General features: G+C 30.1%; 99 protein-coding genes and 2 tRNA genes (1 of these 101 running past the window's edge). 58 read left to right on the top strand and 43 right to left on the bottom strand.

Annotated elements, in window-relative coordinates; translation table 11 throughout:
• Positions 1 to 419 carry the 5' end (the start) of a hypothetical protein gene (locus Q0842_RS09435; protein ID WP_298497341.1) on the bottom strand. Its footprint begins 598 nt before the window's first position, so 419 of the gene's 1,017 nt are visible here — the first part of the coding sequence; its start codon is at positions 417 to 419; the stop codon falls past the left edge of the window.
• Between the two features lie 83 nt (positions 420 to 502).
• Between Q0842_RS09435 and Q0842_RS09430 the strand changes: the two genes are divergently transcribed.
• Together Q0842_RS09430 and Q0842_RS09425 are read left to right on the top strand one after the other, a co-directional pair.
• Positions 503 to 874 (top strand): RNA-binding S4 domain-containing protein, encoded by a 372-nt coding sequence (locus tag Q0842_RS09430; RefSeq protein WP_298497338.1) that lies wholly within the window; start codon positions 503 to 505, stop codon positions 872 to 874.
• A 30-nt stretch (positions 875 to 904) separates the two neighbouring features.
• Positions 905 to 1,408 carry a phosphoribosyltransferase domain-containing protein gene (locus Q0842_RS09425; RefSeq protein WP_298497336.1) on the top strand — a complete coding sequence of 168 codons (504 nt, stop codon included), beginning with the start codon at positions 905 to 907 and terminating at the stop codon, positions 1,406 to 1,408.
• On the opposite strand, the gene Q0842_RS09420 is transcribed toward Q0842_RS09425, so the two are convergent.
• Positions 1,400 to 1,921, bottom strand: a complete 522-nt coding sequence (locus Q0842_RS09420; protein WP_298497334.1) for a shikimate kinase — start codon at positions 1,919 to 1,921, stop codon at positions 1,400 to 1,402. The genes Q0842_RS09425 and Q0842_RS09420 overlap by 9 nt on opposite strands.
• A gap of 147 nt (positions 1,922 to 2,068) precedes the next feature.
• On the opposite strand from Q0842_RS09420, the gene Q0842_RS09415 reads away from it, so the two are divergent.
• Together Q0842_RS09415 and Q0842_RS09410 are read left to right on the top strand one after the other, a co-directional pair.
• A tRNA-Lys gene (locus Q0842_RS09415) sits at positions 2,069 to 2,141 on the top strand.
• Positions 2,142 to 2,197: 56 nt separating this feature from the next.
• A tRNA-Leu gene (locus tag Q0842_RS09410) sits at positions 2,198 to 2,283 on the top strand.
• Positions 2,284 to 2,311: 28 nt separating this feature from the next.
• Here the strand turns inward: Q0842_RS09410 and Q0842_RS09405 are convergent.
• Positions 2,312 to 4,567, bottom strand: a complete 2,256-nt coding sequence (locus Q0842_RS09405) for a tetratricopeptide repeat protein (RefSeq protein ID WP_298497330.1) — start codon at positions 4,565 to 4,567, stop codon at positions 2,312 to 2,314.
• Between the two features lie 208 nt (positions 4,568 to 4,775).
• On the opposite strand from Q0842_RS09405, the gene Q0842_RS09400 reads away from it, so the two are divergent.
• Genes Q0842_RS09400 through Q0842_RS09380 form a run of 5 tightly spaced genes read left to right on the top strand, consistent with a single transcriptional unit; the run spans position 4,776 to position 9,648 of the window.
• Positions 4,776 to 5,675, top strand: coding sequence for a MerR family transcriptional regulator (locus Q0842_RS09400; RefSeq protein WP_298497327.1), 900 nt, complete (start codon positions 4,776 to 4,778; stop codon positions 5,673 to 5,675).
• 42 nt (positions 5,676 to 5,717) lie between these two features.
• Positions 5,718 to 7,181: an NAD(P)/FAD-dependent oxidoreductase gene (crtI, locus tag Q0842_RS09395; protein WP_298497324.1), complete on the top strand. Its 1,464-nt coding sequence runs from the start codon at positions 5,718 to 5,720 to the stop codon at positions 7,179 to 7,181.
• Position 7,182: 1 nt separating this feature from the next.
• A complete protein-coding gene (locus tag Q0842_RS09390; RefSeq protein WP_298497321.1) occupies positions 7,183 to 8,022 on the top strand; it encodes a phytoene/squalene synthase family protein in 840 nt (279 codons plus the stop codon).
• A gap of 9 nt (positions 8,023 to 8,031) precedes the next feature.
• Positions 8,032 to 8,481: a sterol desaturase family protein gene (locus Q0842_RS09385; protein ID WP_298497319.1), complete on the top strand. Its 450-nt coding sequence runs from the start codon at positions 8,032 to 8,034 to the stop codon at positions 8,479 to 8,481.
• 21 nt (positions 8,482 to 8,502) lie between these two features.
• Positions 8,503 to 9,648, top strand: a complete 1,146-nt coding sequence (locus tag Q0842_RS09380; RefSeq protein ID WP_298497316.1) for a lycopene cyclase family protein — start codon at positions 8,503 to 8,505, stop codon at positions 9,646 to 9,648.
• On the opposite strand, the gene Q0842_RS09375 is transcribed toward Q0842_RS09380, so the two are convergent.
• The 7 genes from Q0842_RS09375 to Q0842_RS09345 all read right to left on the bottom strand — a co-directional run bounded on the left by Q0842_RS09375 (position 9,635) and on the right by Q0842_RS09345 (position 13,995).
• Positions 9,635 to 10,204 carry a TlpA disulfide reductase family protein gene (locus Q0842_RS09375; RefSeq protein ID WP_298497313.1) on the bottom strand — a complete coding sequence of 190 codons (570 nt, stop codon included), beginning with the start codon at positions 10,202 to 10,204 and terminating at the stop codon, positions 9,635 to 9,637. The genes Q0842_RS09380 and Q0842_RS09375 overlap by 14 nt on opposite strands.
• Before the next feature lie 67 nt (positions 10,205 to 10,271).
• Entirely contained in the window at positions 10,272 to 11,153 is an 882-nt protein-coding gene (locus tag Q0842_RS09370; RefSeq protein ID WP_298497310.1) for an anti-sigma factor, read from the bottom strand.
• A gap of 75 nt (positions 11,154 to 11,228) precedes the next feature.
• A complete protein-coding gene (locus tag Q0842_RS09365) occupies positions 11,229 to 11,900 on the bottom strand; it encodes a Crp/Fnr family transcriptional regulator (protein ID WP_298497308.1) in 672 nt (223 codons plus the stop codon).
• A 118-nt stretch (positions 11,901 to 12,018) separates the two neighbouring features.
• Complete coding sequence (locus Q0842_RS09360; RefSeq protein WP_298497305.1) at positions 12,019 to 12,438, bottom strand: DUF5606 domain-containing protein; 420 nt, start codon at positions 12,436 to 12,438, stop codon at positions 12,019 to 12,021.
• A gap of 54 nt (positions 12,439 to 12,492) precedes the next feature.
• A complete protein-coding gene (gene def, locus Q0842_RS09355; RefSeq protein WP_298497301.1) occupies positions 12,493 to 13,083 on the bottom strand; it encodes a peptide deformylase in 591 nt (196 codons plus the stop codon).
• An 87-nt stretch (positions 13,084 to 13,170) separates the two neighbouring features.
• A complete protein-coding gene (gene ruvX / locus Q0842_RS09350) occupies positions 13,171 to 13,581 on the bottom strand; it encodes a Holliday junction resolvase RuvX (RefSeq protein ID WP_298497298.1) in 411 nt (136 codons plus the stop codon).
• Between the two features lie 102 nt (positions 13,582 to 13,683).
• Positions 13,684 to 13,995: a hypothetical protein gene (locus Q0842_RS09345; protein WP_298497295.1), complete on the bottom strand. Its 312-nt coding sequence runs from the start codon at positions 13,993 to 13,995 to the stop codon at positions 13,684 to 13,686.
• A 324-nt stretch (positions 13,996 to 14,319) separates the two neighbouring features.
• Here Q0842_RS09345 and Q0842_RS09340 point away from each other — a divergent pair, with 324 nt between their 5' ends.
• From Q0842_RS09340 to Q0842_RS09320, 5 genes are all read left to right on the top strand, one after another.
• Positions 14,320 to 15,135 carry a 2,3,4,5-tetrahydropyridine-2,6-dicarboxylate N-succinyltransferase gene (locus Q0842_RS09340; RefSeq protein ID WP_298497292.1) on the top strand — a complete coding sequence of 272 codons (816 nt, stop codon included), beginning with the start codon at positions 14,320 to 14,322 and terminating at the stop codon, positions 15,133 to 15,135.
• Positions 15,136 to 15,299: 164 nt separating this feature from the next.
• Positions 15,300 to 16,187 (top strand): ATP-grasp fold amidoligase family protein, encoded by an 888-nt coding sequence (locus Q0842_RS09335; RefSeq protein WP_298497290.1) that lies wholly within the window; start codon positions 15,300 to 15,302, stop codon positions 16,185 to 16,187.
• 29 nt (positions 16,188 to 16,216) lie between these two features.
• Entirely contained in the window at positions 16,217 to 17,161 is a 945-nt protein-coding gene (locus tag Q0842_RS09330) for a Stealth CR1 domain-containing protein (protein ID WP_298497287.1), read from the top strand.
• A 30-nt stretch (positions 17,162 to 17,191) separates the two neighbouring features.
• The gene (locus tag Q0842_RS09325) at positions 17,192 to 18,268 is read left to right on the top strand and encodes a UDP-N-acetylglucosamine 2-epimerase (protein WP_298497284.1); all 1,077 of its coding nucleotides are present in this window, start codon (positions 17,192 to 17,194) and stop codon (positions 18,266 to 18,268) included.
• 6 nt (positions 18,269 to 18,274) lie between these two features.
• Positions 18,275 to 19,039, top strand: coding sequence for a glycosyltransferase family 2 protein (locus Q0842_RS09320; protein WP_298497282.1), 765 nt, complete (start codon positions 18,275 to 18,277; stop codon positions 19,037 to 19,039).
• On the opposite strand, the gene Q0842_RS09315 is transcribed toward Q0842_RS09320, so the two are convergent.
• The gene (locus tag Q0842_RS09315; RefSeq protein ID WP_298497279.1) at positions 19,036 to 19,788 is read right to left on the bottom strand and encodes a lipopolysaccharide kinase InaA family protein; all 753 of its coding nucleotides are present in this window, start codon (positions 19,786 to 19,788) and stop codon (positions 19,036 to 19,038) included. The genes Q0842_RS09320 and Q0842_RS09315 overlap by 4 nt on opposite strands.
• A gap of 79 nt (positions 19,789 to 19,867) precedes the next feature.
• Between Q0842_RS09315 and Q0842_RS09310 the strand changes: the two genes are divergently transcribed.
• From Q0842_RS09310 to Q0842_RS09290, 5 genes are read left to right on the top strand one after another with little or no spacing between them, the layout of a single operon-like run.
• Positions 19,868 to 20,428 (top strand): L-threonylcarbamoyladenylate synthase, encoded by a 561-nt coding sequence (locus Q0842_RS09310; protein ID WP_298497277.1) that lies wholly within the window; start codon positions 19,868 to 19,870, stop codon positions 20,426 to 20,428.
• Between the two features lie 17 nt (positions 20,429 to 20,445).
• Positions 20,446 to 21,870: an HD domain-containing protein gene (locus Q0842_RS09305; protein WP_298497274.1), complete on the top strand. Its 1,425-nt coding sequence runs from the start codon at positions 20,446 to 20,448 to the stop codon at positions 21,868 to 21,870.
• Positions 21,867 to 22,319, top strand: coding sequence for a GNAT family N-acetyltransferase (locus Q0842_RS09300; protein WP_298497272.1), 453 nt, complete (start codon positions 21,867 to 21,869; stop codon positions 22,317 to 22,319). Before Q0842_RS09305 ends, Q0842_RS09300 begins: the two co-directional genes overlap by 4 nt.
• A gap of 1 nt (position 22,320) precedes the next feature.
• Positions 22,321 to 23,340, top strand: coding sequence for a COX15/CtaA family protein (locus Q0842_RS09295; RefSeq protein ID WP_298497269.1), 1,020 nt, complete (start codon positions 22,321 to 22,323; stop codon positions 23,338 to 23,340).
• A gap of 39 nt (positions 23,341 to 23,379) precedes the next feature.
• Complete coding sequence (locus Q0842_RS09290; RefSeq protein ID WP_298497266.1) at positions 23,380 to 23,892, top strand: hypothetical protein; 513 nt, start codon at positions 23,380 to 23,382, stop codon at positions 23,890 to 23,892.
• Here Q0842_RS09290 and Q0842_RS09285 read toward each other — a convergent pair.
• Entirely contained in the window at positions 23,889 to 24,953 is a 1,065-nt protein-coding gene (locus Q0842_RS09285) for a hypothetical protein (protein WP_298497263.1), read from the bottom strand. The two genes, Q0842_RS09290 and Q0842_RS09285, sit on opposite strands and share 4 nt — an antisense overlap.
• Before the next feature lie 126 nt (positions 24,954 to 25,079).
• Between Q0842_RS09285 and Q0842_RS09280 the strand changes: the two genes are divergently transcribed.
• The 7 genes from Q0842_RS09280 to uvrB all read left to right on the top strand — a co-directional run bounded on the left by Q0842_RS09280 (position 25,080) and on the right by uvrB (position 44,411).
• On the top strand, positions 25,080 to 25,982 hold the full coding sequence (locus Q0842_RS09280; RefSeq protein WP_298497260.1) for an ATP-binding cassette domain-containing protein: 903 nt from the start codon (positions 25,080 to 25,082) through the stop codon (positions 25,980 to 25,982).
• Between the two features lie 5 nt (positions 25,983 to 25,987).
• Positions 25,988 to 26,812 carry an ABC transporter permease subunit gene (locus Q0842_RS09275; RefSeq protein WP_298497257.1) on the top strand — a complete coding sequence of 275 codons (825 nt, stop codon included), beginning with the start codon at positions 25,988 to 25,990 and terminating at the stop codon, positions 26,810 to 26,812.
• 28 nt (positions 26,813 to 26,840) lie between these two features.
• Positions 26,841 to 29,558, top strand: coding sequence for a T9SS type B sorting domain-containing protein (locus tag Q0842_RS09270; protein WP_298497255.1), 2,718 nt, complete (start codon positions 26,841 to 26,843; stop codon positions 29,556 to 29,558).
• Positions 29,518 to 32,013, top strand: a complete 2,496-nt coding sequence (locus tag Q0842_RS09265) for a T9SS type B sorting domain-containing protein (protein ID WP_298497252.1) — start codon at positions 29,518 to 29,520, stop codon at positions 32,011 to 32,013. The genes Q0842_RS09270 and Q0842_RS09265 overlap by 41 nt, the downstream gene beginning before the upstream one ends.
• Before the next feature lie 198 nt (positions 32,014 to 32,211).
• Positions 32,212 to 37,086, top strand: a complete 4,875-nt coding sequence (locus tag Q0842_RS09260) for a T9SS type B sorting domain-containing protein (protein WP_298497249.1) — start codon at positions 32,212 to 32,214, stop codon at positions 37,084 to 37,086.
• Positions 37,087 to 37,220: 134 nt separating this feature from the next.
• Positions 37,221 to 42,380 (top strand): T9SS type B sorting domain-containing protein, encoded by a 5,160-nt coding sequence (locus Q0842_RS09255; RefSeq protein WP_298497245.1) that lies wholly within the window; start codon positions 37,221 to 37,223, stop codon positions 42,378 to 42,380.
• A 27-nt stretch (positions 42,381 to 42,407) separates the two neighbouring features.
• Positions 42,408 to 44,411 (top strand): excinuclease ABC subunit UvrB, encoded by a 2,004-nt coding sequence (gene uvrB / locus Q0842_RS09250; protein ID WP_298497243.1) that lies wholly within the window; start codon positions 42,408 to 42,410, stop codon positions 44,409 to 44,411.
• Positions 44,412 to 44,493: 82 nt separating this feature from the next.
• On the opposite strand, the gene Q0842_RS09245 is transcribed toward uvrB, so the two are convergent.
• Positions 44,494 to 44,907 (bottom strand): TerB family tellurite resistance protein, encoded by a 414-nt coding sequence (locus Q0842_RS09245; RefSeq protein ID WP_298497240.1) that lies wholly within the window; start codon positions 44,905 to 44,907, stop codon positions 44,494 to 44,496.
• A 367-nt stretch (positions 44,908 to 45,274) separates the two neighbouring features.
• Between Q0842_RS09245 and Q0842_RS09240 the strand changes: the two genes are divergently transcribed.
• Positions 45,275 to 45,535, top strand: a complete 261-nt coding sequence (locus tag Q0842_RS09240; RefSeq protein WP_298497236.1) for a DUF1456 family protein — start codon at positions 45,275 to 45,277, stop codon at positions 45,533 to 45,535.
• 66 nt (positions 45,536 to 45,601) lie between these two features.
• Here Q0842_RS09240 and sucC read toward each other — a convergent pair whose 3' ends face one another.
• Positions 45,602 to 46,792 carry an ADP-forming succinate--CoA ligase subunit beta gene (gene sucC, locus Q0842_RS09235; protein ID WP_298497234.1) on the bottom strand — a complete coding sequence of 397 codons (1,191 nt, stop codon included), beginning with the start codon at positions 46,790 to 46,792 and terminating at the stop codon, positions 45,602 to 45,604.
• A gap of 200 nt (positions 46,793 to 46,992) precedes the next feature.
• Here sucC and lysA point away from each other — a divergent pair, with 200 nt between their 5' ends.
• The 11 genes from lysA to Q0842_RS09180 all read left to right on the top strand — a co-directional run bounded on the left by lysA (position 46,993) and on the right by Q0842_RS09180 (position 59,159).
• A complete protein-coding gene (lysA, locus tag Q0842_RS09230) occupies positions 46,993 to 48,228 on the top strand; it encodes a diaminopimelate decarboxylase (RefSeq protein WP_298497230.1) in 1,236 nt (411 codons plus the stop codon).
• Between the two features lie 126 nt (positions 48,229 to 48,354).
• Positions 48,355 to 49,299, top strand: coding sequence for a sterol desaturase family protein (locus Q0842_RS09225; RefSeq protein ID WP_298497228.1), 945 nt, complete (start codon positions 48,355 to 48,357; stop codon positions 49,297 to 49,299).
• Between the two features lie 129 nt (positions 49,300 to 49,428).
• A complete protein-coding gene (locus Q0842_RS09220; protein ID WP_298497225.1) occupies positions 49,429 to 51,351 on the top strand; it encodes a histidine kinase dimerization/phosphoacceptor domain -containing protein in 1,923 nt (640 codons plus the stop codon).
• Between the two features lies 1 nt (position 51,352).
• Complete coding sequence (locus Q0842_RS09215) at positions 51,353 to 52,093, top strand: LytTR family transcriptional regulator DNA-binding domain-containing protein (RefSeq protein ID WP_298497222.1); 741 nt, start codon at positions 51,353 to 51,355, stop codon at positions 52,091 to 52,093.
• 374 nt (positions 52,094 to 52,467) lie between these two features.
• Positions 52,468 to 53,406 carry an NAD-dependent epimerase/dehydratase family protein gene (locus Q0842_RS09210; RefSeq protein ID WP_298497219.1) on the top strand — a complete coding sequence of 313 codons (939 nt, stop codon included), beginning with the start codon at positions 52,468 to 52,470 and terminating at the stop codon, positions 53,404 to 53,406.
• 12 nt (positions 53,407 to 53,418) lie between these two features.
• The gene (locus Q0842_RS09205) at positions 53,419 to 53,871 is read left to right on the top strand and encodes a hypothetical protein (protein WP_298497217.1); all 453 of its coding nucleotides are present in this window, start codon (positions 53,419 to 53,421) and stop codon (positions 53,869 to 53,871) included.
• A gap of 25 nt (positions 53,872 to 53,896) precedes the next feature.
• On the top strand, positions 53,897 to 54,841 hold the full coding sequence (locus Q0842_RS09200; protein WP_298497214.1) for a nuclear transport factor 2 family protein: 945 nt from the start codon (positions 53,897 to 53,899) through the stop codon (positions 54,839 to 54,841).
• 131 nt (positions 54,842 to 54,972) lie between these two features.
• On the top strand, positions 54,973 to 55,812 hold the full coding sequence (locus Q0842_RS09195; protein ID WP_298497212.1) for a nuclear transport factor 2 family protein: 840 nt from the start codon (positions 54,973 to 54,975) through the stop codon (positions 55,810 to 55,812).
• A 23-nt stretch (positions 55,813 to 55,835) separates the two neighbouring features.
• Positions 55,836 to 56,339 carry a Rid family hydrolase gene (locus tag Q0842_RS09190; RefSeq protein WP_298497210.1) on the top strand — a complete coding sequence of 168 codons (504 nt, stop codon included), beginning with the start codon at positions 55,836 to 55,838 and terminating at the stop codon, positions 56,337 to 56,339.
• Positions 56,340 to 56,670: 331 nt separating this feature from the next.
• Entirely contained in the window at positions 56,671 to 57,852 is a 1,182-nt protein-coding gene (locus Q0842_RS09185) for a heparan-alpha-glucosaminide N-acetyltransferase domain-containing protein (protein ID WP_298497207.1), read from the top strand.
• A gap of 5 nt (positions 57,853 to 57,857) precedes the next feature.
• Entirely contained in the window at positions 57,858 to 59,159 is a 1,302-nt protein-coding gene (locus Q0842_RS09180) for an APC family permease (RefSeq protein ID WP_298497204.1), read from the top strand.
• 155 nt (positions 59,160 to 59,314) lie between these two features.
• On the opposite strand, the gene Q0842_RS09175 is transcribed toward Q0842_RS09180, so the two are convergent.
• From Q0842_RS09175 to Q0842_RS09130, 10 genes are all read right to left on the bottom strand, one after another.
• Positions 59,315 to 59,869 carry a hypothetical protein gene (locus Q0842_RS09175; RefSeq protein ID WP_298497202.1) on the bottom strand — a complete coding sequence of 185 codons (555 nt, stop codon included), beginning with the start codon at positions 59,867 to 59,869 and terminating at the stop codon, positions 59,315 to 59,317.
• A gap of 21 nt (positions 59,870 to 59,890) precedes the next feature.
• Complete coding sequence (locus Q0842_RS09170) at positions 59,891 to 61,303, bottom strand: M20/M25/M40 family metallo-hydrolase (RefSeq protein ID WP_298497200.1); 1,413 nt, start codon at positions 61,301 to 61,303, stop codon at positions 59,891 to 59,893.
• A gap of 236 nt (positions 61,304 to 61,539) precedes the next feature.
• The gene (locus tag Q0842_RS09165; RefSeq protein WP_298497197.1) at positions 61,540 to 62,391 is read right to left on the bottom strand and encodes a PPK2 family polyphosphate kinase; all 852 of its coding nucleotides are present in this window, start codon (positions 62,389 to 62,391) and stop codon (positions 61,540 to 61,542) included.
• A gap of 49 nt (positions 62,392 to 62,440) precedes the next feature.
• Positions 62,441 to 63,604 (bottom strand): sigma-54 dependent transcriptional regulator, encoded by a 1,164-nt coding sequence (locus Q0842_RS09160; RefSeq protein WP_298497194.1) that lies wholly within the window; start codon positions 63,602 to 63,604, stop codon positions 62,441 to 62,443.
• 2 nt (positions 63,605 to 63,606) lie between these two features.
• Complete coding sequence (locus tag Q0842_RS09155; RefSeq protein WP_298497191.1) at positions 63,607 to 64,506, bottom strand: DUF6268 family outer membrane beta-barrel protein; 900 nt, start codon at positions 64,504 to 64,506, stop codon at positions 63,607 to 63,609.
• Between the two features lie 90 nt (positions 64,507 to 64,596).
• On the bottom strand, positions 64,597 to 65,520 hold the full coding sequence (locus Q0842_RS09150; RefSeq protein WP_298497188.1) for a mechanosensitive ion channel domain-containing protein: 924 nt from the start codon (positions 65,518 to 65,520) through the stop codon (positions 64,597 to 64,599).
• A 1-nt stretch (position 65,521) separates the two neighbouring features.
• On the bottom strand, positions 65,522 to 66,835 hold the full coding sequence (locus tag Q0842_RS09145; RefSeq protein ID WP_298497187.1) for an ABC transporter permease: 1,314 nt from the start codon (positions 66,833 to 66,835) through the stop codon (positions 65,522 to 65,524).
• A 3-nt stretch (positions 66,836 to 66,838) separates the two neighbouring features.
• Positions 66,839 to 67,765: an ABC transporter ATP-binding protein gene (locus Q0842_RS09140; RefSeq protein WP_298497185.1), complete on the bottom strand. Its 927-nt coding sequence runs from the start codon at positions 67,763 to 67,765 to the stop codon at positions 66,839 to 66,841.
• A 320-nt stretch (positions 67,766 to 68,085) separates the two neighbouring features.
• Positions 68,086 to 69,207: a molecular chaperone DnaJ gene (dnaJ, locus tag Q0842_RS09135; RefSeq protein ID WP_298497182.1), complete on the bottom strand. Its 1,122-nt coding sequence runs from the start codon at positions 69,205 to 69,207 to the stop codon at positions 68,086 to 68,088.
• Positions 69,208 to 69,216: 9 nt separating this feature from the next.
• Positions 69,217 to 69,765 (bottom strand): nucleotide exchange factor GrpE, encoded by a 549-nt coding sequence (locus Q0842_RS09130; protein WP_298497180.1) that lies wholly within the window; start codon positions 69,763 to 69,765, stop codon positions 69,217 to 69,219.
• A 148-nt stretch (positions 69,766 to 69,913) separates the two neighbouring features.
• Here Q0842_RS09130 and Q0842_RS09125 point away from each other — a divergent pair, with 148 nt between their 5' ends.
• Positions 69,914 to 70,570, top strand: coding sequence for a YceI family protein (locus Q0842_RS09125; RefSeq protein ID WP_298497178.1), 657 nt, complete (start codon positions 69,914 to 69,916; stop codon positions 70,568 to 70,570).
• Positions 70,571 to 70,689: 119 nt separating this feature from the next.
• The gene (locus Q0842_RS09120) at positions 70,690 to 71,079 is read left to right on the top strand and encodes a hypothetical protein (RefSeq protein WP_298497175.1); all 390 of its coding nucleotides are present in this window, start codon (positions 70,690 to 70,692) and stop codon (positions 71,077 to 71,079) included.
• An 11-nt stretch (positions 71,080 to 71,090) separates the two neighbouring features.
• Here the strand turns inward: Q0842_RS09120 and Q0842_RS09115 are convergent, their stop codons facing one another.
• The 3 genes from Q0842_RS09115 to Q0842_RS09105 form a co-directional block, all read right to left on the bottom strand.
• Complete coding sequence (locus tag Q0842_RS09115) at positions 71,091 to 71,999, bottom strand: TIGR01777 family oxidoreductase (RefSeq protein ID WP_298497173.1); 909 nt, start codon at positions 71,997 to 71,999, stop codon at positions 71,091 to 71,093.
• A gap of 104 nt (positions 72,000 to 72,103) precedes the next feature.
• Positions 72,104 to 72,796: a tRNA (5-methylaminomethyl-2-thiouridine)(34)-methyltransferase MnmD gene (gene mnmD / locus Q0842_RS09110; RefSeq protein ID WP_298497170.1), complete on the bottom strand. Its 693-nt coding sequence runs from the start codon at positions 72,794 to 72,796 to the stop codon at positions 72,104 to 72,106.
• A gap of 146 nt (positions 72,797 to 72,942) precedes the next feature.
• On the bottom strand, positions 72,943 to 73,410 hold the full coding sequence (locus tag Q0842_RS09105) for a DUF4920 domain-containing protein (RefSeq protein WP_298497169.1): 468 nt from the start codon (positions 73,408 to 73,410) through the stop codon (positions 72,943 to 72,945).
• Positions 73,411 to 73,540: 130 nt separating this feature from the next.
• On the opposite strand from Q0842_RS09105, the gene Q0842_RS09100 reads away from it, so the two are divergent.
• Positions 73,541 to 74,608, top strand: a complete 1,068-nt coding sequence (locus Q0842_RS09100) for a branched-chain amino acid aminotransferase (RefSeq protein WP_298497166.1) — start codon at positions 73,541 to 73,543, stop codon at positions 74,606 to 74,608.
• Between the two features lie 56 nt (positions 74,609 to 74,664).
• On the opposite strand, the gene Q0842_RS09095 is transcribed toward Q0842_RS09100, so the two are convergent.
• Positions 74,665 to 75,051, bottom strand: coding sequence for a nucleoside triphosphate pyrophosphohydrolase family protein (locus tag Q0842_RS09095; RefSeq protein ID WP_298497163.1), 387 nt, complete (start codon positions 75,049 to 75,051; stop codon positions 74,665 to 74,667).
• 518 nt (positions 75,052 to 75,569) lie between these two features.
• A complete protein-coding gene (locus tag Q0842_RS09085) occupies positions 75,570 to 77,609 on the bottom strand; it encodes a dihydrofolate reductase (RefSeq protein WP_298497156.1) in 2,040 nt (679 codons plus the stop codon).
• Positions 77,610 to 77,797: 188 nt separating this feature from the next.
• Between Q0842_RS09085 and Q0842_RS09080 the strand changes: the two genes are divergently transcribed.
• From Q0842_RS09080 to Q0842_RS09070, 3 genes are all read left to right on the top strand, one after another.
• A complete protein-coding gene (locus Q0842_RS09080; protein ID WP_298497154.1) occupies positions 77,798 to 78,817 on the top strand; it encodes a GyrI-like domain-containing protein in 1,020 nt (339 codons plus the stop codon).
• A gap of 3 nt (positions 78,818 to 78,820) precedes the next feature.
• Complete coding sequence (gene crcB, locus Q0842_RS09075) at positions 78,821 to 79,186, top strand: fluoride efflux transporter CrcB (RefSeq protein ID WP_298497151.1); 366 nt, start codon at positions 78,821 to 78,823, stop codon at positions 79,184 to 79,186.
• Positions 79,187 to 79,295: 109 nt separating this feature from the next.
• Entirely contained in the window at positions 79,296 to 80,345 is a 1,050-nt protein-coding gene (locus Q0842_RS09070) for a hypothetical protein (RefSeq protein ID WP_298497149.1), read from the top strand.
• Positions 80,346 to 80,368: 23 nt separating this feature from the next.
• Here the strand turns inward: Q0842_RS09070 and Q0842_RS09065 are convergent, their stop codons facing one another.
• A complete protein-coding gene (locus tag Q0842_RS09065; RefSeq protein ID WP_298497147.1) occupies positions 80,369 to 80,974 on the bottom strand; it encodes a DUF1684 domain-containing protein in 606 nt (201 codons plus the stop codon).
• Positions 80,974 to 81,501 (bottom strand): DUF4252 domain-containing protein, encoded by a 528-nt coding sequence (locus Q0842_RS09060; protein ID WP_298497144.1) that lies wholly within the window; start codon positions 81,499 to 81,501, stop codon positions 80,974 to 80,976. Before Q0842_RS09060 ends, Q0842_RS09065 begins: the two co-directional genes overlap by 1 nt.
• A gap of 271 nt (positions 81,502 to 81,772) precedes the next feature.
• Here Q0842_RS09060 and Q0842_RS09055 point away from each other — a divergent pair, with 271 nt between their 5' ends.
• Positions 81,773 to 82,981, top strand: a complete 1,209-nt coding sequence (locus tag Q0842_RS09055; protein ID WP_298497142.1) for an MFS transporter — start codon at positions 81,773 to 81,775, stop codon at positions 82,979 to 82,981.
• Between the two features lie 90 nt (positions 82,982 to 83,071).
• On the opposite strand, the gene Q0842_RS09050 is transcribed toward Q0842_RS09055, so the two are convergent.
• Positions 83,072 to 83,515 carry an Lrp/AsnC family transcriptional regulator gene (locus tag Q0842_RS09050; RefSeq protein ID WP_298497139.1) on the bottom strand — a complete coding sequence of 148 codons (444 nt, stop codon included), beginning with the start codon at positions 83,513 to 83,515 and terminating at the stop codon, positions 83,072 to 83,074.
• A gap of 122 nt (positions 83,516 to 83,637) precedes the next feature.
• Here Q0842_RS09050 and Q0842_RS09045 point away from each other — a divergent pair, with 122 nt between their 5' ends.
• A complete protein-coding gene (locus Q0842_RS09045) occupies positions 83,638 to 84,033 on the top strand; it encodes a hypothetical protein (protein WP_298497137.1) in 396 nt (131 codons plus the stop codon).
• 7 nt (positions 84,034 to 84,040) lie between these two features.
• Here Q0842_RS09045 and Q0842_RS09040 read toward each other — a convergent pair whose 3' ends face one another.
• Positions 84,041 to 84,463, bottom strand: coding sequence for a hypothetical protein (locus Q0842_RS09040; protein ID WP_298497135.1), 423 nt, complete (start codon positions 84,461 to 84,463; stop codon positions 84,041 to 84,043).
• Positions 84,464 to 84,920: 457 nt separating this feature from the next.
• On the opposite strand from Q0842_RS09040, the gene Q0842_RS09035 reads away from it, so the two are divergent.
• Entirely contained in the window at positions 84,921 to 87,179 is a 2,259-nt protein-coding gene (locus Q0842_RS09035; RefSeq protein WP_298497132.1) for an FUSC family membrane protein, read from the top strand.
• A 111-nt stretch (positions 87,180 to 87,290) separates the two neighbouring features.
• On the opposite strand, the gene Q0842_RS09030 is transcribed toward Q0842_RS09035, so the two are convergent.
• Positions 87,291 to 90,701, bottom strand: a complete 3,411-nt coding sequence (locus Q0842_RS09030) for a methylmalonyl-CoA mutase family protein (RefSeq protein ID WP_298497128.1) — start codon at positions 90,699 to 90,701, stop codon at positions 87,291 to 87,293.
• A 145-nt stretch (positions 90,702 to 90,846) separates the two neighbouring features.
• On the opposite strand from Q0842_RS09030, the gene purU reads away from it, so the two are divergent.
• Both purU and Q0842_RS09020 read left to right on the top strand, forming a co-directional pair.
• Positions 90,847 to 91,701, top strand: coding sequence for a formyltetrahydrofolate deformylase (purU, locus tag Q0842_RS09025; protein ID WP_298497126.1), 855 nt, complete (start codon positions 90,847 to 90,849; stop codon positions 91,699 to 91,701).
• 129 nt (positions 91,702 to 91,830) lie between these two features.
• On the top strand, positions 91,831 to 92,928 hold the full coding sequence (locus tag Q0842_RS09020; RefSeq protein WP_298497124.1) for an OmpA family protein: 1,098 nt from the start codon (positions 91,831 to 91,833) through the stop codon (positions 92,926 to 92,928).
• A 582-nt stretch (positions 92,929 to 93,510) separates the two neighbouring features.
• On the opposite strand, the gene Q0842_RS09015 is transcribed toward Q0842_RS09020, so the two are convergent.
• Positions 93,511 to 94,644 (bottom strand): TlpA disulfide reductase family protein, encoded by a 1,134-nt coding sequence (locus tag Q0842_RS09015; protein ID WP_298497122.1) that lies wholly within the window; start codon positions 94,642 to 94,644, stop codon positions 93,511 to 93,513.
• A 150-nt stretch (positions 94,645 to 94,794) separates the two neighbouring features.
• On the opposite strand from Q0842_RS09015, the gene Q0842_RS09010 reads away from it, so the two are divergent.
• Positions 94,795 to 95,499, top strand: coding sequence for a DUF4197 domain-containing protein (locus Q0842_RS09010; protein WP_298497119.1), 705 nt, complete (start codon positions 94,795 to 94,797; stop codon positions 95,497 to 95,499).
• 148 nt (positions 95,500 to 95,647) lie between these two features.
• Positions 95,648 to 95,797, top strand: a complete 150-nt coding sequence (locus Q0842_RS09005) for a hypothetical protein (RefSeq protein ID WP_298497116.1) — start codon at positions 95,648 to 95,650, stop codon at positions 95,795 to 95,797.
• Here the strand turns inward: Q0842_RS09005 and pyrF are convergent.
• The 5 genes from pyrF to Q0842_RS08980 form a co-directional block, all read right to left on the bottom strand.
• Positions 95,790 to 96,608, bottom strand: a complete 819-nt coding sequence (pyrF, locus tag Q0842_RS09000; protein WP_298497113.1) for an orotidine-5'-phosphate decarboxylase — start codon at positions 96,606 to 96,608, stop codon at positions 95,790 to 95,792. The genes Q0842_RS09005 and pyrF overlap by 8 nt on opposite strands.
• Positions 96,609 to 96,618: 10 nt before the next feature.
• The gene (gene prfA, locus Q0842_RS08995) at positions 96,619 to 97,695 is read right to left on the bottom strand and encodes a peptide chain release factor 1 (RefSeq protein WP_298497111.1); all 1,077 of its coding nucleotides are present in this window, start codon (positions 97,693 to 97,695) and stop codon (positions 96,619 to 96,621) included.
• A 456-nt stretch (positions 97,696 to 98,151) separates the two neighbouring features.
• Positions 98,152 to 100,710 (bottom strand): adenosylcobalamin-dependent ribonucleoside-diphosphate reductase, encoded by a 2,559-nt coding sequence (locus Q0842_RS08990; RefSeq protein ID WP_298497109.1) that lies wholly within the window; start codon positions 100,708 to 100,710, stop codon positions 98,152 to 98,154.
• A 192-nt stretch (positions 100,711 to 100,902) separates the two neighbouring features.
• Positions 100,903 to 101,862, bottom strand: a complete 960-nt coding sequence (locus Q0842_RS08985) for a DUF3078 domain-containing protein (protein ID WP_298497106.1) — start codon at positions 101,860 to 101,862, stop codon at positions 100,903 to 100,905.
• Between the two features lie 71 nt (positions 101,863 to 101,933).
• Positions 101,934 to 103,112, bottom strand: a complete 1,179-nt coding sequence (locus tag Q0842_RS08980) for an AIR synthase related protein (RefSeq protein WP_298497103.1) — start codon at positions 103,110 to 103,112, stop codon at positions 101,934 to 101,936.
• Positions 103,113 to 103,393: 281 nt separating this feature from the next.
• Here Q0842_RS08980 and Q0842_RS08975 point away from each other — a divergent pair, with 281 nt between their 5' ends.
• On the top strand, positions 103,394 to 104,284 hold the full coding sequence (locus tag Q0842_RS08975; RefSeq protein ID WP_298497100.1) for a DMT family transporter: 891 nt from the start codon (positions 103,394 to 103,396) through the stop codon (positions 104,282 to 104,284).
• Positions 104,285 to 104,441: 157 nt separating this feature from the next.
• Here the strand turns inward: Q0842_RS08975 and Q0842_RS08970 are convergent, their stop codons facing one another.
• Positions 104,442 to 106,628: a glutamine synthetase III gene (locus Q0842_RS08970; protein WP_298497097.1), complete on the bottom strand. Its 2,187-nt coding sequence runs from the start codon at positions 106,626 to 106,628 to the stop codon at positions 104,442 to 104,444.
• Between the two features lie 272 nt (positions 106,629 to 106,900).
• Between Q0842_RS08970 and Q0842_RS08965 the strand changes: the two genes are divergently transcribed.
• Complete coding sequence (locus tag Q0842_RS08965; RefSeq protein WP_298497094.1) at positions 106,901 to 107,923, top strand: glutamine synthetase beta-grasp domain-containing protein; 1,023 nt, start codon at positions 106,901 to 106,903, stop codon at positions 107,921 to 107,923.
• Between the two features lie 192 nt (positions 107,924 to 108,115).
• On the opposite strand, the gene Q0842_RS08960 is transcribed toward Q0842_RS08965, so the two are convergent.
• Positions 108,116 to 109,123 (bottom strand): sugar kinase, encoded by a 1,008-nt coding sequence (locus Q0842_RS08960; protein WP_298497092.1) that lies wholly within the window; start codon positions 109,121 to 109,123, stop codon positions 108,116 to 108,118.
• 268 nt (positions 109,124 to 109,391) lie between these two features.
• Between Q0842_RS08960 and Q0842_RS08955 the strand changes: the two genes are divergently transcribed.
• The gene (locus tag Q0842_RS08955; RefSeq protein ID WP_298497089.1) at positions 109,392 to 110,969 is read left to right on the top strand and encodes a hypothetical protein; all 1,578 of its coding nucleotides are present in this window, start codon (positions 109,392 to 109,394) and stop codon (positions 110,967 to 110,969) included.
• Between the two features lie 50 nt (positions 110,970 to 111,019).
• Here the strand turns inward: Q0842_RS08955 and Q0842_RS08950 are convergent, their stop codons facing one another.
• Positions 111,020 to 111,970 carry a calcium/sodium antiporter gene (locus Q0842_RS08950; protein ID WP_298497086.1) on the bottom strand — a complete coding sequence of 317 codons (951 nt, stop codon included), beginning with the start codon at positions 111,968 to 111,970 and terminating at the stop codon, positions 111,020 to 111,022.
• 201 nt (positions 111,971 to 112,171) lie between these two features.
• On the opposite strand from Q0842_RS08950, the gene Q0842_RS08945 reads away from it, so the two are divergent.
• The 4 genes from Q0842_RS08945 to Q0842_RS08930 all read left to right on the top strand — a co-directional run.
• On the top strand, positions 112,172 to 112,531 hold the full coding sequence (locus Q0842_RS08945; RefSeq protein WP_298497082.1) for a BlaI/MecI/CopY family transcriptional regulator: 360 nt from the start codon (positions 112,172 to 112,174) through the stop codon (positions 112,529 to 112,531).
• A gap of 2 nt (positions 112,532 to 112,533) precedes the next feature.
• Positions 112,534 to 113,817, top strand: a complete 1,284-nt coding sequence (locus Q0842_RS08940; RefSeq protein WP_298497080.1) for a M56 family metallopeptidase — start codon at positions 112,534 to 112,536, stop codon at positions 113,815 to 113,817.
• 504 nt (positions 113,818 to 114,321) lie between these two features.
• On the top strand, positions 114,322 to 114,474 hold the full coding sequence (locus Q0842_RS08935; protein ID WP_298497077.1) for an SsrA-binding protein: 153 nt from the start codon (positions 114,322 to 114,324) through the stop codon (positions 114,472 to 114,474).
• Positions 114,475 to 114,578: 104 nt separating this feature from the next.
• On the top strand, positions 114,579 to 115,343 hold a 765-nt coding region (locus Q0842_RS08930), incomplete at its 3' end, for a hypothetical protein (protein ID WP_298497074.1).

Here is a 115,343-nt window from a genome sequence, read left to right as displayed (position 1 = left end):
TCTAATGTAGACCCTTCATATTTTACACGAACTGAATCAGAAAAATAAGGACTTTTATCTCCACCACCTTGGTTTAATCTTAATATGTAATAAACATAATCGGTCTCTTGATAAGTAATATCGTGTGTTTCTATGTTATCTTTTAATAAAGTATGACCTTCTGGTACAGCTTCTCCAGCTGCAAGTTCTGTTATTACTAAATCTGTAATTGTTGGGTCGCTATTATCTACAAAAACGCCAGAGTTGTAATAATGTGTTTCTAAATAACCAATTAAAGAATCATTATCAATTACTTGTTGTTCTGCTCTATTACGCAACTCTACAACTATAATATCTGCATCATTATCATCATCTTTCTTACAAGATGAAAAAACCAAAACAAAACTTAATATTAAAAAACCTATTTTTCTTAAACTCATTATTCCGTATTTTTGAGGCTGCAAGATACAATTTTAATGTATTCTTGCGCAACAACATTAACGTAGTTTTACAATAAAAATGTATGCGAGTAGATAAGTATTTATGGTGTATTAGATATTACAAAACAAGAACTCTTGCAACAACAGCTTGTAAAAAAGGGCACATTAAAGTAAATAACGATGTCGTTAAACCTAGTAGAGAGGTTTACCCACTAGATACTATTCAATTAAGAAAAGACCAAATAAACTATACGTTACAGGTTAATGATATTCCTGAAAGTAGAGTTGGTGCAAAATTAGTTGATATTTACAGAACAGATACCACCCCTAAAGAACAGTTTGAAGCGAAAGAACTTTTAAAATACTCTAAAGATTATTATAGAAAAAAAGGTACCGGTAGGCCTACTAAAAAAGATAGACGAGATATTGATGATTATACTGATGAAAATGAGTAATTTTATATTTTAATTTTACAATTATTATTTATGACAGTTAAGACTAATGTAATCCTTAATCATAATGAAATTAACCATAAAATAAGGCGAATAGCTTTTCAAATTTATGAAAGTAATGTTAATGAAAAAGAAGTTGTTTTAGCTGGTATAGATAAGAATGGCTATGTATTTGCTAAGAAATTAAAAACAGTACTTCAAAAAATATCAGATATAAACCCTGTACTTTGCAAGGTTAGTATAGATAAAAAAAATCCTTGGCAAGATGTAAAAACTTCAATACCTGAAGAAGATTACAAAAATAAATCTATTGTACTTGTTGATGATGTTTTAAACTCTGGCACCACACTAATTTATGGTGTTAAACATTTTTTAAACGTCCCTTTAAAACAATTTAAAACAGCAGTATTGGTAAATAGGAATCATAAAAAATATCCTGTTAAAGCAGATTTTAAAGGCATTTCATTATCTACATCGCTACATGAACATATAGATGTGGTTTTAGAAGGTAAAGTATTTAGTGCTGTTTTAGAATAATTCTAAAATTATATCTTCAACTACATCATCTTTTGTTTTATTATCAATAGAGACTTTTATTTCCGCTTGATTATAATAATGAGAACGCTCAAATAAGTGTTTTCCAATAAATTCTGTCATTTCTTCTATGGTTTCAATATGAGAAATTAAAGGTCGTTTTGCTTTTTTTAGTAATAATTTATTTGCCAATGTTGTTAATGTAGCCTTTAAATAGATACATTTAGCATTTTCTGCTTTTAAAATAACATCCATATTACCACTATAACATGGTGTTCCGCCTCCAACTGATAAAATCGTATTATTTTCAGAGTGTAATAAAGCTTTTAAATGAAATGCTTCTTGCTTTCTAAAATAGATTTCACCTTTGGTTTTAAATATCTCACTAACCGACATCTTTTCCTTTTCTTCTATAAAATCATCTAAATCTAGAAAATTATAATTCAATTTTTTCGCTAATTTCTTTCCAATTGACGTCTTTCCAGATGCCATATACCCAATTAAAATAATTATCATTTTCTCGTTATAAATTGATTATTAAAAACATACGTATTACGAGTGCAAAAAAACAAAAATTTATTTAAAAAAACCCTTGTATAATTAAAAATAGGTACTATATTTGCACCCGCTAACAGCAACTATGTTATGTTAGTTTGGAATAATGACCTGGTAGCTCAGTTGGTAGAGCATCTCCCTTTTAAGGAGAGGGTCCTGGGTTCGAGCCCCAGCCCGGTCACAAAAAAAGTTAAGCTTTATTGCTTAACTTTTTTTATTTTTACTCACTTCATTAATGCGCACGTGGCGGAATTGGTAGACGCGCTGGCTTGAGGGGCCAGTATCCGTTTTAGGATGTGGAAGTTCGAATCTTCTCGTGCGCACTTCTTTTTTACAACAATTACATACTGCTTAAGGTAACTGATTATAAAAATTTACATATTGAGAATTGTTTGGATATAATTCAACCAATCTTGATGCAACATTCTTTGCTTTATCTATATGATTGTTTTTTTGATAGATATAAGCCAACACATATAATAAACTATCGTTTTGTGGCGCTATTTTCAAGCCTTTTAATACTGCTTTTTCTGCTTTATCAAAATTATTGAGTTTATCATATAACAAACTTAAATTATAATAAAACCTAACATTATCAGGCATATATTTAATTGCAAGCTCTAATTGGGTTATAGCTTCTTTAGTTCTATTTTGCTCACCCAATAATAATGCATAAGAATAATATGTTTGTGCAAACTCTGGCTCTTGATTTATAATTGTTTTAAACGCATTTTCTGCTTTTTCAAAATCACCGTTATTATAATATAAATTTGCCAGGTTACTTCTAACTATATTATTAATTTGGTCAATTTCCAAAGCACTTTCTAAAGATTTAATAGCATTAATTAAATCTCCCTTTTTTAAATAATAGTTACCTTTTTTTGCTCTTCCTCCAGAAAAATCAGATATAACATTTAAATGAGTCTTATATTCTTCACTTACTTTTTTATAAGCTTCTTTGTAAGCTTCAGGAATTTGAATTTCATCTAAAGAAGCCATAGCATGAAATGCTTTAACTCTCACAGAACGCTTCTTGTCTTTTAATAGAGGTATAAAATATGTTACATAGTCTGTTGTTGATAATTCACCAAGCACATCAACCGTAGCACCTCTAACTAATGGAGAATCGTCTTGTAAAAAGTTTAGCATATTAGATATAGCTTCTTCATTTAAATACATACTCATCCCCCTAACGGCAGATGCTCTTGCAATTTCTGGGTATATTGTATCCTTAGCTAAAGTTAAAAGACTACTATAACCATTATCCATACCTGTTAAACCTGGTGCTAAAAGTTCAGAAAAATGTTTGTAATCTGGCTCTCCGTAATTCTTTTTAAAATGTTCCCATGCCCATTCATTATCTTTATCTGTATGACATCGAATACAAGCATTTGGTGTATTATATTTAATACTTAAATCGGGTCTAGGTATTCTAAAACTATGGTCTCGTCGGTAATCATTTCCCATATAAGTTTTACCATCCATATGGCAATTAATACATTGAGCGCCTTCTGAGTTTTCAGAATGAAAATGGTGTTCTGGAGTATTATAAGTACTAGGTACGTGACATTGAGTACATAAATTATTGCCTTCAAACTTCAATTTTAGCGAATGTGGGTCATGGCAATTAGTACAAGTAACATTATTACTATACATTTTACTTTGTACAAACGAACCGTATACATAATCCTCGTCTAAAATTTGTCCATCTGGGTAATAAGTATTGTTAACTATTAACTGTGGCGAGTAATGATCTAGCATTGTGCCTTCAAAATTAAAATGCCCAGAAATTTGTTCTCTACGCATGTGGCATCTAGCACATTGGTCTACTAACTCTTTTGCTGTTGTATTACTTGTCATCCATAATTCGTTTGACGATTTATAATCTTCACCTAGCTTTTTTGCTTGCTCCACATGATTTTTACCAGCACCATGGCATGCTTCGCAATTCACATTAATTATGGCATATTTAGTATTGTAACTATGTGTTTCTTGATTATAATTTTTTCTAACATTAGTTGAATGGCAGTCCGAACACATGTTATTCCAGTTTAAACCACCTCTAGACCAATGTAACCATTCTGAATGTACCACCTTAAAATCTGGATATAAATCAAACCATGTATTCTTTTCTGTATCCCAAGCAGTCCTAAGACATTGGTAATGACCATCAGGAAATTTAACTATATATTGTTGTAATGGTGTAATTCCAAATGTATACTCTATTTTATAGTCTTCATAAGTTCCGTCTGGACCTTCAGTATTAACAAAAAAAGCATTATCGTTTTTATAAAAGTGAGAAGTAACACCTTGGCTTGTAAATTTTATGTTGTTAAAATCGGCCAAAATTGTTGAATCGTTTGCTATTTGCATGGCTTTATCATGATGCGACCCTTTCCAATTATCAACCTCTTCTTTATGGCACTCTGCACATACTTTATCTCCTAAAAAATGATTGTCGGGTATTAATTTAGAAGATACAAATACACTATCATCATCTAATTTAACATACTTAGTTTTAGTTGTACAGGCTGAAAAACAGACTATTAAAAGAAAATATTTAAAATAACTTAGCTTTAGTTTAAAAATAAAAAAATCATCAACCATAATGGAACTTACAAACTTAATTAATTGTTACAAGACCTATCAAAAGTAGGCTATACTAGTGATTTTACAAAGAATGAAAGTACTTAAATATAAACGTTAAAACAATTGTTTTTTACTCTTAAATTCAAAACAAAATTTATAAATAGATATATTTTTTATGAATTCTAAATTTATATTATTACTTTTGTTTAAGAAAATTTAAATATTAATGAACAATATTAAAGTAAACTTTAGTATCAAAGACTTAGAAAATCTTACAGGTATTAAAGCACATACAATCCGTATTTGGGAAAAACGCTATAATTTACTTAGCCCTGATAGATCTGATACTAATATTAGAAATTATAGTTTAACTAGTTTCCAAAAACTATTAAATATTTCTTACTTAAACAATAATGGACTTAAAATATCCAAAATTGCCGATCTTGATGAAGACCAAATCCCTATTAAGGTAAGAGAGATTGCATCTAGAGCAAAAGTTGAAGACCATGCTATTAATGCTCTTAAAATGGCAATGATAAATTTTGACCAAGTTTTATTTTACAGCACCTACAATAATCTATTAGAGAACAAATCTTTTAGTGAAATATTTTATTCTGTATTCTTACCATTACTTAATGAAATAGGATTGCTTTGGCAAACAAATACCATTACTCCTGCACACGAACATTTTTTGTCTGTGCATATGAAACAAAAAATTCTATTAAATACCGAACGTTTACAACTTTTAGAGCCAAAACCTGTTTCAAAAACATTTGTCCTTTTTCTCCCTGAAAACGAAATACATGATATTGGGCTTCTTTTTATTAATTACCAATTAAGAAGTAAAGGCTATCACACTATATTTTTAGGAGAAAGTGTACCTATGGAAAGCTTAACAGATTTACTTGACTTTTTTGAAGAAATCACTTTTGTATCCTACTTTACTGTTTACCCAGAATCAAAAGACATACCCGAATACATTAATAAATTTGAAGAACTACTTCTTGAAAAAGACAACACTAAACTTTTTCTTTTAGGTAAAAGATTAAGCGATTTTAATCAAGATGGCTTATCTGAAAAAATTTCCATATTTAATTCCATTGAAAATTTAGTTAAAGATTTATAAAAACTACTTTTTTGTTTAATTTTTTGCTAAATTTGTTAAACAATGAAAAAAACAATAGCCATAATTGGATCAGGGTTCTCAGCATTATCAGCAAGTTGTTATTTAAGACAATATGGTTATGATGTAACTATTTACGAAAAAAACAGTACTGTTGGAGGCCGCGCAAGGCAACTAAAAAAAGAAGGTTTCACTTTTGATATTGGTCCGAGTTGGTATTGGATGCCAGATATTTTTCAGAAATTTTTTAATGACTTCAACAAAAAAACATCAGACTACTATAGTTTAGACAAATTAAGCCCAGCCTACAAAATATTCTTCAAAGACGAAGTTATTACTATAGGTGATACACTAGACAAGATATGTTCTGAATTTGAAAGAATAGAGGAAGGAAGTGCTAAACCGCTTCGAAAATTTATAAAAAAAGCTGCAACAAATTATGACATAGCCATAAATAAAGTAGTTTTAAAACCTGGCCTTTCACCATTTGAATTAATAACTCCTGAAACAGCCACGAGAGTAGATCAGTTTTTTAAAACAATTAGCGGAGATGTTAGAAAGATGTTTAATAACCCAAAATTGATATCAACCCTAGAATTTCCTGTACTTTTTCTTGGTGCAAAACCTAGCAAAACACCATCTTTCTATAGTTTTATGAATTATGCAGATTTTGGTTTAGGTACTTGGCACCCTAAAGGTGGTATGTATGAAGTTATAAAAGCCATGAAAAGTCTTGCCGAAAGCCTTGGCGTTAAAATTTATACAAACAGCCCTGTTGAAAAAATTAATGTTAAAAATAAAATTGTAAATTCAATACTAGTTAACGGAAAAGAAAAAGAATTTGATATTGTTTTAAGTGGTGCAGATTATCACCATTCTGAAACATTGTTAAACCAAGAATACCGTCAATACTCAGAATCATATTGGTCCAAAAAAACATTTGCACCTTCTTCTCTCCTATTTTATGTAGGTTTCGATAAGAAATTAAAAAACATTAACCATCATAATTTATTTTTTGATACAAGTTTTGAAACCCATGCTGAAGAGATTTATGATAATCCTAAATGGCCTAAAGACCCTTTATTTTATGCCAATTTCCCTTCGGTAACAGATGCATCAATGGCTCCTAAAGACTCAGAAACTGGTTTCTTTCTAATTCCAATTGCCCCAGGTATAGACGATACTGAAGCTATTAGATCTCAATATTTTGACATTATTATATCTCGTTTTGAAAAATTAACAGACCAAGATGTAAGAAATAATATTATATTTAAAGAATCCTTTTGTGTAAAAGACTTCATAAAAGAATATAATTCTTATAAAGGTAACGCTTATGGTATGGCTAACACGCTATCTCAAACAGCCTTTTTAAGACCAAAATTGAAAAGTAAAAAAGTAAAAAATTTATATTTTACCGGACAATTAACTGTTCCTGGACCAGGTGTACCACCAGCATTAATCTCAGGTAAATTAGTAGCAGAATTAATAACCAAACACCACAGCAATTAGTATGAAATCACTATTTGATAACGTTTCTTACAACAGCAGTAAGCTTGTAACTAAAACATATAGTACATCATTTTCGTTAGCTACTAAAATGCTATATAAATCTATACGTGGTGATATTTACAATATTTACGGATTTGTTAGATTTGCTGATGAAATTGTTGATTCTTTTCACGATTACGATAAAGAATCTTTATTTAATAGGTTTTCAGACGATTTAGAATTAGCATTAGAAAATAAAATTAGTCTTAATCCTATTTTAAATTCGTTTCAACATACATTTCACAAATACAGTATAGACAAATCTTTGGTTGATGCTTTTATGAATAGCATGCGATTAGATTTACACAAAACAAATTATTTAACACAAGATGAATTTAAAGACTACATTTATGGATCTGCAGATGTAGTTGGGTTAATGTGTTTAAAGGTTTTTGTGAATGGTAATGATAAAAAATATGAGGAACTTAAAGAGACAGCTATGTCATTAGGTTCTGCATTTCAGAAAGTAAACTTTTTAAGAGATTTAAAAGCAGATTTTGAAGGTCTTGACAGAACCTATTTTCCAAATACAGATTTAAAAAATCTTAACGAATCATCAAAACAAAATATTATTGATGATATAGAAGCAGATTTTGAGAAAGGACTAAGTGGCATAAAAAAATTACCAATTGAAGCTAAGTTTGGTGTTTTTATGGCCTATAGATATTACAGTCAACTTCTTAAAAAACTTAAGAAAACGCCTGCATTAAAAATAAAAGATTCAAGAATTCGAGTTTCAAATCCTAAAAAAATAGAACTTTTAATGCGTAGTTATGTAAAATATCAATTAAATTTATTGTAAATTTTAGTCATGCAAACATTATACTGGATACTTATATTTTTAGGAACATATTTATTTATGGAATTTATGGCATGGTTTACTCATAAATACATAATGCATGGTATGTTATGGAGTTTACATAAAGACCACCACCACAAAGATCATGACAGTTGGTTTGAGCGTAACGATGCTTTTTTTATATTTTATGCCGTTGTTAGTATTGGTTTCTTTTTACTCTGGAAACACACTACCTTTTGGGCAGGATTACCTATAGGTTTAGGTATTTTTGCATACGGTCTATCTTACTTTATAGTACATGATATATTTATTCACCAGCGTTTTAAACTTTTTAGAAATGCAAATAATTGGTATGCTAAAGGGGTAAGACGAGCACACAAAATTCATCATAAGCACTTAGGAAAAGAAGATGGTGAATGCTTCGGGATGCTATTTGTACCCTTTAAATATTTCAAGAAATAAATTGTATTTCATTTTTCTCAAATGACAAATAATACCCATTTCGATTATATTATTATTGGTAATGGGCTAGCAGGATTACAGCTTGCTGTTAAAATGGCTAACGATACTTTTTTTAATGAAAAGCGAATCGCCCTTATTGATGCTTCTAAAAAAGATACTAATGATAAAACTTGGAGCTTCTGGGAAACAGAACCTTCACAATGGAATAATATTACTTATAAATCATGGAGCAAAGCATCTATAATAACTTCTAAAAAAAGTATAGAACTTAATCTTAATCCATATTCATACAAAACGATTCGATCTATTGATTTTTATAATCTAGCCAAAGAAAGTTTATCAAAAAAAAACAATATTGAGTTTTTTATAGACCATGTAACCATCGTAAATGAAAATGAAAATGTAAACGTAATAACTCATAAAAACAACTATACAGCTATACATGTTTTTGATAGTAGAATTCCTGAATTGTTTTCTATTCATTTAAAAAAGTACATTTCAATCGTTCAACATTTTAAAGGCTGGGTTATTAAAACTGAAAATGACTTTTTTGATAACAATAAACTAACCATGATGGATTATAGGTTAAAAGATGGCCAACAAACTACATTTACCTATGTACTACCTTTTTCTAAAACCGAGGCTTTAGTTGAGTTTACCTATTTTACACCTCAAGTTGTAAACGAAAACACCTATGACGATTTTATAAAAATATATATAAAGGATTATTTAAAAATTGAAAACTATTCGATTATTGAAACTGAAAAAGGTGAAATACCAATGACTAACTTTCCTTTTGCTAAATTCAACACCAATAAAATTACTAAAATTGGTACAGGTGGTGGTTGGGTAAAAGGCTCAACGGGCTATTCTTTTAAACTTACAGAAAATAAAGTTGATAAAATTATTGCTAATATTAAAACAGGAAAAACACCATCGGCAAATTTATTTAAAAGCAGATTTAAATTTTATGATAAAGTGTTTTTAAAGGTTTTAAAAGATGAAAACCATAAAGGCGAATGGATTTTTTATCAGTTTTACAACAAAAATTCCATTCAAACTATGTTTCGCTTTTTAGATGAAGAATCTTCTTTTATTGAAGAATTAAAAATTATGTGGTCGTTATTTTCTTGGAGTTTTATTAAAGCGTTTTTCAAAACTTTGTAGATAATAACTTATCAATTGTAGTTCTAACAGTTTTACTATTCCAATTTGCAGCACCTGTTTTATCAATTACAATATTTCCTGTTTTATCAATTAAGAAAGTTCTAGGTATACTTGAAACATTAAATCCTTCTGGATATTTTGTTATTGGGCTATATACTTTAAAGGTATAATCATTTTCACTTTTAAATTTATCGATTTTTAAATTGTCTTCATTAGAAACAAAAACAAATTCAATTTTACCTTTATAATCGTTGTATAGTGATTGCATACTAGGCATTTCTGCAATACAAGGAGGACACCAAGTTGCCCAAAAATTAACTAATACCACTTTGTCTTTTAGTTGTTCAAAATTAAAAACAGTACCATTTTCGTCTTTCAACCTCCAATTATAATCATCGATTTTAATTTGATTTGAAGCATCATTGATTGAAGGGCTAAAAACAGCCAATGTTTTATGAAGTAATACTTGAATAGGTTGTCGGGTTTTAGGAAATAGTAACACCCCAATCATTATAAAAAATATGATATTCTTTATTTTACTTTTTGATATTTTCATTTTAAATTATTAAGGCACAGTTTCAAAAACAGAAACCATGCCTTAAATCTAACAAAAAAAATTATTTTTATCTTGAAACGGTACCACTTAAACTAGATACTGGCCCTGCTCCCATTGAAATGGCAGTATGATCTGCCGCATTAGCTGGTACCATATGTGCCAATGGCTTTAAAGCGAATGGTGCTGCACTATTATCTGGACTTGGCTCTACAGAAATTACAATAGTTCTTTCTTTTAAATCAGTTGGAAATTGAATTCCGGCAGCAGTTCCCATTACGTAATCTTCACCTGGATATCCTGGTCCATTACCTGCACTTCCTTTAAAAGGTGAAGTTGCAGCATTATCATCTGCCATTGCTGGATCTAAAAATGTACCTGTTGATACTGGAGTACCATCAAAAACCACCCAACCTTCATATTGCCAACCAGCAGAAAGCGTTGGTAAGTTTAATCCTGTAACTGGGCTACCACTTGAATTATCTAAAAACCAAACTCCGCTTGATTCATTAGTCATATCCATATCTGTAGGTGTTGCTAAAATATATTTACCAGACGCAGAAGCAAAATCTGCTACGATACCTTCAGACCCAACATTTGCTGTGTTACCTGAAAAGTTACCAACTAATAGTTTTGTATCTGCTGGTGCAGGATCTGGATCGTTAGCTGGCTCTATTGATAATACAAAAGTTGTTGCTGCATCCAAGGTTTCTTTCATTACTTGAAAACTTGTTTCAGATAAAGTACCTGAATCATCAACAGTAAATACACCTGTTGATACTGGGTTACCATCTACGATAATCCAACCTTCATATACAAAATCGGTTCCTAAATTTTCTAATCCATCTAATGATAAAGTTAATCTTGATGTTGCAACTCCATCGTCATCATTACTACAAGAACTAGCAAAAATACCTATTGCTAATACTGCTAAAAACATTTTTTTAATCATGGTTTATTTTTTTAAAGTTTTTTAATACTTCAAAATTATACCATGTATATATTATAAAATGTTAGCTATCTAACATTACGCACTTTTATGATGAATTCTTATCTCTTTTCTACTAAATTCAATAATGTTTTCTTCTTTTAATTCATTTAAAAGAATATTTAGTGTTGGTCTTGAAGTACCAATTAATGAAGCAATATCTTTTTGAGTGTATGGATGTTGAATAATTTTATCGCCTGTTTTTTCACAATCATATCCGTAATCTGAACATAATTCGTCTAAAAATTCTATTAGTCTTGTTTTGGCATCTTTGAAAAGCAATAACTGTAAGCGCCTTTCAAGTTTTTTTAATCTAAAACCAATAACCTTATATATTTTTAAAGTAAAAGTTTGATTATTCCGCATTAATTCATGCATTGTATTTACACCAACAGGGCAAATACTTGTACTATTATCAATGGATTGGGCAAACTCTTCTCTTTTAGACTCTCCTAAAATAGCGGTTTCACCAAAAATTTCACCACGTGTTAAAATAGCTTTTACAACCTCAGCTCCATCTTCGCTATAATAACCGATTTTTACTTTTCCTTTTTCAATTAGATATACTTTATTAGCAGAGTCTTCTTCAAAATAGATATAATCTTGCTTTTTGTAAGCATCAAAATCATGATCCTTTTTATAGGCCTTGAATTTATGTGGACAAAGCACCTTAAAAAGGTTAACATCGTCAAAAAACCAGAGTGAGTTCATTGTTATTAATAGTTTTGTTAGAAACTAAATAGTCTAAAAACTTAAGTAAAACTTACAAAAAAGACATAAAAAAACCTCCATTTATGGGAGGTTTTAAAAATATATTAAAATTGAATTTTTATTCTTCTTCGTCCGATACTTTTTCATCGGTTAATAAATCTAACATATTATGTTCTTGCAATAGGTTATACCATTGAATAACTTTTTTTATATCGCTTGCATAAACTCTATCTTCATCATAGTCTGGTAAAACATTAAAGAAATATTCTTCTAATTTGTCTTTACTATCTTTTGGTTTAACCGAAGTTTTTTCACCATTTTCTTTTTCTTTAATATTTTGAAATACTTGACGTAAAGGTACCTCTTCAGTTAAAGTATAAATAGCAATTTCACTTAATACGCTTACATTATTTTGTATACTCACAGAAATACGTTTGTTATCAATTAACGATTCTGCTACAAAACCACCACGTGTTTGTGTAATTAACTTGAACAATCCTGGTTTTCCTGAAATTGAAATTACTTTTTCTAAACTCATAAATTATTTTTTGAAAGGCGCAAATATCAAATGTTTATTGTTGTATTGCAAATATTATCTTCTCTTTTTTTGATCTGGGAAACGCATTCTGTAGTCTACATTTATTTTTCCTTTAGAAATATTAGTTAGTCTACCTTTAATTAATCGCTTTTTTAAACTGGATAATTTATCTGTAAATAAAACACCCTCAATATGATCATATTCATGTTGGATAACTCTAGCTATTAAACCGTCAAATGATTCTTTATGTGGTTTAAAATTTTCATCTAGATACTCTATGGTTATTATAGGTTTTCTAAATACATCTTCTCTTACATCTGGAATACTTAAACAACCTTCATTAAAAGCCCACTCATCACCTTCTTCCTTAACAATTTTGGCATTAATAAACACACGCTTAAAGCCATTTAAAGCTTCTTGTTCTTCTTTTGATAAATCTTCATCTTCAGAAAACGGTGTGGTATCAACCAAAAACATACGAATAGGCAATCCTATTTGAGGTGCAGCAAGACCAACGCCATAAGCATTATACATGGTTTCAAACATGTTTTCTAAAAGAGTATCAAAATTCTTATAATCTTTAGTAATATCTTTGGCTTTCTTTTTTAAAACCGGGTCTCCGTAGGCTACTATTGGTAAAATCATTCTGTGCTATTATTAATCTTTGCAAAAATACAATTCTTATACTTTATGCCTTGTATTTAACAAATATTTATTCTTTTTTGAAATTAGCTATTTAGAATATAAATAACTTTGTAATATTAGTGTTGCACTAATTTCGTCTACAAGTGCTTTATTTTTTCTTTGATTCTTTTTTAAGCCACTATCAATCATCGTTTGAAATGCCATTTTTGATGTGAAGCGCTCATCAACTCTTTTAATAGGTATGTTAGGAATAGCTTTTTCTAACTTTGAAATAAACTTAATTATGTGTACTTCACTCTCTGATGCTGAATTATCCATTTGTTTAGGCTCACCTATTAGAAATAATTCAACAGTTTCTTTTTTAATATAATCTTTTAAAAATGAAAGTAATTCTTTTGTATTAACTGTTGTAAGTCCTGATGCTATAATCTGTAACTCATCAGTTACCGCTATACCAGTTCTTTTAGTACCAAAATCAATTGCTAGAATTCTTGCCATACTTCTTTTTTGCAAAAATAACTTAAAAAACAAGAAAGGCTATCCTTTTTGGACAGCCTTTCTTAATTATTAACCTTAATATTAATACTTGAACATTATCGTTTAAGCTCTAATAGCCTTGTTTATTTCTTTAAATAATAAATTGATGTTACTTACTTTTCTTTTACGGTTTAAGTAAATTCTAATATCACTAGAGCTACGTGCAATTGTTTCGTTTACTTGAGAAGCATCAATTAATAATGAATCATTGTCTTTAGTAGTATTAACCTCTATAGATAAAGGAGCTATTTCACTATCGTTAGATACAGAAATAGTTTTATTAGATTCCGTCTCAGCAGTTTCAGTAGCACTTTGTGCATTCCCGAAAGAAACAGTAAGTAATAAAATTAATAGTATGTAAAGATTTTTTTTCATTTAATTATCATTGTTTGATGATTCAAATATATATCGAGAAGCACCTTTAACAACAATAAATTAGATATATGCCACGTTTTTTCGATGATAAGAGAACCGTCTTGTTTTTACCGATAAATAGTTGAAATACATAATTTATCGACAAAAAACACCTTGTTTCGTGTTTCAACCTAAAATAGATTAACTAAAAAGATTAAATGCACATTTTAAACCTTTAAAAACATACTATAAATTGAATATTTCTTATAGATTTCTAGTTATTATTACATCTATTTCAATGCATTTTTAAATGATAGCTATTATATTTACAAAAAATAAATATCAATGACAGAATTACAACAAATCATAGAGAAAGCTTGGGATAATAGAGAACTTTTAAAAGAAGAAACAACCACCACAGCTATAAGAACCGTAGTAGATTTATTAGATAAAGGTGAATTAAGAGTGGCCGAACCTATTACTGGTGGGTGGCAAGTTAACGAATGGGTTAAAAAAGCGGTAGTTTTATATTTCCCTATTCAAAAAATGGAAACTTTAGAGGCAGGTATATTTGAATACCATGATAAAATACCTTTAAAGAAAAACTTTGCCGAACGTGGTATTAGAGTTGTGCCAAATGCTGTTGCAAGACATGGTGCTTATATATCTGCTGGCACTATATTAATGCCAAGTTACGTTAATATTGGAGCTTATGTAGATGAAGGTACTATGGTTGATACTTGGGCTACTGTTGGTAGTTGTGCTCAAATTGGTAAAAATGTGCATTTATCTGGAGGTGTTGGTATTGGCGGTGTTTTAGAACCTTTACAAGCTGCTCCAGTTATTATTGAAGACAATGCCTTTATTGGCAGTCGTTGTATAGTTGTTGAAGGTGTACGTGTTGAAACCGAAGCTGTTTTAGGAGCAGGCGTTGTTTTAACAATGAGTACTAAAATTATTGATGTAACTGGAGATAAACCTGTAGAGTATAAAGGTATAGTACCTGCGCGTTCTGTTGTAATTCCTGGTAGTTATGCTAAAGAATTCCCTTCTGGAAGCTATAATGTACCTTGTGCATTAATTATTGGTAAACGTAAAGAAAGTACAAATAAAAAGACATCGCTTAACGATGCACTTCGTGAGCATAGTGTTGCTGTATAAACAAATAGCTGTAAAACATTAAAAAGGGCTTCTTTAATTAGTTGCCCTTTTTTGTGTTAAATACTTATTAAATTCTATCTTTAAAACAGTCCTATTAGTTTTAATTATATTTGTTGAAATTATAATAAATAATGCTAAAAAACATACGCAGGTTCAGCATACAAATGTTGAGAAAATTAAAATTTTTACCTCCTAAAATATACGCAAACTTTCTTTATGAGCATTACACAGGAAAAAAACTAAACTTAAACAACCCATTAGAATTTAATGAGAAAATACAATGGTATAAAGTTTTTTATCATCCAAATTTATTAACTCAATTGGTAGATAAATATGCGGTAAGAGAATATGTTGAAACAAAAATTGGATCACAATATTTAAATGAAATTTATGGGGTTTATAATAGTCCTGAAGAAATAAACTATGAAGAATTACCAGATAAATTTATAATAAAAGCAACACATGCAAGCAGCTACAATTTAATTATAAGAGATAAGGACAAACTTGACAAGGTCAAAACCACAAAATTGTTTAAAAAATGGTTAAGTAAAAGCCAATACTATAGAACAGGACAAGAATGGGCTTATAAAAATGTACAACCTAGATTAATAGCTGAAAAACTTTTAAAAGATGAGGGAGGTATTTCCCTTATTGACTATAAGTTTTACTGTTTTAATGGTGAAGCAAAATTTTTAGAAGTACATTTAGACAGAGAACAAAATCACAAAAGAGGTTTTTATGATTTAGATTTTAAACCTTTACCTTTTAGATATGTTAAAATTGAAAAGAGTATTACATCTAAAGTAAATAAACCTAGTAATTTGGATGAAATGAAAGCATTATCTGAGGTTTTAGCTGGCAACTTTCCTTTTGTTCGTGTAGATTTTTATTCTATTGAAGGAAAAGCCATTTTTGGAGAAATGACCTTTTATCCATCTGATGGCAGAAAAGATTTTATTCCAGATGAATACAACAAAATTATAGGTGATTATATAGTACTTCCTAAACTTAAAAACGGGCAAAAAGAGATTACTAAGCTTGATTGGCTTTAAAGTTATTTCTAATTTTGATGCAACAAATCATGACAAAAACGAATCAAACACATCATCCTATAGACGCCGTAATTTTATGGGTTGATGGTGATGATGAAAAGCATAAAGAAAAAATGCTTCCTTTTCTAAAAAATAGAGATAGTTTAGGCTCAAAAAAGTTTAGGACTAGATTTGACCAGGTAAATGAAATTCAATATACTATTAATTCCATTTTAAAATATGCCTCATTTATTCAAAATATCTTTATAATAACAGATAATCAAACTCCAAATTTTTTAAAAGAAAACAAAACTAAAATTAAATACAAAAAAGTATCAATTGTAGACCACTCTGCAATATTTAATGGTTACGAGCAATTCTTACCTACTTTTAATTGCAGACCCCTTGAAACTTGTTTGTTTAGAATACCAAATTTAGCAGAACATTTCATTTACTTTAATGATGACTTCTTTTTAATAAATGAAACAAAACCTACTGATTTTTTTAAAGATGGTTTGCCTATTTTAAGAGGCAAATGGCTGAAATTTGATAAAGATATTTTTTATAAGAAATTTAAAAAACCAAAAACAGGTCATAAAAGTATTCAACAGAATGCTGCAAAACTAGTAGGTTTTAATAATTATTACAATTTTAAACATACACCACACCCATTAAGAAAAAGTACTTTCGAAACGTACTTTAAAAACAATGAACAAGTTTTTGTAGATAATATAAAACATAAATTTAGAAATAAAACACAATTTACTCCTCAAGGATTAGCAAATCATATTGAAATAAAAAATAAAACCTGTGTTTTAAAAGAAGATTTACAATTAATGTATTTTAGATCTTACAAGAAACCTTTATTATGGTATAAATTTAAATTGAACGTAAAAAATAAAGGAAAGCTTTTTCTAGGTTTACAAAGTTTAGATCTGGCCCCACCTGGAATTTTAAAATACATTTTAAAATGGTTAGAAAAACGCACAAGTTAAAACAGTAATTTTATTAAATATAATTAGTTAATGCAACTCAAATTTTTAATATATATATCTTATAGTTATGCGTTACCAATAGGTTTACCGCTTGAAACTGAAATTTTAAAAAGAGATTGTACTGTAAAGTGGTTTGCTGATATTGAAGATGGCAAAAAAGCTATTAAATACAAAACAAATACTTTAAAGACTATTCAAGATATAATTAACTATAAACCAGATATTGTTTTAACTGCTACAAATGATGTTCCAGATTTTATTACAGGGTTAAAAGTTCAAATATTTCATGGTTTTCTTACTTATAAAAGACCCGATAAGAAACATATTGATGCACATTTTAGAGTTAGAGGTTTTTTTGACTTATACTGTACTCAAGGGCCAACAACTACCAAAGGTTTTAAGGCACAACAAAAAAAACATCCTTATTTTCAAGTTATAGAAACTGGTTGGTCTAAAGTAGACCCATTGTTTCCAATAGAAAAAAAGAAACACAGCAAAACCATCATGATTGCATCAACTTTTACAGAACGTTTAAGTTTGGCTTATAATAATGATGTTTTTGAAGAAATTAAACAACTTTCTTCAACCAAAACTTTTAATTTTATTATGGTACTACATCCTAAATTACCAAATGAAATAAAAGACAAATGGAAATCTTTAAATAATGACAATTTCAAATTTCATAATACCACAGATTTAATACCATTGTTTAAAGAAGCCGATATTATGTTTGCTGATACTACATCTGCAATTCAAGAATTTTTACTTCAAAAAAAACCCGTTGTAACATTTAACCATACATTTAACCACAACTATTTAATTAATGTTAAAAATCCTGAAGCTATTGAAGATGCTTTCACCAAAGCATTTACTTACCCTGAAAACTTAATTAAAAATATAGATGAATTTATAAATCAGCTACACCCCTATTTTGATGGAAAGTCTAGCGAAAGAATTATTGAATCTTGTATTACGTATCTGTATAAAGACAAAAGTTATTTAAAAAACAAACCTTTAAATTTAATTAGAAAGTATAAAATAAGAAAACGTTTGGGGTATTTTACATTCAAAAGTTATAATAAATCTTTCACAAAAAAATTAATGTAATAAAATTTGAACAATACCCATAAAATATCTGCCTTACTTATAACTTATAATGAAGTTAATCATATAGACCAAGTTATTGCTAATATTGACTTTGCTGATGAAATAATAGTTATTGATGCTTATAGTAATGATGGTACTTTTAAGAAGTTAAAAGCATTAAAAAACGTTAAAACTATTCAGCGTGAATTTAAAAATTTTGCAGATCAAAGAAATTTTGCAATTGAACAAGCTAGTAACGATTGGATTTTATTTATTGACGCTGACGAGCGTATAACAGCTAAGCTTAAAACTGAAATAGCAGAAGAAATTAATACTTCTAAAAACATAAATGGCTTTATGTTTAAACGTCAATTTTTCTTCAAGAAAAAAAGAATTCGCTTTAGCGGTTTTCAAACAGATACTACTTATAGATTATTTAAAAAAGGAAAAGTAAAATATATTGAGGATAAAATTGTTCATGAAATGCCTAAAATTGAGGGCAACAGTAAAGTTCTTAACAACTATATGCTTCATTACTGCTTTGATAGTGCTGCACATTACAAATCTAAAATGGAACACTATGCTACTCTTAAAGCGCTAGAGTTATTTAAAAAAGGTAAAAAGCCAAATCCATATCATTTTTATATCAGACCGCTTTATAAGTTTATAACAAATTACTTTTTTAGGCTTGGATTTTTAGATGGTAAAGAAGGACTTACCATTTGTTACCTTAGTGCTTATGGTGTAAACTTTAGATATAAAAAATTAAAAGAGTTAATAGAAACCAATTAAAATTTTAGTTTCTTTTTTAATTCTTTTTTTCGTGTAAATTTTGCTCGAAAATTTTGTGTTTCTTGCCACATTAAGTTAAATACTTTATTATAATCTTCTCCAATACATTTTGCATATTCATCACTCATAACTTCAACCATTGATTTGTGCTTGCTTAATCTTGCAAAATTTTTAATTCGACTTTCAAAGTCTAAAACTCCAAAATTCATTCTATTTAAATCTACCAAGAAAAAGTTGTAATTATCTCCACTTTTCTTAATCAATGTATTACCTGGAGAATGATCTAGAAACTCAATCCCTTTTTCATGTAAATCAAAAGTAAACCTTGTAAAAGCTCTTAAAATATTATCATAATCTGGATAATTAAAATCGTTTATAAGTTCTCTGTATGTTAAATCACAATTTAACTGCTCACTAACATAAAAGCTTTTTTTAAACAAAAAAGCCGTTCTATATTCAAAATACGCTAACGGTTTTGGCGTACCCACCTGTAAACTAATAAGTTTATTAGCATACTCAAAAGAGCGTTGTGCTTTACTTTTTCTAAAAAACTTATAAGCAATTTGATTTACAATATTTGGAATTTTAAAAGCTTTAATATTTATATTAAAACTATTTAAATCAATAATTTTAATAATATTTCGCTTTCCTTTACCTCCTGTTATATTATCAAAATCATGAATTAATGCAGTTAGTTTTTCTTGAAAACTTATATCTAAATCCTTATTAAATACTTTTACTTCTTTCATTCTAACAAAATAAATGCTGTAATATTACTATCATTTTTCTATTGTAAATTTACAACCGTGCAAATATAAGGTTCAAAACATGAATGAAGAAATAAACAAGGCATTACAAATACTTAAAACTGGAGGCCTTATACTTTACCCAACAGATACAGCTTGGGCAATTGGTTGTGATGCGGCTAACCCCGAAGCAGTAGATAAAATTTATACATTAAAACAAAATAAAGATTGCAATACACTTATTTGTTTAATATCAGATGATAGAATGCTAAAAAAATATATAAAGCAAATACCAAGTACAGCATTAAATATTTTAGAAATAACAGACCAACCAACAACTATAATTTATGATGATGCGCAAAATTTAGCAGCTAACTTAATAGGAAGTGATGGGACAATAGCTATAAGAATTCCTGATAATTATTTTTGCTATTGGCTTACCAGAAAACTAAATGGGGCCATTGTTTCAACATCTGCTAATATTAGCACCCAACATTCACCAAAATCATTCAAAGAAATTGCACCAGCTATTTTAAAAGGTGTAGACTATGTTGTAAATTTGCACCACGAAAAAATCTTTTCAAAACCAGCGTCAATTATCAAATTAAGTAACAATGGTATTGTAAAGATTATACGAGAGTAAAACCTCAAACAACATCAATGAATTACAAAGAAGCTTTAAAAAACCCTGTATTTAAAATCATATCAAAATCGGCACAAGAACTTCAATTAGAGTCTTTTGTAATTGGTGGTTTTGTTCGCGATTTTCTTTTAAAACGCGGTAATGCAAAAGATATTGATGTTGTTGCTATTGGTGATGGTATAAAACTTGCTAAACAAGTAGCTAAAAATTTACCAAACAAACCAAAAGTTCAAGTTTTTAAAACCTATGGTACAGCCATGTTAAGGTTTGATGATATAGAAATTGAATTTGTAGGAGCACGAAAAGAATCTTATACCGAAGATAGTAGAAACCCTTCAGTTGAAAATGGCACTTTAGTTGATGACCAAAACCGTAGAGATTTTACAATTAATGCACTCGCTTTAAACCTAAACGAAAAACATTATGGTGATTTGTTAGATCCTTTTAATGGCGTTGAAGATTTAAAAAACAAGATCATCAAAACACCATTAAATCCAGACATTACATATAGTGATGACCCATTACGTATGTTGCGTGCCATTAGGTTTGCCACACAGCTAGATTTTATGATTGAAGAGAAATCTCTTGAAGCCATATCAAAAAATAGTAATAGGATAAAAATAATTACTAACGAGCGTATTGTCACAGAACTTAATAAGATTCTTGAAAGTAAAAAACCATCAAAAGGGTTTTTATTATTAGAAAAAACAGGGTTATTACAATATATCTTACCAGAAATTACAGCATTAAAAGGTATTGATGAAGTTGAGGGGCAACGCCACAAAGATAATTTTTACCACACACTAGAGGTAGTAGATAATATTGCTTTAAACACTAACAATCTTTGGTTACGTTGGGCAGCACTATTACACGATATAGGAAAAGCACCAACAAAAAAATTTAGCAAAAAAGTAGGCTGGACTTTTCATGGACACGAGTTTGAAGGCTCTAAAATGGTGTACAGACTTTTTAAAAGATTAAAAATGCCATTGAATGACAAGATGAAATACGTTCAAAAAATGGTGTTTATGAGTTCAAGACCAATAGTCTTAGCTGATGATATTGCTACAGATTCTGCAGTTCGCCGTTTAGTTTTTGATGCTGGAGATTTTGTAGAAGATTTAATGACACTTTGTGAAGCAGATATAACAACCAAAAATCCTAAAAAATTCAACAAATACCATAACAATTTTAAAATTGTTCGCGAAAAAATTATTGAAGTTGAAGCACGAGATCATGTTAGAAATTTTCAACCACCTGTTTCTGGTGAAGAAATAATGACTGCTTTTAATTTAAAACCATCTCGTGAAATTGGTATTATAAAAGAAACTATAAAGGAAGCTATTCTTGAAGGCGATATTCCAAATGAATATGAAGCTGCTTTTCAATTAATGCTGAAAAAAGGAAAAGAATTGGGTCTAAAAGTTAACTCTAAAGTATGATTAAACTTATTAGAACAAATTCTGAAAACAAAGATTTTATTAATCTTGTTAAGTCCCTTAATGACTATTTAAAAATTGTTGATGGAGATGAGCATGATTTTTATAACCAGTACAACAATATTGATGTTTTAAAGCATGTGGTAGTGGCTTATAAAAACGATACCCCAATTGGATGTGGTGCATTTAAAGCTTTTGATGAAACATCAACAGAAATTAAGCGCATGTTTACAAAAACAGATTCTAGAGGTATGGGAGTTGCTTCAAATATTTTGATAGAACTTGAAAAATGGTCAAAAGAATTATGTTTTAAAGCATGTATTTTAGAAACTGGTAAAAGGCAAAAAGAAGCTGTTTCATTTTACAAAAAAATGAAATACAATATAATTCCTAATTACGGACAATATAAAAACATAGCTAATAGCTTATGTTTTAAAAAGACACTTATCTAGTATGAAAAAAGATAACAAAAAAGTAATTTACTGGCTTTTAACAGGGTGCATTCTTATTTTTATAATGGTTGTAGTAGGCGGTATAACAAGGCTTACACATTCGGGTTTATCTATATCTAATTATAAGTTAATATCAGGAACCATCCCTCCAATGAACGATATGGAATGGGAAGCAGCTTTCGATTTATACAAGCAATACCCTGAATACCAAAAGTTAAACAATCAATTTACCATTCAAGATTTTAAAGACATTTATTTCTGGGAATGGATTCACCGAGTTATTGGTAGGTTTATAGGTTTAGTATTCTTAATTCCCTTCTTGTACTTTTTAATTACCAAACAACTAACTAAACCAACTATAAAAAAAGCACTATTTTTATTATGTCTTGGTGCTTTTCAAGGTTTTTTAGGCTGGTATATGGTTAAAAGTGGTTTAGTTGATAATCCCGATGTTAGCCATTATAGGTTAGCAGCTCATTTAACAACCGCATTTATAACATTCGCTTTTACCTTTTGGGTGGCTTTAGATTTAATGTTTCCTGTAAAGAAAAAAGAAATTAATATATCGTTTAGAAATCTTATTAGATGGGGACTATTAATTTTAATAATTCAAATAATTTATGGTGCTTTTGTAGCTGGCTTAGACGCTGGTTTTATTCACAACCATTGGCCCATGATGAATGAGGGTAAGTTTATTCATGAAACTGTTTATATAGAACAAAACCCTGTTTATAAAAATTTTATTGAAGGTAAAAGTGGGGTGCAATTTGTTCATAGAATTTTAGCATTTATTGTTGTTGGTTTTATAATTTCAATTTTTATGAAATCTAAAAAAATGACCCCATCTCCTTATCAATTAAAAGGCATAAATGCACTTGTAATTCTTGTTGGAATTCAGTTTTTACTTGGTGTATTAACCATACTGTTACACGTACCAGTTTGGTTGGGTGTGGCGCATCAAATAGGTGCTTTTTTCTTATTAAGCGCCATGACTTTTACACTTCACAGATTTACTAAATAATATAAAAAAAGCTACCTTTGTAGCATAATTTTTCAATAGATGATATACAGATTTAGAGTTATTTTAGATAATGATACGGAAGAAGATATATTTCGCGATTTAGAAATTCGTGAAACTGATACACTTGAAGATTTGCATAATATTATCACTCAATCTTTCGGGTTTGATGGTACCGAAATGGCATCATTCTATTTAAGTAACGATGTTTGGGAACAAGGTGAAGAAATATCATTATTTGATTTAAGTGATGATGGCTCTGCTCGATTAATGAATGAAACATCATTAGATAGTGTTGTACATGAAGCACAAACCAAACTTATATACGTTTACGATTTTATGAGTATGTGGACATTTTATGTGGAATTAGCAGAAATTGTTGAAGAAACAGAAGGAAATGACTACCCTAACCTTATGTTTGTTCAAGGGCAAGTTCCAGAAACGGCTCCAGAAAAACTATTTGAAGCTGATGAAGACGACGACTTTGACGAATTTGAAGACGGTATAGATGTAGATGATTATGAGGATTTAGATTTTAACGAAAACTGGAATTAGCCTCTTAAATTCTCTAAGTTTACATTTTCATAATTACGCGTTAAAAACTCTAATGAGAATTTAAGGATTTCACCCATATTTTTACTCTTTTTAAAATTAACATCGTGTGTGTAATCAAAAATGGTCATTTTTAACAGTTCTACGTGTTCTTTTGGAGCAATCTCATCAGATGCTAAACAATCTAACAACCTCGCTGCTCTAATATGAGAACTTTTAAGTCGTTTAACTAAAATAGAACGCTCTTCTGTTTTATATTGATCAATAGATAATTTTTGAATACTGTTTGATACTAACTGAACCATTTCATAATTCTCTTTAAAGAATTGTGGTCTGTAAATATTAAATTTACCTTCGTAAGATTGTTGATCAAAATCAATGGCTCTTATTTTGTACACAACTTTATCAAAATCATGAGTGGGTACTATTACGTAGTTATACGATCTCATATCACCTAACATACGTATCATACAACGTTCATTAAATTTCACAAATTCTTTAGCAATTTGAGATTTTTCAGATTTACTGCAATTAGGTAACATATTTTTTATAAACTCATCACCAGGAATACCTGCAATATGTTCCTCTATTAATGTATTTTCATAAACTAAAAAATTCAAATTATAAGGCGACAACATATGCTCTAATTCTAAGCCATAAACCCGAGAAGCATCTGCAGTTTTTACATAAAAATACGTTGAGTTATCATTTAAAACATTCCTTATTTTAATTCTAAATGGTTTTGAATTTCCAAACGTGCAAAAATCAATTGCATCAACACTTAAAAAAGGGATAATATTTTCATTACCATCAGAATGAAAAATAGTATAAACTTTTTTTAAAGCAGATTCTATTTCTTCTCTTTCAAATTCGTTATAATAAACACGAATCCATAATGTATCGTTATCATCTTTATCATAAACAACTATAGAGCCTTGAAAACGAAGTAAATCATCATAAAATATAGGGATTTTCACCTTTCTATTATATTTAGAAAGATAATCTTGTAACTTAGTAGTTATAGGAAATGATGGTTTCTTTTTTGATATTTTTAAATCTTGCATAAACTTTTTACTTATTCAAATTTAACGTTTTTATCATTATAGTTGTAACAAAATTTAAACACAATCGTCATACTTTAATAACTAACCCTTGCTAACTTCTTTAGTTAGTATAAAAAACTATATAGCTTGGAATCTATACTAACAATAAACAACCTTACAAAAAAATTTGGGTATTTAACAGCCGTAAAAGATTTATCGTTTACTATAAACAAAGGCAATGTATATGGTATTCTTGGACCAAACGGAAGTGGAAAATCTACTACATTAGGTATTGTGCTTAATGTAGTTAATAAAACAGAGGGAAACTTTCATTGGTTTGATGGTAATATCTCAACGCATGATGCCCTAAAAAGAGTAGGTGCTATTATTGAACGTCCTAATTTTTATCCTTACATGACGGCTACTCAAAATTTAAAGCTAGTATGCAAAATTAAAGGTGTTAGTATTAGTAAAATAGACGAAAAACTAGAATTAGTTGGTCTTCTAGAACGCAAGGATAGTAAGTTTAAAACATATTCTTTGGGCATGAAACAGCGTTTAGCTATAGCTTCTGCCCTTTTAAATGATCCAGAAATTTTAATTCTTGATGAGCCAACAAATGGATTAGACCCACAAGGTATTCATCAAATTAGAGAAATTATAAAGCAAATAGCAGCAAAAGGAACTACTATTTTGTTAGCATCGCATTTATTAGACGAAGTTGAAAAAGTATGCTCTCATGTTGTTGTACTTCGTAAAGGTGTAAAATTATATTCTGGCCGAGTTGATGAGATGATTTCGAGCCATGGTTTTTTTGAGCTTAAGTCTAATAAAGAACATGAGTTGGTTACATTATTAGAAAATCATAAGTCATTTGGGAAAATTAAAATTCAAGACAATTTAGTAACAGCTTTTTTGACTGAGCCTATGAAATCTGAAGATTTTAACAAATATCTTTTTGATCAAGGTATCATCCTAACCCATTTAGTACAACGTAAAGAAAGTTTAGAAGAACAATTTTTACAATTAACTGATAATAACCAAAACTAACCAGAATGATTCGACTTTTAAATTTAGAACTACAAAAGCTATTACTAAATAGAACAAGTAAAATACTCATATTTGTATCGTTTATTTTACCATTCTTTGTTATTTTACTGTCATCTTTAAAAATTAATGTTTTTGGTTTTTTTACTTTAGAACTAGGGGAATTAGGCATTTTTAATTTTCCAATTATTTGGCATTTAACCACGTTTTTTGCATCTCAATTTAAATTCTTTTTTGCCATTGTAGTAGTTAGCATGATTGGAAATGAATATAGCAACAAAACAATTAAACAAAACCTTATTGATGGACTTAGTAAAAAGGAATTTATACTCTCTAAATTTTACACGATTGTATTTTTCTCTTTAGTATCAACTATCCTTATTGCTTTAATTTCATTTTGTATTGGTTTATATTATTCAAGTTACAACGAAGCTTCAATAATTTTTAGTGAAATTGAATTTCTATTTGCTTACTTTTTAAAACTAATTGGCTTTTTTAGTTTGTGCTTGTTTTTGGGAATGTTGGTAAAACGCTCTGCATTTGCACTAGCTTTCCTATTTATTTTATTTATAGCAGAATGGATTGCTTTTGGCTTAATTTCATGGCAATCGGACGTTGCATTGGCCGAAAAAATTCAAAATTTCTTTCCATTAAAATCTATGTATAAATTAATAGACCAACCTTTTCAAAGAATAGCTATGACAAAATTCCCCGATAAAGGCGAATTAGCCTATGATTATGCTGTGCATTGGTACGAATTTGCTATAGTAATTGCTTGGACAGCCCTATTTATCTTTTTATCGTATAGATTATTAAAAAAGCGAGATTTATGATATCTTTGGTAGCTATTGCTACTAAAAAATGAAAAAGTCTGTATTATTCGTAATCATTAGTCTTTTTGGGCTATATACTTACTCCCAAAACGAAGCCTCTACTTGGTATTTTGGTTATAATAGTGGTATAAAATTTGACTTAACTGGGAATACAGTTTCTTCACTAAGCGATGGTCAATTAAATACTTTTGAAGGTTGTGCATCTATATCAGACGATGTTGGTGATTTGTTGTTTTATACTGATGGTATTACCATATGGAATAAAAACCACGATATAATGAGTAATGGATCTAACTTATTTGGAGATCCATCAAGTACACAATCGGCTATCATTGTTCCTAAACCTAATGACGCTAACATATATTACGTATTTACAGTTGATAATCATGGTTTTGGCGAAAGTCATTTTGGTTTAAATTTTTCTGAAGTTGATATAACATTAGATGGTGGTTTAGGGGCTGTTACTAATAAAAACATAAAATTATTACAAGATTGTACTGAAAAAATTACAGCTGTATTAAAAGATTGTGTTACAGAATCCATATGGGTTTTAACACTTGCCTCTGAAGATGGACTTAGTGATGTTTACAATACGTTTCATGCCTTTGAAGTAAGTGATACCGGTGTAAATACAACGTCTGTAACCTCAACATTCCCTATTAACATTGACGAAGTAAGAGGTTATTTAAAGCTATCTCCAGATGGCACTAAAATGGCATGTGCCAATACAAGTCAAGGCTTATATATTTATGATTTTGATGTTGCAACAGGTGTTGTAAGTAACCAAGAAGCTATTTTTATAAGTGGCTCGGCTAATGTACCTTACGGACTAGAGTTCTCTCCAAACAGTAATTTACTTTACGTGAGTGCTTCAAATGATTTTTTCGACTTTAGTAACCCAGCAAACAACGAAATTTATTCTAATCACAACTCAAAATTAATACAATACAACCTGCTAGATATAGATATAGCAGGATCTGCATTTATAGTTGATGAAAGACAATTATACAGAGGCGGCTTACAACTAGGACCAAATGGAAAAATTTACAGAGCTCTTAGTGCAACTTACAGTCAAGGCTTACCATATCTGGGGGCTATTGAAAATCCTAATGTTATTGGAGATGGTTGTAATTACAATCATAATGCAATTAGTTTATCACCTTTTAATTCTTCGCAGGGCCTACCTCCTTTTATATCATCTTTTTTTAATACTGAAATTGATATTATTAAAAACGGATCAAGCTCAGTTAATCTAGATATTTGTGATGGATCATCGTACACTTTAACAGCCGATGACATTTTAGGAGCTACTTACACTTGGACTTTAAATGGCAATTTATTACCAGAAACAAATTTTGAGTTAGAAATATTTGATGCTGGGCATTATGAGTTAATAATTGAACCAAATAATGGCGATTGTATTTTAGAAGGCCAAGCCTTTGTAAATTTCACACCAAATCCAGATGCATTCAATCACACCTTATTACAATGTGATGAAGATGGGACTCCCGATGGTATTACCTTTTTTAATCTTAATGAAGCGAACGATATTTTAACAGGTAACATACCAGATAGATCAACAAAATTTTATCTAGACCCTACTCGTGTCTTTGAGGTTGATGGCGATTTTTTTATTAATTCAACAAACCCGCAAACTGTATATGTTCAAGTAATTAATGATATTTCTGGATGTAGTAGTTTTTCAGAATTAACTTTAGAAGTAAGTGCAACAAATGTTGATAATACAGAGTTAATAAATTGTGATGATGATGGTACAGAAGATGGATTTTATAATTTTAATTTAAATGATGCTGAAAGTATTATTCTTGACGGCTTACCAGAAGGATTAGACATTTCTTATTATGAAACTTATAACGATGCACTTCTAGAAACTAATAGATTGAATAATTTGTATACAAACACTACTCCTTATTCTCAAACCATATATGCGCGTGTTGAAAATGAAAACAATTGTTATGGAATTAGTGACATTCTATTAACTGTTCATGAATTACCTAATATAGAAACTGAAAGCTCTGTGTATTATTGCTTAAATGAGTTCCCTAACACTATAACAATTAATGCCGCATTGGTTAATGATGCACCAAGTAATTACACTTATAATTGGTCTAATGGAGATACCAACTACCAAACAGAAATAAATGAAGTTGGAACTTACAATGTTACTGTAACAAATGCTTTTGGCTGTTCAAAAAATAGAACAATTACAATTCTACCTTCTAATATTGCAACTTTTGAAACACCAGCCTTTAAAGTTGAAGATGTAACTCAAAATAATACAATAACTGTTTATGTTACTGGTGAAGGCACTTATCAATACAGTTTAATTGACAATAACAATAATATTATAAAGGATTATCAAGACAGTAATTATTTTGAAAATGTATACCCAGGCATTTATAATGTTTCAGTTAAAGACATAAAAAACAATTGTGGTATTACAGACATGCAAGTTTCAGTAATCGGGTTTCCAAAATTTTTCACCCCGAATAATGATGGAATTAATGACAGTTGGCAAGTTTTAGGAGTTTCAGAATTATTTCAACCCAATTCAAAAGTTCATATATACGATAGATTTGGTAAACTTTTAAAACAAATACTACCAACTGAAATTGGTTGGGATGGCACTCTAAATGGTAAAAAACTACCAGCAGATGATTATTGGTTTTCTGTAAAATTACAAGATGGCAGAATTTATAAAAATCACTTTACACTTAAATATTAATAAATTGAAAGTCCTTTTAAAGTATATTCCTTTTTTTATAGTTGCATTATATTCAAATTATGCACTATCACAAGAACCTACTGATTGTGTAAATTCAGTAATTGCATGTGGAAATTCAGATATTAGTTTAGATGTTAATGGTTCAGGAATTAGAGAATTCGAAAATTCATGCCAAAGTAATGAAAACAATAGTGTTTGGCTTGAGGTTAAATTGGTTTCTAGCGGTACATTAGGATTTACATTAACCCCAAATAGTACAGATATAAATGAAGATTATGATTTTTTTGTATTTGGCCCAAATGTAGATTGTGGAAATGTTGGCAGCACTATAAGATGCTCTACAACCAACCCTATAGCTTCTGGCTCAAGAAGTAATTTAACTGGAATGAATAGTACCGAAACTGATGTGGCAGAAGGCCCAGGAGCCGATGGCAATAGCTTTGTAAAATGGCTAGATGTTCTTGCTGGCGAAACTTATTTTATTGTTATAGACAGACCAATTGGTAATAGCCCTTTTAGTTTAGAATGGACTGGTACTGCAACATTTTCCGAACCTCCTTCAGACGAATCTGAAACATCTGGCATAGCATTAAATTTAGAGAAATGTGATGATGATGCAACACCTGTTCCAGATGGTTTTGTAGACTTTAATATTGCTGATAATACTTCTACTATTATTGGAAGTCAAACTGGTATATCGGTAACGTATCATGAAACAGCAAGCGATGCTAATATTGGCATTAACCCCTTGCCTAGCCCCTACAGAAATATAAGAAACCCTCAAACTATATATGCAAGAATTACAAACGATACTACAGGTTGTTTTGAATTAACAGAATTTCAATTAAAAGCAAATTTAGGTCCAGATTTTATTGAACCTACAGACTTCATATCATGTGATAATTTAGATGATGGCGATAATAAAAACGGACGTGTTATGTTCGATTTGTTATCTAAAAATGATGAGATATTAGACGGACAAACTCCTGCAGACTTTAACGTTTCATACTTTACATCAAAATCTGATGCTGAGAATAATTCTGGTGCTCTTCCAAATTTATATTATAATTCAATCCCATTTAATCAACAGATTTTTGTAAGAATTGAAGATGCTTTTAACACTAAATGTAGAAGTATAACCACATTAAACTTAGTAATAAATGAAGCACCAGAAAGCTTTGATTATACTTTAATACAATGTGATGAAGATGGTTTGGCTGATGGATTAGCTCAATTTAATTTAAATGAAGCAAATGATTTAATTACCGGAGGTGTTGCAGAAAGATCTACAAAGTTTTTCACAGATTCGGCAAAAACAAATGAAGTTAATGGCGACTCATTTTATAGTACTGAAAACCCTCAAATTATAGTTGTTGAAGTAACTAATACTATTACAGGTTGCACAAATGATTCTGAATTAACTCTGGATGTAACAGCAACAGATTCTAATAACGCATATCTTACATTTTGTGATGATGATGGAATTGAAGATGGTCTTCATGAATTTGATTTAAGTAATGCTAATAGTGATATTTTAAGTGGATTACCAAGCGGACTAACTATTGTTTACTATGCTACTTTTAGTGATTCGGTTTTAGAACAAAACCCTTTAAGTACAACCTTTACAAACACCAATCCTTATTTACAAACCATATATGCTCGTGTTGAAAATGCAAATGACTGCTTCGGAATTAGTCAAGTGTTTCTTAATGTTTTTCCTTTACCAGATATTAAAACAGAAGATATCATTTACTACTGTTTAAATGAATTCCCCAACACTATTACAATTGATGCAGCAGTACTAAATGACAATCCAAATAATTATACTTACAATTGGTCTACTGGTGATAATACCTATGAAACCATGATAAATGCTCCTGGCACATATACCGTTACGGTTACAGACACAAATAATTGCTCTAATTTTAGAACTATTACTGTAAAACCTTCAAATATTGCCAGTTTTAGCGCAACACCATTCAACATAAAAGATGCTTCAGAAAATAATACTATAACTGTTTTCGTTACAGGAGAAGGAACTTATCAATATAGTTTAGTTGATGAAAACAATAATACTATTAAACCATACCAAGAAAGCAATTTATTTGAAAATGTTTTTCCTGGTATATACAACGTATTAGTTAGAGACATAAAAAACGATTGTGGTGTTGTAAATGAAATAGCATCAGTTATTGGATTCCCTAAATTTTTCACACCCAATAACGATGGGGTTAATGATACGTGGCAAGTTTATGGTATTTCTAATAGTATTCAATCTCAAACTAAAATTCAAATATTTAATAGGTTTGGAAAATTAATTAAAGAATTAGACCCTGAAGGTGAAGGCTGGAACGGAAATTTAAATGGTATTAAATTACCTAACGACGATTATTGGTTTACTATCAAATTGCAAGACGGTAGGGTTTATAAAAATCATTTTGCACTAATAAACTAAAATAAAAATGTAGAACATCGAAAAAAATGCATTTTATCCGATTTTTTTTGCGTTTCATCTAAATAATATCTATTTTTCAACCCAAATTAGCCCCAACTGATTGTATTTGAAACTAATAATGAACAAACTAGAAAGCGCCTACAAGTTATGAGATATATATACTTCATATTACTTATACTTTTTTTCAATAGTAATTTTGTGTTTTCACAACAAATTTCTATTGATGATACTGTAGCCTTACAACCATTAATAGAAGACAATTTAGTTAATGGTTGTGTTAATATTACAAATATAAATTCATCGGTTAATGGAGCCACAAGTGGCTTTGCAAGTTATGCCTATTTTGAAAGAGGAAGTTCTAATTTCCCATTTGAAAATGGCATCATGTTATCTACAGGTGGAGCAACATCTGGTGGTAACGCAGAAAGAACACCAACTTTAAGTGAAGGGTCTAACACTTGGGGAACAGATCCAGATTTAGAAACAGCTTTAGGAATTACAAATACTGTTAATGCAACTTCTATTGAATTTGATTTTACTTCAATTTCAAATCAATTTCAATTTAATTATTTATTGGCATCAGAAGAATATTTTGGTATTAACCCTTGTCAATTTTCAGATGGTTTTGTTTTTTTAATAAGAGAAGCAGGAACCACAGACCCTTACCAAAATATAGCTTTAATACCCGGAACCACTACTCCTGTAAATACAAATACAATACATGATGAAATTTTTGGAGTTTGTCCAGCTCAAAACGATCAATATTTTCAAGGTTATAATTTAGGAGACACAAATTACAATGGTAGAACAACAGTATTAACAGCTACGGGCTCTATACAACCTAATGTTACTTACCATATTAAATTAATAATAGCCGACCAAACAGATGGTACTTTTGATTCTGCTGTATTTATTGAAGGAGATAGTTTTAGAGTTTTAGATTTAGGAGAAGACTTAACTACTTGTGCCAGTTTTACAACTTTAGATGCAGATTTAGAAAATCCCCTTGTTTCTTATGCTTGGTATTTAAATGATGTTTTAATTACTGGTGCTGTGGGACCAACTTATACTGCGGTACAAGACGGAACCTATCGTGTTGAAGCTTCAGTTCCCGTAGATGGCACTAATTGTATCGAAGAAGATGAAATAGTGGTTGTTCTTAATACAGAAGAACCTATGGATCCCATAACTGATTATGAATTATGTGATGATTCAAGTGGTGATGAAACAGAAACTTTTGATTTATCGACAAAAGATATTGAAGTTATTGCAAATGTACCTTTTACAAATTATTCCTTTAGCTATCACTATTCAGACAATGAAGCAAGATTAAATTTAAACCCTATAACTACACCAATAACAAACACACTAAACCCGCAACCAATTTTTGTTAGAGTTCAAGATTCAGATAGTGATTGTTTTTCATATACAACTTTTAACTTAATTGTTAATTCATTGCCTAGTATTGTAACTCCAACTCCATTAGAAGTATGTGATGGTGATGATAATGCCGATGGTTTTGCTATTATAGATTTAACCTTAAAAGATGATGAAATAACATCTGGACAAACAAATCTTTTTGTTACTTATCACTACAACCCTATAGATGCAACTACAGGAAACAACCCTATACCAACACCATACATAAACACTAATACACCTAATGAGATAGTATATGTTAGAATTGTTGATACTCTTACAGGTTGTACAACAACTACTCAATTAGATGTTGAAATAACAGTTAGCCCAATTGTTAACAGAGATACTCAATATATTGATGCATGTGATAGAGATTTAGATGGTGAAGCTTCTTTTGATTTAACTGAAGTGATTAGCAATATATTAAATGGATTAACAGGTGTTTCTACAACATTTCATACGACATTTGATGATGCCCAAATGAATACAAACGTCATAGCAGACGAAACAAATTATCAATACGCAAATGCAATAACAGAACCTGGTTCTGCTACCATTTATTTAAGAATTGAAGACGACATAACTGGATGTGCCACTATAGTCCCATTTGAAATTCACACCAATTTACTATTAACAGGAACAGATACTGGAGATTTTGCACTATGTGACACTAATGATGATAGTACAGACACATTAGATTTTGATTTAAATACTATTGAAACTTTTATTGCAAATGATTTACCAGAAGCAATTACAGTTACATTTTATGAAACTGAAGACGATAGAGACAACACTACTAATGAATTAGATAAAACTACGCCTTTTGCTGCAGTAAGCCCACAGGTTTTATATGTAACTATTGAAGGTGGCGGATGCCTTGAAACTACAGAAATCACATTATTAGTAAACCCAATTTTAATCTTTGGTAATGTTACTATCCCTTATTGTGATGACGATGATGATGGTGTTGCAAGTATAGATCTTCATTCCATTGATGATACTATTACAGGAGGAAATACTAATTTTACAGTTACGTATTTTTCAAATAATGCTGATGCACAAAGTAATAATACAGCAAACCAATTACCACCTTTTTACAACAACACAAACTCCATTGAAACCTTATATGCCCGTATTGAAAGTATAGATTCAGGTTGTTCAACTATTAACCCATTTCAAATTGAGGTATTAGTTGCACCAACAAGTACAGAGCCCACAGATGAAATTATTTGTGATAATGACCAAGATGGATTTTATATTATCAATCTTGAAGATAAAATTGATGAAGCTGTTTCTAGCAGATCTGGTTTAAATATTGATGTTTTCACATCATTTGATGATGCAGATAATAATGTTATTGCAAATGCAATTCCAGTTTCAGACCGAAGCGCTTACAATTCAAACACTCAAACAATCTATATTAGAATTGAAGATGCTATTAGTACTACTGGTTGCTACACAATTGTATCATTTGAAGCCATAATAAATACAGAACCAATAATACAAAACGATATTATTTTTCAAGTCTGTGAGGATGATGGTGATAGTTTTGCTGACTTCATTTTATCAGAAACAGATAGTGACATTTTAAACGGACAAACTGGTAAAGAAGTATATTATTTTGAAAATGAGATTGACGCTACAGATGGAAATTTAGCTAATGCTATTGATAAAACTGTTGCATATAACTCAGATTCTAAAACTATATATGTTAGAGTGCAAAATATTACTGATGCTACTTGTTTTAACACAGGTGCAATTGAAATTCAAGTTGCCCCAGACCCTATTTACGACCCTATAATAGATTTTTTAGTTTGTGATGATGCAAGTAATGATGGTATAAACGAATTTGACCTAGCTGAAAAAGCTAACGAAATCCAATCAACATCACCAGATACTCTAAATATAACTTTTCATTTAACACCTCAAAACGCTGAAGATAATGTTAGCCCACTTCCAGCAAATTATACAAATGTTAGTAACCCACAAAGTATTTATGTAAGAATTGAAAGTAGTGCTTCATTTTGTTATGTTGTTGAAGAACTAGGCATTAATATTGTAGCAGCTCCTGATGTGCTTGTTGGTAATCCATCTATAACAGAATGTGCTCCAGCTTCTGATGGTATTGCAACTTTCGATTTAACATTTTATAATATTGATACTCAAACAACAGATTTTGAAGTTTTAGATCGTGTAAAAAGTAATTTAACAATAAATTATTTTGAAAATGAAACCGATATAAATCCAAATGATGGTTTAGACAATTCAAATGAAATTACAAATCCATCAAGTTTCGAATCAACAGCAAAAACTATTTATATAAAAGTAGCTAACAACTTAACCGGATGCTATAATGTAATTCCAGTAGAATTAATAGTAAACTTACCTCCTTCAATAAATACAATTGGTACTATTACCATTTGTGATAATGATACCAATACATATGATTTATTGGAAGTAAATACATTGGTTGTTGATGATACTTCAATAGTTAATATTTCTTATCATGATAACCTAAATGATGCAGAAAATAATACTTCACCTTTGAGTAGCACATTTAATTACTCGGCAAGTAGTCATGAAATTTTCATAAGAGTTTCAGATATTGCAACTAATTGTCCAATAATCACATCTTTCATTTTACAAATAAACGAAAACCCAATAGCTAATACACCTCCAGATTTAGCAAACTGTGATGATGATTATGATGGTATTCAAAATTTTGATTTAACTGCAAATAATAACATCATTCTAGGAGGTCTTAGCCCTTCAAATTATTCTATCACACATTATGACACATTAAATAATGCCGAAAACAAAACGGATGCTTTACCAAACATGTATTCATCTACAAATGGAGAAACCATATATGTTAGACTCGAAAATAATACTACAGGTTGCTATAGTAATACTCAATTTAACTTAAGAGTTAATACACTTCCCATAATTCCTATTAATGAAATTGTACCTTTATGTAATGATGAGCCAGTAATTGTTATTGCAGATACAGGTGTTACGGGTGACACTTACTTATGGTCTACAGGAGAGACAACCTCTCAAATAACTATTAATCCTGCAGATGCTGGAAGTTATTTTGTAACTGTAAATAGACCAAATATAATTGGAAACGACTGTTCTAATACCCACAATTTTAATGTAATACCGTCTGATGAAGCTGAAATAATAATTACCCCTACAGTTGATTTTGCAGACCCAAATAGTATAACAGTAGAAATAAACAATTCTAGAATAGGAGATTATGTTTTTATTTTAGATGGAGGTGAACCACAAACATCAAATATTTTTGATAATGTTTCTTTTGGCGAACATATAGTTACAGTAAGAGATTTAAATGGCTGTATGGATGTCTCTAAAGAAGTTTTTGTTTTTGATATTCCAAAATTTGTAACACCTAACAATGATAATGTTTATGATACTTGGCATATTGTTGGAGCAGATCAATTACCAGGAACCGTAGTTTACATATACAATAGGTATGGTAAATTAATGAAAATGCTTCCTTATAATTCTGCTGGCTGGGATGGTACTTATAATGGTCAAAATATGCCTTCTGATGATTATTGGTTTTCAGCAGATATTATTCAAAATGGAGAGTCTTTTAATATAAGAGGTCACTTTACTTTAAAAAGATAGACTTTTTATAATAATTAGAAAAAGAGTTATTAAAGTGCTTTAAACTTAAAAATTAAACCTTTAGGGATATTACAAGTCTAATAATATTTAAATATTATATTTTAGTATTTCGATATTAATTAGATTTAATCCTTATGTTTAAAATAATACCAAAGATTTTACTTTTAAAACATTGTTTATTTATTCTAATAATATCGTTTGGTTTTAAAGGATATTCTCAATTAAGCAAAAAACATTATATCCCACCATTAACAAGTGCCTCTTTTGGTAATGCAAATCCAGAAGACCAATATTTATATTTATCAACTCCTAGTAATTCTACTATTTCTTATACTGTCATTCCAGTAGGACAACCTATATCAAGCTATATTACAGGTGTCGTATCAAATGCAACACCTCAGCAAATAGCTATTGGTAGCGGTAACGGGCAGTTATTTTTACCATCAGATGAAACAAGTCTGGTTAAAAATGATAAAGGGTATATAATTGAAGCTGATGTACCAATTTATGTTTCTGTTAGAATGAACGCAGGTGGTGGTGCCCAAGCTGGCGCACTTGTTAGCAAAGGACTCTCTGCACTTGGCACTACTTTTAGAGTGGGTAGTTATACCAATGGAAACCCTCAAGATAATTATTTAAATTTTGTATCAGTAATGGCTACTGAAGACAATACACAAATTAACTTTAGCAACCTACCAGCAGGTTTAATAATAAAAAATTTCTCAGGAACAACGCCCATAAACACTACACTAAACGAAGGAGAAAGTTATACTATTGCTACAAATTGTACAGATGCTACAATAAATCAAGATGGCTTAATTGGTTGTTTAGTAGAATCTGATAAACCTATTGTGGTTAATTGTGGCTCAACAAATGGTAGTTTTGGTACTGGTAATGGAAGAGATTATGGTATCGATCAAATTGTTGGTGCATCAAAAATTGGAACAGAATATATATTTGTAAAAGGAGATGGAGATAATGCTTGGGAAAATGTTTTAATTGTTGCTCATACTGATAATACCTCTATTAGCATAAACGGAAACCCTCCAGTTTCAACCATAAATGCTGGTGAATATTATAACATTGAAGGTAACCAATACAATACTAATGGTAATATGTATGTTCAAACCTCTCAACCAGTTTTTGCATACCAAGGTGTTGGCGGACTTGGCAATAGCGGGGCACCTAGTGAAGCAAATCAAGGATTGTTTTTTGTCCCTCCTTTAAGTTGTGAAACACGTGGTAATTTAGATAATATTGCCAATATAAATAATATAGGCAGCACAAATTATTCTGGCGGTATTACTGTTGTAACAAAAGTTGGAGCAACTGTTACTATAAATGGTAACCCAATTGGTGTTACCCCAAATGCTGTTGACGGAAAACCAGATTATATTACTTATAAAGTAAAAGGTCTTAACGGTAATATTTCTGTACAAAGTGATGACGAATTATATTGTGCTTATTTTAATTATAACGGTAGCGCAACATCTGGTAGTTTTTATTCTGGCTTCCCCTCTGCTCCAGAAATAAATTTTGACACACAATTTGTAACCTTAGGAAATTGTATTCCCAATATAACTTTAGAAGCAGCTAATACTGAAAATTTTGATAGTTTTAAATGGCTTTTTGATGATGGCTCAGGTACTGGCTTTATTGATTTAATGATTACTACATCAAAAATTACGCCTACAATACCTGGTAAATACAAATTAATAGGTGTTATAACATGTACAGGGGAAGAATTAGAATCTATTGAAATACCCATAAGTGTTTGCCCAGATGATAGAGATAATGATGGGATTATTGATAATATTGATATAGATAATGATAATGATGGTATTTTAAATTGTACTGAATCAAAAGGAAATGTGATTATGGATTTATCTAACACAAGACCACCAATTTTAAGGTTTGAAGATGGTACAACAAGTACATCCCTAGCTACTAATAATATTATAATTAATAGATCAACTACAGGTACAAGTTCTGTTAGTTTAACAGATACTGGTAACATTATAAGTACTATTCCTGCAACTACTATAGGCGACAACACATATAACTTATCTTTTACAGAATCTGTTAACGTTAAGTTTTCAGAAGATATTACAACAACACATACAAGTATAGATGGTGAGTTTTTCATTGCAAAAATTTTACCAGTTAATAAAAATATTACGCTTGTTAATACCGATAATCGCCTATTAGTAGACTCAAACTTTGATGGTGTTTTTGAATCAGGAATTTCTTTAATTTCTGGATCAGAAATACACTTTAAAATAAACCCTACTCCAACAGGTGTTACACCTTACGAGTTTTTAGCCAATCAAGTAGAAGGTTTTTCATTTATTCATAATTTAGAAAACACAACTTCAACATCAAATTTCACAGGAAACATATCTCTTACTTGTTTTAAAAACGATAATGATTTAGATGGTGTAAAAGACGCATTTGATTTAGATAGTGATAATGATGGAATACCAGATAGTATTGAAAACCAAGGAAGACTGGTTACATTATCATTTACTGATGTTGATTTTAATGGTTTAGATGATGTTTTTAATATTTCTGATACCCCGGTTGACTCTGATAATGATACTATTCTAGATTTTTATGACTTAGATAGCGATAACGATGGTATATATGATTTGATTGAAACAGGTCAATTAGGAATATTATCCGACACCGATTTAAACGGTATAGACGACAGCCCTAGTTTTGGGGTAAATGGATGGACAGACAATGCAGAAACTACTCCAGACAGTAACGAAATTGGTTATACTCTAAATGACTTAGACAATGATACTATCTTTTCGTATTTAGATCCAGATAGTGATGGTGATGGTTGTAGTGATGTTATTGAAGCTGGATTTTCTGATGGTAATAATGATACAATTTTAGGAGATACTATTGCTACTACTAATGCTTCAGGACTGGTTAATAATGCAAGTGATGGGTACACTCTACCAAACGCAGACTATCTTATTTTTGCTCCTTTGGCTATTTCTACACAACCATTAAACACTACTGCATGTGAAGCCGCAAGTACTTCAATTTTTGTAGTTTCAACTGAAGCTGAAAATTATCAATGGGAAGTAAGCACAGATGGCATTTCATGGAACACTATAATGGAGAATGTTAATTATAGTGATTCACAAACAGCAAGTTTAAATATTACAAACACACCATTAAGTTTCAATACTTTAAATTACAGAGTAAAAATTGATAGAAATGGCAATAGCTGTGGTTTATATTCTAATGTCATTGAACTAACAGTAAATCCAATACCTATTATAAATTCACCTGTTATTTTAATTCAATGTGATGATGATGATCTTACAACACTAGGTTTTAGTCCTTTTAATTTAACAGAAGCAAATAACGAGATTTCAACAAACGCAGTTAATGAAAACTTCTCTTATTATGTAACACAAGCTGCTGCTATTTCTGGAGATATAACCAGCCCCGATTATATTAACAACCCTACCAATTTTGAGAATAGAACTATAAGTTCTGATGTGATTTGGGCGCGTGTAGAATCACAATTTGGTTGTGCTTCCATATCGGAAATACAACTTAATGTTTCTACAACTGTAATTCCGCCAACTTTTGTTGTAAACTTTAGCCAATGTGATGATTTTCTAGATATTAATGGTAATAACAATACAAATAATGATGACAGAGATGGCATCTCTAGTTTTGATTTTAGTAGTGTTACATCATCTATTATTAGCTTTATACCTCCAGGACAAACTATTTTACCACCACGATATTATAGAAACGAAGCAGATGCACTAGCCGAAATAAATGAAATCACAGACCCATCAAATTACAGAAATATTGGATACCCTGGTTCTCAATTTATATATGTTAGAATTGATAGTGCCATCTCTAACGACTGCTTAGGCCTAGGTGCTCATGTTCTACTAAATGTAGAAGCTCTACCAGAAGCTAATACAGTAAGTATTGATAGGCAATGTGATGATGATACAGATGGCTTTTACCCTTTTAACACCTTACAAGTTGAGAGTGATGTATTAGGAACTCAAAACCCTGCAGATTTTACAATTTCTTATTTTGATGAAACAGGAACGCCTCTACCAAGTCCGTTACCAAACCCTTTTCTAACAGAAACTCAAAACATAACTATTAGAGTTACTAACAACTTAACGACAGCTCTAGATGGTCCATGCTATGATGAAACTACCTTATCATTTATAGTAGATGAGCAACCATATGCCAATTCAATTCCAGAACAAATTGTATGTGATGGAAGTGCAGGAGATATTGATGATGATGGCTTTTTCCCGTTCGATACTTCTTTAATTACAAGTACTATTTTAGGAACTCAAATTGGTATGGAAATATATTATGATTATACAGATGAAAATGATAATCGTTTAATCAATCAATCTCGTTTACCAAATCCACTTGTATCTCAAAATCAAACAATTTATGTAAAAGTTGTAAATCCAAATAATATAACATGTACTGCTTCTACAAGTATTAATTTTACTGTAAACCAATTACCCGAATTTACAGTAGAAACACCAAGGCTTGTATGTTCTTCAGATCCTACATTTTCTATTGAATTGGAACCATTTGAGGCTAATACCTCTGAAACTTTTGACTATGAATGGCTTTGGACGAGTTTAGATGGAACAATCACAAATCAATTTGTGTCTAACAATAGAATTATATCGGTCTCTACAGCAGGCACATATACTATCACATTAACTAAAACAGATGGCACAAGTTGTACAAGAACAAGAACTGTATTTGTTGATGCCTCAGAACAAGCTACTATTAACCAAGAAGATGTAACCATTATTGATCTTTCTGAAAACAACTCCGTAACAATTGATACCACCAATTTAGGCATGGGAGATTATGAATATGCTTTACAAGAAGAAGGCTCAACATTTATTAACTACCAAATAGAACCTGTTTTTAATTATGTAAAGCCAGGTTTCTACACCATTCATGTAAAAGATGATATTTGCGGTGTTTCAACACTCATTATTTCAGTAATTGGGTATCCCAAATATTTTACACCAAATGGTGACGGTATAAATGATTTATGGAAAATACAAGGTGTAGATGAACGTATACAGCCTAACAGTACTATTTTAATATTTGATCGCTACGGAAAATTAGTAAAACAATTACTGGTAAAAGATGCTGGATGGGATGGTACTTTTAATGGTAATATTTTATCTACTGATGATTATTGGTTTAAAGTTTTTCTTGAAGATGGCAGAAAATTTTCTGGTCATTTCACTTTAAAACGATAGCACATAAATTTTACGTAATTTTGTAAAATGCAGTTTAAAATTGAATCGGAATTTAAACCTACTGGCGATCAGCCAAAGGCTATAAAACAACTTGTTAATGGTATTAATTCAGAAGAAAAATACCAAACGCTTCTTGGTGTAACTGGCTCAGGAAAAACCTTTACTGTTGCAAATGTTATAGAAGAAGTGCAAAGACCAACATTAGTTTTGGCACATAACAAAACTTTAGCTGCTCAGTTATATTCAGAATTTAAACAGTTTTTTCCAAACAATGCTGTTGAGTACTTTGTTTCATACTATGATTATTATCAACCTGAAGCATACATACCTGTTTCTGGTGTTTATATAGAAAAAGATTTATCAATAAATGAGGAAATAGAAAAAATGCGATTAAGTACAACATCTTCCCTTCTTTCTGGAAGAAGAGATGTTTTAGTAGTTGCATCAGTTTCTTGTCTTTACGGTATTGGAAACCCTGTAGAATTTCAAAAAAATGTAATTACTCTCGAAAGAGATCAAATCATTTCTAGAACAAAGTTATTACATCAATTAGTTCAAAGTTTATACTCAAGAACAGAATTAGATTTTAGACATGGTAATTTTAGAATTAAAGGAGATACGGTTGATATTTTTCCGAGCTATGCTGATGATGCTTTTAGAATTCATTTTTTTGGAGATGAGATTGAAGATATAGAATCTTTTAATATTCAAACGAATGAGGTTGTAGAAAAATATGATAGATTAAACATTTACCCTGCGAATATGTTTGTTACTTCGCCAGATGTACTTCAAGGTGCAATAAAGGAGATACAAGACGATTTGGTAAAACAACATGATTATTTTAAAGAAATTGGTAAACATCTAGAAGCAAAAAGACTTAAAGAGAGAACGGAATTTGATTTAGAAATGATTCGTGAATTAGGCTATTGTTCTGGTATTGAAAACTATTCGCGTTACTTAGATGGCAGATTACCAGGAACACGACCTTTCTGTTTGTTAGACTATTTTCCTGAAGATTTTCTAATGGTTGTTGATGAAAGCCATGTTACTGTTTCACAAGTTCATGCCATGTATGGAGGTGATAGAAGCAGAAAAGAAAACTTAGTAGAATATGGGTTTAGGTTACCTGCTGCAATGGATAACAGACCGTTAAAATTCGAAGAATTTGAGGCCCTACAAAATCAAGTTATTTATGTAAGTGCAACACCAGCAGATTACGAGTTACAAAAATCGGATGGTGTTTATGTAGAACAAGTTATTCGTCCTACTGGATTATTAGACCCTATTATAGAAATACGCCCTAGTTTAAATCAGATTGATGATTTAATTGAAGAAATCCAACAACGTGTTGAAAAAGATGAACGTACTTTAGTTACAACATTAACTAAGCGTATGGCAGAAGAGCTAACTAAATATTTAGATAGAATTCAAATACGTTGCCGCTATATACATAGTGATGTTGATACTTTAGAGCGAGTTGAAATTATGCAAGATTTACGTAAGGGCTTATTTGATGTATTGGTTGGGGTAAACTTACTTCGTGAGGGATTAGATTTACCAGAGGTGTCTCTTGTAGCCATTTTAGACGCCGATAAAGAAGGCTTTTTAAGATCTGCACGTTCACTCACACAAACGGTTGGTAGAGCTGCTAGAAACTTAAATGGGAAGGCTATTATGTATGCAGATAAAATTACCAAAAGCATGCAAAAAACTATAGATGAAACTGAGTACAGAAGAGAAAAGCAAATTGCATATAACACAAAACACAATTTAGTACCAAAAGCTTTAAATAAAAGTTTAGATAATGTACTTTCTAAAAATTCTGTAAGTACTTACAGTTATGAATTGGAAGCCTTAAAAGCTGCTGAACCAGAAAGTGAATATTTAAGTAAGCCTGAGCTTGAAAAGAAAATTAGAGAAAGGCGTAAACTTATGGAAGAAGCTGCAAAAGCCTTAGACTTTATTGTAGCTGCTAAATTGCGTGACGAGATTAAAAGCTACCAAAATAAATTAGAAAAGCTAAAAGTTTAAACTTTTAGCTTTTTACTAATTTTCTATTTGTAAATTGTAATGAATACAGATTTTGATTTTTTAAAAAAATCTAAAAATTAATTTAATTATATTGTGTTTTGAAAATATCAATCAAAACATCTGGCGGTACTATTTTATTTGGAAAACTTTCCATTAAATATAATACCTTAGTTATAGACTCGTGACTTAATCCCATTCTCAATCCAAAGTTATAAAGTTTTATAACTCCGGTAGAATTATTATCTTCATTGTTCTCTTGTTCAATATTTAATAGTAAAACTAATCTATGGAATTGAACTATTCTCTCGCTATGAGATTTTAAATGAGTATAAGTTACTGGGTTTTCCAATAAATACTCAAAATCTTCACGAGAAATATCTAATTGCTTAGCTACACCAAGTAAGAAATTATACTCTATTCGCTTAATATCTTTATCATATTTAGCAAAAGCAATCATTTCTGACAAAAGGCTCAATTTTTCTACTCTATTTACCATACTTTAGGGATCAATTAATTACAATATAAAGTTACACAGAAGAGACTTTTAATAATCGTAGATATAATGTAACTTATCGAAAAACAGTACGTATTTAATCGTAATTTTTAGCGATTTCGTCAATAATTTGATTTTATTGAACTAAAATATTTGCACTTTATCAATTTTAATTTTTAAATTAAAACATAAATAAAATACATAAAACACTAACAACCAGTATGTTATATATTTTTTATTCTAACATAAAAATAATACTAAAAACTAACAATTACGGTATCTTTACATAATCTAATTAAACGTTAGTTTTGATAAAGTCAAAAATAAAAATCGATGAAATACATATATTAAATAACATTCTATAAGAACTATGACAAATAATGATATATTAAAAAAATTAAGAGTGGCCCTAAAACTGCGAGATGATGATATTGTAAAAATTCTAGCACTTGTAGATTTTAGAATTTCTAAAAGTGAATTAGGTGCTTTTTTCAGGAGAGAAGATCACCCAAAGTATATGGAGTGTGGAGATCAAATACTTCGTAATTTCTTAAATGGCTTAGTAATTCATCTTAGAGGTCCCATGCCAAAAAAAGGAGAAAAAACGACAGAAAAAAAGAGCAACAAATAATTGTTGCTCTTTTTTTTATCTTAAATAATTAATATGCTAATAAAAATTTAGCATAACATACATTTTTTACGACAATACTTGTTGTACTTTATCTGCAGCTTCTTGAAACTCAGTTGCACTCATTACATCTAATCCAGAGTTATCTATTAACTCTTTTGCAATATCTGCATTTGTTCCTTGAAGACGCACAATAATTGGTACGTTTATAGTTCCCATGTTTTTGTAAGCATCAATTACACCTTGTGCAACACGATCACAACGCACAATACCTCCAAAAATATTTATTAAAATAGCCTTTACAGCAGGATCTTTTAATATAATTTTAAATGCAGCTTCAACACGAGCAGCATCAGCTGTACCTCCAACATCTAAAAAGTTAGCTGGTTCTCCACCTGCTTGTTTTATTAAATCCATTGTTGCCATAGCTAAACCAGCACCGTTAACCATACAACCAACGTTACCATCAAGATCTACATAGTTTAAACCAAGTTCTCCAGCTTCAACCTCAATAGCACTCTCCTCACGTACATCACGTAAATCAACATAATTTTTATGTCTAAATAACGCGTTATCGTCTATTGTTACTTTAGCATCAACAGCCATTATTTTATTATCACTCGTTTTTAAAACCGGGTTGATTTCAAACAAAGAAGAATCTGATTTTACATAAGCAGTATAAAGATTAGTAACAAATTTTGTCATTTCTTTAAAAGCTAATCCAGATAAGCCTAAGTTGAATGCAACACGTCTTGCTTGAAATGGCAATAAACCAACAGCAGGATCAATTTCTTCTGTAAAAATTAAATGTGGTGTTTCTTCAGCTACAGTTTCAATATCCATTCCACCTTCAGTAGAATACATAATCATGTTACGACCTGTACCTCTATTTAATAAAACCGATACGTAAAATTCACTAGTTTCACTTTCACCAGGATAATAAACGTCTTCTGCAACTAATACTTGGTGCACGCGTTTACCTGCGGCAGATGTTTGTGGTGTAACCAAATCCATACCAATTATTTGTCCAGCAATTTCTTCTACTTCTTTTAGGTTTTTAGCAAGTTTAACACCGCCACCTTTACCTCTTCCACCTGCATGTACTTGGGCTTTAATTACGTGCCAACTTGTTCCAGTTTCACTAGTTAATTGCTTAGCAGCTGCTACTGCTTCATGTGCATTTTGTGCCACAATCCCTCTTTGGATGCGTACGCCAAAACTGCTTAATATTTCTTTACCTTGGTATTCGTGTAAATTCATAATATCGCTTCTGTTTTAAGAATCACAAATGTAAATAATAGCGTTTACTTACCCTAATATTTATTTACGAAAACTATGATAAATTATCCATATAACCATATTTGTTATATAATTAACAAAATGTTTAATTTGAATTATTTTTTTATTTTTTATTTTTTTATTGAATCAAAGAAATATCTTTGACAAAAATTTAGAATACTATGTTAGATAATCAGTTGTTAAAAATTGCACAAGATTTTGGAAGTCCAGTTTATGTTTATGATGCTGAAAAAATTGAAAACCAATACAAAAGACTTACTTCTGCTTTTAAAGGTGTAAAGAATTTAAAAATAAATTATGCGGTTAAAGCATTATCTAACATATCTATATTAAAACTTTTAAAATCTTTAGGTTCTGGAATTGATACTGTTTCTATTCAAGAAGTAAAATTAGGCTTAGCAGCTGGTTTTTCTCCAGATCAAATTATATTCACACCAAACGGAGTTTCTCTAGATGAAATTGAGCAAGCAGCCAAATTAGGTGTAAAAATAAATATTGATAACCTATCTATACTAGAGCAATTTGGCACTAAACATCCTAAAGTACCTGTGTGTATTCGTATTAATCCACATGTAATGGCTGGTGGTAATGCCAATATTTCTGTTGGACATATAGATTCTAAATTTGGAATATCCATACATCAAATCCCACATATATTACGTATTGTTGAGAATACTAAAATGACCATTAATGGAATTCATATGCATACTGGTAGTGATATTTTAGATATTGAAGTGTTCTTGTATGCTAGTGAAATATTATTTGATACAGCTAAACAATTCAAAAATTTAGATTTTATAGATTTCGGTTCTGGTTTTAAAGTACCTTATAAGCAAGGTGACATTGAAACAAATATTGAAGAATTAGGAAAAAAACTATCTGCGAGATTTAACGAATTTTGTAAATCTTACGGAAAGGATTTAACCTTAGCTTTTGAACCTGGTAAGTTTTTAGTAAGCGAATCTGGTAGCTTTTTAACTAAAGTAAATGCGGTAAAACAAACAACCTCTACAGTTTTTGCTCAAGTTGACTCTGGTTTTAATCATTTAATTCGTCCTATGCTTTATGGTTCACACCATGATATTATAAATATTTCTAACCCAAAAGGTAGAGAGCGTTTTTATACGGTTGTTGGTTATATATGTGAAACCGATACATTTGGTAACAACAGACGTATAAACGAAATTAATGAGGGTGATATTTTATGTTTTAAAAATGCAGGTGCTTATTGCTTCTCTATGGCAAGTAACTATAACTCAAGATATAGACCAGCAGAAGTTTTATGGTACAATAACAAAGCGCATTTAATTAGAAAAAGAGAAACTTTTGAAGATATATTAAACAACCAAATTGAAGTTGATTTTAATTCTAAAAAAGAAGCCGTATTAGCTAAATAATTATTTTTATAATTTATTAATCCTCTTTAAAGCAAATTGTTTTGAAGAGGATTTTTTTTGAAAAAAATGACATTTACCCAAGGTTAGTGATAAAATCGCTTTATTTTTGAAAAAACAGCAATTTTAATGGATTTTACAAACCCGCTTGTATACGGTGTTCCTTGTTTTCTTGGTTTAATTTTAGTCGAATTATCATATAGCAAACATCATAAAGATGAAAAAAATAAAAAACTTTACGACTGGAAAGATTTAGGCGCTAGTCTTACAATGGGCATAGGTTCTGCTATATTGGCTCCACTTACCAAAACTATTGCGGCTATAGTGCTTTTTAATTATGTGTATGAAATTTTTAATCCACTAGTTGATGGTGTTCGCATGAATATCATGGGTTGGGAATCTTTTGGATATGCTTGGTATATCTGGTTAATTTGTCAGTTATTAGATGATTTTAGTTACTACTGGTTTCATAGACAAAATCATAATGTGCGTTTTTTATGGGCTGCACATATTGTGCATCATTCATCAGACAATTTCAATCTAGGAACAGCCGTGAGAAACGGATGGTTCACAATTTTTTACAAGCCCTTTTTCTATATGTGGATACCTGCAATAGGGTTTCCTCCAGAAATGCTGGTAGTTTGTTTAGGTATAGAAGCACTTTGGCAATTTCAATTACACTCTGTTTATATTCCAAAAATGGGATTCATTGAAAAATTTATGAATACACACACTATGCACCAAGTACACCATGCGCAAAACCTTGAATATATGGACAAAAATCATGGTGGATTTTTAAACATTTTTGATAAAATATTTGGTACATGGAAGGAACTAGACGAATCCATAGAAATTAAATATGGAGTTACACATGCACCAAACTCATACAATCCATTAGTTATATTAACCCATGAATATAAAGATATTTGGAACGATATGAAAAAATCCAAAAACTGGTATCATAAATTCATGTATGCTTTTGCTGCACCAGGTTGGAGCCACGATGGTAGTACACTTACCATTAAACAACAACAGAAACTAATAAAATTAGAAAACAGAAAGCAAAATGCTTAACAAATGTTAAGCATTTATTGCTATTCTACTTATATTCAATAAATTATATTAAAAATATTTGCTAATACTCTATATTTTATCTAATATTAGGTATTCTCTCTAAGTCTTTTTAAATAAAAAAAAGACTTTATGCCAAATTTTAGTTTTATATACTTATCTAATTTTAAAACAGCATCATTTTTATTGTTGCTTTGTTTTAAATTGTGTTATACTCAAAACTCATCTATAGATAGCCTAAACCTTATATTTTCAAAAGAAACAAAAGAGGTTAAAAAATTACAATTACTAGAAGAAATTGTAGCTACAGCATCCAATACAGATTTTAAAAAAGCTTTAGTTTATGCTCGATTAGCAATAAATCTTGCAAATAAAACTCAAAACAAAACTTGGCAACCCATATTCAATGAAATGAAGGGGAGAATTCATGCCAATTTACTAGAATTAGACTCTGCTTCATACCACTTTGATAAAGCATATAATGGATATCTAGAAACTGATAACAAAAAAGGACAAGCTACAACACTATTTAAAATTGGATGGATTTATAAAAAAGGAGGAGCAATTGAGCATGCTTTGCAAAGTGATTTAAAAGCATTAAAACTTATGGAATCCATAAAAAACAAAGCAGGTATTGCTGGAGCAAACACTCGGATTTCTGAAGATTTATGCAGACAAGAAAGATACCAAGAAGCCCTAGATTATGCATTAAAAAACATAGTATTTTGTAAAGAAAACAATTTAACCAATGAATTAATTTACAGTTATACAAATGCAGGAAGTGCTACTATAGCAATGAATAACCCTGAAGATTCTTATATATATTTTGATAAAGCACTTAGTTTAGCAAAGAAGTTAGGCATTAACCCAATGAGTATGTGCGATTTTATGAATAATCGAGGAAATGCCTTAAAAAGATTAGGACGTTACGATGAAGCACTATTAGATTACAAAAAAGTTTTAGAACTCTCTAAACAAACCAATTACAAAAATGCTGCAATTACTGTTACAGCTAATTTAGGAGAAATTAATCTTTTAACAGGAAACTATCAAGAAGCATTAAAATACCAACTACAAACCATAAAACATCAAGAAGAAAATAGTGATTTAGCTAACCTTACAGAAAATTATGGGCATGCAAGTACAATTTATGAGAAATTAGGCAATTATCCTTTAGCATTAAAATATCAAAAAAAAGCTAGAATAATGCGTGATAGTACCGCAAAAATACAAAGCGATAAAACCATGTCTAACTTATTAACTCAATATGAAACCCAAAAAAAAGAAGACACAATAGCATCTCAAAATACGCAACTTGCTCAACAAAGGTTAGTACAATGGCTCAGTTTTGTAGTTGTCACTTTACTATTAGGTTTTTTAATTTTTGGATACAGAAGCTATTTGGCCCGCACAAAAACAAATAAATTATTAGAAGCAAAAAATAAACAGAACGAATTATTACTTAAAGAAATTCATCATCGTGTAAAAAACAATCTTGAACTTGTTAAGAGTTTAATTGCACTACAATCAGCCCAATTAGAAGACTCTAAAACAAAAGATGCAATGATTGCAAGTCAAAATCGAGTTCAATCAATGGGCATTATTCATCAAAAATTATATCAAGGTGAAAACTTAGGATGTGTTGAAATGAAAGATTATTTCTTAAATTTAGGAGAAGGTATTTTAGATACATTTAATGCAGATAGCAAAGTTAAAATTGAATATGCTATGGATAATCTAGAGTTAGATGTTGATACAGCAGTACCAATTGGACTAATTGTTAACGAACTTCTTACAAATGCCTTAAAATATGCATTTCCTAAAAATGAGAAAGGAATTATTTCTATTAGTTTATCAAAACCAAACTCAGAAACATTATCACTTAAAGTAATAGATAATGGTATAGGTAAAACTATTGGTATAAAACCTACAGGTACTGGTTTTGGTTCGCAACTTATTAAATTATTAACCCAACAACTTAATGGTGAAATGAAAGAAGAATCCCTTAATGGCACTTCTGTTCTTTTTAATTTTAAACTTGATAAAGCAGCTTAATATGGAATTAAAAACTAAAATACTAATTGTTGAAGATGAAATGATTATTGCTGCAAATATTTCGCTACAACTTATAACACTAGGTTATGAGGTAACAGGATTAGTAACTAGAGGCGAAGAAGCATTAATTCATATAGAGCAACAACAACCAGATATTTTACTTTTAGATATAAATTTAAAAGGGAATATTGATGGTATTGAAACTGCTCAAATTATGCAGAAAACACATAATATTCCCATTATCTATCTAACTGGAAATGCAGATGAAGCTCACTTTAACAGAGCTAAAACAACAAACCCCTTTGCTTTTATATCAAAACCATTCAAAAAATTAGATTTAGAGCGTGCAATAGAATTAACCGTAAATAGGATAAAATCTAAATCACATATAAATAAACCTTTAACTGAAAAATCAATACCTTTTATTTTAAGCGATAGTATTTTTGTAAGGCATTCAGAAAAAATGGTACGTGTAGATATTAAAGATATATTATATATTGAAGCAGAACGTAATTACTGCCGCATATATTCAAAAATCAAAGAATACTTATTGGTAATGACATTAAAAGATTTAGTCGAAAAATTACCGCAACAACATTTTATAAGAGTACATCGCTCCTTTATTATAAATCTCTCTCAAATTGACGAAGTAGCTACAAGTCATATTGTAATTGCTAAAAAAGCCATACCTGTTAGTAAATCTTTAAAAGAAGAGCTACTAAACAGATTACACACAATATAAGTAACATAGGTATTTAGCTAAACGCTTAGATAAGTAAAAAGTACTTTACGGACAACAAAACAATAGTTTCGTCCTATATCATTTGTATTTATCGATGATACTGAGTTACTTAGATACAAATTCTTCCTAATTTAATTTACTAAGCCTACTAATGGCTTATAAATAAAAAAACTAATAGTACCAGTAATAGCAAGTAACGAATCATAAACCTTATTGTTTTTTAGCAATTAAGAGGTTTAAAGCTAAACAATACAATAAAAAGTAACAAGCAAGATATTGGTAATAGTACACAATTAATATAATTATTTGAAAATAAGTTAGTCACTATAAACTATTACCAAATGCTTGCTTTTTTTAACTAAAACAATCTAATTATGAAAAAAGTAGGCATTATTGGGGGCGCAGGTTTTATAGGAAGTTATATAACTAAACGATTTTTAGAAAAGGGTTTTGAAGTAAAAGTATCTACAACCAACATTTCAATAGAAAACAAATATGAACATTTAATGCGGCTTAATTATACCGATCATTTACATATAAGTGAGCTTAATGTTGAAAACAAAAACCAATTACAAGAATTTGTTAAAGACTGCGATATTATTATTCATGGCGGCACACCTTTTCAATTAGATGTAAAAAATCCTCAAACTGAACTTTTTGATCCCACAATAAAAGGGACAGAAAACTTTTTGGAAGTTATAAATAACACACCTAGTATAGAAAAAGCAGTTTTCATAGCATCGGTGGCAGCATGGAATACAAATTTCCCATTGCCTGCTGATGGTAAAAATAATCATGATACCTATAGTGAAAATGACACACCTTTTATTAGTGAAGAAAGCCATCCATACGCACAAGCTAAATTTATAGCCAACCAAACAGTCAATACATTTATTAAAACTCATCCAAATCTAGAGTTTGAAATTACTAGTGTATCTCCTGTAGCTGTTTTTGGAAAATCCTTATCAAAAAGAGAAGACTCTGTATCAACAGGCTTACAATATTTAATTAAAAATAAATTGGCGCCAAATCCTTTCGTTCAAATGTTATTTGACACTAATGCAGAACTAGCTATTGTTAATGTTAAAGATGTCGCAGAAGGTGTTTACAAAGCGGCAACTATTTCTGGATTACATAATAAAAATTATTTATTAAGTAGCGAAACATATTCAATTTCAGATGTATCATTAATGTTAAACAACCAAAATCCTGAAAATTCAGCAAAAATAATTTACAAAAACAAAATGGCTGAACATGATCTAGGATTACCATTTCAATCGGTTCAAAAAACCTTAAATGAATATTCAAACTAAAACCTTAAAAAAATGAAAACTATAAAAATTCAACTTGCAATACTTTTTTTATTGACTTTCACCCTATCTGGTTTTTGTCAAAAACTAGCATCCAATCAAAAATTTGATTTCAAATCAAAGAACCCAGCAGAATGGACATTGGTTCTTGACGCTGTTGTTGCAGCTCCAAAAAATCATAAAATTTTATTAGAAAATGATATGGTTAGGGTTTTGGAAGTTACACTAGCTCCTGAAGAAATTGAAAACTTACATCACCACAAATGGCCAAGTGTTATTTACTTACAAGAAGCTGGTGAGTATATAGATACCGATATTGATGGCAATATCATTCTAGATAGTCGAGAACTTAAAGAACCCTTAAAATTACCTATGACTATTTGGAAAGACTCTGAAGCACCTCATTCTGTTACAAATTTAAGTAAAACACAAACTATTAGGCTTATTCGAGTAGAAGTAAAACAATAATTAATTAACCATAAAATCCTAAACAATGAAAAATCATGTATTATTATTCGTTATTGCCTTATCAAGTATTCTAACTTTTGGGCAAAAAAAAACAAATGGAACCGTATATATTGACCATCCAGCAATTAAGACTGTTGAAGCTATGACAAAAGCATTTGTAGCTGGCGATTCTACAAAAGTAGCTAGTTATTTGGCAGAAGACTTTAAATCCTATAATGGCGTTAGTACAAATACAAACCAAAAAGGACAAGACAAAGGAGCTTTTGCAGGAAGTGCAAAATTCTGGCACAACAACATCGATTATTTTTCAATAGAGCGCACAAAAGGCGCATACCCAGATGCCATTGAATACAAAAAAGACAATGATAAAGATGAGATTTGGGTGCAAACTTGGGAAGACCTTAAAGGTGTCCATAAAAAAACAGGCGTAAAATTTGATATGCCAACCCATAAGTTATTTGTTGTAAATAAAAACAATAAAATACAAACCATTATTAATTATTCCAACGAAAGTATTTTTGATGAAGTGCGTTCTAGTTTTGTAAACAGAACAAATGGTAAAATTTATAACCATCATGATAATATTAATACGGTTCGGAAACTAAATTATGCTTTTGAAAATGGTGATTTAGAAACAACTATGAGCTATTATAGTGATGATGCTACCTTCTCAAACATAAATATGGAATTTGGCGAATCTCAAACTAAAGCCGAAACAAAAGCTAATTGGAAGAAGTTTTTAGACGATTATGAAATTGTAAGTATCGATATGATTGGCTATCCAGATTATTTAGAATATGAAATGGGTAATGGACGTGAAGTTTTATCTTGGTGGAATTACCATTTAATTCGTAAATCTGATAAAAAGAAAATTACTTTGCCTATGCATTTTAGTAACAGCTTTGATGTAGATGGTAAAATAGTATTTGAAATGGGGTATTATAGTCCAACATTATTAAATGCAAAGTAACCAACCAAAATTAAACCAAAAGGCAGCATAATTGTGTTGGCTGCCTTTGGTTTATAATTATCCTACTTTAAATTACTTATTTAATTGATTAAGGAAAATATTCAAACCATAAACCATTTAGAAATAAAACCATGAAAATTTTTAAAACTACCCAAGTACTTTTAAGTCTCTTAATTTTCATTTCATTCCCATTTCATGTTAAAGCTCAAAATTTAGATGTAGAAAAAATGCATGAATTATATGTAAATACAATTAATACAGGAAACATAAATAATTTAGATGTCCTATATACCAAAAATGCTTCTATAAGAAACACAAATGGAAATTTGGTTTCTGGTCTTGAAGATATTAAAGCACAATATAAAGCTACATTTGCTTCAGGAAAATATAACATTACTTTAAAGACAATAGACAAAACTGAGCTTAATAAAAACTATATGTTTGTAAGTGGGGCTTTTATATTTAACAAAGTGGATGATCCAAAAAGTATTCAAAATGGACAATTTGTAAATACTTTAAAAAAAATAAACGGAGACTGGAAAATCTATAAAAGCTATCGCTACGCTATTGCCTTAAATAATACATCAATCGTTAATGATTTATACAAAGCTTTTTCTGTAGGAGATATTCCTGCTGCACTTGATACAATGGATGCAAATATTATTTGGAATGAAGCAGAAGGAAATGCCTTAGCAGTAGGAAACCCTTATCTTGGACCATACGCTGTACTTCAAGGTGTTTTTGCAAAACTACCTGTCGATTTTGATGGTTTTAATTTATCTCATATTAAACCTCACGAAATGAGTAATAACCAAGTCTTAGCCACCTTGCGATATAATGCCATTTCTAAACATAATGGAAAAACACTTAATGCTCAAGCAGCCCATTTATGGACAGTAAAAGATGGTAAAATAACAGCATTTCAGCAATATATTGACACCAAACAGCTTGATGAGATGTTAAAGAAATAGCATAATAATTAAAACTAAAACACATGAAAAAACTAATTAACAATATCAATAAATTACCACTAATTATAATACTACTAACTTTAACTTTTGTAACACAAAGTTGTGAGCAACAGGTAAAAAAAACTATTGTAGAAAATGACGTTCCAGAATATTTTATGCTACGCCCAGAAGTTGAAAAGGCCTATGGATATTCGCATGCTGTTAAAATTGGTAATTCTATTAAAATTTCTGGAGCGGTAAGTATGGATGATGAAGGCAACCCAACTGCTATAGGCGATTTTGAACAACAAATGAAAAATTGCTATGCCGATTTAAGTAAAATATTATCTCATTTTGGTTGCTCTTTTGATGATGTAGTTGTTGAAAACGTTTTTACTACAGACATGCCCAAATTTTTAGAACATGCTGGCTATAGAACAGAAATTTACAAAAAACAATTTCCAACAGGGTCTTGGTTGGGTGTAAAAGAATTGGCAATACCAGAATTTTTGATAGAAATTGAGTTAGAAGTACATAAAACTAATTAAAAACTAAACCCACTTTTTATCACAATCTATTATTTGCTTCAATTGATTTAGAAATTGAAACAGATTGGAATATATAATAAAATGTATATTTCAAATTAACCATTATTAGCTAAAATTCTTCATATTTTGATATTTTATGATTTACTTTTATTGTTGGTTTACCATTTTCAAATTATTGATTAACAAGGTATTCTCCCATAAAAAAAGTATCTTTCAAAATTCAAACATGACACTTAGGTGTTGTGTGGTTAATTATGCTTTTTTTATTATAGTTGCTCAAGCAAGTGATTAACATTTTGTTTATTTTCAATTTTAACAGCAATAAATTTGTATGGCTATAGTAAAATCAACCCGAATAGAGTCCATAGATATTTTAAGAGGTTTAGTAATGGTAATAATGACTTTAGACCATGTTAGAGATTATTTTCATTATGGTTCTTTTTTTTCAGATCCAACAAACTTAGAAACCACTACACCATTTTTATTTTTCACTCGTTTTATTACGCATTTCTGCGCCCCTGTTTTTATTTTTTTAGCAGGAACCTCAGCTTTTTTATATGGTAGTAAAAAAACAAAATCTGATTTATTTAAATTCCTTTTAACAAGAGGAATATGGCTAGTGCTTCTAGCAATAATAGTTAATAATTTTTTATGGAAATTTGATGTTACCTATAGTTTTATCATTTTTCAAGTTATTTGGGCTATAGGCTTATGCATGGTACTACTATCATTCGCTATTTTCTTACCTGTTAGAGCATTGCTTATTATTGGGTTAATATTAATTACTGGTCATAATTTATTAGATGGTATTATTCTTCAAGGTTCAAGTTTTAAATCCATTGTATGGTATATTCTTCATCAACAGCAATTTATTAATATTGGAGATCGGTTTTTTGCATTTGCCTACCCTATTATTCCTTGGTTTGGATTAATTACTTTGGGTTATTGTTTAGGTACACTTTATAAAAAAGATTATAACCCAAAACTTAGAAAAAAATACTTACTAAGTATTGGTTTTACTTCTATCGCTTTATTTTTTATCATTAGAGGGATTAATATATATGGAAACCTAGAACCATGGACGATTCAAGACACAGCAACTAAAACCATTTTATCATTCTTTAGTGTAACTAAATATCCCCCTTCTTTAATTTATATATTAATTACAATGGGGCCATCTCTACTATTTTTATATGCAGTTGAAAATATTAAAAACAAGGTAACTGACTTTTTACTAGTGTTTGGTCGTGTTCCTCTTTTTTATTATTTCATTCATATTTTACTCATTCATGGCTTAGCTATAATAGGTATGTTAATTTTTGGTGGTAATTGGGAACATATGATTTTAACTAAAGATGTTTTCTCTAATCAAAAACTTATAAATTACGGTTATTCCCTTTTTGTTGTCTATATGGTATGGATTGCTGTTATAGCATTACTCTACTATCCTTCAAAAAAGTATATGATATACAAAGCTAATAATAAAGACAAATGGTGGTTAAGCTACCTTTAATAATTATGATTAAAAAAAATACTGAAGGTTTAAAAAGACGTGTTGGTGTTTTGGGGTTATCCGCAAATATTATTAACATCATTATTGGGTCTGGTATATTCGTATTACCAGCTTTAGTTGCTGGTTACATGGGAGCATCTGGTGTAATAGCCTATATATTATGCGGATTACTCATGGCCATGATTATGCTATGTTTTGCAGAAGCTGGAAGTAAAGTAACCAATACCGGAGGCCCTTATACGTATATTGAAACAGCATTTGGTGACCATGCAGGATTTATTGGTGGTTTTTTTGCTGTAGGAAGTGCTTTATTTGCAGATGCTGCGGTGTCAAATGCATTAATAAATGTTATTGGGTCTGCATATCCATTTTTTGAAGAAGGCTGGCCTCGTTTATTATTTTTATTTATTCTTTTTTATGGCTTGGTTTATATTAATATTATTGGCTTAAAACAAGGTATAGGTTTAGTAAAATTTAATACATTAATTAAGCTTATCCCTCTAATTTTACTCATTATTATTGGTTTTAAGGATGTTTCAATAAGTAACTTATATTTTGAAAACATACCAAGTATTAAAACCCTTGGTGAAACATCACTAATTTTATTTTTTGCTTTCCAAGGCTGTGAAACAGGTATCGTTATAGGGGGCGAGGTTATTAATCCAAAACGTACAATTCCAAGAGCCATTTTAATTAGCATAACTATTGTTGTAATTGTTTACATTTTAATACAAACCGTTTGTCAAGGTGTATTAGGTAATGATTTACCAAATTTCACAGCAGATCCTCTTGCTGAAACTGCCAAGGTAGTTATGGGCTCTTTCGGATATACACTTTTAACTATTGGAGCAGTTATTTCAATATTTGGATATATGAGTGGTGCTATTCTAAATAGTCCAAGAATAGTTTATGCACTTTCAAGGGATCAAGTGATACCAATCAAAGCGCTATCAAAAATTCATAAATCTTTTTCTACACCTTATATAGCCATTATTGTTTATGCAACTATTGGTTTTATTCTTTCTATTTCTGGGAGTTTTGAGCAATTAGCAGTTATAGCAAGTAGCTCAATGCTTTTGCTTTATTTAGGTGTTGCACTATCTGTAATTAAATTACGTACTTTTCAAGAATTAAAGCATGATGGGTTTAAAATCCCTGGTGGCTGGCTAGTTCCTATTTTATCTGTTGCAATAATTTTATATTTTTTATCGAATCTGTCAACAAATGAAATGATTGGAACTGCTATAACTATAGCGGTTTTAAGTTTGATTTTCTTAATTATTAAGTTTTTGAAAAGAAAAAATTAACTTTTCATTAAAATAATTAGTAAAAGAAAACAATATCTTGTCTTTATGAGTGGTTTAGATATTGTCATGGTAATTGCTATTATACTATTTGCACGATTGGGAGTCAGGTTAGTAACTGGTTATATTAAAATGAAGAAAGAAAAGGAAAAATAACATTATTCCTTCAATTTTCCTGCAAAAACACTCACCTTAGAATTAAAAGGATTCCCAGAAGCACGCCTTAACATTACCACTTGTCCACAATGCCATAAGGCATCTGATATTGGGCCATTAATTATATTCCAAAAAGGGATTTCTGTATTTTCTAGATTGAAAGGTGTATCTAAATCTTTGAGGGTATCTGAAACTATTTTAAAATTTTCTAATGTTTGTTTGCGTTTTTCTTGAAAATCTAATTCAGCTTTATTTTCGTCTTTATTAGCCATTAAAATACTATTACGAATAAATTTAGAAAGTCCGTAAATGTGTTCTATAGTTTCAGCAGAAGTTCTTCCAGATTCACTAGCTTTAAAATCCAAATCTTCAATTCTTAACCCTTCTGTAGCCCAGTAATATCGAAACCCTAAACCGTCTATCATTCTTGCTGAAACAGTTCCAGAATTGTATGTTTCAGGATAATCCGGAATTTCATGAAACGGCAATTTATTTTCATTTTGCGCCATAACAAAATTTGCTAAAATTAATGCTGATGTTAAAATGAGTTTCTTCATTTTTACTTAAATAATAGATTCTTAATCTTTTATAGGCGTATTATTAATAATTGGGTTTACACCGTATTTATCAAACAAATAGATTAAAGAAGTCATGGTTGCAGCACCCAGTTCCAGTTCGCGTTTATTTACCGCATCAAAAGTATCATTACTAGCATGATGATGATCAAAATAACGTTGAGAATCTGGGCGTAAACCAGCTAAGACATTGCTCTCTGTTTTTAATGGACCAACGTCGGCTCCACTACCACCCTTTTCAAAATAATGAATTAAATAGGGTTTAAAAAGTGGTTTCCAGCTTAACACTTGATTAAATGCGGCATCTGTACAATCAAAACTAAAACCACGAGGTGTAAAACCACCTGAATCACTTTCTAAAGCAAAAACATGGTTTTCTCCATTTTGTTTTGCTACTTCGGCATATTTTTTTCCACCACGTAAACCATTTTCTTCATTCATAAATAACACAACTCTAATACTTCGTTTTGGTGTAATACCAGATTCTTTTAGTAATCTTAATACATCCATAGATTGTACCACACCTGCCCCATCATCATGAGAACCATCACCTAAATCCCAAGAATCTAAATGTCCACCAACAACCATATATTCATTAGGATATTCGCTTCCAGTAATTTCGCCAATTACATTATAAGATTGTACATCTTTTAATTGTTTACAATTTTGTTTAAAATAAAATTTTATGGATTTATCTAGTTTTAACATCGTACTTAATAACTCTGCATCATTTGTACTAATAGCTGCTGATGGTATGCGTCTATCTACAGGCAAATTATCATAAGTCATGCTACCTGTATGTGGAAAATCGTCCATTCTTAAATTCATAGAACGCACAATAACACCTACAGCACCATATTTTATTGCTTCAACAGCTCCTTTATAACGTTGGTTTACACAACCTCCATAAGCTTCGAATGTGCTAATTAAATCGACTTGCATGGGGCGATTATAAAATACAATTTTACCTTCTATTTTTTTTGCCCCAAGAGCTTCTAACTCTTCAAAGTTTTTAACCTCAACAACTTCGGCTTTTAATCCTAATGCAGGAGTGGCTACAGAACCTCCCAAAGCACATATATTCACATTTGTTGTTTTACCTGGTTGGGTTTCAATAAAAGCAAACTCTTTTGCGCCTCGAACCCATTTAGGTACCATTACTGGTTGCAACCAAACTTTATCTAAACCTAATTTATCTAGTTCTTCTTTAGTATAAGCTACTGCTCTTTCTGCCCCTAACGATCCTGATAAGCGACTACCAATTTGGTTTGATAAATGGTTTAACCAATCGTAACTTTTACCGTTTGTTAAAGTTTGTTTATATATTGTTTTAATGACTTGCTCATCTGTTTGAGATGATAAATTTAAACTTAATAGTATTGAAAATAAAACAGTTGTAAATTTTAAAATTCTCATAAAATTATATTTGTGTTTAAAGATAGTATTCTTAAAATTTACTATAAAAATCTTAAACTTAAATTTGTGTTAATACCATAAAACTAATGCGTTAACGATTGCAGCGGCATCCTTTTTGCGAAGTATTTGTGTTATGAATTTTACTGTAAACTAAAAATATTAATTTAACATAATACTCTAAATTTATTACTGCAACGCAAAAGATTTAGCGGAAAGCGTGTTAAAACGCCCAAAAACTATTCGTTATTTAGTTGTTGTTTATACATTTCGATATTGGCTTTAATAGCATCATCTAATTCTGGCTCTTTGATGTCCTTATATGTACTTAAAGTATCTAGCAGGATTTTTGCAACTAGAAATCTTGCAGATGGTTTATCATCGGCAGGAATAGCATACCAAGGTGCATGTGGCTTGGATGTTCTATTTATGGCATCTTCATAACAGAATTGATATTTATCCCATAATTTGCGCTCTTTTAAATCGCCAGGAGAGAATTTCCAGTTTTTTTCTTGCTTACGTAAACGTCGCAAAAGTCTATTTTTTTGTTCTTCTTTAGAAAGGTTTAAAAAGAATTTAAATATTAAAGTGCCGTTTTCTGCAATGTGTTTTTCAAAATTATTAATCTGCTCAAAACGTTTATCCCAAAATGCATCATTAATATCATCTGTTGAATTAACGTTTGGAATATTTTCGCCCATTATATATCCAGGATGTACTCGGGTTACAAGTACGTTTTCATAATGTGTTCTATTAAAAACACCAAATTTTCCTCGAGCTGGAAGTGCGATATAATGTCTCCATAAATAATCGTGTTTTAACTCGAGCTCTGTTGGAACTTTAAAACTATGAACCACAACGCCTCTTGCATTTATATCTTTAAACACCTCGCGAATTAAACTGTCTTTTCCTGCTGTATCCATACCTTGTAAGCATATTAAAACGGCATATTTCCCGTGAGCGTATAAAGTATCTTGTAGTTTAGCTAATTGCTTTCTAACTTTTTTTAGTTCTTTTTCGGCATTGTCAATAACTACTTTTGTTTCTGAATTTTTTAAAGATATGTTTGAAGTTACTTTATAGTCTTTCATAATCAAATTTTATCTGGTTTAAATATATTAAGATATGGGCTTTTTTCTGCTATTTAGAAGCAAATAATTTAACATCTTCCTCGCTAACTTCCGTTCCACCAAGAATAATTAAACGTTCTATAACGTTACGTAATTCTCTTATATTTCCTGTCCAATCATACTCTTGAAGTAACTTTATAGCTTTATCTGAAAATACTTTTTTGGCTGTACCTTGCTCGCTTGCTATTTTTTCTGAGAAGTGTTTTACTAATAAAGGAATATCATCTCTTCGGTCATTTAATGCTGGTACTTTTATTAATATTACAGCTAATCTATGGTAGAGATCTTCACGGAATCGTCCTTCTTCAATTTCTTTTTTTAAGTTTTTATTTGTGGCTGCAACAACACGAACATCTACTTTAATATCTTTATCGCTACCCACACGCTGTACCCTACTTTCTTGTAAAGCACGTAATACTTTAGCTTGTGCAGAAAGGCTCATATCTCCTATTTCATCAAGAAAAATAGTACCTCCATTAGCTGCTTCAAATTTTCCAGCTCTATCTTTATTTGCACTAGTAAAAGCACCTTTTACATGACCAAACAATTCACTTTCTATAAGTTCACTTGGTATGGCTGCACAGTTAACCTCAATTAAATTACCTTTAGCACGATCGCTTTTTTGATGTATCCAATGTGCTACTAATTCTTTACCAGTTCCATTTGGGCCTGTAATTAAAACACGTGCATCGGTTGGTGCTACTTTATCTATAATATCTTTTATTTGTGAAATAGCGTTGCTATCTCCAATCATTTCGTATTTTTTGCTAACTTTTTTCTTTAAGATTTTATTTTCAACAACTAATTCTTTTCTATCTAAAGCATTTCTTACTGTATTTAACAATCTATTTAAATCTGGTGGTTTTGAAATATAATCAAAAGCTCCAAGACGCATAGTATTTACTGCGGTATCCAAATCACCGTGTCCTGAAATCATAACTATTGGTGTTTCTGGTTTAATTTTTTTTACAGCTTCTAAAACTTCAACACCATCCATTTTTGGCATTTTGATGTCACAAAGTACCAAATCAAAATCTTCATTTTTTATTTTTTCAATACCTACTAATCCATCTTCGGCCTCATCAACTTTATAGGCTTCATTTTCTTCTGAAAGAATTTTTACTAGCACACGTCTTATCGCAGCTTCATCTTCAATTACTAATATTTTTGACATAATTATATTTTAAATTTAAGTCCGGTTCTTAAATAGAATGCATTTAAATCATTTAATTTAAAAACTTCTTCTCTATCTTTATTTCTTAATACGTTATTTAATCTAAATGTATAACCTGTATACATATAAGCTACTAAATGTTTAGTAAAGCAATATTCGTACCCAAGTCCCCCAATGGCAACAGATAATGAAATGTGATCGACATTTTGACCATTTATTATTGTTGATTTTTGTAGGTGTGCTAAATATCCATCTAAACCAACAAATGCCTGCATGTTATTTTTTTCATTAAAGGTATACTTTAAATTTGATTTTGGAACACCCGCATTAAAACTCCAATTTTTATTTAAAGCTCTATAATAACTTATAAATGGTAACGGAAAAGGTAATCCTGTAGTTGCATTATAAGTTAGTCCTAAAATTAAACGATACGGACGTTTTAAACTTACACTATTTGTTTTATCATTCACAAAAAATATACCTCCGTTTAAAAAAAAATCATCTGATGTTAAGGATTCTGTTAGTGTTGATGCAATTCGAGGATTAAATTTCACACCAAAACGCCAATTTTCATTCCATTTAAAAGTATAACCCAGATTTAAATCTATAATATGCAACCTATTTAGTTTGGATGTATCAAAAGGATAACTTTCTTCTAAATTAAGAAAAATACGGTTGTACTCTGCCCCTATAATTAGATAATCATCTTCTTTAAGTTTTATAGGGTAGTTTAAAAGTGCTCTTAGCCTTGTATATTGATCTTCTGAATTACTTTGAGGGATAAACGAATATTCTAATCGAGCTAAATCTGTAAGTTGCGCATTAGAGGTTTGAAAAGCTAAGAACATACACAAAATAACAATCCATTTTAGTTCTTTTTTAATCATTTTATTTCCATTCATATTAGAACCTGAATAACGCAATTTTTATTTATTAAAGTTAATGCTATTACTATTTAAATTAACACAAATAGAAAACTTTACTAATAATTTTTAGCTTTTATAAACATGAACATCTCTTTGAGGGAAAGGAATCGTGATATTATTTTCTCTAAATAATCTATCAATTTCAAAACGAATTTCACTTTTAGGAAATTGTGCCTTAAAACTATCGTTAATGGTAAATACAATTTTAAAATCTAGTGAACTTTCTCCAAAATCTGTAAAAACAACGGTTGGTTCGGGCTCACTTAATACACTAGGGTTTGTACTAGCTGCTTGAATTAAAAGTTTTTTAACCAATTGAATATCGCTTCCATAAGCAACACCAACCATTACAGATTCTCTTGTACTAGAACCATTTTGAGTCCAGTTATATAAGCTATTCTCCAAATATAAATGGTTTGGTATAACTAAAACTTTATTATCAATTGTTACAGCACGTGTTGTTCTTAATTTTATCTCATCTACTCTTCCTACTTTGCCATCAATTTCAATAATATCTCCCACATGAACAGATTGATCAATTAAAATAAATATACCAGAAATAATATCTTGAAAAAGGGTTTGTAATGCTAAACCAACACCTATTAACAATGCTGCTGAAGCTGCAAATATAGCGGTAACATTAACTCCAATAGAATCAAAAACAACTAGTATAACAATTAAATAAATTATCCATCTGGCAAAAGAAAAAACAGTTGTAAATTTTGCTTTATCATCTGCAGGCATATGTTTAGTTACCAAACGCCTAACCCATTTTAAAAGATATGTAGTGGCTATTAAGACAAATGCAACTAATAATAAATACTTTACTTTTAGTACTATATCATGAGCATTATCTCCTGTTCCAGATGTAAAATCAATAATTTTATATTCAAGCAAATCTCCTAACTTTTCCCATAAGGTACTTTCAGTTATTGCATGCTCTACTTTATTAACTTGATCTTCAAGTTGGTCTTTTACATGATCTTGCATATTAATATTTAATCCATTTTATTAGTTCTTTATAACTCGGCTTTTTGCCATACATTAAAATACCAACGCGATATATTTTTGCAGCAAACCAAACTGTAAGCATAAATGTGCCTATTAATATTAGTAATGACAAAATTTGTTGCCAAAGAGGTACACCAAAAGGAATTCGCATAAGCATTACAACAGGCGATGTTAATGGTACAAACGAAAATATTGTTGAAACTGTTCCATGCGGATCCTCAATAACAGTAAAGATACCAATATAAACTGCCAATACAAGTGGTAAAATTATTGGTAACATAAATTGTTGTGTATCTGTTTCATTATCAACAGCTGCTCCTATAGCTGCATAAAATGAACTATATAGTAAATAACCACATATAAAGAATAATATAAAAGCAATAATTAAATTGGCTAAGGGCAAATTAAAAAACGCTGTAAATATGTTTTGAATTTGCATATTTATTTCTGGATTCTCCATAGCTTGTTCTACCAACTGCTGCTGTGGTGTTTGCATTTGTGAAATATCAATACCAAGAATTAATGAGGCTACTGTCATTAAAACACCTCCTAAAATAATCCAAACAACAAATTGTGTGATCCCTGCTAATGAGGTGCCAATAATTTTACCAAGCATTAATTGTACTGGTTTTACAGAAGAGATAATTACTTCTATAATTCTACTCGTTTTTTCTTCAATAACGCTACGCATTATCATGTTTCCATAAATTATAATAAACATAAAAAGTAAATATCCTGCGGCACCACCAAAAATTAGTTTTACAACACTATCAACTTTCGATGTTTTTTCGCCTTCAAAACTTTCTTGATTAATATCAATACTTACTATTGAAGCTTTTAACTTTTCTACATCTATACCTTCTTTTATTCTATTTTGAAGGGTTAATTCTGATTGAATTTCACTTTCTAAAGCTGAAATCAATGTTAACGATGGTGATTCTTCAGAATAAAATGTAATATTTTTTGAATTTAAATGTTCTTCTGACACTTCAGAAATATATAATAACCCATACCCTTCGCTTTCTTGTACTAACATTTTAGCATCGTTAAGCGACATGCCTTCAAGATAATTATAAGACGTGTTTTCAGAATTTTTAAAAACATCTTTAATTAATCCAGATTCGTCTAAAATAGATACCACTCGTGTTTTATCATTATTCATTTGTGCCAAATAAGCCACAATAGCTATAAATGCTATAAATATTATCGGGCTCAAAAAAGTCATTACAATAAACGACTTGTTTTTAACCTTAGTTAAATATTCGCGTTTTATAATAAGTGGTAAATGGTTCATAATCTAGTTACTCTTAACAGCTTGAATAAAAATATCGTTTACACTTGGAATAAGCTCTACAAAATGAGATATTGACCCTTTTGAGGTTAAATAACTTAATAAATCATTAGGATTTTCACCTTCCTGAAGTTTGATATTCAACTTAAGTTCATCCTCTAAAGTTTTAAAATTGGCTTTTGATACTTTAAACTTTTCAGACAATTGTTTTTCCAGTTCAGATTGGTTATTTGCTCTAATTCCTACTTGGTAAGTATTAATTTTGTATTGGCGTTTTACATCGACTAATTTTCCATCTAATATTTTATTTGACTTATGAATTAAAGCTATATCGTCGCACAACTCTTCAACCGATTCCATTCTGTGAGTAGAAAAAATAACTGTTGCTCCGTTTTCTCGTAGTCGTAAAATTTCGTCTTTAATTAAATTGGCATTTATAGGATCGAATCCTGAAAATGGCTCATCAAAAATTAACAATTTAGGTTCATGTAGCACCGTAACTACAAATTGTATTTTTTGGGCCATACCTTTTGATAGTTCCTGAATTTTTTTGTTCCACCAGTCACCTATTTCTAAACGATCAAACCAATATTTTAATCGTTTTTTTGCTTCTGCCTTACTTAATCCTTTTAATTGGGCTAAGTAAATGGCTTGTTCACCAACTTTCATTGATTTATATAAACCTCGCTCTTCTGGCAGATAACCAATATCCATAATATGTTTTTGGCTAAGTGGTTCTCCATCCAAAATAACGGTACCTTGATCTGGCATAGTTATTTGATTAATAACCCGTATAAGTGTTGTTTTTCCTGCCCCATTAGGACCAAGCAAACCAAATATACTTCCTTTAGGAATGGTTATTGACACATCATTTAAAGCTTTAAAAGCTCCGAAATATTTAGAAACATTATTAACTTCAAGCAAGTTATTCATGTAGATTTTTTAATTACTTCTGAATGGTAAATATATTAAATGTTTAGTCTAGAAACTTAATGCTTTAAGTAATAATTATGATTTAAAAATTTATGTTTTTTAATGAATTAATCCTCTAAAAAAACAAAACCCACCCTTAATAAAATTAAGGATGGGAAAAAAATTGCTATGAAAAAGAAAAATTATCACTAAAATAAATTAGTGATATTCAAATATAGTTTTTTTTTCTTTACTAATAGCAAAACTGTTAATTTTCTTGTTTTGGAGCAAAAAAAAATCCGCTTTAAAAGCGGATTTTTTGTAAAACTTATAAAGTTTATTTACGAAAACATATCTTTTACTTTCTCAAAGAATGATTTATCTGAACTTTCTGGTTTTGGTGAAAAATGCTCATCTTCCTGCATTGTTTCAAAAAACTCTTTTTGTTGTTTATTAAGGGTTTTAGGTGTCCAAACATTTACATGCACTAATAAATCACCTTTACCGTAACCATTTATACTTGGTATTCCTTTTCCGCGTAAGCGCAAAATTTTACCAGATTGCACGCCAGCTTCAACCTTTATACGCACTTTACCAGTAACTGTATCTATTTCTTTTGAAGTTCCTAAAACAGCATCAGGAAAACTTACATATAAATCATAGTGTAAATTATCACCCTCACGTTGCAATTTATTGTGTACTTCTTCTTCAATAACAACAATTAAATCTCCCGAAATACCATTTCCTGGTGCTTCGTTACCTTTTCCTGAGACTTTAAGTTGCATACCATCAACAACACCTGCAGGTATTTTTATTGATACGGTTTCTTCAGCAACTTTTAACCCTTGTGCATCTGCATCATTTGGCTTTTTATCAATTGTTTGTCCTGCGCCACCACACACATTACACGGTGCAGACGTTTGCATTCTACCTAAAATAGTATTTGCTATACGTGTTACTTGTCCAGAACCATTACAAGTAGAACAAGTTTTATAGGTAGTACCAGGTGCTTGAACTTTACGTTTTACTTTTACTTTCTTTTCAACGCCAGTAGCTATTTCCTCTAAAGTTAACTTAACACGAATACGCAGGTTACTCCCTTTAACACGACGTTGGCCACCGCCACCTCCAAAACCAGAGAAACCGCCGCCAAAACCGCCACCACCAAATATGTCGCCAAACTGACTGAATATGTCATCCATATTCATGCCACCGCCACCAAAACCGCCACCGCCATTCTCGAAGGCTTGATGACCATATTGATCGTAACGTGCTTTTTTATTGTCGTCACTTAATATTTCGTATGCTTCAGCTGCTTCTTTAAATTTAGCTTCTGCGCTTTTATCATCTGGATTTTTATCAGGATGAAATTCAATAGCTCTTTTTCTGTAAGCTTTTTTAATTTCTGCAGCACTCGCGCCTTTACTTATACCTAATACCTCGTAATAATCTCTTTTAGCCATGTCTTAATTTTATTGCCCTATAACTACTTTTGGAAAACGAATTACTTTTTCTCCTAAAAGATATCCTTTTTCAACGATGTCTATAATTTTACCTTTCATGTCATCGTTAGGAGCTGGAATTTGAGTTATTGCTTCATGATTGTCAGCATTAAAAACATCCCCTTTATTCACTTCCATTGGTTTTAAACCTTTAAGTTCTAATGTTTTTATTAATTTTTGATAAATTAATAACACGCCTTTTCGTAACTCTTCAGCTTCTTTATCGTCTTCAATATGTGTTAATGCACGTTCAAAATCATCTAAAACGGGTAATAATGTTTTCATTACATCTTCACTAGCTGTTGAAAATAATTCAATACGCTCTTTTGCTGTACGTCTTTTATAATTTTCGAACTCTGCAAATAATCTTAAAAACTTATCTTTTTCTTGCTTTACTTCAGCTTCTAGTTTTTCCTCATTGGTTTGTTCTTCAACAACCTGTTCTTCAGCTTCAACCGTTTCGGCTTGATTAGATTCTACTTGTTCGTTCTCTAATTCGTTTTTATCTTTTTTACTCATGGTAAATTCAATTTTTTTCAATCTTAAATTTAAGTTGGCAAAAGTACTGCCAATATTATAAAAATGTCATAATGTCATTAAATAATTTTAATTTTTTTTTCAGTTACTATTGACTAATTTTACAAGATAAACACTAAAATATTTTAAAATGAAAAAGAATTTTGTAACAATTTTATTTATTACAGCTTTAATGATATCTGTAACAGGATGTAAAGACAAAGCAAAAGAAGCTACAACTACTGCTGCTGAAGCCGTTGAAGAAACAGTAAACTCGCAATCATTTGCTGTAAATACTAGTACCTCAACCATAGAATGGAAAGGTTTTAAACCAACAGGATCGCATAACGGAACTATTTCTATTGAGCGTGGCGTTTTAGATGTTGCCAATGGTAATATAGTTGGTGGTTCTTTTATAATTGACATGAATTCTATTACTGTTTTAGATATACCTGCAGATGATAAAGGAAATGCAAAACTTGCGGGTCATTTGAAAGGTGCTGACTTTTTTGATGTTGAAAAATATCCAAGTGCAGGTTTTACAATTACTGGTTTAGAAACGGTTGAAGGTAAAACGATGCTTTCTGGAAACTTAGCGCTTAAAGATGCTAAAAATAATGTCACATTTCCTGTAACTGTAACTAATGAGAATGGAACTATAACTCTTACTAGTGAAACATTTACTATTGATAGAACTAAATGGAATGTACAATATGGTTCTAAATCTATATTTGATAATTTAGGAGATAAATTTATTAATGATGATATGGAATTAAAAGTTGTAGTTAAAGCTGCTGCGCAGTCTTAATTAATAAAAACTAGTTATTTTTGAAAACCATCTTGTGAAAACAAGGTGGTTTTTTTATTTATAAGTACCTGAAAATATTTAGATAAACTTAATTAGCTATATTTAGTAAAAAAAGCCCAATGAGAAAAAATATATTAATACTAATTTTAATAGTTTTATCTATTAGCTGTTCTAATAATGATGACAATAAATCAATAAAAGATAACACAATTATAGGCAGATGGCATGTAGTAGATTTTGAAGATACTGTAATGTACGAGTTTACAAATGATTTGAGATACACTATTTACAGTACAGATGGTAATTTTGATGGTTTAGATTCTGCAATTCCAAACCCTAACACCTGGACTAATGTTGATGATGAACTAGTTATAGATTTAAACTTTGGGAATTTTTTAAGAGCTATTCCTAATTTTAAATGCGATGGAAATGTAGTAGATTTAGTATCTCAAAATGGCACTACTGTTTTATTTAGAGAGAATTATATTTTTAACAACTGTAATGAATAGCGACCTAATAATTAAGTTTTAAGTAAATCCTTTAAAGCGGGTTCTAAATAATTATATGTAAAAGAAAATTTATTCTCTACTATTTTTTTTGAGCATACGCGTTGGCTCTCAAATAATAAAATATGCATCTCTCCTAAAACCAATTTCATAAAAAATTTAGGAATATTAGGCATAAACAGAGGTTTTTTTAAAACGCTAGCAGCTGTTTTTGTTAATTCACTATTAGAAACAGGATTAGGTGCAACGCCATTATAAACGCCAGAAAGTTCATTTTTTAAAACATATAAAAACATATTTGCTAAATCGTGAATATGAATCCATGACTGCCATTGTTTACCACTACCAAATGCGGCTCCTAAACCAAATTTTATAGGTTTTACTATCTCTGTTAAAGCACCTCCTTTATTTGATAAAACTAACCCTATTCTTATTTTTGAAACAGTAATGTTAAGTTTTGAAAACTCATTTACAGCCTCTTCCCAAACGGAAACAACTTGTCCTAAAAAGGATGTACTTATTTCATCATGAAATTGGTCGTAATAATTAGTTAAAGAATCTGGATAAATACCAATAGCACTAGCCGAAACGACTTGTTTTACATTGTGATTTATTTCTTTTAGCGTATTAATTAATAACGCTGTAGTTTCTGTACGGCTAGATAAAATCTCATTTTTATAATTAGTTGTCCAACGTTTAGATACCGTTGCCCCTGCTAAATGTATGATAGCATGAACATTTTTAAAACATTTTGAATCAATTTCTTTTTCTTTTGGATTCCAATAGAAACCTTTATAATTTTCTTCTTGAACGAGTTTAGATTTACTGGTTGTTAAGTAGTTAACTTTTATATCTTTTTCATGACAAAGTTTAACAATCTCACTTCCAATTAGTCCTGTCGCTCCTGTGATTAAAACACGCATTTTCTTTTTTTTATAAAGTTACAAAACGGTTATAGGTCTAGCTATGATTTTATATTAGGTTTAACAGAAAGGTTAAAGATTTTTTATTGAAAAAATGGAATAAACTATTTTATAGCTCTCAACATTTCTCTTTTACCCGGTGGCCCAGGAAGTCGTTCTACCGTAAAGCCAACTGCTTGCATGGCTCTACGTACGCTACCTTTTGCAGAATAGGTTACTAATATTCCTTTTGGCTTTAAAGCTTTATACATAATTTCAAAAATGGTTTCTGTCCATAATTCGGGTTGAACCCTAGCCCCAAAAGCATCAAAATAAATAATATCATAAAATTCAATATCGTTTATTTCTGAGAATAGCTGTTGCTGTTTTAATAAAGTGAAATTGTGTGTTATTATATGTTTTTCTTCCCAACTTGTTTCATGAAGTTTTTGAAACAGGTTTTCACTATTTTCTACTTTTAATGAGTCTGTATAATTCAATGCCTTTATTTCATTTTCTGATACAGGGTAGGCTTCGACTCCACAATAATTTATATTTAGTTCTGCTTTTTGGGCTTCAAGAAGTGTAATAAATGCATTTAACCCTGTGCCAAATCCTATTTCTAAGATTGATGTATTATAAGATTTTAAGTCTTTTTTAGGATTTAATTCTTTATTCCAAAAGTGATGCAAACCATGTTTTACAAATACATGATTAGCTTCTTGGATAGCACCATGTTTTGAATGGTATTGCTCGTTCCACTCTGGAATTTGAATGGTTGTTGAACCATCTGCGGTGATGATGATTTCACGTTTCATGATTTATAATTAGATATTTAAAACTTAGTTCTTTTTTGCGTTAGGGATAGTAATGGAAAGCCCACAGCGAGGCACGAACGAGGACTTGAAATGTATAGCCCGACCCTTGTGGTAACGCCCAACACTTAAAAGTTATAATGATTTTTTTATTGCGCTACTAACACACCATCTGCCTCGAAAGAATATGTTTTTTTAGGTTGGTTTATACTTGCTATTTCTTCGGCAGTTTTACCAGCATCTTCGGCATAATGACGTTGCTCATCAATAGAAACCTCGGTTACATATGCTTTTCCGTTTACAATTACCTGCTTGCCCTTAATATCTTTAGGTACAAAAAAACCGTAGTCTTTAAATTTAACCATTACTTCGTTTTCGTTGTCTAGTTTTAAACGCATCCAACAGCCTTTGGCTTGACAAACATCGTTTACCGTTGCAATAATTTTAGAGTTAATACTATCACCACTTTTCATGGTTTTAAAATGTGCAGCCATAGAGGTTGCCGCAATAGCATCGTTAGGAATTATGGTTTCTCCAAATGATGCATATTCTATCTTTTCTTGTTTTTCGGTATTTTTAACCTTTTCCTTGTTTTTATTATTGCAAGAAATTAACATGAAAACGCACATTATTACTAAAGAAATTGACCTCATAGCACAAATATTTCGATTTTATTGGATTTGTGTAAATATACCGCTTTTTTAAAAACGTTTTTATTTAAATTTGTATTAACAAATAACTTGGTATATGAATTCTATAATCAACGACATTGAGATTATAAAGACGAAAAACTCGAAAATTAACGAGGTAGATTTTGACAACTTAAAGTTTGGAAGTGTTTTTTCTGACCATATGTTAGAATGCAATTTTAAAGACGGAAAATGGCAAGCCCCAAAGGTGATGCCTTACCAACCTATTGTGTTGGATCCATCGGCTAAAATTTTTCATTATGGACAGTCTATTTTTGAAGGCATGAAAGCTTATAAAGATGTAGATGAAAATGTCTGGTTATTTAGACCATTAGAAAATTTTAAGCGATTAAATATTTCGGCTAAGCGTTTAGCAATTCCAGAATTACCTGAAAACTATTTTATGGATGGTTTAAAGGCGCTTTTAGAGGTTGACCAAGAATGGATTCCTAAAAAAGATGGAAGCTCGTTATATATAAGACCATTTGTATTTGCTTCTGGTAATGGTTTTCATGCATCTCCTGCTGATGAATATAAATTTATTATTTGTACTGCACCTTCTGGGGCTTATTTTGCTGGAGAAGTTAGAGTTTTAATTGAAGAGAAATATTCGCGTTCTGCTAATGGTGGTGTTGGTTTTGCTAAGGCTGGTGGTAACTATGCTGGTCAGTTTTACCCAACGCAATTAGCTATTGAGAAAGGTTACCAACAAGTCATTTGGACCGATGACAACACACACGAGTATATTGAAGAGGCTGGGGCAATGAATATATTTATTCGCATTAATGACACTTTAATTACTGGACCTACAAGCGATAGAATTCTTGATGGTATTACTCGTAAAAGTATTATTGAGCTTGCTAAAGCTGAAGGTATTGATGTTGAAGTTAGAAAAATTACGGTTTCTGAAGTTGTTGAAGCTGCAAAAAATGGCTCTTTAAAAGAAATGTTTGGAGCAGGTACAGCAGCAGTAATTTCTCCTATTGCTGGTTTTGGTTATAAAGATGCAGATTATGAATTACCTAAACTTGACGATACTTACGCTAGTTTCTTAAAAAAACGAATTACAGATATACAAACTAATAAAACTGAAGACCCATTTGGTTGGCGTTATGAAGTTAAATAATTGAATAAAAAAAGCAGCCAAATGGCCGCTTTTTTTATGATTAATTTTTTTAGTTTCTATTTTTCTAAAATAGCTTCTATATTTGGTTTAAAATAATTTGGGCCTTTTAGTACTTTGCCATCTTCACGATAAATTGGCTGCCCATTCTCACCTAACTTACTCATATTACTACGTTGTATTTCTTCAAACACTTCTTCAATTTTATGCTGCATACCGTGCTCTATAATGGTACCGCATAAAATATAAAGCATATCACCTAAAGCATCTGCAACCTCAACTAAATCATTATTATTTGCTGCGTCAAGATATTCTTCATTTTCTTCTCGCATTAATTTATAACGCAACATATTTTTAGCTAAACCCAAATCTGCCTTAGGGGTTTCTCTATGTCCGATTTTAAAAGCGGTGTGAAATGCTTTAACAGCTTCAATCTTGTTTTTCATAAATTCTATTTTTTTGTTATTCCTGAGTAGATAGGAATCTCATCATTTTCATTAAATTTGCATAAAAATAATGATATGTTTAGTAAAGGTCAAATCATTTTTGGAATTATATTCTTTATAGTGTTTGCTGTAATTATAGCTTATACGTACCGAAAAGATTTGAATATCCACAAGCGTTTTTATAAAGGTAGTGTGTGGATTTTAATTGCCTTTATTTCTTTTATTTTATTTATTTCTGCTATAAAATTTTTCTTTAAGTAAATTACAGGGTCTATCCTTCTTGTTATATTAACTAACTAATTTAGGCTCCCTAATTTTTTTTTAATTTAACAAAGTTTTACACGCAACCTTTTTACACTTAATACATCTAGTAAATAACTAAACCATACTAAAAATGAATATTATATTAATTATTAGCGCACTAATTATAATTAATTTAATCCTACTAGTATTTAGTGTAAACGAAAAAACAGAACCTTGATTTAAGATTCTGCTTTTTATCTTGTTTTATAAAACACTTAATTTACCTCAGGCAAAAAGCTATAATTTGTACTATAATTTAGCATTTGTCCTGCAAAAGTTTCTGGCTGTGTTACTTTTATAGATGTTATATCACCTTCTTTATTTTTATCTGCTACTAATACAGGGTTTACAAATCCGCTGTAAGGTGCCGATTTAAACTGCTTGTTTCTCTCTAATATTTCTGCATGAATTGCTTGATCGACTTTTACTCCATAGCCTTCTACTAAAGCTTCAACAGCTGCAAAATCACCTTCAGATTTAATACGCTGTGTTTCACGTAATAATTGCCCAAAAAGATTGTGAAGTTTTTCATAATCATTAATATTAAAATATGTTTTACCATCACGTACAACCTTTTCTATAACATTATCCTTTTGTCCTTTTTCAAAAGCCCAAGCAGATATCCATTGTCTATTACGCATGTGCGCCTCTTCAACATCATCCCCTAAATTTAAACGAATTAATTGCATCATTAAACCATTACGTATATACCCATCATAGGTTGCTTTTCCAACTGACTTCCAGTCTTCAACTAAACCTAATTCCTGAAGTTTAGGATTATACAAATAGTATAAAGCAACTAAATCTGCTCGTCCTTCTTCTAATGTAGAAGCATAATTTTTAAGTGTTTCTTTAGTTTCTCCTACACCAGGGTTTAATTGCCCAGATGCATGACCAATAACTTCGTGTAAGGCTGTATGTAACTTGTCTCCTAACTGGCCATATTTTTCTTCTAACTCCAACTCTTCATCATCATGTACAAATTCTTTTAAACGTCCTGAACTTGATGCATTATTATAGGCATTAGTTATGTTTCCTAATGAAACCGATTTACTTCCTACTGCAGCTCGAATCCAATTAGCATTAGGTAAATTAACTCCAATTGGTGTGCTAGGTGAAGCATCTCCAGCTTCTCCAGCTACATTTACTACTTTATATGTTACACCAACAACATTTTTCTTTTTATGAGCATCCATTAAAGTCGAATTGTCTTCAAACCATTGCGCATTATCTGCCACAACCTTCATTTTTTGAGACATATCAAAATCATTAATTTGTACGATTGTTTCGTAAGAACCTCTATACCCTAACGGGTCGTTATATACTTCAATAAAACTATTAATATAATCAATATTACCAGCTGTAGCAGCTGTCCATGCTACATTATAATCGTCCCACGTTTGTAAATCGCCTGTTTTATAATAATCAATTAGTAAACCTAACGCATTTCCTTGAGCTTCGTTTTCGGCAACACCCTTTGCTAATTCTAACCATTTAATTATTTCGTCTATGGCCTCTCCATATAAACCACCAGATTTATAAACACGCTCTTTTAATACTCCTTTTTCTTTTACTAATTGAGAGTTTAAACCATACGATAAAGGTTTTTTAGGATTTGGAGATTTCTTTGCTTTATAAAAACGCTCAACATCCTTATTAGTAACGTTAGGTCCATAAAAATTTATTGCAGAAAGCGCCACGTTATCTACATTTTTAGCTTGATTTACTTTTTTAGCATCTACATCATTAAAAAGTACACTAAAAGCTTCACCTTCTAATACGGTATTAGTTTCTTTCAACAACTCGTTTAAATAATTTGAAGAAAACTCTGGTTTTATTTTATCATTTGAATAATGGTGATGAATACCATTACTAAACCAAACACGTTTTAAATAAGTTTCGAATGCCTTCCAATTATCTGCAGTTTTATCACCGTTGTAATTAGTAAAGATATTCTCTAAAGCTTTTCTTATGGTTAAATTATGCCTGTAATTTTGGTCCCACATAATATCTCTTCCAGATAAACCAGCTTGTACCAGGTAGTAAACTAATTTTTGTTCCTTTAACGACAGTTGCTCCCATCCTGGAATTTGGTACCGCAATACTTTAATATCTGCAAATTGCTCCACATTATGATCAAATGATACAGTTTCTTTTGAAACCACAGTATCTTGATTGTTATTTGATTTATCATTACCACAGGCAAACAGAATAGTGGTAATACATACTAAAGTTAAGATTGATTTTAATTTCATTTGTATATGATTATGTTTTAATAATTAAATAAATAATTGCTCAAAAAAGCCTTAAAATTATTGAATTAATTGATAATACAATTTTTTACTAACGAAAATTTAATTTGAGCTCAACAAATGTAATAATTTATTAATCAAAAAATTAAAAATGTTTATCTTTGATTATTAAAATCTCTCAATTTATTTAAATGAAATCTTTAAAGTACATTTTTTTCTTAATACTAATTGCGATTATAGGACTTGCTATATATATTGCTGTACAGCCAAACGAATTTGAAGTAAGCAGAACAAGAGCTATAAAAGCCCCTGCATCTGTTATTTATAACAATGTTATTGATTTTAAAAACTGGGAAGCTTGGTCGTCTTGGGTAGAGGCTGACCCGGATATGAAAATTACTCTTCCTGAACAAACTTCTGGCATAGGCGGATCCTATACTTGGCAAGATAAAGATGGTGTTGGGACTATGAAAAATATAGAAACTGTTACAAATAAATCTATAACACAACAAATGCAATTTGCTGATTTTCCATCTTCTGATGTTTCATGGGATTTCACACCAAATGAAGATGGTATAACTAATGTTACATGGACTATTTCTGGAAAAGATTTGCCTTTTGGGTTTAAAGCATTTGCTACTTTTATGGGTGGCATGGAAAAACAAATTGCACCTCATTATGAGCGTAGTTTAGAAAAATTAGATAGCATTGTTCAAGAGAGCATGAAAGTTTATACTATTAACATAAATGGTGAAACAGAATATGGAGGCGGATTTTACATGTACAAAACAACCTCTGCTACTAGTGCTAATATTAGCCAAATAATTGGAAAACAATTTGGTGAAATTATGACTTATATGGCTAAAAATAATATTATTTCTAATGGCATGCCTTTTACTATTTATAATGAAATGAATGCTGAGAATGAAAGTGTTATAATGAGTAATGCCATACCTGTAAGAGATAGAATAAATGTTAATAATGCAAGTGAAATTTTATGTGGTTATACTCCAAAAACAAAAGTTATTAAAACAACATTAAAAGGAAATTACACCAATTTAAGTGAAGCTTGGGAAGCTACAATGGATTATCTTACTAAGAATAACCTTGAACAATCCAATTTAAAACCTTTTGAGATTTACACTAACGACCCTGGTAAATTTCCAAATCCAGCAGATTGGATAACAGAAATATATATCCCAATTAAATAACAAATGAAAAATATCTTATTGGTTTTTTTAGGAGGTGGTTTTGGTAGCAGCTTACGTTTTATTATAGGAAAATATTTAAATAATGCAGAGAAAGGTATTCCTTATGGTACGTTTGCAGCTAATATTTTAGGAAGTTTATTAATAGGTATTATTTTAGGACTAGCCGCCAAAAACAACTCACTATCGCAAAGCCATACTTTATTACTAGCCACAGGATTTTGTGGTGGTTTTACAACATTCTCTACCTTTGCTTACGAAAATCATGTGTTTTTAAAATCTGGAGATTTTGCAAGTTTTGCAATTTATACTATTGCTAGTTTTGTTATTGGTTTTTTAGCTGTTTTTACGGGGATGTACTTGGTGAAGTAATCCCTTGACTTTGTGAAAATTTTCAAATAACTTCCTATAACGTTTGGTATAAAACATTAAAACGATTTTTTATTAGTAAAACATTGGACAATTTTATAAAGATCAGCCTATGAAATATAAAGATTATTTAAACTTAATAACCATAATTATAATGTCTTTGAATTTATCAAATTGCGTAAGTGATAACGAAGACAATAGTGAAATTTTAGAAACTCCAAATAAAAATTTTATGTTTGAAGTGAATTTTATTCAACAACAGGCTCTTCATAATAAAAAGGGTAAGATAATTTATATGTTCTCACTTTCTTTTGAAAATCAATCAGATTCTAAACTAATTGCATACAACTATGAGCTAAAAGAAGTAATTAAAACAAAAGAAATAGGTTTATATAATCTAGAAGGTGGTACTAGACACTCAACTGGAGATTTTAATAGTAAAACAGAACTATATCTTCTTTCAGAAAACACAATATATATTTTAAGCGGTGATACTTTAGATGAAATAGCATCTATTAATATACCAGATGCTGATAAAATATATAGCGTAAAATCTAAAAATGGATTATTATTTATAAGTTATAATAATAAGAGTTTTGATAATAAATTAATAGTATACAATCGAAATTCTTTAAAGTTGATAAAAAACGACATAAAAGCCACTTCCCACCAAGGAGTAATTGTTGTTTATAATGATAAAACGAACACTAATCAAATCAAGTGTGTCAGTTTCCCTCAATCTTCTAATGATTGGAAGTCAATTGAACATACTTTTGATTTAAACGGAAATTATATTTCATATGATATTGGATATAATGCAGGTGAAGGTGTGTTATTAGAAACAAATGACAATTCTAATTTTATATTAAAAGGGAGCTTCGGCAGAGTTTATTCAAAAGAAAATCTAATGAATGGTGAAACAATTTTAAATAATAATGGAGGCTTTGTTGATTTTAAGATAAGCATAGACGGAGATTTTATATATTCAATACAAAATGATTCTAACATTAATATTTATAACGCTTCTGACTTTTCGTTTAAAGAATCAATTTCAATAAATCAAAATGCACGTAATATATTCATAGATGGAGATAAGTTACTAATTATTAATTATGAATATTCTAATCCAATAAATGTATATTTATCTAGTTATCTAAACTAAAATCTTCCAAAATTTAAACAAAATCAATACTTATCAAAAGCCTTAACCCCAGCTTCTACTCTAGTTTTTAAATAATTTTTTCTTGGTACTATTGGGCAAGAATATTTATCGTTATAGGCACAATAAGGGTTATAAGCCTTATTAAAATCAATTACCATAGTATCACCTTCTGGAATTCTAGTATCAATGTAACGTCCACCACCATAACTCTCTAGGCCATTAGTTTCATCTAAAAAAGGTAAGAATAAATAATTTTCATAACCATCTTTCTTAATTAAATCTTGGTTTTGGTAAACATTTAATTTAAAATTTTCTCCTTTTAATTTAAATGCTAATTCACCATATTTAACATAAACTGGTCTTCTACTCGTTGTCGTTTTCATTTTAAAAGCTTTTTCGTTTGGAGTTCTAATAAAATCAGCTTTAACAACATAAGTAGAATCAAACTTAAAAAAATCTAAGCCTTCAAAATTTTTTCTATCCTTTTCTTTCAAAGGAGATTTGCTTGCATCTTTATAATCTGCGTTTATTTCTTTCTGAAATTCTGTTTCACCCTTTATGGTTCGCTTTTCTTGCGCACAACTTAGTAACGAAGTTAAAATTAAAGTACAAATTAGTAGATTTTTCATTAATTATTGGGATTAAAGGATGGGTTAAGATTGGTATTGTATGATTGTAACAAATCTGTAGAAAAAGCATTAAAAGTTTCCTCATCAGCAAATGATTTAATTTTATCTGGATCAAAATTACCTTGTAAATAATAAGCAGTAGTTTCGGTTTCTGTACTATTAAAAATAATAGCATCTGTAACTACAGCTCCTAACTCAATTACTGAAATAATACGTGTATTATCTAGTTCATTTTTTCTAAAAACATCAGTAAATCCTCTATTAGTTATAGCACTCATTTCTGTAATGAGGCTTTGACGTTTTAATGCATTTACATTTTCAAACTTAATATATTTAAAATCTGAAATATTACCAATAGCATTTTTTACCTCAGGTGAAATATTACTTAATACAGCTTTCATGAAATTAGGTACTTGAAAAGATGTCGCACCCATATCTGCTTTATGATTATTATAAAAACTTTGAAAGCTACTACCGCATGAAACCAGTAAAAAGCTTATACTTAACACTAAAATTATTTTCTTCATTATAAAAATTTATCATTGTAAAAATACAAGTTAAATTTATTTTAACTAGATTTGAGCATCAAAAAGAAATAAAAATGCGTAATAACGTCTCAATTTATAGAAAGCAATGGACCTCTTGTTTAAAGACAAGTTGTTGGGCTGGTTATATATTGTGGTGATGTTTATATAAAATATTACAATATTAAAAAGTCCGACTTCATAGTCGGACTTTTTATTTTTAGAAAAAACTCAAATTAATTATACATGTAAAAAAACAGAAGAAACAGAACTCATGAAAAATTTATTTAATAATTACTTAAACACTTTTAAAGGTCTTTCTAAAGAAGTATGGTGGCTAGCCTTAATAACTCTAATAAATAGAGCAGGAACTATGGTTATCCCGTTTTTATCTTTGTATTTAACTGAAGATTTAAAATTCACTTTAAGCAATGTAGGTACAATAATGATGTGTTTTGGATTGGGTTCTGTGGCTGGATCTTGGCTTGGTGGCAAATTAACCGATACTATTGGCTATTATAAAGTTATGGTTAGAAGCCTTGTTAGTACAGGGGTACTTTTTATTGCTTTACAATTCTTAAATACATTTTATGCGCTTTGCTTAGGTATATTTTTGGTAATGTTAGTTGCCGATATGTTTCGTCCTGCCATGTTTGTAGCTTTAAGCGCCTATAGTAAACCTGAGAATAAAACACGTAGCGTAACGCTTATTAGATTAGCAATAAATTTAGGGTTTTCTGCTGGGCCTGCTGTAGGCGGTATAATAATAACTACTTTAGGATATAGTGGCTTATTCTGGGTAGATGGTATTACTTGTATTTTAGCTACTATTGTTCTATTTATGGTTTTAAACCCTAAAAAAGTTACTGTTTTAGACGATATTATTGTTACAAATCCTGATTCTGCTTATAAAGACAAGGCCTTCATTATTTTTTTAATAGCTATGTTTTTATTTGGTGTTATATTTTTACAATATTTCTCTTCAATGCCAATATATTATAGAGAAGTACATACTTTAACAGAACTAGATATAGGTTTACTTTTAGGTGCAAACGGTTTTATTATATTTTTATTAGAAATGCCACTAATTAAATGGTTAGAAAATAGTAGGTTTTCTAAAACTGAACTTATGATTGCAGGTGCCATATTAACTGCATCAAGTTTTATTATTTTGAATATTACAACTTGGTCTGGAATATTAATAATTGGTATGTTTTTAATGACTATTGGAGAAATGATAGCTTTCCCTTTTTCAAATGCGTTTGCAATGCAACGAGCAAAAAAAGGAAATCAAGGTGAATACATGGCTTTATACTCAATTGCTTTTTCTATTGCTCATATTTTTGGACACAAAGCTGGTATGCAAATGGTTGATAATTGGGGGTTTGATAATACATGGTACATGGTAACAGTTATTGGTGGATTCTGTGTCATTTTACTATTTATTTTAAAAAATCATTTAAAAATTAAAAAAGAACATTAAACTTCTATGATATAAACTAAAACTGTTTCTTTTTTATTAATTTAGAAAAGGAACAGAATTATTTGAATTATTAAGTTTAAAAAAAACAACTTATTTTACTGGAGTTACCCCTTTCTGTTTTACAACTCTAGATAAAACAATTTGGGTTTTTGATTCTCCATAAGTTATAAGTTGATCAATAAAAGACTCCATATGTTTTTGGTTTTTTAATACGACTTCCATAACTATATTTTCATCGCCAGTTATTCGGTAACAATTAATAACCTCATCATAAGTTTTTACTTTTTCTAAAAACGGTTTTAATTTACCCATAAATGCTCTTAAAGTTATTATCGCTTTAAACTGGTAACCTATTTCATACGGAGATACAATAGTGTTATAGCCTTCTATAATACCTAAATCTTCCATTTTTTTTATGCGTTCTGAAACTGCTGGGGAACTTATACCTACTTGCCTTCCAATTTCTGCATTAGATAGTCTAGCATTTTGTTGTAAACACTTTAAAATCTTACCGTTAATCGAATCTAAAATCATTTAAAAGAAATTGGCTTAAATTAATTAAAATCTAAAGCAAATATACGTTTTTACTTTAAAATCTAAAGTTGAATATCATTTCTTGTGAGTAATTTTGATAAAAATGCTATTAGAATAAGATCATGTTACACAATACCCCACCAAATCTATCGGATTTACCGGTTTATCAAAAAGCATTAGAGATATTTGCTTTATCTCAAAGCATATCTTCCTACCTTATTCACGACTTATCTGATTTAAAATCAGATGGTTCAGAAGATAACGATATTTATTTTTCGGGTGACATTGTACAGCAATCTGTATCGTTAGTTCCTGAAATTATGAATGCAGAATTAGAACGCTACTCAGATAGAAAACACAAACATCTTGATTCTCTTAAGCGTCTTACAAATAAACTTTATAAAAACTCTTATAGATTAGAACGTTCTAACAGTAATGGTAAAGATTTTTTACCAATTCTTCGTAGTGAATTAAAAAAGTTTAAAAAGCTTCAGAGTACTTGGATGCTTACTTTATAATAGTCTTTTAAATTTTCTTGAATTTTTGAGCACACGCTTCAATACATTGATACCAAAGTATTAGGTTTCCACTTACAGGTAAATCAAAATATACTTTAGCTGAACGTGAACTACATTTGTTTGGAATAATTTCACCATCATACTGAGTATCAGAATCGGTGATTAATAAAAAATCTCCTGTTTCTAAATCTCCTACTTCTGATGCCATAAAACATAATTGTCCGTTTATTTCAACAGTACCGTCACTTAAAAATGTAATAACTCTATCACTATCTATGTATTGAAAATCTCCACTTCCATCACCAGGGTCTAAATATTGTTCTGTAAGTTTCCATTTTCCAATGAGTCCCGTATTGTCTTTTGGTTTGTTATCATCAGATGAGCAACTAAGCATTAATAAAACTAGACATATAAGTAAGGAATTTTTCATTTTATGGAAGTTTGTTTCTATTTAAAGATGCTATAATCTAAAAATGGTTGCGTATTAATCTGAGTTTAAAAAAACTAAAAAACATTATTTCCTGCCTACATATTGAGTCTATACTGCCCACATACTTCAAACGATGCTTTTGCAATTTGCCTTAATGAGCAAACTTTACATACATCTATTAATGACTCAAAAATATTTTCGTTATTCTTCCCAGTTTTAAGTATAACTAAACAATAATAATTAGTTCATGTACTGTTATCACAAGCATAATTTTGACAATTTATTTTCTAGCATCCTCTGCAGTTGTAATTACATTCTATATTTTTTATGATATATGATTTTTAAATTCATATAATAGACGCATATTTTTAAAAAAGACGCAAAAATCCAAAAAAAAATCACAATAAAATTTCCTGTCTATTATAAAAAGTATCTTTATATCTTATTTATAAGAAACTTGAAAAACCATTTAAAAAACTTAATACTATTTTTAAAAGGGGCTAATTTTTATAGAGGAATTAGGCTTACTTTCAGTATATTATTACCATTAATTCTACTTTATTTTTTAGGTTATTTTCAATTTGCTCCTGCCATTATTGTTGGTATATTTTTAAATGCTCCTAGTGATATTCCAGGCAGTTTAAAACGAAAAGTTAATGCCATTTTAATTAGCATTGGATTAACTGTACTAATAACAGCCATTATTCTATTTTTAAAACCATTTTTTCCATTTTTATTACTTGCAATTACTATAATTTCTTTTGCAACATCTTTAATTTCTGTATATGGTTTTAGGGCCTCATTAGTATCTTTTTCTGGACTATTAGCCATGGTACTTGCTTTTGCTACAGAAAAAATAACGAACACAGAAATTTTAATGCATTTAGCACTTATTAGTATTGGTGGACTTTGGTATTTATGCATCTCTTATGTTTACCAAATATTAATTCCAAAAAAGGATGAAACACAGCTACTTTCAGACACCCTAAATCTAATTGGAGAATATTTAAATTTAAGAGCTAGGTTACTAACAAAAAAAAACAAAAGAGAAGAACTAACACAAAAAGCATTTTTACTTCAAACTCAAATAAATGAAAAGCACGAAACTTTAAGAGAAGTTTTTTATAGTGAACGAAAAAAATCTGGTAGATCTCACTACGACGAAAAACAATTATTAATCTTTATTTCTTCAATAAATATTTTTGAACTTATTGAAGCAAAACAATTAAATTACAAGGAATTAGATAGACTATTTAGTGATAGAAAACATTACTTAAGACCTTCAAAAAAATTGAATAAAGTATTAGGAAACCACCTTATTCATTTGTCTGAATTGTTAATTCAAAACAAAAAAATCCCTAATAAAAGCCCTTTATTAAAATCTTTAGCTAAGGCAAAAAAAATTATTTCTATTTATGTTGAGGACATCACACTACCTAAAGCACGTGAAGGCGCTCTAGTATTACAAAACCTGTATGATTATCAAGAGCAATTATTACAAGAAATCAGGTCGATTAGACGTATTATGGCAAACGTAAAAGATGCCTCTAGTGTTTCATTTAAACGGCAAGACGCTAGCCAGTTTTTAACATTACAAGAGTATCGACCAAATGTTATTATTGAAAATTTAAGTTTTAAAGCGCCACTTTTTAGACATGCACTTCGAATTACTTTAGCCATTGTATTTGCATTTGTATTAGGCACTATTTTAGATATTAAAAATACATATTGGATTCTCTTAACCATTATTGTAATTATGAGACCCAATTATGGGTTAACAAAAGAGCGCTCTAAAAATCGTATAATTGGAACTTTTATTGGAGCCACAATTGCTATTGGTATTGTGTTAATTACTCAAAATGTATTTGTTTATAGTGTTTTAGCAATTATTTCATTGACCTTGGCCTTTGCATTAATGCAGCAAAATTATAAATCTGCGGCTGCATTAATTACAATAAATGTTATTTTTATTTACTCTTTAATTACTCCAGATGCTTTACAAGTTATTCAATATCGTGTTATAGATACGGTGATTGGAGCTAGTATATCAATCGTTGCCAATTATTTATTATGGCCTAGTTGGGAAGTAAATAATTTAAAACATGTATTATTAGAGGCTTTACAGAAAAATAAATCTTATTTATTGGCAACTAAAGATTTATATTATAATAAAACCGAAAACCAATTGGCTTATAAGATTGCGCGAAAAGAATCTTTTTTAGCAATTAGTAATTTAAATGCTGCATTCCAACGTTTAACTCAAGACCCAAAATCTAAACAAAAAGAGTTTCAGTTAATCTATAATTTAACAACCTTAAACCAAACCATGATTTCGGCTACAGCTTCTATTGGTAGTTTTATACTTAATCATAAAACCACGCCTCCTTCAAAAGAATTTGATGTTGTAATAAATAGAATTGTAAATACACTACAAATGTCTTGTGCTATTTTGCAAGATATTCCGCCAAATAAACTTGAAGATACTATACCTATTGATGATGCTCAAAAAAATCTTCAAAATGCATTTCATCATTTAGGTGTAGAACGAGACAAAAACATAAAAAAGGGTAACATAGAAATAAACACCAAAACCTTACATCAATTACAGGAAGCTTATTTAATTACCAGTCAGTTAAATTGGTTAAAAACGCTTTCAGAAAATCTAAAAAAAGCAACTATTCGATATAATAATATCATAAAAGAAGATAAGGTTTAACTAGCTTTAAGTAAAAACCAAGATTTTTTTGATGTTGCAATTTAGGTTTCTAAGTAATTCATTGATAAGCCATTCAATTACTTTTTATAAAAATAAAAAATGACTTTATACTTACATATTTCTTCTGTACTGACCTCCTACTTCAAATAATGCATTTGTGATTTGTCCTAATGAACAGACTTTACAAACATTCATTAAAGACTCAAAAATATTTTCGTTATTAATAGCATTATGTTGTAATTCTTTCAACATTGCTTCAGTATCATTTGCTTTATGAAGATTTTGTAAAGTTTTAATTTGAAATTCTTTTTCATCTTCAGTAGCTCTAATGACTTCAGCAGGTAAAACCGTTGGTGAACCTTTACTACTTAAAAACGTGTTTACGCCTATAATTGGGAATTTGCCATTATGCTTAAGTGTTTCATAATATAAACTTTCTTCTTGTATTTTACTACGCTGATACATGGTTTCCATAGCGCCTAAAACACCTCCACGTTCTGTAATTCTATCAAATTCTAATAACACAGCTTCTTCAACCAAATCGGTTAATTCTTCAATTATAAACGAGCCTTGTATTGGATTTTCGTTTTTAGCTAAACCTAACTCTTTGTTAATAATGAGTTGTATTGCCATGGCGCGACGAACAGACTCTTCAGTAGGTGTTGTAATAGCTTCATCATAAGCATTAGTGTGTAGTGAGTTACAATTATCATAAATAGCATATAAAGCTTGTAGTGTAGTACGAATATCATTAAAATCAATTTCTTGAGCATGTAAACTTCTACCAGATGTTTGAATATGATATTTAAGCATTTGTGCTCTAGCATTGGCACCATATTTATGCTTCATAGCTTTTGCCCATATTTTACGAGCTACACGTCCTATAACTGCATATTCTGGATCGATACCATTTGAGAAGAAAAATGATAAGTTTGGACCAAATTTATTGATATCCATGCCTCGGCTTAAATAATATTCCACGTAAGTAAAACCATTAGATAATGTTAGGGCTAACTGCGTAATTGGGTTGGCTCCTGCTTCTGCTATATGATACCCAGAAATAGAAACGCTATAAAAATTACGCACATTGTTTTCAATAAAATATTCTTGCACATCACCCATTAAACGCAGTGCAAATTCCGTTGAAAATATACAGGTATTTTGTGCTTGGTCTTCCTTTAAAATATCGGCTTGCACGGTGCCTCTAACTTGAGCAATCGTATTCTTTTTTATATTAGAATATATGTCTTCAGGTAACACCTGGTCTCCGGTAACGCCTAAAAGCATTAATCCTAATCCATTATTTCCTTCTGGTAAATTACCATTATATTTTGGTCGTTCTTTCCCTTTATAGAGCTTTGCTATTTTAGCTTCAACATCTTTTTCTAAACCATTTTCTTTGATATAAATTTCACATTGTTGATCGATTGCTGCATTCATAAAAAACCCAAGCAGCATTGGTGCAGGACCATTAATAGTCATACTTACCGATGTTAAAACATCAGCTAAATTAAAGCCTGAATATAATTTCTTTGCATCATCTAAACAACAAATAGATACACCTGCATTTCCTATTTTACCGTAAATATCTGGGCGGTAATCTGGATCGTTGCCATATAAGGTTACACTATCAAAAGCAGTAGACAAACGCTTTGCAGGCAAACCAGCACTTACATAATGAAATCGTTTGTTTGTACGTTCTGGACCACCTTCGCCAGCAAACATTCTTGCTGGATCTTCGCCGGTTCTTTTAAACGGATACAACCCTGAGGTATATGGAAATTCGCCAGGAACATTTTCTTGTAAACACCATTTTAAAATATCTCCCCAAGCTTGATATTTAGGAAGGGCCACTTTAGGTATTTGTGTATGCGATAAGGATTCGGTATGCGTTTCAATCTTTATTTCTTTATCTCTAACCTTAAAAGAATAAATTGGATTTTTGTACTTATTTACTTTTTCATCCCAACCTGTAATGATTTCCCAGTTATATGGATCCAAATCGAGTTTTACTCTATCAAATTCCGCAACTAAAAGTCTAATAAAGTCTTTGTTTTCTGAAGAAACTATAGATTCAGAATCAATTCCAAACTTATTTAATACAGGTTGTTTTCCAGCAACAGAGTCTAAAGTTTTATAAATTCCGTATAACCTTTGAGCAACTTCAACTTGTTCGTCTCCTTTTTTATCATATGCTCGATTACTCTCTGCTATTTCCGATAAATATCGTGTTCTTGAAGGCGGTATAACAAATACCTTTTCACTCATTTCGTTAGAAATAGTAAAAGTTGATTTTAAATCTGAATTTGTTTTTTCAACCAGTTTATCTATAACTGCCTTGTAAAGCGAATTCATTCCTGGATCATTAAATTGAGAGGCTATTGTTCCAAAAACTGGTAAATTATCTTGATTAACATCCCAGAGGTTATTGTTACGCATATATTGCTTTTTCACATCACGTAATGCATCAAGAGATCCTCTTTTATCAAACTTATTTATGGCAACCAAATCAGCAAAATCTAGCATGTCAATTTTTTCTAATTGAGTAGCTGCACCAAATTCAGGAGTCATTACATATAAGGATACATCAGAATGTTCTATAATTTCGGTATCAGATTGCCCTATCCCCGATGTTTCCAAAATAATCAAATCATATTCCGCTACTTTTAATACTTCTACGGCTTCATTAACGTGTTTTGATAAAGCTAAGTTAGATTGACGTGTTGCCAAACTCCTCATATAAACTCTAGCATTGTTTATTGAATTCATTCTAATTCTATCACCTAATAAAGCACCTCCTGTTTTCCTTTTGGAAGGGTCAACAGAAATGATACCAACAGTTTTCTTAGGAAAATCAATTAAAAATCGTCTTACCAACTCATCTACTAAGCTAGATTTACCAGCCCCACCCGTTCCTGTGATTCCTAAAACTGGGGTTTTGGAATTTTTATTTATTAAATGAATTTCTTCTAAAGTATTTTTTGCTATTTCTGGAAAATTTTCAGCAGATGATATAACTCTGGCAATATCTTTAATATTTCTATTTTTTAAACTTTTAACTTCTACATCTAATGTATCACCAACAGCAAAATCAGATTGCTCAACCAAGTCGTTAATCATGCCTTGCAAACCCATTTCACGTCCATCATCTGGTGAATAAATTCGAGAAACCCCATAATCCATTAAATCTTTTATTTCAGAAGGTAAAATTACTCCTCCGCCACCGCCAAAAATCTTAATATGCTCTGATCCTTTTTCTTTCAATAAATCATACATATATTTAAAATACTCGTTATGCCCCCCTTGATACGATGTTAAGCATATTGCATTTACATCTTCTTGAATTGCGGTATTTACAACTTCTTCTACGCTTCTATCATGACCTAAATGAATAACTTCTACACCTGTAGCCTGAATAATACGACGCATAATATTAATGGAAGCATCGTGCCCATCAAAAAGTGATGCAGCAGTAACTATTCTAACTTTATATTTTGGTTTGTATGGCACAAGTTGATTCATTCGTAAAGATTATTGAATTATAGTATCGCAATTTACGAAATATTCAAAAAAATAAGCTATTTGCATTAGATTATATAAAATTTAAATCTTGATTCTTGCTTGTATCAATTTTAAACTAAATTTAGCGCCGATTAACAAAACATTTATGAATAAGATTACCATATTAATATATTGTAAAGACAGACCAAATATAATTGCATCAGTCACTAACTTTATTGCTAAGGAAGGAGGCAACATTGTATATATCGACCAACATGTTGATAGAGAGCAAGACATCTTTTTTATGCGTCTAGAAAGCGAATTTACATCTGAAACTTTTTATACTAAAAACTTTAAATCTGTCTTTAAAAGTGATTTAGCTGATAAGTTTGAAATGAAATGGAGAATTTATTCATCTGAGAAAAAGCCTAAAATGGCTCTTTTTATTTCTAAATACGATCATTGTTTATATGATTTACTTGGTCGTTATAATTCTGGTGAATTAAATTTAGATATTCCTTTTATAATAAGTAACCATTTAGACTTAAAACCAATTGCTGATAATTTTAAAATTCCGTTTTATCATATACCTGTAACAAAGGACACAAAAAAAGAAGCGGAAGACAAACAATTACAACTTTTACAAGAATATAATATTGATTTTATTGTCTTAGCTAGGTACATGCAAATTGTTTCAGGAAAACTTATTAATAAGTACCCTAATAAGATTATTAATATTCATCATTCATTTTTACCTGCATTTGTTGGAGCAAAACCATATCATTCAGCATATAAACGTGGTGTAAAAATAATAGGAGCTACGAGTCATTATGTAACAGAAGAATTAGATGCTGGCCCAATTATAGAACAAGATGTTACAAGAGTTACACATGCGCATGCTATTTCCGATTTAATTTCTAAAGGTCGAGATTTAGAAAAAATTGTTTTAGCAAACGCTGTTAAGCTACATGCAAACAGAAAAGTATTGGTATTCAACAACAAGACTGTTGTTTTTTCTTAATTATTTGTTAAAGAAAATTCGCATTTTGTGGTTATCCAAAAAATTTATTCACTAATTTTGTGACCTATTAATTTTTTCTGTGTCTTAAAGATGTGGAATAATTAACCCATTAACTAAATTTTAATTTTTATGAAAACAAATTTATTTTTATGCCTAACTTTTTTATTAGGCCTAGGTTTTGCTCAAGCTCAAAACTTACCAACAAGCCCAGAACCTGGGAAATGTTACGTTAAATGTATTACTAAGGACGAATTCAAAGATGTTCAAGAAACAATCGAAGTTTATCCTTCTTATACTACATTAGAAGTTGTACCTGCAACTTACAAAACTGTTGAAGATCGTGTTCTTGTTAAAGAAGCATCTAAGAAATTAGTTTATATCCCTGCAGTATATGAAACGGTTGAAGTTCCTTACATTAAAAAAGAAGGAAGAAGTGATTTAAACATCATTCCTGCAACTTTTGGAACTAACTCAAGAACTTTTGAAACTTATCCTGCAACTTCAGGATGGGAATATAAAGAAACTGCTTGTGATTCTCCAAACAAAGAAGATTGTATGGTAGCTTGTTTTGTTGGTTACCCAGCACAATACAGAGATGTATCTTTTACTACTTTAGCTAAAGATGCTACTGTAAGCAACACTCCAGTTAACGAAGTACCTGGTACTTACACTAAACAAGTTGTTAAGACTCCAGCTCGTATGGATCAAATTGACATTCCTGCTCAATATGCTACAATTAAACGTCAAGTTTTAGCAACTTCTGCTACAACTAGATCTAACACTATTCCTGCTAAATCTCAAACTGTAACAAGAACTGTTTTAGCTAAAAAAGGTGGAATTACTACTTGGGAAGAAGTTGATTGTGGATTATTTGAAGCTAATGCTTTACCAATATTTTACGAAACTGGTAGTGCACGTATAACTGCTGCTTCTAAGAAAATTATTGATGATAACTTATTAGCTTTATTAAACAGCAAGCCAGTAAATGTTGAGATTATGTCTCATACAGATTCTAGAGGTAACGATGATTTCAACATGTCTTTATCACAACAACGTGCTAATTCTGTTGTAAACTACTTAGTATCTAAAGGTATTACAAGAAGTCGTTTAACTGCAAGAGGATTTGGTGAAACTAGATTAGTAAACCGTTGTTCTAATGGCGTTGACTGTTCTGCTGATCAGCACCAAAGAAACAGAAGAACTGAATTTAGAGTTATCAATAACTAATTCAAGTTTATCATAAACAAATATCTTTTTTAGATATTTATTACAAAAAAGCCTGTGAATAAATTCACAGGCTTTTTTTATTTTTTAGATTTATACAATCTATATAAAAGAATACAACTTATTAGACATTTAGTTAAAATCCTTTAAGCTTATAATTTCAGTAAATCAAATACAGCTTGAATATAATAGGATAGTTTACAATATGTATATAATTTTATTAACATATTGATTTTAAGTCTTTACATCTAACTCTTTATGTGTTTATTTTCTAAAAATAAGCTCAGCTTAATACCATTTACTATTAAATAGCAATACAGAATATTTAATTATGTAATTAATTTTACAACACTTTTTCTTTTAAAATTTAACCTAAATGAAAAGATATACCAAACATTCATTATCGTTTGTTAGAACAAAGGAAAAGGCTAGTAGTTAGTGTGTAATAATTACAAATAATATTCATTTAGAATTAAAAAATAAAAAGACAAAAAAACTTAATTTAATTATCATGTCTTTTTTTGGAAATGAAACAACAAAACATAAAGAATAAAGTAGGTCACAAAAAGAAATAATTACATATGACTAAAAGAATCCTCTTTTAGAAATAACATACTTAGGATATTTAATATTTTTCTTTGAGACATTTATACCATAACTATCCCACATTCCAGATGCCATTAAATCAAAATATTTGTAATGAATATCCCAATCGTGAGTTAAGTTTACATCTAAATTTTCATGATATAATACAATAGGTATATCTAGTAAATTTATCAATTTATATTTTACTTCTTCAAGACTAACATCATCTGCTTTTATTTCAGAATCACCAATTAAAAATTTTGGTGTATCTGGCCCCCAATTAATTAGATCTGTCCCCCAAAAACGTGGATCTTTAATATCAAAAACTAAAACTTCCCCTTGCATTTCAGCATCATTCTTTTTTAATCTTAACCGCTTTAAAATAGCTTTCGTTTTTTCAAAATATGCACGAGAGTTTAATTTAAATCTCATTTCATAAGACTTATTCAATTCTTCTGGTATATTAATTTGATTTTTATGACTAAGTAAGGTATAAGCTAATATTGACTGCAGATTACCTTTAAGCTCTAAATAAGATTTATGATTTACAACTCTTAATTCTGAATTATCTTCAACAAAATTTAAATTAATAACCTCAAAATCTTCCTCTTGTTCTACTTCTTCTACTACCTCAACTTTTTCGTAAGTCTTGATATTAAACATTTCAGACACACTAATACCTTGTTTACTTTTATTTAAAAACCCACCAACTTGATAACCTTTTAAATCTGCTGGATGCCCTTTCCAAAGCTCCTCCCCATTTGCATTATATAAAATACCATAAGGTAAACTTCGAACATTATTGTTTTTAAAAGTTTCTCCTTCATAATCAATAGCTATTGCTAATTTTGAAGGGTGTTTTAGCATAAAACGGCTTACAATATCTGGACTTTCTTTAGTTAATGAAAGCACATAAAAATTATTAGGATATTGCTCTTGAAGCGATTCTAAATATTTTGATACATGTATACAAGGCCCACACCAAGTTGCCCAAAAATCAACAAAGTATAGTGTATTACTATCTTGCTTAGCTATAGAAGAAGATTGAATTTGTTCAGATATGTTTATTTGCCCGAAAACAAATGTCGAACTTAAAAAACATAGTAAATAGAGATTAATCTTATTAAATTTCATTTTAGAGGGAACTTAAACTTGATTTTATTATCAATGTTATTAAATACATAACAATTATTGTGCTAAAATAGTATTTTAATAAATATAGTTTAAAGACAATTTGATTTAAGAACTAAGATTTATATTTGCCTAAATATAAAACCCAAAATCATGATACGTAAATTTTTAGCTATTTTTTTTATTTTCAATCTAGTTTCTTGTGCAGAACTGCAACAAGTTGTTAATCAGTTACCGCAAAGTGGAGAACTAGGTAACGCAGAAATAGCCTCGGGTTTAAGGCAAGCTTTAGACTTTGGTATAGACAAACAAGTAACAAAACTTACCCAAACTGATGGCTTTTTTAAAAATGAATTAGTTAAAATATTATTGCCAGAAGAACTAAGTAAAGTTGATAAAGCATTAAGAGATATTGGATTAAGTAATTTAGCTGACGAAGGATTAAAAGTACTTAATAGAGCAGCTGAAGATGCAGTAAAAGAAGCTACTCCAATTTTTATTGATGCTGTAAAAGGTATTACTTTTGATGATGCCAAAAATATTTTATTAGGTAATAATGATGCTGCAACACAATATTTAACGACAAAAACTCAAGATGCGCTTTATGCTAAATTTAATCCTGTTATAAAAAACTCTTTTAGTAAAGTTGGTGCAGATGAAATTTGGAGTAACTTAATAAATAAGTATAATAGTATTCCTTTTACAAATAATGTAAACCCAGATTTAACTGATTATGTTACAGGTGAAGCCTTAAAAGGTGTTTACACAATGATTGCTGTTGAAGAGAAAGATATTAGAACAAAAGCTTCTTCTAGAACAACAGATTTATTAAAGAAAGTCTTTTCATTACAAGATTAAAATCAACAAAATAAATATTTTAAAAAACCGAATAAAAATTATTCGGTTTTTTTGTTTCATCACTTAATGGCTATTTAATAATTCTTTAACGTTTCAATTACATCTAAACGACAGTTATTTACGTAATTTAAATATAAAAAGGAACGTCATGAACACACAATTTTGTAGAGTTGGGAAAATTAAACCCAACCTAAGTAAATCAATTAGTTTAAAAGAATTAGAAATAAGAATATCAAACTTTGTAGATGATATTAGTAAAATTGATTTTCCAGAAGGTTATCAATCAACTTCTATGTAAGTGATAATATATTTTGCATTTCCTGTTGAAGTTCTCTAGCTTTAGATGCTGCCTCATGCGCAAAATTCTCATTTGAAGACGCATAAATAATGCCTCTTGAGGAGTTAATCAATAACCCAATATTATCATTCAATCCGTATTTACAAACGTCCTTCAAATTCCCTCCTTGAGCGCCAACACCTGGCACTAACAGAAAACTATCTGGAATAATATTCCTAATATCTCCCAAATATTCAGCTTTAGTAGCTCCAACAACATACATCAAATTTTCAGAATTTTTCCAAGATTTAGAAGTTTCTAATACATGCTTATAAACCTCTTTTCCTTCTATTTCTTTTGTCTGAAAATCAAAAGCACCTTCATTTGAAGTTAAAGCTAACATAATAGTATGTTTATTTTCAAAAGCTAAAAACGGTTCTATTGAATCTTTACCCATATAAGGAGCAACAGTTACAGAATCGAAGGCTAAATCTTCGAAGAATGCTTTAGCATACATGGTACTTGTATTCCCTATATCTCCTCGTTTAGCATCGGCAATTGTGAAAATTTCTGGATACTTTTCGTTTAAATAATTAATAGTTTTTTCTAAAGCTTGCCAACCTTTTATGCCATAAGCTTCGTAAAATGCTGTGTTAGGCTTGTAAGCTACACATAAATGATGTGTTGCATCAATAATCGCTTTATTGAAAGCAAAAATAGGGTCGTCTTCATTTAAAAGATGTTTAGGGATTTTATTTAAATCGACGTCTAATCCAATACATAGAAAGGATTTCTTTTCTTTTATTTGCTGAACGAGTTGGTTTGTTGTCACGTATCTTGTTTTAAATCACATCATTATTAGCTTTTAACTTTTCAGTATTTTCAGCTAATTGCAACTCATCTATAATTTTTTGAATATCGCCATTTACAATATTAGATAAATCGTAAAGTGTTAACCCTATTCTGTGATCTGTAACACGACCTTGAGGATAATTATATGTTCTAATTTTAGCACTTCTATCTCCACTAGTTACCATAGTACCACGTAAAGCAGCATCTTCTTCCATCTTTTTGGCTAACTCTAAATCGTATAAACGAGAACGTAATACTTTAAATGCTTTCTCCTTATTTTTATGTTGAGACTTTTGGTCTTGACATTGTGCTACTAATCCGGTTGGTATATGCGTTAATCTAACTGCAGAATATGTTGTGTTAACAGATTGACCTCCTGGACCTGATGAACAGAAAAAATCAATCCTAACATCTTTAGGGTTTATTTCAACATCAAACTCTTCAGCTTCAGGAAAAACCATTACAGTTGCTGCACTTGTATGTACTCGCCCTTGAGTTTCTGTTTGAGGTACACGTTGCACACGATGTACACCTGCTTCAAATTTTAAAGTACCATAAACATCTTCTCCAGAAACTTCAAATTGAATTTCTTTAAAGCCACCATTTGTGCCTTCACTAAAATCTACAGTATCAACTTTCCACCCTCTACCTTCACAATATTTAGTATACATTCTAAATAAATCGCCAGCAAAAATACTAGCTTCATCTCCACCTGTTCCAGCACGTAATTCTACTACTGCATTTTTAGAATCTTCAGGATCTTTAGGTATTAAGAGTACTTTTATTTCTTCTTCAAGTAAAGAAATACCTGCTTTAGCTTCATCATACTGCATTTTGGCCATATCAACCATTTCTGCATCACTACCATCAGAAATTATTTCTTCGGCTTCAGTTAAATTATTGGTAAACTCTAAATATTGCTCACGCTTATCCATAAGAATTCGCAAGTCTTTGTATTCTCTATTTAGTGCAACATAACGTTTTTGGTCGGTAATAATATCGGGTTGGATTATTAAATCGCTAACCTCATCAAAACGTTGTTTTACTATTTGTAATTTCTCTAACATCTGCCTTTTATAATTGGAAACCAAAAATACGATAATTTATGAATTTTCAATGGTTGCAATCCTTTCTAATATAGGTTTAATAAAAATATTTTTAAACAATTATCGTTATTCTAGATACTTATGCAACAGTTAATGTCTATATTATTGTTTTATAGGCCATTTATAATCTGGTCTTTAGTTATAAATATGCTTTTCGCTTTTCTAAAATTTGAAGTTGGTATAATTATGGCTTCAAAACTACTTTTAGTTCTTTTACTATGGCATATTTTAAACGAAACACAAGCAAAAAGAAAACTAATATTTTATAGAAAGTTAGGAGTCTCTACAATAAAACTATTTACACTATTATTTATCGTGGATTTAGCTATTAGCATTCCATTTTTAATAATATTAAAAGAGTTTGTATAAAAAAAGGAAACCATTTGGCTTCCTTTTTTTTATAACTAAAACTATTCTTTATCCACATTTAGAAGACCCACAATCTTTACAAGTTAAACAACCTTCTTGGTATATTAAATTTTCAGACTCACAATTAGTACACACTTGTCCTTTAACTTTGGTGCCATCAGCAACATAACGTTTTAAGGCTCTTACCACTCCATTTTTCCATGTGTTAATAGACTCACTATCCAATTGTAAACTATTAATTAAGTCTACAATTTTATCAATTGGCATACCATGTCGAAGTGTACTAGAAATTAGCTTTGCGTAATTCCAAAACTCAGGATTAAACTTATGAGATAATCCTTCTATGGTTGTTTTATATCCTCTTGTGTTTTTGTACTGGAAATCATAACGTGTACTACCGTCTTCATCTCTATTTTTAATAATTAGCCCTTTATTTACCCAACGCGGTAATAAAATACCATCTTCATCATCAGCTAATCCTGTAAACACTTCATAAGGTTTATCATCAATTATACCAATAAAAGCAATCCACTTTTCTTTGCTATTTTGAAAACGAACTACATCTGCCTCTAAAACCTGAGGACGCTTTTTAGGAAAAGCTGTTAGTTTTGCATCATCGGTTTTATCTTCTTTTTTCTCTTCATTAGAAATAAGTACACCAGAACGGGAACCGTCTCTATATACTGTTACCCCTTTACAACCTACTTCCCAAGCTTTTAAATATAAATCGCCAACCAATTCTTCATTAACATCGTTAGGCAAATTAATGGTTACACTTATAGAATGATCTACCCATTTTTGAATTGCACCTTGCATACTTACTTTACTTAACCAATCCACATCGTTTGAAGTAGCTTTATAATAAGGTGACTTTTTTATCAACTTATCAATTTCTGCTTGTGTGAAATTTTTAGAGCTATCGATACCGTTTACTTCCATCCATTGCTTAAAACGATGATGAAAAACCACATATTCCTCCCAAGAGTCTCCAACTTCATCAACAAAATCTACCGTAACATCTTTATCATTTGGGTTTACTTTTCTTCTACGCTTATAAACTGGCATGAAAACAGGCTCTATACCAGAAGTAGTTTGCGTCATTAAACTTGTTGTTCCTGTAGGAGCAATAGTTAATAAGGCTATATTACGCCTACCATACTCAAGCATTTCATAATATAATTGACTATCAGCTTCTTTTAATCTTTGAATAAACGGATTGTTTTTTTCACGATTAGCATCAAAAATTGAAAATGCGCCTCTATCTTTTGCTAAATGTACAGAAGCACGATATGCTTCAATAGCTATTGTTTTATGAACTTCTAAAGAAAACGCATTCCCTTCTTTACTTCCGTATTGAATTCCTAGTGCTGCCAACATATCACCTTCAGCTGTAATACCAACCCCAGTTCTTCTACCCTCTTGAGCTTTTTGTTGAATATTTAACCATAAATTACGTTCGGTAGCTTTAACCTCATCTAACTCTGGATCCTCATCTATTTTCTTTAATATTTTATCTATTTTTTCAAGCTCTAAATCAATAACATCATCCATTATACGTTGTGCTGCCGCTACATGCTTTTTGAATAAATCGAAATTGAATTTTGCTTGAGGAGTAAATGGATTATCTACATACGAAAACAAATTAATAGCTAATAATCTACAAGAATCATAAGGACATAAAGGGATTTCACCACATGGATTTGTTGAAACCGTTTTATACCCTAAATCTGCATAACAATCTGGTACCGATTCGTTAATTATTGTATCCCAAAACAAAATACCTGGCTCTGCAGATTTCCATGCATTATGCACAATTTTTTTCCAAAGCACATTTGCATCTATGGATTTGGATACTTTTGGGTTATCACTAAAAATTGGATATTTTTGAGTGTATTGCGTTCCATTTTTAACGGCCTTCATAAAATCATCATCAATTCTTACTGAAACATTAGCCCCTGTTACTTTACCTTGCTCTAATTTTGCATTTATAAAATCTTCTGAATCTGGGTGGTTTATTGATACAGAAAGCATAAGCGCACCTCGTCTTCCATCTTGTGCAACCTCTCTAGTTGAGTTTGAGTAACGCTCCATAAACGGCACTAGACCTGTAGATGTTAATGCCGAATTTTTTACAGCCGATCCTTTTGGTCTTACATGTGATAAATCATGCCCTACTCCACCACGACGCTTCATAAGCTGCACTTGCTCTTGGTCTATTTTCATAATACCTCCGTAAGAATCTGACTCACCAGAATTACCTATTACAAAGCAATTTGATAAAGACCCTATTTGATACGGATTACCAATACCTGCCATTGGGCTTCCTTGAGGTACAATGTATTTAAAATCTTTAATTAAATTAAATATTTCGTCTTCGGTTAACGGGTTTGCATACTTGGTTTCTATTCTAGCAATTTCCTTAGCTATACGCTTATGCATATCGTTAGGTGTTAACTCGTAGATATTACCTTCAGAATCTTTTAAAGCATATTTATTTAACCATACTCGTGCGGCTAAATCGTCATTTTTAAAATATTTTAAAGAGGCATTAAAGGCTTGTTCAGAGGAATAAGTTTTGGCTGTTTTTTGGGCAAGTCCAGATTTCATTGATGTTTTATGGTTTTTAGTTTAATGGAATAATTTCAAAGTATAAATAAACCATAAATGTACAACTTAAAACATGACAAAAATCATAAAGTTTACCAACAAAACAACCTAAAAAACTGAATATTAGAACTTTAACAATTTATCAACATAAAAAAGTTAACAAATATTTAAAAAACAATAAATAATTTATTTTTAAAAGTCAACAGCAAAACCAACACCTAAAAACTGTTTCCATTGCACTTTTGCACCAGCTTCATCAAACTCACCTTCTACATCTGTAGCTATTTGGGTTTTAACATCGTCATCATATCTTAAATGCGAGCCAAGAGTTGCTCTAACAAAAGAATTTACTTTAAAATCGAAATCAATCCGCCAATCTAAATCTAAATTTCCAAAATTATTTATATAATCTGAATATAAGCTTACTTGATTTTTTACATTAATATTTTCAACCAATTCCATTTCGTAACTATTGGTTACTAACACTCCAAATTCTTTTCTAAATTGCTCGCCAGGAACTATAACATTTCCTTCTTCATCTAAAACCGCCGGTGTAACACCAAAAGACCCTTGGTTTGCTAAATCTTCATCTAAAACAATAGTAGCCTTTAAAGTTATAGGCGAAAAGTAAAAAGACAGTTTATCTATATTTTTACCATACTCCATACCACCACCAAAAAACAAATAACCTGGAGCTAACATCCTAGAAATAGGTTCTTTTTTATTTGGATAGTTATACCCGTTTGCCAATTGCGTCCTAAAATTAAGTCTGGCAGAATAATACCAATTAGATTCCCCGTCTGGATTATAACCCATATTAGAATTAATCTCGAATAAATCGTCTGTTTTTCTAGTTTCTCTAGCTTCTTGTTTATTTAAACCATAACGAATTGATACATTATTTTTCCAATTGAAGAATTTATCGCTATAATTTAAAGACGAAACTAAACCTAATAAAGCAGAAACAGATGTACTACCTCCAGAATTCCAGTTTGTAAAAGACACTTGATTAATATCTACTTTAGCCTTATTTTTTTGCTTCCATTGAGGCCCTGTATATTTTTCTTTTTTTGCTTTTATAAAAAGTGAATCAGGTTGCGCATTAGAAAATTGAAAGCAGAGGGTTACAATAAATAATAGTAAATACTTCATGGCTGTTTTGGTTAAAATTAAAACATAATTATCATCAAAAACTATTCCGTTTTTAACAAAAAAACTTGTAATTAATAAGTAAACTCACCAAACTCAGATTTTATTGTAAGCTTTTTGGTTTTTGAAGCTTCTACTCTACCAATAATTTTAGCATTTACATTATATGATTTTGAGATTTCAATAATACTATTGGCTATTTCTGGAGACACATATATTTCCATTCTATGCCCACAGTTAAATACTTGATACATTTCCTTCCAATCGGTTTTTGATTGTTCTTGAATCAATTTGAATAGCGGCGGAATTGGAAACATATTATCTTTTACAATATGAAACTCATCAACAAAATGAAGAATTTTTGTTTGTGCTCCACCAGAGCAATGTACCATACCGTGTATAGAATCGCTATTATATTTTGTTAGTATTTCTTTTATTATTGGCGCATAGGTTCTTGTAGGAGACAATACTAGTTTACCTGCATCAATTGGTGAATTATCAACTGCATCTGTTAATTTAACACCTCCAGAATACACTAAGTCTTCTGGCACAGAAGCATCAAAACTCTCAGGATATTTTTTAGCTAAATATTTACTAAACACATCGTGGCGTGCAGAAGTTAATCCGTTACTTCCCATACCACCGTTATATGCTTTTTCGTAAGTAGCTTGACCAAAACTCTCTAAACCAACAATAACATCGCCAGCTTTAATGTTTGCATTATCAATAACATCTGTACGTTTCATTCTTGCTGTTACTGTAGAGTCTACAATAATGGTTCTTACCAAATCGCCAACATCGGCAGTTTCGCCACCTGTGGAATGGATAGTAACCCCAAAAGATTTTAAATCCTCAAGCAACTCTTCAGTTCCATTAATAATAGCAGAAAGCACTTCACCAGGAATTAAGTTTTTATTTCTTCCTATAGTTGAAGATAGCATAATGTTATCTGTTGCTCCAACACAAAGTAAATCGTCAATATTCATGATTAAAGCATCTTGCGCTATACCTTTCCAGACTGAAATATCTCCAGTCTCTTTCCAATACATATATGCTAAAGACGATTTTGTTCCTGCACCATCTGCATGCATGATTAAGCAATAATCATCGTCATTGGTTAAATAATCTGGAACTATTTTACAGAATGCTTTAGGAAATAATCCTTTATCAATATTCTTAATAGCATTGTGTACATCTTCTTTTGATGCCGAAACACCACGTTGTGCATAACGTTTTGAAATTTCTTGACTCATAATGTTGTATTGTGATGCAAAAGTAAAGTAATATTTTAAAATTAATAGGTATTAATTAAAATATGAAATACGTTTTATTAACGGGTTTTAAACCATATTTAAAACTGCTTTTTTAAAATTTTATTAAAGAATCAATTACAAGTTCTTTTTACAGACTTTTATAGTAGAACTAGCTAAATTCCTGACACAATCAATTCAAGTTATTTTCACTAAGTTTTTCTTTTAAAGTTTTTAAATTAAACAATATCTTTTTTTTTAAGTTTGAACAAAAAAAACATAAAATGAAAAACCAAAAGGTGGCATATTTTTATGCTGTTAGTGCTGTATTAATTTGGTCTACTGTTGCTTCTGCTTTTAAAATATCTTTACAATACTTAGATTTCTTACAGCTATTATTAATTTCAGCACTTGTTTCAACTTTTGTTCTTACCATTCTATTAATTATTAAGAATAAAATTAAAGAACTAACAAAATATTCGCTTAAAGAATATCTTCGTTCTGCCCTTCTCGGCTTTTTAAATCCTTTTCTTTATTATATATTATTATTTAAGGCTTACTCTATATTACCAGCACAAGAGGCACAACCTTTAAACTATACTTGGCCAATTATGTTGGTATTACTATCCATACCTTTGCTTAATCAAAAAGTTAACTTAAAAAGCATCATTGCTATTATTATTAGTTTTTTTGGAGTTTTAACAATATCAACTCAAGGAGATATATTGGGCTTTGGTTTCACAAATCTATATGGCGCCATATTAGCGCTAAGTACCGCTATAATTTGGGCTTTGTTTTGGATATTTAACAAAAAGGATAAAAGAGATGAAATTCCAAAACTTTTTTTGAGTTTTGCTTTTGGGTTTCTATATATTTTTATTGCAACAATATCGTTTTCTGAAATAAAAATACCTAAAATAAATGGATTGCTTGGAGCTTGCTATGTTGGTTTTTTTGAAATGGGAATTACTTTTGTAATATGGTCTAAAGCACTTGAGTTATCTATAACCACAGCAAAAGTGAGTAATTTAATTTACTTAGTACCTTTTCTTTCTTTAGTTATTATTTTTTTTGTTCTTGGAGAAGACATTTTAATCTCAACAATTATTGGCTTAGTTTTTATTGTTATTGGAATAATATTAGAACAATTAAAACTAACAAAAAAGAATGCTTAATTATATTAATAGCAAAGCCAAAACAAAATATTTTTAAGCTAAAGACATACATTAGCAAACACTCGCGTTAGGGATTGCAGCGGCATCCTTTTTTGCTTTTTCTGCAAAAAAGATATAGCGTAAAGCCCGACCCTTGTGGTAACGCCCAAATAAAAAACTACCTAGTAAATAGCATTTCTCTGTACTTGGTTAGTGGCCAAATTTCATCATCGACCAATAACTCTAATTTATCGCAATGGTAGCGTATATCGTCGAAAATAGGCTTAACTTTATTACAATAAGCGTATGCTTTCTTTTCGACATCTTGAATATCGTTAGCTGTTTTTCGAGCATTAATCATTTTGGTAACATTGGCATTTATACCTTCTATATGGCTTGATATTTCTTCTATTAAATTGATTTGCTCTTTAGCTACGCTATTATATTTTTCTTCAAAAATTTCTTTTAATCCACGAACATTTTCAACTAATATGTTTTGATACTTAACCGCTGTTGGCACAATATTATTTCGGGCAATATCGCCTAACACACGACTTTCTATTTGAATATGCATAACGTAAGCTTCCACCTCGATTTCGTAACGGGCTTCTGTTTCAATTTTACTCATTACATTCATTTCCTCAAACAAAGCAATTGTTTGTTTTGATATTTTTGCTTTTAAGGCATCTGGTGTTGCTTTATTGTTGCTTAATCCGCGTTTTTTGGCTTCTTTTTCCCAAGCTTCACCATATCCATTACCTTCAAACAAAATAGGTCTAGATTCTTTAATATATTCTCTTAGCACATTAAAAACAGCCTCGTCTTTCTTTAAATCTTTTTTATTGATTAACGCATCTACTTCCTTTTTAAAATCTTTAAGTTGCTTTGCAACTATGGTATTTAATACCGTCATTGGGTTTCCGCAATTAGCTAAAGAACCTACGGCTCTAAACTCAAATTTATTTCCGGTAAATGCAAATGGCGATGTCCTATTTCTGTCGGTATTATCTAGTAAAACATCGGGTATTTTTCCAACCACATTAAGTTTTAACTCAGTTTTTTCTTTAGGAGACAACTTGCCTTTTGTTACACCTTCTAGCTCTTCTAAAACTTTGGTTAACTGCTCACCAATAAATACAGAAATAATGGCTGGTGGTGCTTCGTTTGCACCCAACCTATGATCGTTACTTGCAGATGCAATGGCTGCTCTTAAAAGTGCTTCGTGGGTATGCACAGCCTTTATAGTATTTATAAAAAAGGTTAAAAATTGCAGATTACTCATGGGAGTTTTTCCTGGAGATAATAAATTAATACCAGTATCTGTTGAAAGCGACCAATTATTATGCTTACCAGATCCATTTACACCTGCAAATGGCTTTTCATGTAATAATACCTTAAAATTATGACGAGATGCTACACGCCCCATAATATCCATTAAAAGAGCATTATGATCTACAGCTAAATTTGCTTCTTCGTAAATAGGTGCTAATTCAAATTGATTTGGTGCCACCTCGTTATGTCTAGTTTTTACTGGTATACCTAGAAGCATACATTCGGTTTCCAATTCGCGCATAAAATTTAATGCTCTATTTGGTATAGAACCAAAATAATGGTCGTCTAATTGCTGCCCTTTTGCCGAAGAATGCCCTAATAAAGTACGGCCTGTTAAAGCGATATCTGGACGACTTGCTGCCATCATTTTATCTATTAAAAAATACTCTTGTTCCCAGCCTAAAGAAGAGGTGACTTTTTTAACGTTTTTATCAAAATATTTACATATAGATGTAGCAGCAGTATCTACAGCTTGAAGCGCTCTTAAAAGCGGTGTTTTATAATCTAAAGCTTCGCCGGTATAAGCCACAAATATAGTAGGTATACATAGTGTAGTGCCATAAATAAATGCTGGTGATGTGGGATCCCAGGCGGTGTAACCTCTGGCTTCAAATGTGTTTCTTATACCTCCATGAGGAAAACTTGATGCATCTGGCTCTTGCTGTACTAATTGGTTTCCATCAAATTTTTCAATAGCCATACCGCCACCTACGGTTTCAAAAAACGCATCATGTTTTTCAGCTGTCGTACCTGTTAAAGGTTGAAACCAATGCGTGTAATGGGTAACACCCTTTGATAATGCCCAATCTTTCATTGAAGATGCTACTTGATCTGCAATAGATCTATCAATTTTTTTTCCAAATTGAATAGCATTCATAACGCTAATAAAGGCATCTTTAGTTAAGTAATGACGCATGGTGTTTTCATTAAACACATTTTTACCAAATAAATCTGAACGACGCTCCTTTTCTTCAATCAAAACAGGTTTGTATTTAAGCGATTCTTTTATTGCATGAAATCTTAATGTTGACATCCGTATAAATTATTAAACTATTTGATTTTAAATTACTAAGCAAAAATAAACAGGTTTGACTATAAAACCATATAACAAAAAAAAATCTTTTAAGCTTTTTTCAGTTTTTTCATAAATAAATCATCTTTTTTTAAAATAAACCTTAAAAAACTAGGGTATAAATAAAAATAACAACCTGTTTTATTAAAATACCCCCTTAAAACTTAATGTGAAAATATAAAAATATATATTTGTGATATTATTATCAATATTACAACTATAAAATATTCATTATGGCAAAAATTAAATTAGAATACCTTTGGTTAGATGGGTATTACCCAACTCAAAATTTGAGAAGTAAAACCAAGGTAGAAGAGCATGAAAACTTCAAAGGTACGATAGAAGAACTAGGAATGTGGTCTTTTGACGGATCTTCAACTAGACAAGCCGAAGGTGGATCTTCTGATTGTTTATTAAAACCTGTAGCTATTTATCCAGATCCTGATAGAATCAATGGATACTTAGTAATGACTGAAGTTTTAAACGCAGATGGAACGCCACATGTATCTAACGGTAGAGCTACTATTGATGATGATGATAATGATTTCTGGTTCGGTTTCGAGCAAGAATATTTCATTATGGACACTAAAACACAATTACCATTAGGTTTCCCTGTAGGTGGTTACCCTGCTCCACAAGGAATGTACTATTGCTCTGTTGGTGGTAAAAATACACATGGTAGAGATTTAGTAGAAGAGCATGCCGATTTATGTATCGACGCTGGTTTAAACTTCGAAGGAATTAACCAAGAGGTTGCTTCTGGACAATGGGAATTTCAATTGTTTGCAAAAGGCGCTAAAAAAGCTGGTGACGAAATATGGGTAGCTAGATACTTACTAGATCGTTTAACTGAAAAATATGGCTACTACATTGAGTACCACCCAAAACCACTAGGAAAAGACATGGATTGGAATGGTTCTGGTATGCACGCAAACTTCTCTAATACAACATTAAGAACTTGTGGATCAAAAGAAACTTACGAAGCAATTTGTGAAGCTTTCCGTCCGGTTGTAAAAGAACACATCGAAGTATACGGTGAGTTTAACGACCAACGTTTAACAGGAGATCATGAAACAGCTGCTATTACTGATTTCTCTTATGGAGTTTCAGACAGAGGAGCTTCAATTCGTATTCCAATTATTACTGTAGAGAAAGGTTGGAAAGGTTGGTTAGAAGATAGAAGACCAGCATCTAACGGAGATCCTTATAAAATTGCTGGAAGAATTATTAAGACTGTTAAATCTGCTAAAATATAATTATTTTAGTTTCAGTATTGTTCATAAAAAAAAAGCTAACATATTAATGTTAGCTTTTTTTTATTTCTTTTAATTAACTCTTTAAACTTATATTTTACATATTCTCCCTACTCTAGGCAATTTTAAAACTATTTTTTTAGTAATTTAATCAGCATATCTAACAACAGCCAAAGAAGCCGCAAACCACTTAAATTACCTTCTTATTTTTCCAGAAGTATTACCATCCATTAAACTTACCACATCTTCTTCAGATACCATATTAACATCACCAGGGACAGTATGTTTAAGTGCACACGCTGCTGTTGCAAAATTTATAGCTTGTAAATCATCATCATAATGCAACAATCCATAAATAATCCCAGATGCAAAAGCATCTCCTGTACCAACACGATCTATCACATGAGTAATATCTAAAAGATTCGCCTTAAGAAGTGCATTACCATCCCACATTTTCCCTTGTATTTGTTGATGCGATGCACTAAGTGAGTTTCTAGTTTTCCCTACAACTTTTTTTATTCTTGGATACATCTTCATTAATGCTTTGCTCGATAAACTAAACTTCATTTTCTCTTCTCCTCCAATACCAAAAATTTCATTTAGACCGCGAGTACTAGAAATTACAACATCACAATATTGTGTTAATTCAGGAATAACCTCTTGCATGTTTTTTCCATATTTCCACATGTTTTTACGTGAATTTATATCACCAGAAACAGGAATTCCCATTTTGTTGGCCATTTTTACAGCTTGTAAACAACACTTTGCTGCACCTTCTGAAATTGCTGGCGTAATACCCGTCCAATGAAACCAATCTGCATCTTTAAGCACATCTTCCCAATCAATCATTGTTGGTTCAATTAATGAAAACGCAGAACCTACCCTTTCATAAATTACTTCGCTAGACCTATATGACGCACCTTTTTCTAAAAAATACTTACCCAACATATTATCCCCATAAACTACATGCTCGGTACTTAACCAATGTTTACGTAAAAATTGAGTAGCCGCTTTACCTAATGCATTATCTGGAAAACGCGTTACATGAGCAGCTTTCATACCAAGATAAGCACATGAAATGGCAACATTTGCCTCACCGCCCCCATAAACAAGATCAAAAGACGTAGCTTGTGAAAACATAGAATGTCCTGGTGGAGATAAACGCATCATTACTTCTCCAAATGTGATTACTTTTTTAGGCATACTTTAATTTTATTTTTAGAATTGAACGTTATAAATATAAAATCTAAGTTATAGATTTTTTTTTATTGTGATTAAAAATATCAATTTATTAATCAAACGCTTTATAACATTCAATCATTTACAAATAAAAACACAATTTAACTTTTAAATGAAGTTATCTTTTCTACAATAAAAACCAATTATCATTTTATTATAGAAATAAAAAAGCATAACAATAAATTAATTCTTATAGTTTAATAGATTTGTATTTACCTATAAACCAAAACTAATGAGAAAACTATTAACACTAATTCTAGTATTATCTTTTACAACTTTTTACTGTCAAAATGTAACCATAACTAAAAGTGACATTTTTAAGGATAAGAAAAAAAACTCATATTTATCGTTTACCCTTGAAGCAGATAATGGCGGTATAGTTACTATAAGATCTTATCGTGGAGGTATGCAACAAAAACTTAAAGGCTATTACATTCAATATTTTGATAGTAATTTAAAGGAAGTTAAAACTCTTGACTATGAAGTTAAACATAAAACTATAAAAAACGCTTTTTTAAAAAACGACAAAATACACCTTGTAGAAATTGAAGAACTTAAAAAAGAAAAAGCTATTGCAATTAATATATCATCTTCAGACATTAATAGTTTAAGTTTTTCATCTAAGAATTTACTTAAATTTTCAGAAAACAATATCAAAGACTATTTTGGCATATTTGCATTTCCATTCTCTATAAGTAATGGTTTAGAACAGGCAGATAGTGATCATATGGGAGATGTTATCTTCTCTTTAAATAAAAAATTCTTCGCTATAAATTTTGATTTCAAAAATAAGAACAAAGAAACTCATAAAGTATTTGTTTTTAATGACAACTTTGAGCTTGTTTATGATAAACTAATAACAAAGAACATTAAAGATAGGCTATTTGAATATAATAGTTTTGAAGTAGATGATATTGATGGTACTGTATATTTTCTTGGTAAATCTTATGAGAAAAACTCAAAAAGAGCAAAAAAAGACGGTAAAGTAAACTACCATTTTGAATTATATAAAGCTAATGCCACATCTGTTGAAAACACAAGTTTTAAGACTACTGGAAAGCTGATAGAATCATTACAGTTATTAAAAAATGAAGACAGATTGGTATGTACTGGTTTTTTTGGAAATAACAAAGAACATAAAATAAATGGCGTATGTATTTATGATTTAAACCCTAATACTTTAGAAATAAATTATAGCAAATTCAATGATTTTTCAGAAAAATTCTTGAGTGATAAATATGGTGATAAGAGCAGAAAAAAGGAACGTAAAAAAGAAAAAGGCATTAACAATATTGAATTTAAAGGTGTTTACTTAATGGCCAATAACGACCTTGTAATAAATGCTGAAGAGTTTTATGTAACCACACATACTATGATGAGTGCTAATGGTGGTATGAGAACTTATTACATATATCACTTTAATGATATTATGACACTAAGACTAGATGCAGATGGTAACCTAAAATGGGCAAGAAATATTAATAAGTCTCAAACAGGTTTTACAAATAGTTCGTTTACTACACTTCCTATAAATGAGTCTACTTACTTTTTTATAAACTGTTCTGACAAAATAAATAAAATTAGTAAAGACAAAATTAGTTTTAGTCAAACATCATCAAAAAAATCTAATCTTTATATGATCTCACTTGATGAAAATGGAAATTATGATTACAAGAAATTAATTGATGATAAAGAATCGAAAGTTTATTACAAAGTGAACAATGGCATACCTAATTTAGCAAAGAAGACTGTTTTCTTTCTAGGTGAACGAAAAAAAGATGGAAGAATTATTAAATTGAAAGTTAATTAAATTAATTAATAAATCTCCAATTCTTTATTGAACTTGGAGATTTATACTTTTCACAACTTTCCTTGAGTAAATACCAAGAACATAAAAACTCCATAACAAACAACAAGAAAAAAACCTTTTAATCTACTAATTTGTAATTGTTTTGGAAGAAATATAAGTGGTATTAAAACGGCCGAAAAACCAAGCATCCAAAAAATATCGTTAGATAATATTTGTGGTTCTGTTACAGGAATTGGTTTTACCATAGCTGTTAATCCTAAAACCGAAGCAATATTAAATATATTAGACCCAATTAAATTACCTAACGAAATAGCCTTTTCTTGTTTTGCAGCTGCTATTACAGAAGCTGCTAATTCTGGCACACTTGTACCAATGGCTATTAAAGAAACACCAATTACCGCTTCGCTTACTCCAACAGCACGTGCAATCTCTTTAGATCCATCAACAAGCCACTCACTTCCAAAATAAAGTGATGCAGCACCTATTAATAACCATAAACCAATTTTAAAATTTGAAACTGTAGATAGCGTATCATCAACATCTTCTATAACAATATCTTTTTTTGCTTTTCGTATTAATGTAATTAAAAATATAATTAACCCTGTAAATAAAATTCCACCTTCTATTGCTGTTAAAACATTATCATTCTTCAAAAAACAATAAAGTATTATAGAAAACACCATCATTATTGGCCAATTGAGTTTGTAAAACGATTTATCTACAGCTATGGCACCTACCATGGCCGTAATACCTAATACCAAACCAATATTAGCAATGTTAGAACCTACTACATTATTTATAGCAATTGCTGGCGAACCAGAAAGGGCTGCTTGTAAACTAACTAATAATTCTGGTGCTGACGTTGCAAACGACACAACCGTCATACCAATAACCATTTTAGAAATATTAAACTTAAAAGATAATGCTACCGAAGAACGTACTAAAAACTCACCACCAACTACCAATAAAACAAAACCAAGAATAACCCAAAGTATACTCATAAAAAATATTTTTTTGCGAAGATAAATTAAAGTAAAAAGTGAAGTACTAAAAGTGAAAAGTTTTTTTGAAAACTTAAAATATAGTTAAATAACTATTTATTTAGTTGTATAACTACAAATATAGTTATATGTTTGTATTGTAAGTTATTTTGAATAGGCTAATAATTATTAATGGTGCTTAAACAGTAATACATAGATATCATGGAAAAACTAACAAACAAGGAAGAAGAGATAATGCATATTTTATGGAAGCTTGAAAAAGCTTTTGTTAAAGATGTACTTGCAGAAATTAAAGAAGAAAAACCACATTACAACACGCTTTCAACAATTATTAGAAACTTAGAAGATAAAGGTTATGTGGCTTATACTGCCTATGGTAAAACGCATCAATACTACCCTATTGTTAAAAAGGAAGATTACAGAAAACGGTTTATGAATTTAGCAATTGATAATTATTTTAATAACTCATATAAAAACGTTGTATCGTTTTTTGCTAAAGAAGAAAAAATAAGTATTGAAGAGCTAAAAGAGATTATTGAACTCATTGAAAAAAATAAATAGTTATGGAATACATTTTTAAAGTAAACGCTGTTATTGCTATTTATTATTTGTGCTATAAATTGTTTTTGCAATTTGACACCTTTTTTGAATTTAATAGAGTTTTTCTATTATTAGGTGTTATTACTAGCTTTCTAATTCCGTTAGTTATTATTCCCGTATATATTGAATATACACCTTTAGACTTATCTAATTATTCTGTTGAGACGTTTAAACATAATAAAAATAATGATGAGTTTAATTTTCTCAAATTATTGTCTATAGCTTATAAAATAGGTGTTATTGGATTTTCTATTCGTTTTATAACTCAATTAGTATCATTAACACGTATAATATCAAAAAACGAGCATAAAAAGCAAGAGCATTTTACAATTATTAAAACTTCTAAAAGAATTTTACCTTTTTCATTCTTTAAATGGATAGTTTATAATCCTACATTGCTTAACAAAGAAGAATTGATCCAAATTATGTTTCATGAAAAAGTTCATGTAAAACAGTATCATTCTATAGACATTATACTAACACAGCTTACTTGTATTATACTTTGGTTTAATCCTATTATTTGGTTTTATTTTAAAGATTTAAAACAAAATTTAGAATTTATTGCAGACAAAAATGCACAACAAAAAGCAATTAATAAAAAAAACTATCAATACACTTTACTCAAAACAACCTTGTTAACTCATCAATTAGAGATAACAAATAATTTTTATTCATCATTAATCAAAAAACGAATCGTTATGTTACAAAAAACAAAATCAAAAAAAATTAATTTATTTAAGTACACTCTAGTTATACCCATTTTAGTTGTGTTTATACTTAATTTCAATACAAAAGTTTATGCTCAAATTAAAGATAGTACTAAAACCATTAACATTACTGGCAAAAGTGATGCTGGAGTAATACTTAAATTAAAAGAAAGCGATAATCCTCTTATTATAATAGATGGTAAAGAATCTGAAAAAACAAATCTAAATGACTTAAATAACTCTAATATTGAGAGTATCAATATTCTTAAAGGAGATGCAGCAATCAAGGTATATGGTGATAAGGGTGTAAATGGTGTAGTTCAAATAAAATCAAAAACATCAGATCTACAAAAAAGCCCAAGTATTATAACTATTAATGAAAGTTTATACTTTATTGATGGAAAAGAAGTAACAAAAGAAGTATTTGAAAAAATTAATCCTGAAAACATTAAATCTATGAATGTATATAAAAAAGAATCTGCAACTTCAAAATATGGTGAAAAAGGAAAAAATGGCGTTATAGAAATAATCACAAAATAATATCTTAAGCAGATTAACCTTAAAACAAAAAAGACACTCTAAATTAGAGTGTCTTTTTTGTTTTATATAATTTATAAAATGATGAGAATTGCTTAAAAATAGTTTTTAACAACAAAATCTGCCTAGAGTCAAAAAAATGACAATAAAATCACTCTATAAATATTTCATATTTTTACAATTTAATTATTTTTTATTTCAAATAGAAACTATACCAAAGACCGTCACATAAAAATTAAAACCTTTTTAATCTTTTTACTTACAAATATATATTCAAATTCATGGATTTTAGCAAAAGTACTTGGTAAGCATATTGGTAAATATATATCTTCAAAAAACATTGATAAATAAACCTATTTACTAACCTTTCAAAACTAAAAAATATGATAGCACTTGCCAAACTTCTAATAGATATAATACTATTTATTATTTCACTTATTTAATAAAATATAAGTAAAATTTAGTCTAGAATAAGTTTTACTATTTTTGCACTTAAATAGCATTAAAGTGAAAAAACAAGTTTTTATATTTTTAGCAAAGCTTAACAAAATAATACTACCTAGTTATTCAAAAAAACAACTAGATTTAACTAAAGCCACAAAATTACAGTTGATAATTATTGGCTGGAGATGGTTTGTAACTAAAAATGCATTAGGTTAATAGGCTAAAATTAGCATTTTAACTTAATTTTTTTTAATTGAATTTTTCATATATTACATTTACAGCAAAATTTAATAAAAAGGCCCCACAAATCTAAAATACCTATGGTTAAACATATTTATCCATTATTAGTTTTCCTAAGCTTCAGCTTACAGCTATTTTCACAAGACGCTAACATTCCTACTAAATTCTCTCAAGATGGTAATTTGCACCTCTCAGAAACTAAATCATCTGAGACAATTGCAGAATTTAAAGAAAATCAAAAATGTATTGTTACTGCCTTCTTAGGAAATTATACATATAAAGTAAAATATAAAGATTTAGTTGGTTTTGTAAACGATCAATATTTATTTGTAAATGAACAAATGATGGATCTTTATTTTGATCATGAAGAAAAGGAACGAGAAAAAGCGATTAACGCTAGAAAGCAAAGACAACAAAAAGCAGAGGCCATAGCAAGGCAAGCTCAAGAAAAATTAGACTTAATTGAAAAAAAACGTTTAGATTCTATAGCAAAGATTGATGCCGAAACACAAAGAAAGTTATTAGAGATAAGACGAAACGACTCTATTTTAAAAGCAAAAGAAACCCAAAGAATACAACGCATTGAGCAAGAGAAAAAGGACTCTATTGCAAGAGTAATTAAAGAACAGCAAAGATTATTAACTGAAAAGCGCAAAACAGATTCTATTGCTAAAGTTAGAGAGGAAACTAGAAAGCAAATTGAGCTTAAAAAACGTAATGATTCTATTGCTAAAGCAGAAGAGGCTCTTAAAATGCAACGTATTGCTGAAAGAAAAAAAGATTCTCTTGATAGCATTATTAAAGAACAAAATAGAATTTTAGACCAAAAACGCAAAGCTGACTCT

The sequence above is a fragment of the uncultured Algibacter sp. genome (assembly GCF_947495675.1).
Classification (GTDB): Bacteria; Bacteroidota; Bacteroidia; order Flavobacteriales; family Flavobacteriaceae; genus Algibacter_B.
Note: the sequence above shows the minus strand (reverse complement) of the source record. Positions and strands in the feature narration are given on the sequence as shown.

Bases quoted from the DNA above. Each gene is read 5' to 3' on its own strand.
- Q0842_RS09265 (WP_298497252.1), top strand. From the start codon at position 29,518: ATGGCAGAATTTATAAAAATCACTTTACACTTAAATATTAATAAATTG.
- Q0842_RS09200 (WP_298497214.1), top strand. From the start codon at position 53,897: ATGAAAAATCATGTATTATTATTCGTTATTGCCTTATCAAGTATTCTA.
- ruvX (WP_298497298.1), bottom strand. From the start codon at position 13,581: ATGGCAAGAATTCTAGCAATTGATTTTGGTACTAAAAGAACTGGTATA.
- Q0842_RS09340 (WP_298497292.1), top strand. From the start codon at position 14,320: ATGACAGAATTACAACAAATCATAGAGAAAGCTTGGGATAATAGAGAA.
- Q0842_RS08965 (WP_298497094.1), top strand. From the start codon at position 106,901: ATGGCAAAAATTAAATTAGAATACCTTTGGTTAGATGGGTATTACCCA.
- Q0842_RS08960 (WP_298497092.1), bottom strand. From the start codon at position 109,123: ATGCCTAAAAAAGTAATCACATTTGGAGAAGTAATGATGCGTTTATCT.
- Q0842_RS09215 (WP_298497222.1), top strand. From the start codon at position 51,353: ATGGAATTAAAAACTAAAATACTAATTGTTGAAGATGAAATGATTATT.
- Q0842_RS08980 (WP_298497103.1), bottom strand. From the start codon at position 103,112: ATGAGTCAAGAAATTTCAAAACGTTATGCACAACGTGGTGTTTCGGCA.
- def (WP_298497301.1), bottom strand. From the start codon at position 13,083: ATGATTTTACCAATAGTAGCCTACGGAGACCCGGTTTTAAAAAAGAAA.
- Q0842_RS09240 (WP_298497236.1), top strand. From the start codon at position 45,275: ATGACAAATAATGATATATTAAAAAAATTAAGAGTGGCCCTAAAACTG.
- Q0842_RS09040 (WP_298497135.1), bottom strand. From the start codon at position 84,463: ATGAAAAATTCCTTACTTATATGTCTAGTTTTATTAATGCTTAGTTGC.
- Q0842_RS09150 (WP_298497188.1), bottom strand. From the start codon at position 65,520: ATGCAAGATCATGTAAAAGACCAACTTGAAGATCAAGTTAATAAAGTA.
- Q0842_RS09210 (WP_298497219.1), top strand. From the start codon at position 52,468: ATGAAAAAAGTAGGCATTATTGGGGGCGCAGGTTTTATAGGAAGTTAT.
- Q0842_RS09225 (WP_298497228.1), top strand. From the start codon at position 48,355: ATGGATTTTACAAACCCGCTTGTATACGGTGTTCCTTGTTTTCTTGGT.
- Q0842_RS09325 (WP_298497284.1), top strand. From the start codon at position 17,192: ATGCAACTCAAATTTTTAATATATATATCTTATAGTTATGCGTTACCA.
- Q0842_RS09010 (WP_298497119.1), top strand. From the start codon at position 94,795: ATGATACGTAAATTTTTAGCTATTTTTTTTATTTTCAATCTAGTTTCT.
- Q0842_RS09190 (WP_298497210.1), top strand. From the start codon at position 55,836: ATGAAAAAACTAATTAACAATATCAATAAATTACCACTAATTATAATA.
- Q0842_RS09375 (WP_298497313.1), bottom strand. From the start codon at position 10,204: ATGAAAATATCAAAAAGTAAAATAAAGAATATCATATTTTTTATAATG.
- sucC (WP_298497234.1), bottom strand. From the start codon at position 46,792: ATGAATTTACACGAATACCAAGGTAAAGAAATATTAAGCAGTTTTGGC.
- Q0842_RS09430 (WP_298497338.1), top strand. From the start codon at position 503: ATGCGAGTAGATAAGTATTTATGGTGTATTAGATATTACAAAACAAGA.
- Q0842_RS09365 (WP_298497308.1), bottom strand. From the start codon at position 11,900: ATGAACTCACTCTGGTTTTTTGACGATGTTAACCTTTTTAAGGTGCTT.
- Q0842_RS09245 (WP_298497240.1), bottom strand. From the start codon at position 44,907: ATGGTAAATAGAGTAGAAAAATTGAGCCTTTTGTCAGAAATGATTGCT.
- Q0842_RS09105 (WP_298497169.1), bottom strand. From the start codon at position 73,410: ATGTTAATTTCTTGCAATAATAAAAACAAGGAAAAGGTTAAAAATACC.
- Q0842_RS09060 (WP_298497144.1), bottom strand. From the start codon at position 81,501: ATGAAGAAAATAATTTTAGTGTTAAGTATAAGCTTTTTACTGGTTTCA.
- Q0842_RS09275 (WP_298497257.1), top strand. From the start codon at position 25,988: ATGATTCGACTTTTAAATTTAGAACTACAAAAGCTATTACTAAATAGA.
- Q0842_RS09160 (WP_298497194.1), bottom strand. From the start codon at position 63,604: ATGTCAAAAATATTAGTAATTGAAGATGAAGCTGCGATAAGACGTGTG.
- uvrB (WP_298497243.1), top strand. From the start codon at position 42,408: ATGCAGTTTAAAATTGAATCGGAATTTAAACCTACTGGCGATCAGCCA.
- Q0842_RS08975 (WP_298497100.1), top strand. From the start codon at position 103,394: ATGAAAAACCAAAAGGTGGCATATTTTTATGCTGTTAGTGCTGTATTA.
- prfA (WP_298497111.1), bottom strand. From the start codon at position 97,695: ATGTTAGAGAAATTACAAATAGTAAAACAACGTTTTGATGAGGTTAGC.
- Q0842_RS09045 (WP_298497137.1), top strand. From the start codon at position 83,638: ATGTTACACAATACCCCACCAAATCTATCGGATTTACCGGTTTATCAA.
- Q0842_RS09170 (WP_298497200.1), bottom strand. From the start codon at position 61,303: ATGAGAATTTTAAAATTTACAACTGTTTTATTTTCAATACTATTAAGT.
- Q0842_RS09370 (WP_298497310.1), bottom strand. From the start codon at position 11,153: ATGATTAAAAAAATGTTTTTAGCAGTATTAGCAATAGGTATTTTTGCT.
- Q0842_RS09400 (WP_298497327.1), top strand. From the start codon at position 4,776: ATGAACAATATTAAAGTAAACTTTAGTATCAAAGACTTAGAAAATCTT.
- Q0842_RS09305 (WP_298497274.1), top strand. From the start codon at position 20,446: ATGAATTACAAAGAAGCTTTAAAAAACCCTGTATTTAAAATCATATCA.
- purU (WP_298497126.1), top strand. From the start codon at position 90,847: ATGAATAAGATTACCATATTAATATATTGTAAAGACAGACCAAATATA.
- Q0842_RS09120 (WP_298497175.1), top strand. From the start codon at position 70,690: ATGAGAAAAAATATATTAATACTAATTTTAATAGTTTTATCTATTAGC.
- Q0842_RS09420 (WP_298497334.1), bottom strand. From the start codon at position 1,921: ATGATAATTATTTTAATTGGGTATATGGCATCTGGAAAGACGTCAATT.
- Q0842_RS09100 (WP_298497166.1), top strand. From the start codon at position 73,541: ATGAATTCTATAATCAACGACATTGAGATTATAAAGACGAAAAACTCG.
- lysA (WP_298497230.1), top strand. From the start codon at position 46,993: ATGTTAGATAATCAGTTGTTAAAAATTGCACAAGATTTTGGAAGTCCA.
- Q0842_RS09285 (WP_298497263.1), bottom strand. From the start codon at position 24,953: ATGCAAGATTTAAAAATATCAAAAAAGAAACCATCATTTCCTATAACT.
- Q0842_RS09180 (WP_298497204.1), top strand. From the start codon at position 57,858: ATGATTAAAAAAAATACTGAAGGTTTAAAAAGACGTGTTGGTGTTTTG.
- Q0842_RS09185 (WP_298497207.1), top strand. From the start codon at position 56,671: ATGGCTATAGTAAAATCAACCCGAATAGAGTCCATAGATATTTTAAGA.
- Q0842_RS08990 (WP_298497109.1), bottom strand. From the start codon at position 100,710: ATGAAATCTGGACTTGCCCAAAAAACAGCCAAAACTTATTCCTCTGAA.
- Q0842_RS09310 (WP_298497277.1), top strand. From the start codon at position 19,868: ATGAATGAAGAAATAAACAAGGCATTACAAATACTTAAAACTGGAGGC.
- crtI (WP_298497324.1), top strand. From the start codon at position 5,718: ATGAAAAAAACAATAGCCATAATTGGATCAGGGTTCTCAGCATTATCA.
- Q0842_RS08970 (WP_298497097.1), bottom strand. From the start codon at position 106,628: ATGTCAACATTAAGATTTCATGCAATAAAAGAATCGCTTAAATACAAA.
- Q0842_RS09175 (WP_298497202.1), bottom strand. From the start codon at position 59,869: ATGAAGAAACTCATTTTAACATCAGCATTAATTTTAGCAAATTTTGTT.
- Q0842_RS09115 (WP_298497173.1), bottom strand. From the start codon at position 71,999: ATGCGTGTTTTAATCACAGGAGCGACAGGACTAATTGGAAGTGAGATT.
- crcB (WP_298497151.1), top strand. From the start codon at position 78,821: ATGAAAAATATCTTATTGGTTTTTTTAGGAGGTGGTTTTGGTAGCAGC.
- Q0842_RS08940 (WP_298497080.1), top strand. From the start codon at position 112,534: ATGGAATACATTTTTAAAGTAAACGCTGTTATTGCTATTTATTATTTG.
- Q0842_RS09155 (WP_298497191.1), bottom strand. From the start codon at position 64,506: ATGAATGGAAATAAAATGATTAAAAAAGAACTAAAATGGATTGTTATT.
- Q0842_RS09270 (WP_298497255.1), top strand. From the start codon at position 26,841: ATGAAAAAGTCTGTATTATTCGTAATCATTAGTCTTTTTGGGCTATAT.
- Q0842_RS09030 (WP_298497128.1), bottom strand. From the start codon at position 90,701: ATGAATCAACTTGTGCCATACAAACCAAAATATAAAGTTAGAATAGTT.
- Q0842_RS09345 (WP_298497295.1), bottom strand. From the start codon at position 13,995: ATGAAAAAAAATCTTTACATACTATTAATTTTATTACTTACTGTTTCT.
- Q0842_RS09205 (WP_298497217.1), top strand. From the start codon at position 53,419: ATGAAAACTATAAAAATTCAACTTGCAATACTTTTTTTATTGACTTTC.
- Q0842_RS09125 (WP_298497178.1), top strand. From the start codon at position 69,914: ATGAAAAAGAATTTTGTAACAATTTTATTTATTACAGCTTTAATGATA.
- Q0842_RS09290 (WP_298497266.1), top strand. From the start codon at position 23,380: ATGATATACAGATTTAGAGTTATTTTAGATAATGATACGGAAGAAGAT.
- Q0842_RS09165 (WP_298497197.1), bottom strand. From the start codon at position 62,391: ATGAAAGACTATAAAGTAACTTCAAACATATCTTTAAAAAATTCAGAA.
- Q0842_RS08985 (WP_298497106.1), bottom strand. From the start codon at position 101,862: ATGAAGTATTTACTATTATTTATTGTAACCCTCTGCTTTCAATTTTCT.
- Q0842_RS09390 (WP_298497321.1), top strand. From the start codon at position 7,183: ATGAAATCACTATTTGATAACGTTTCTTACAACAGCAGTAAGCTTGTA.
- Q0842_RS09195 (WP_298497212.1), top strand. From the start codon at position 54,973: ATGAAAATTTTTAAAACTACCCAAGTACTTTTAAGTCTCTTAATTTTC.
- Q0842_RS09145 (WP_298497187.1), bottom strand. From the start codon at position 66,835: ATGAACCATTTACCACTTATTATAAAACGCGAATATTTAACTAAGGTT.
- Q0842_RS09050 (WP_298497139.1), bottom strand. From the start codon at position 83,515: ATGATTTTAGATTCGATTAACGGTAAGATTTTAAAGTGTTTACAACAA.
- Q0842_RS09405 (WP_298497330.1), bottom strand. From the start codon at position 4,567: ATGGTTGATGATTTTTTTATTTTTAAACTAAAGCTAAGTTATTTTAAA.
- Q0842_RS09015 (WP_298497122.1), bottom strand. From the start codon at position 94,644: ATGAAATTTAATAAGATTAATCTCTATTTACTATGTTTTTTAAGTTCG.
- dnaJ (WP_298497182.1), bottom strand. From the start codon at position 69,207: ATGGCTAAAAGAGATTATTACGAGGTATTAGGTATAAGTAAAGGCGCG.
- Q0842_RS09300 (WP_298497272.1), top strand. From the start codon at position 21,867: ATGATTAAACTTATTAGAACAAATTCTGAAAACAAAGATTTTATTAAT.
- Q0842_RS09070 (WP_298497149.1), top strand. From the start codon at position 79,296: ATGAAATATAAAGATTATTTAAACTTAATAACCATAATTATAATGTCT.
- mnmD (WP_298497170.1), bottom strand. From the start codon at position 72,796: ATGAAACGTGAAATCATCATCACCGCAGATGGTTCAACAACCATTCAA.
- Q0842_RS09330 (WP_298497287.1), top strand. From the start codon at position 16,217: ATGACAAAAACGAATCAAACACATCATCCTATAGACGCCGTAATTTTA.
- Q0842_RS09220 (WP_298497225.1), top strand. From the start codon at position 49,429: ATGCCAAATTTTAGTTTTATATACTTATCTAATTTTAAAACAGCATCA.
- Q0842_RS09085 (WP_298497156.1), bottom strand. From the start codon at position 77,609: ATGAAATTAAAATCAATCTTAACTTTAGTATGTATTACCACTATTCTG.
- Q0842_RS09080 (WP_298497154.1), top strand. From the start codon at position 77,798: ATGAAATCTTTAAAGTACATTTTTTTCTTAATACTAATTGCGATTATA.
- Q0842_RS09380 (WP_298497316.1), top strand. From the start codon at position 8,503: ATGACAAATAATACCCATTTCGATTATATTATTATTGGTAATGGGCTA.
- Q0842_RS09295 (WP_298497269.1), top strand. From the start codon at position 22,321: ATGAAAAAAGATAACAAAAAAGTAATTTACTGGCTTTTAACAGGGTGC.
- Q0842_RS09020 (WP_298497124.1), top strand. From the start codon at position 91,831: ATGAAAACAAATTTATTTTTATGCCTAACTTTTTTATTAGGCCTAGGT.
- Q0842_RS09140 (WP_298497185.1), bottom strand. From the start codon at position 67,765: ATGAATAACTTGCTTGAAGTTAATAATGTTTCTAAATATTTCGGAGCT.
- Q0842_RS09360 (WP_298497305.1), bottom strand. From the start codon at position 12,438: ATGAGTTTAGAAAAAGTAATTTCAATTTCAGGAAAACCAGGATTGTTC.
- Q0842_RS09005 (WP_298497116.1), top strand. From the start codon at position 95,648: ATGAACACACAATTTTGTAGAGTTGGGAAAATTAAACCCAACCTAAGT.
- Q0842_RS09385 (WP_298497319.1), top strand. From the start codon at position 8,032: ATGCAAACATTATACTGGATACTTATATTTTTAGGAACATATTTATTT.
- Q0842_RS09065 (WP_298497147.1), bottom strand. From the start codon at position 80,974: ATGAAAAATCTACTAATTTGTACTTTAATTTTAACTTCGTTACTAAGT.
- Q0842_RS09095 (WP_298497163.1), bottom strand. From the start codon at position 75,051: ATGAAAAACAAGATTGAAGCTGTTAAAGCATTTCACACCGCTTTTAAA.
- Q0842_RS09425 (WP_298497336.1), top strand. From the start codon at position 905: ATGACAGTTAAGACTAATGTAATCCTTAATCATAATGAAATTAACCAT.
- Q0842_RS09055 (WP_298497142.1), top strand. From the start codon at position 81,773: ATGAAAAATTTATTTAATAATTACTTAAACACTTTTAAAGGTCTTTCT.
- Q0842_RS09255 (WP_298497245.1), top strand. From the start codon at position 37,221: ATGTTTAAAATAATACCAAAGATTTTACTTTTAAAACATTGTTTATTT.
- Q0842_RS08955 (WP_298497089.1), top strand. From the start codon at position 109,392: ATGAGAAAACTATTAACACTAATTCTAGTATTATCTTTTACAACTTTT.
- Q0842_RS09315 (WP_298497279.1), bottom strand. From the start codon at position 19,788: ATGAAAGAAGTAAAAGTATTTAATAAGGATTTAGATATAAGTTTTCAA.
- Q0842_RS08950 (WP_298497086.1), bottom strand. From the start codon at position 111,970: ATGAGTATACTTTGGGTTATTCTTGGTTTTGTTTTATTGGTAGTTGGT.
- Q0842_RS09335 (WP_298497290.1), top strand. From the start codon at position 15,300: ATGTTGAGAAAATTAAAATTTTTACCTCCTAAAATATACGCAAACTTT.
- Q0842_RS09130 (WP_298497180.1), bottom strand. From the start codon at position 69,765: ATGAGTAAAAAAGATAAAAACGAATTAGAGAACGAACAAGTAGAATCT.
- Q0842_RS08945 (WP_298497082.1), top strand. From the start codon at position 112,172: ATGGAAAAACTAACAAACAAGGAAGAAGAGATAATGCATATTTTATGG.